Genomic DNA, 115,343 nt, shown 5'->3' with positions numbered 1-115,343 from the left:
CTAGTGATACTGAAGTAATAAAACGTTCTACTATTGTTGTAGTAGATAGTGTAACTGGTATTATTGGTGAAAATATTACATTAGTTGCTCATGTAACTGATATGTATGGTAATGTTGTAAATGGTGGAAACCTAGTATTTAAATTAAATGGTAAAACACTAAGAAGTGATGGATCATTTAACAGTACAGCAAACCCACTTAAATTCAGTGTAGTAAATGGAACCGTGACTTACACATTAACAGCTGATTTATACTTACGTAATGCAAAAAACCTATCTGCATCATATAGTGGTGCACGTAATTATGAAGCAAATGTTTCAGAAATTACAACAGCACAAATTACTAAAAGAAGAGCAGAACTTACAGTAACAACTGTAGAGTCTACAAATCAAGATGTAGATATTAATTTCACTGCAGTACTACGTGATACAACTCCTAATGGAGTAAACACAACTGCTATAAATGAAGAAGGATATGTAATATTCAAAGTAAATGGTGTAACAATTAAAAATGAAACTGGTAATGCAACACGTGTAAAAGTAGTAAATAATACTGCAACATACACATATCATGTACCTGCTGGAATGGCAAGTGTTGATGGAAACAATAGTTTACGTAACTACACAGTAGAGGCAGTATATCAAAATGATATATTCTATCCAGATAGTAGAAATACTACAATATTCCACGTGGAAAAATCACCAATAAATATACAATTTACTAATGTAACAATTAACAACTCCACAAAAACAATAACCAAAATAACTGGTACTATAACTGATTATAATGGAAATCTCGTTAAAGGAGTAAACAAGATTTGTGTAAAAGTAAATAATGTTACTGTAAAAGATGCAAACGATACTCCAATATACTTTAAAGTTGTAAATGGAATTATTGATTTAAGTAATATCAATGCTTCTAAATTTAAAACATTTAATGATATTATGATTGTATCTGGTGAAAGACAAGCATATCTTGCAGGCAGGAATACGACAAATATTTTAACAATTATAGAATAAGAAAGTGAATCATGAAGTTAATTATAACTTTCACACTTTCTTTATATTTTTTTTAATAAACTTTAAAATCTAATTTTTAAAATTTTTTTTATTAAGACTAGTTAATGATAAACACTTATTTTTGATAATGAAAACTAGTTATACTATTATTTCATTCTAATTTTTAAACAAATAATTATCTTTATTCATATATACACTTTTTCTGTTTAAAATAATTATAATAGTGTTAAATAATTTAGATTAAAATATATGTTTTTCATAATCTTGTTTATTCTATTGGTGAAATTCTTGTTTTAATTATGGAATACTTAAATTTAATATTACTACATATATACCAAGTATACTATAAATAATATTTTAACTCTTTTTTTTACATACATAGTCCCTAATATAAATCACATAATTAACAAAAATGATATAATAGATGAAATTAATCATAAGTAAGTGGGAGTTTTTAAAATATGATTAAAGAAGATGATTTTAGCCATACATATAATGCAGTAAAAGAAATAAAAACAGTATCTACAAAAGAATTCTACAAAAACTATGTTAATCTAGAATATACCGAAAAACTATGTAGTGAATGTCCACAATACAATAATAACTGGGCATGTCCACAATTTGAAGAAGATGTAACAAAATACTGGGAAAAATATGAAAATATAGAATTAATAGCAACAAAAATAGTTTTCACAAAAAAATTCCTAGAAAAAACATATAAAGAAGAAGAAATAATGAATATAGTCGATAACACTCTATTTAAGGAAAAAACTAACATAACAGAAGAACTCATGGAAAAAGAGAAACAATACGATGGACTAGCATTATCCGCAGGTTACTGTAACATATGTTTAAAATGCAGTAGACTATATGATAAACCATGTATACATCCAGAATTAGTAAGACATTCCATTGAATCAATAGGAACACTAGTTAACGAAACACTAATTGGTGTATTTGGATTTGAACTAGAAACAATAGATATGAAAGAAGGAAAATTCCCTGAATATTTAACATTACTAACAGCAGTACTATACTAAAGTAATCTATTTTAGATTATATAATCTATTTGAAATCTAAGTATTCTATTATCTATTTATGATTACATAATCCATTTTAGATTATTTAAATATTTTTATAAATCTATTTTATAATAGAGGTAATAATAATGTATCATATGGCATGGGGAACTGACGTAGAATTAAATGATTATGAATTTTATAATAGAACAGAAGATATAGAATTCATATCTAATCTTCTAAAAGGCACAACTTATGGATCATCACCAACAATCCTATTAACTGGGATAAGAGGTGTAGGAAAAACAGCACTAATAAAAAAGTTAGAAAAGAACTTTAAAGAAGACTATCTTGTAACATATATTGACATATCACAAAACCCTGAATATCAAGAAAATAAACTAAAAAGAATAGATATTATAAAATTAATCTATAAAAAATTAATAGAATCATGTGATAACTTTGGTTTAAATACTATAAATAAAAAACTAGAAAAATACATTAAAACTAATAATATTCATGTATCCAACATAACACAATATAAAAATATACCATTACCATTAATAGAAACAGAAAAAAATCAAACTAAATTAATTGATTTTGTAATGGAGTTACCTCAACAAATATATGAAGAAAATAAAAATAAAATCAAAGGAGTTCTATTATTTTTTGACGAAATACAAGTAATAAAAGACCTTGACGAGGATCTTAATTCATTTTTATGGTATTTACGAAATAAAACACAAACACAAAAAAATGTATCATACCTATTTTCAGGTAGTATGAGTGTTAAGGATACATTAATTATGGATATGGTAGGACAAAATGGGGCATTTGGTGGAAGAATATTAACTATAGAAATTAAACCATTCACACAACAAACAACAACAAATTATCTAAATGAAAAAGCAAATCATTTAAAATTAACTGAAGATGGTATAGAACAATTCTATAAATGTACTCATGGAATACCAGCATATATTAATATTTTTGCAAATCTTTTACCTCCAAAAATAATTCTTGATGCAAATGAAATAAAAAAACAGTTTAAAAACATAATACCTGTATTAATCACAAGTCATCTAATACAATGGGGAAAATTAACACTAAGAGAACAAAAAATAATAACTAATTTACTAGAAAAACCATTAAAACGATTAGAAATATCTGAAAAACTAAAAGTAAAAAGTGGTTCACTAGGAAAACCACTAAATCATTTAATGGATTTAGCACTAATTGAATATGATAATGGAAAATACCAATTAATAGATCCAGTATTTAAAGCATGGCTTAAAAATACATATGAAGAAAAAGGACTATATCCATACAGAAGCATGATTTAAAGTAGAAAAGTAGTAATTTAGATTACTACTTAATATTCTCTTGTGCTTGCAAATAGTACCTGTATAACTCATCATCACTTAATTTTTCTAATTCTTCTCTTGTCACACTCTCTTGTAATAGTTTTACACATTCACAGAGTACTTCAATACCCTCAAATTCATATAATCTTTTTATTAATTCAGATAATGGTTCTTCATGTTCCGTTGATATATCACATACCATAAATATCACTCCAAATTTATTCAACATTATTTTCCAATTCTCTTATTACCTTTGCAGGTACTCCCACTGCTAATGAATTATCAGGTATATCCCTAGTTACAACAGCTCCAGCACCCACAACAACATTATTTCCTATAGTTACACCAGGAAGTACAGTTACATTACCTCCAAGCCATACATCATCACCAATAGTAACAGGTTCTGCCATAGCAAGATGATCTCTACGTCCCTGTGGATTAAGTGGATGACCAACAGTAGTTATAAGAGTATTTGGTCCAATCATAACATTATTTCCAATATATACCTCTCTAATATCAAGAATAGTTAAATTAAAGTTTCCTGTGAAGTTATCTTTAATATGTATGTTTTTTCCATTGTCAAAGTTAAATGTATTTGCTATCCATACATTTTCACCTACACTTCCAAGAATTTCTTTTAATACTGTATATTGTTTATCTTTATCATTAGGGTCTATACTATTATACCGTTGAGATTGCACTATTGCATTTACTTTCAATCCATTTACTTCCTCATCATCATAACAGTATTCTTCGCCAGCTTTCAACTTATCCATTTCACTTTTCATTTTAACTGCCTTTCTATTATTGTCCATATATTATCTTTTCTTTTTATTAGAGTATCTGTTAGAACTATTTTTTAAATCTTTGTTATTTTAAATTAACTGACTATGATTATTTATTTTACTCCCTCAACTATATTTTATAATAACTTGACCTTTAAGCAGACAATCCACTCTACAAAAAGAAAGAATAATCATAATGAACTATGAAGGAGATTTATTATAAAATGAATCATTATTTAACAAATATTAATCTCATGTTTTTCTTTCGAAAAAATAGAACAGGACTTATATAGAAAAGATTGAAGAAATAAAGGAATTACTTAAAAATAATTTTCCTGAAGAACATTTTGCACAAACAAAAAAATTATAATTTTAACAATAAAATACAAGACACAACCATCAAAGATGAAATTACTTTAAAAATAGAACCATCTTACTTATTAAAAGACAAAGATATAAAACAAGTACTCCTAAAAAAATGGATCCATTTGCTATAGATTGAAAAAATATGAAAATTATGCAACAAATATTTTAACAAATAATCCTCATGTAACAAATCAACTTCTTTCAAATGACATTGCCGTATTATTAAAAGAATCAAATATTATGAGAAATAATATAGTTTCTAAGTTATTTTTTTTAATATGAGTGCTTTATTTCTATCTATTTTTACTTTATTATGTATTACCATAAGTATATGTTTTAATTTTTCGAGAAGAACTATGAATATATAATTTTTGATAGTATTATAATTAGTCAATACATTATAGTAAGATGAATTATTATTCATGAAAATATCTAGATTAATTGAAAGACTACTGGAAAAATAATACTCTATTCATTCGTTATAGCCATCTATAACGAAGTCGATGAAAAGGCATATATTTTCATATAATTTTTAATTTTCTATAATTACATTAGATGGTCGGGTCTCTTTAATAAAATTAATAGTTTGTATAATTAAAGAATTTCTAGGATCATCTTTATCCATTTTTCCTGCTTGACTCATTCCTTGACAAGGAGGAGTGGATATTAAAAAATCACAGTTATTTCTTTGATAAATATCAATAAGTTTATCAAAAATTTCTTTTTTTGTTATATCACCACAAATCATATTAGAATCAGGATATAAATGTCTATAAAATTTAGCTCTTTTTTCAATTATTTCATTAGCACCACAAATATTCAAACCATATTCTTCAAAGTATGTTTCTCCAATACCTACATTTGAAAATAAAGATACTCCGTTAACCATATGAATTCCTCAAATTTATAAATAATATAATATTTATTTCATTAAATATAATTAAATTACTCTTATTTTGTTTTTTTTAAAAAAGAAAAACATAGAATTAATATGTTTAGAAAATGTACCTCAAATTCTTAAATTTTCAATAAAAATTGGTGATAAAGAGGTTAAAATTTTAAATTACATTATTGAAGAATTACAACCATTAGGATACTATATTAATTATAGTATTTTAGATGCTGCAGATTATGGAACTGCACAAACTAGAAAACGAGCTATTTTTCTAATTTCTAATATTAAAAAATGGGATTTTCCTGAAAAATTAGAAAAAATAACAGTAAAAGATGCTATCGGTGATTTACCTAGTCTTGAAAGTGGTGAACAATCAAATATTCCTTTACATCATGCTAAAAAACATAATGATAGACACATATTATGGATGAAAAATACACCAACTGGTGAAACTGCATTTGATAATAAAAAATATTATCCTAAAAAAGAGGGACGAAGAATAAAAGGATATAGAACAACTTATAAACGAATTCAATGGGATAAACCAGCACCTACAATTACTATGTGTAATGGTAGTATTTCCTCACAGAATAATGTACATCCTGGTAGATTATTAGATGATGGAACATATAGTGATGCAAGAGTTTTATCTATTTTAGAAATTATTAGATTAACTGGATTACCTGATGATTGGAATATTCCGGAGTGGGCTAGTGAAAATTTCATAAGACAAGTAATTGGTGAAGGGATACCTCCAAAATTCTCTGCAAATTTATTAAAAACTATGCCTAAACGGGAAGGTTAAGCTATGGCTGAAAAATACAGATGGCAAGTTGCAGGGAATGGAAATCCTTTTGATTCTAACTTAGAATTTTGGGACTCTAATAAAATGTCTACAAGAAGTATAGGTGTACTTGAGTTTTTCAAAGAGAACGGCCCTATCACAGTTTCAAATTATGAAGAATCTATTTGTAATTATCTTAAAGAAAATTATAAGTTAGATGAAAATAAATCAAATAAAAGACATTTTTATAGGCCATTAGAATTTGTAGGATTTATTAGGAATATTGATGATGAACTTTCATTATCTGTTGATGGTAAGAATTTTTTAGAAGCTATTAAGAAAAAAGATTATATTAAAGCAAAAGAATTTTATTTATATCAATTATTACAATCAAGTTATCCGAATTCTGCAACAAAATCAGTTAAATTATCATTATATCCATTTAGAATAATTTTTAAATTATTATTGGAAGAACCAATTCCTGTCGAATGGTTTTTATATAGAATACCGTATATAAGAAATTATGAAGATTTTAAAAATAGAATAAATATTCATGAAAAAGAATATGATAAATGGAAAACATGGGTATTACCCTATTGGGAAAAATGGAATATTATTGAATATGTGACTGAAAATGATATTGAAAAAATTAAATTAGTTGAAAATAAACGGGATTTTTTGAATGGATTTTTGAAAGAGGAAACATATGAAAATATGTTCTTTAAAACAGATTTTCAATATGTAAGTACAAAAAGTTTAAAAAAACATACAAGGAATTATAACTTAAGTGTCTCTGTTTTAGAAAAAAGTAGGTATAATTGTTTTTTTGATAAAAATCACATAACATTTCCTTCAAAATCACGACCTAATTATGTTGAAGCACATCATATTATTCCTTTAGCTAGAGAAAATAGTTTTCAATCAGTTAAATTAGATTGTAAGGAGAATATAATACCATTATGTCCTAATTGTCATAGAAAAATACATTATGCAAAAATGAAATCTAAAGAAAACATGTTAGAACATATGTTAGATCATCTCTTAAAATTTGAAAAATTTAAAAAATTAAATTTAGATATAAATGATTTAAAAGAATTTTATTCAATAAAATGATGTACTTGAAAACTTCACAAGGATAGAATAATTTATATACTACTAAAATTAAAAATATGATGATAGTTTAAATATTTTTTCTTTTAAAAAATCAGATATTCTGGAACTATAATTGAAAAAATAATAATAATTGTAAAAAACTATCTTAAAAAAATAATTGGAGTAATCAACATGAAAGAAGTTATCCAAGAAAATAAACCATACTCTGCATCTAGTTTAGAGGGATATGAATATGATGATGAAGCTATTGATTATGTAATTTCACATAATTTAGATGATTTACTAAATTCATTATATGATACTTTTGAAAAATATTCCACTAAAAAACCACGTTTAGAATTAGTATATATGAGTCATGGTGGCGAATTATTTGTTAAATTAGTTTCAGAGATATATGATTATAAGGAACGATTTAATACAAAATTAAAGTTAATGGATGAACTATATTATATAAATCATGAGTATACACGATATATAGGAGTTCTTTTTGATTAATTATGTTTGATTGGACAAAATATCAGGATTTTGCTAAATTTTTAATTAAAGAATCTGAAAAATATGATACAGAAACATATTTACGTGCTGCAATAAATCGTTCTTATTATACTTCTTTTTGTACTTGTAGAAATCGTATTTTTGAACAAAATTTAGCTAAAAAACAAGATTTTTACAATTTAACTCATAAAATTGCAGTGCATAGAACAGTTTCGAATATTTTATATGAAAATCCTTTTGTAAATGATTCTTCAATATCTTCTAAAATTTCAGGATTATTAATTGAATCTAGTGGGAAACGGAAAAAAGCAGATTATGAAGAAAACTATACGGATATTAAAGGGGATGCATATACTGTTATAAGGAATACTGATTATATTTTAAAAAATATAAATAATCTTTATAATATTTATTATTTGAATACATGATTATTTAATGTGTTATATTGAATAAACATATTGGTTAATTAAATTAACGGATGTTATGAAGTATTTTAAAAAGAAATGATAATCAACATGAAAAAAGTTATTCAAGAAATAAACCATATGATAAATCTAGTTTAGATAGATATGATTATGATGATGCAGCTCTTTCTTATGTAGTATCTCATAATTTAGAGGATTTATTAAATTCATTATATGATACTTTTGAAAAGTATTCAACTAAAAAACCACGTTTGGAATTAGTATATATGGATCATGGTGGGAAATTATTTGTTAAATTAGTTTCAGACATACGTGATTATGATGAACGATTTAATACAAAATTAAAGTTAATGGATGAACTATATTATATAAATCATGGATATACCCAACATAGAGGAGTTCTTTTTGATTTAATCCATTCATTTTTTTAATTATTTTTATATAGTTTTTCTATTCGTGTTAATTCGATAAATGAAATACAACCAAATTCAGTAGTGTATGTTCCATAGATATGTTTTAGTTCATTATTATCTATGCAAACTGCACCTAATTTTTTTACAAATATTGGGTATTTAAAATTATTGAATCATCAGAATATCTAGATAAAAATTCTGAGTTATATTCTATTATAGATATAGGATTTTTAAAATTAGAATTAGATGAATTAAAAAATATTATACAAGAGTTTTCAAATCAAAACATACCTATAATAGATAATGTAGAAGATAATGAAACATTAAGTAAAAGATTTAAAAACTTTTTAGATGAAAGTATTTAATTCAAATACTTTTTTCTTTTTAAAATTTTTATTGAATATCGACTCTTTTTTATAGACGTTTATTTGTATTATTTTTCAAAAAAATAGAATAGTTGAAGATTAGAGTTTTAATGTTGTATTCTCTTAGTAAAATGGATTACCATTAATATCATAATACCTATATACACCATCATCATCTAGGTGTCTTTTATATAGTATATCTGTTGAAGCATCTCTATAGTATATGGTGGATGCAGTACCAATATATTCTATACCATCACTCATATAATGTCTTTCTTCAATAGTTTCTCCATTAACAGTATTACCTGTAAGAACATAATTATCCTGAGACATACTTGTACTAGTATCTTCAACTGTACTTGTTGTAGAGTTGTCTGTTACAATACTTGTTTGATTAGTGGTGGTTGTGTTATTTGTCCTGTTTATTGATGTGTTATTAGTAATTTCTGGAGTTTCTGATTCTGAGATCTTATAAGCTGTTACTGAAAAGATTAGTGCAACAACTATTATAGTAACTCCAATAATGGCAAGACTTGTGGATTTCATAAATTAAATCTCCATATAAATGATTATATTTCTTTAAGAAGTTTTTCTTTTATCATTTCATATTCATCAGGACTTATAGCACCCATATCAAGTAATTCTTTACTTTTCTTAAGTTTATCCAGTGGACCATCCTCAGTTTTAACAACTTGTGCCTGAGTAACACCTTTATGACTTTCTATGATTTTCTGATTAACAAATTCATAAAGAGCAGTAGCTTCAGCTTCATATTTTTTATAGTAATGTACTAGATTTTCATTGAAATTTCCTATTCTTTGTTGTTTTCCACGTACATTTCCTTGAACTTCAAATTCAAGAGAACCATTAGCTAAAGATCCAGCATCTCTTTTTTGAATACTATTTATTTGATGATAATAAATTTTTTTAACTCCGCCCCATCTACTTGTAATTTTTTTAAAATAATCTTCTGTAAAATCAAATTCTAGGTAGTCTTCATATGCAAAAAGTTCTGCTTCTCTTCCATTAAGATAATATAATGCATTTTTATCTTGAATTTTCCTAGCATGTTTTTCTTCTTTATTTTTTCTATAATTTAATATAGAATCTTGTGTTTTATTTCCTAAATCATTAATATAATTACCTACATCATTCATACCTTGTTCAAATGAATTATTATTATTGTTGTAATTAGTTTCATTATATTGTTGGTTACTATTAAAGTGGTGTTCTTCATATCCTTGATTATTTGGATTATAATCCATAGGTTCAGGATTATTTTGGAAATCGTTTTGTGGATTAGGTCTAGAAATGTTAACATCAAGTTTATTTCCACAGGTTATACAAAATTTTGATGAATCAGCATTTTCAAATCCACACTTAGTACAATATACCATTTATTTCACTCCATATCTTGTTTTAAAATATATATTATATTATATAGATATATACAAATATAGTTAATTGAAATTAGAGATACCTACTTATTTCAAAGGGATTTCAAATAATAAGAGGAAAAATAGTATGATTATACGAAATTTAAATTATCTAAGTCTAAGTAAAGCTAGTAGAAAAACAACATTAGAAATACATGATAAAAAACATATAGGACTAGTATATATACCAGAAAAAGGTTATGCACTATTTATTGATAATGAACATCCTGAAGAAAACATGTTTCTCATAGAAACAAGTACAACACCTGTAGACTTACTATTTAACAAGGCATACACACCAGAATTTGATCAAACAATATACATAGTAGAAGCAATATTTGATGAAATATATAAAGATATAACCGATGATGACTTTGAATTCAAAGACTCAAAAAATACACTAGCCATACTACTAGACCAAGTTAATGAATCAGAAGAAATACTTGATAAAAACTCTAAACTATATAAAATAATAGATAATGGATTTCTAAAACTAGATCTTGATGAAATAAAAAATAACCTACAACAAAACATGGCTAGACAAGAACCAGTACAGCCAAGAATAGAAAATAATGAAGAAAAAGAAGAAGAAACACTAGGTGATAGATTCAGAAACTTTTTTTCTTTTTATAAGACTTTAACTTCAAAAAACTTATTTTACAAAAAGAGTATAACTATGGTATAATCTTATTTAATTTAAAAAAAAATAGGTAACTTAAAAAAAAATAAAGAAAGAAGAATAATTACTAAATTATTAACAATATTTTAAAATTTTAATCCACACTGGATAAACATCTTATGAAACAAAAAAAATAGTTAGCAACTATTTTCTCATATTTCTTAAAATGCCCAATTATAATATATTAAATTATCTTATATATAAATATTTTGTATAAAATTTATACAATATATTAATTTTATCAAGATATATTAATTACTTTTTTAATAAAACCCAAAATATTTCCTATAATGTTGTAACAATACAACCCTCTTTTTCTACAATAATAGTATGTTCACATTGAGCATTCATAGCACCACTAGCTTCCCGTAATAATTTATATGGAAATATTGCACGAGATGTGATAAGAGGATGCATAACCTGATTTAACTTATTTTCATCATACAAGTCCAGAAAATACCTCTTAGTAAATGGAAAATACATATTATTTTCCTGTATATATTTAAGTAATTTACTTGCTTCACTTTCACCAAATGGTCTTGTACGCAAGTATGAATATATATAATGCTGTGGTAGAGTTTCTACTAGACCCACACCACTAGTTACAAAAGGCTCAATTGCAATAACATCACCCTCATGTAATATATGTGCATCCCCTGTTGATACTGAGGGTATTTGTAGTCCAGAGTGAAGTTTATATCTACTAATGCTATGTCCTGTAAGATCACCTATTGGATTAAATCCATGACTTTGTATTGTTTTTTCAAGTTCACTACTTATTTTATCTAATGTTATTCCATCATGTATTATACTTATAGCATTTGTAAGAGCATGACGGGATGCTTCAATTAATTCTACTCTTTCTTCAAAATCCTGTGTAGTAATTTGTGGATTTCCATCATCTAATCGTCCAGGCATAGAATAGTTACTACTAAATTCAATATTATCACCTGTGACAATAACAGTTTCAGCAGTATCTGCAATATATCCATCTATATGTGTTCCAAGATCAATTTTTACAATATCTCCATTACAGAAAATTGTATCATCACCGGGTGGCGATGTATAGTGGGATGTTATATCATTTATACTAATATTACATGGAAATGATAATCCTGCACCTTTTCTTTTTATTTCTGCTTCAACCCATTCAATAAGATCTATAACTTTCATACCACTAGTTATTCTTTTTACTGCAGCTTTACGAACACTTGCTGCTATTTTTCCAGCCTTTATATATTCATCATACATTTATATCACATCTTTATTGAATGGTTTTTAGTATTCCTTTTTTTAGAAGAATATTGTTTTATTTACTTTCCTTTAATTGTTGATAATACTCTTTATCCCATTCATGTTCTACTAGTAAGTCTCTTATTTTCATAGCTTCTTCTAATGTATTATATGTACCAAAATAAGTAAATTTACCATTAACCATCTTATGTACTACATATTTCAGCTTTGTTTTGTCATGTGTAATATATTTTAAATGTTTATCTTTAGTTACATGATTATTTCTTTTAGTTTTTCTACAAGTATCATCCCAATTATTTTCCTGACAGAAATCTCTGTGTTTGCGTGCTTCATCCAACGTATTAAATGTTCCAAAACTAAGTGTTTTTCCATTTATACTTCTACTAACTGTATATTTCCCACCAGGTTGTTTTATAAGGTATTTATTGTCTTCATTTTTATATTTCTTTTCATAATATTCTTTATCCCAGTTGTGTTTTATCATGTCATCTCTAACTTTAACTGCTTCTTCTAAGGTAGGATATGTTTTTGATAAAAAGGTCATGGAGCTATTATGTCTTTTTACTGCATATGAGTTATGTTTATTTTTAATTATGTACTTGGCTCCTGATTTAAGCTCTTTTTTTATATTTTTTTCATAGTACTCCATACTCCATTCATGTTCTACTAGCATGTCTCTTATTTTCATAGCTTCTTCTAATGTGTTATATGTACCAAAATGTATATTTTTATTCTTGATAAATTTATGTACTATATATTTTTCACGTGTTTTATTATGTTGGATATATTTTAGATGTTGTTCATCTTCAGTTACATGATTATTTCTTTTATTTTTTCTACAGTTAAGATTCCAGTTATTTTCCTGACAGAAATCCCTGTGTTTACGTGCTTCATCTATTGTGTTAAATGTTCCAAAACTAAGTGTTTTTTCATTTATTTTCTTATTAATTGTAAATTTTCCATTAGGTTGTTGGAGTATGTATTTATCCTTTTTTTGTTCCTGTTTATAATTTTTTTTATAAAAATCTATACTCCAGTCATGTGCTTGAAGTTCATCACGTGCTTTTTTTGCTTCTTCTATTGTTTTATATCTGCCAAAACTATATTTCTTGTTTTTTATTTGTTTAGATATGGAGTATGTACTTGTATCTTTTACTAGGTAAATATATTGCATATCCTCTGATTTTTTAGATGTATCTTCTTTTCTTAGATTTTTTTCATAGTATTCTTTACTCCAGTTGTGTTCTAATAGTTTATCTCGTACTTTTTCTGCTTCTTCTAATGTATCATATAATCCATAGAAGTTTTGTTTTCCATCTATAGTTTTAGAAACACGATACTTATTTTTTTGTTCTATATAGTAAATATAGCGTGTTTTTTGTTTTTTATTTTTCATATTAATTCACCAATACATATTATATTATAGTAGATTACTTATTTCATGTAGTCTCTTGTTTATATTTGTCCATTTATCATTTAAGTTTAATGTGTATATGTAGAAGTCTTTTTTGTCTATTTCAAAGTGTTCATTTAGTTCTTCACCAAGTGATGCATAAAGAAGCATACCACTTACTTTACCTTTAAATGTACTGTTATTCATGTAACTATAAATCTGGTAAATATTTGCTGAGTGATATGTATTATTTTTAACAATACTTTGATAGAATTTTGTATCAATAATTAATTGTCTATTTCTTCTTTCTAATACAATATCTGTCATCATTGTTGGTAATTTATACATATTACTATTATTACTTGTTTGATTCCAGTTGATATATGGACTATATGTCTTAATATTATTTAGTTCTTGTTTATAGAAGTTTAACACGAATTTTTCAAAAAGATGTGGTAGTTTATTTGGATCTCTTATAAAGTCCTTAAAATAATTATCACCAATTTCTTCTTCTGGAAGTTCTAAGTTATATATTAACTTGCATACTTGTATGGGAAGCTTGTAGTGATTATTACTTCGATTCCACATTAATTTATTAAATACTTGTCTGTTTAGTGTAATAGTACTTATATTGAAGTATATGAGAAGTTTTTTTAGTTTTCTGGCAATAGATGTATCTACTTTTTTTATTAAGTTAATTATTGTTGTTTTGATTATTTGATTTAGGAGTATGTTTTTCTCAAATTCACTAAATTCGCAATTTAATTTCTTTGTAATAATATTTTCAGATTTGAAGCTTTGATTAATATTAATCTTACCTCTTATATTTAATGTATCCTCTGATATAATATTATACTTTCTAAAGAAACCTCTTTTTATAAGAGAGTTAATTACATTTAACAGTACCCTGGCTAGTAGATTTGGAAGATCTTTAAAGTTATCTATATCTACAAGTATATTTTCATCAATATTTAGTGATTCATATGCATAGCTAAGCATGTAATAAATATTTCTAATTGGAATTTCACTCATAACTAATCATTAATTTTCAAATTTTAAACTTCTAATTTGTACTTCAGCTTTATCAACATCATCAAAGTAGTACTCTCTTAGTTGTGGAGCAATATCAAAGTCAATAATATCCATATAATCATCCACATTAAGTGTATCTTCTGTTATAAAATGACTATGACCAACCTCAAAGCCCTCACCTAAATCCATATCCTGACTAATATCCCTATTTAAGCTAGTAAATACTGATATAATATGATGTACAAGTTTTTCATCAACACCAGTACTTAACAGGTAATTTCTAAAATTATCTTCACCAAATAATGGTTTTACAGTATAGAATACAAATCTTCTCCGAAGAGCATAATCCATAATTGCAAGACTTCTATCAGCAGTATTCATAAGACCAATAAGATATAGATTCTCAGGAACACTAAACTTCTCATCACTATAAGTTAAACTAATACTATACTCACTTCCACGCTTATCTTTTTCAATAAGCATTAATAATTCACCAAAAATCTTGGAAATATTACCACGATTAATCTCATCAATAATAAAGAAGTAATCCTTATCTGGATTATTTAGAGCTTTCTTAACAAAATTATAGAAAACACCATTTCTTAGTTTAAAACCATCCTCTGTTGGCTTATATCCCTGAATAAAATCCTCATAGGAATAACTTTGATGAAACTGGATAAACTCCACTTGACTATCCTCTTTTATACCAATTAATGAATAAGCAATACGTTTTGAGATAAATGTCTTACCAACACCCGGAGCACCCTGCAAGATAATATTCTTATTTCTCTTAAGTAGTTTAATAATCTTATCATAATCCTCTTCCTTAAAGATAACATCATCTAAGAAGTCATCACGTGTATAAGTAGGAACAGATAGTTCTGATGTAAATACATCTTCATTAATCAAATCTAATAAAACCTCATACAAGTATTTACCACTAGCATCATCAATATTACCCGTAATATTAGTCAATGTTTTCATTGATAATAATTTACTTAATTTACCAGTTGTATCACATTCATTAAAATAAATCCAGTTAACATGACGTACATGATTATAACTACTAAAAGACTCATCATATGTGTAATTAGATGTTACTTCACCATAACCTAAAACAGTAGATCGTCCCTTCTTAACTATTACAATATCACCTACCTGAATATTATTTACAAAGTCATCAATAGTTTTAATATCATTCCATGGAGTAGTTTGAGGATTATAAGCTTCATTATAAATGTCTTTTATACTATTCTTATCTAAATTACTTAAATCACCAAGTTTATCCCATCCAATAGCAATTATATTATTTTCTTTAAATAAATCCCATTTCCTACCCTTTTTACCAGGAGCTAAAAGCCAGTAACTATGTTTACTATGATTAATTTGTGATTCTACTATTTCATCAGATTTAAATTTAAAAACAAAGAAATTGTTCAACTTTCGTACTGAAATATTACTAATTTTTGCAAGATTAATTAATTTACCATCATCCCCATAAGTAGAATTAGTTGAAGATAAATTAAAATTATTTAAGTATTCAACTCGTTTATCTCTAGTATGCACATTAGTAAACTTATCTGGAAAAATCATGTGAAAATACTTATGAACCCATGCATGCCCTGCTTTTACTGTTGTATCCTCAAAAATTAATTCAAATTCTTTTTCTAAATTCTCATAGTCTTCAACACAATCTAGTGAAGTTTTCTTAATTAAATCACACGCTTTAACAAGATCATCCCTTATTTTTAAACCAGTTTCAATAGCTTCATCTTCTGTTAAATCTACAACATTAGATGGATGAGTACCATACTTCCAAATTCCATCCTTATTCTTAAAAAGTGAAAATTTAAAAGCACTACCACCCCATATAGCACCAGCATTCCTATAATCTTTATTAAACTCCATATCCTGACAAAGATTACTCGTTCCATCATGCATAAATATAGTGTTTAATACATCAGCTCCCTCAAGTTTTCTTAAGTTTTCTGGTGAATATTTTTCCTGAAACTTTTCATAATGATATTCATAATCTGGTATCTGTATTGTTTCAAGTTCTCTTTTTAATTTCTTTGATGCTTCTTCACTAGTTAAGTATTCCATGATAATATCTCTTATTTAATTATTTAATTATATTTTTGTAAGTTTATTATTATAAAAGTTTATAAAAGGAAATATAACAAAAGAATAATAAATATTAATTAGTTATATGGATAAACATATGATTATATTTAACTTAAAAAAAGTAAGGGAGTAACTAGCTATGAAAAAAAATACAATTATCATTATAGTTGCTGTAGCAGTAGTACTGCTAGTTCTTGGAATATATACTACATATATAATACAATCAGAAAATAACACAACAAATAATACAACAATAAATATGACAAATAATACTACTAGTAATAATACAAATAATACAACAAGTACTGTAACTAGTAAGAGTAGTAGTTTCTCTGATGATGAATATATTCATGATCATTATAGTGATAATGAGGGCAATATTTACTGGTATGATAATAATGGTAGAAAACATTATAGTTACAGGGTAAGTAAATCAGATAAACAGGAAGACTCTAGTAATAGTATAAGTAGTTCTTCTCAAAGTAGTCCCCCTAGTGATTCAAGCAGTTTAGAAGAATATTAATTATATAAATCTAAGGGACTATTTTTTTCTAGAATTTACTAATTTTAATAAATTATTTTCAAAAAAAAGAATAAATAAGTGAGAATAAATATTATTCCCACCCATTTTTTAAAAGGAATTTTATTTTGTCACAGTTAATGTTGCATTTGATTCTACTCTATTATATATTCCACTTGAAAATACAGATGTTATGGTATAAGTTTTTGCACTCATTTTAAGAGGTAATGTGTATGTTACTTTTGCTACACCATCTGTTACTGTACCATATAGTACATTTCCATTATCGTCTCTTAGTGTTTTACCATTGAGTTTAAATACAACTTTTCCACCATTTACTGTGATATCATCAGTTAGTTTAACTGTGAATGTTACAGTTTCACCAGATTTAGCAGTTACTGAGTCAACAGTTGCTTTTGCTTCACGTTTTGTAACAGTGAATGTTGTGTTAATTCTGGAACTTTCAAAGTCGCCATATCCACCATATACTGCAGTGATTACTGAACTTGTTTTTGCCCAGCCTGATAGTACTGTTATATTTTCTACAACATATTTACCATCTTTTACTGTTGCATATATAGTGTTACCTTCAGCATCTCTTAGTGTTTTACCATTTACTTTGAATATTACTTTACCATTTGTTATAATATCATCACCATTAGTTACAGTAGCAGTTAGTGTTATTATATCACCAATATGTGTTGTTACTGGGTCAACTGTGATTGTTGTTGGTAATCTTTTTATTATTAGTTTTGCTGTGGTATTATTAGTATTATAAACTTCATTTCCATTATATGTTGCTGTGATTGTTGAATCCATAATGTGATTTGACATATAATCTATTGTTGCTACTCCATTGTCTATTGTAGCTGTACCTATAACTTTAGCATTTGCATCAGTAAATGTTACTGTTCCATCTGCATAGTTTTTACCACCACAATCAGTGATTGTAGCTGTAATTGTTGTTACTTGGTTTACAAATCCTGTTATATCATTAACTTTTACTATTACTGGTAAGTATGATGGAGTATTACCGCTAATAGTAATACCAGTATGTTCTACTGCATCATTACCACAGAGGTCATAGGTTACAATATAGTTATTTTTTACACTACAAGAACGTTCGTTTTCTACTGAAATTACAGGAATTTTATCATTATATGTATTTACAATGATATTATTGTTATATATTGAGTTCATTCTTCCATCCATAGTTATTGCAGTTATTGGATTACTGCTTGTTAGTGTTAAATTATTATAGCAGATATAACTTGAACTTCCTTTTTTATTTATTGCATATATAACTGATACATTATCTCCACTTATCACTGCATTATTATAACCAAATCCATTAGTTGAAAGAAGTGTTCCATTGTTAGAGAGTATTGTTGTAACATTTTTACCAGTTTGTGTTAGATTATTATTGTTGAAGAATATTTCAGCAGAAGTTATATCATATCCAATTGATGTATTTTCAGCTGTAATATTTATATTGGAATAACCTGTTTGAACACGTCCTTTTGGAGTACTTCCTGACATAAATCCAGTATAATTAAGATATACAACATTTTTACCACTAATTGTTATATTTTCATATAATACATAGAGATATAACATATTACTACCATTATTATATGAGGACATTACTGCAGTTATATTATCACCATTAACAGTAATATTACCATTAGTTATATAAATATCTGATTGTATGGAGTTTGTTAAATTAGTAATTATAGCTGATTTATTTACATTATTTATATTAATACTAGTTAAATTACTAATTCCAGTTACATTTCCTTCAAATATTATAGTTCCATTATATATCGTGTAATTTCCATTATTTATCATCACAACAGAATTATTAAATATTAGATCTTTATTATGTAAATCTCCACCAAGTTTTATTAAATCAAGAGACATATTTTCTCTTATTCTTGAATTTTCATCAAAGTATGTACTATATGAATCATCAGTTAATACACCAATACTTGGAGTGTTTGATTTAATAAGTACATTACTTGAATTGGTACTTGTCACTGCATTATTTCCACCAAGTACATTATTTATGTTAATATAGTTTTTAGTTACATTTATATTACTTGAATTTACAATACTTACTCCATTACCTATTGTAGCATTCATACTATTATTTTCTAATATAATATTAGTAGAATTATTAATTACTACAAATTGTGATGTTTCACTAGTTGTATCTTGTTTTATACCTACTTCATGAATATTTGTGTTATTAGTATAAGTTAATTGGATTGGAATACCTATTGTTCCTTTAACAGTGATTGTTGCAGAATTTCCAACATTATATGCTTCAGTTCTAATACTTGTATTAGATACTCCTTCAAGTAATATACCATATGCATTTGAAGAATTTACTTCTCTAATATAATAATCCACAATTGTTGTGTTAGTTATGGTTCCTGACCATTGTCCTGTTATGTATGCTCCATATGCTGTATTTGGAGCTGTGACATATGCATTTCCTGTGAATGCATTATTTTTAGCAGGACCTGATAATTGGATTGCATATGCTATGAAGTTACTTGTAGTACGTAGTGTGGTTGAAGTCATGTTTGTATTATCTGCTCGTACCATATTTAATGAATATGCATATTTATCACCAGTAGTAAGTATATAATTGTTACTTAATCTATTTCCAGTAACTGTTTTTGTTGCATCTGGTGATTGAATTTCTACACCATATATTGAACCATATTCAGTTCCATTTGCTTGTGTGTTAACAGTTATTGTTGAACCATTAATTGTATTATCTGATGATCTTATTAATAGTCCAATATTTTTTCCAAGACCTACTGGATAATTTGACCAGTCCACATCAAGTGATGGGCCAGTTACAGTTATTTTTGTGCCTTGTAGTGTGTTTTTATCTTCATCTATTATTACTGCTCTAATAGTATTATTTGTGTTAACTGTGATTTCTGAATTTATTATTTTATTATTACTTGAATTTAAGCAAATTGCATAGTCAGTAATAGAATTTGTATTGTTTATTTTTATGTTTTCAAAAATGATTTTTGCATTATTTCTTGTGATTATTGTTGAATTAATGAGTGTTGCATTGGTTTCACTTGTTACTAATAATTTTATATCATCAAATATGAATGTTTTATTTGTTAGTTCTCCTGAGAAAATTATTTTACTTCCATTTGCTATTGTTCCTGTTTTTATTGTTCCATCATTATTAAAGTATGTTGTGTAATTATCATTAGTTATTGTTATTATATCACTAATAGGTGTATTATTTTCAACTATATTACTTTGTGTACGCATAGTTACAGATAAATCTCCTTTAAGTATATCTGTAATTAATGTATTGTTTGCTACAACATTATTTGAACGATAACCTACTTCATAAACTGTATAATCCTTAGTTACATTTATAGTATTTCCAGTTATTGTATTATTGTTTCCATTTACTTCTATGTAGTTGTTTATTGTGTTGTTTATTACGTTTGCATATCCTGTTAATCTTAGTCCATAACCATATTCATTATCTGGTACATTAATTGTATTATTGATTATTGTTGTATTATATCCCATTGCTGTTGAGTAGAATGCAAATGATGGTGTGGTTGATGCAAGTAAAGTTGTAAGTAATGTAGATGGTTGCATGTTTATAAATTGATTGTTTTTTATGAGGTGTGTTATTGTAAGATTTACTTTTGCTGATCTTGCTGCACTTACTTCATAAATACCTGTTGATTTGTTAAATACATTACCATTGATTGTTGCTTGTCCAAATCCTATGTGTATATCACATTGTTGGTTGTTTTCAAATGTACAGTTTTCTATGAGTGTTTGTATATCATCAACATTATATACTGTGAAAAAATCAAGTGATCCTGTATTCATGTAGATACCAGTTCCACTTTTAAATCCACTACCTCCATCATATGCGATACCATTACGGAATGTACAGTTAATTACACTTAAGTCACGGTCATTAGTCACACTTCCCCAACGAGCATAGTTATCAGTGAATAATGAATTGTACACACGTGCTGTACCATTGTTGTATATGATACCTGCATTTCCTGTACTGTCTGATTTACAATTTGAATCAAATACACTGTTATTTACTGTTAATGTTGCTCCTGGACGGTTTCTTAATGCTGAACCTACACCACAGAAGTTAGAATAGAAATATACATTATCTACACTTAGTGTTGCATAGTTATCTATTGGTGCTAGTTTATAAGCAGATACTGCACTTCCACCTTTTACCCATCCTTTCTGGAAAGTCATATTAGTAATTGTGATTTTTCCACTACCTTCAGTGATGTTCATAAACCAATTACCTGTATCATTAACATAGTTTTTCCATACACTGGATGAGCCCCAATAGTATCCTTCTTCTTGAATAGTGTAATTTGCTTCACCGTCAAAGACTGTTTTATTAATGCCTGTTCCTATGAAGTTAATATGGTTATTTCCAGATACTGTTAGGTTAGTATTTCCTATGCCTTTATATACTCCTTCATCAATGTGTATATTATATACACCATTACTTGTGGTTGAATTAATTGCTTTTTCAATAGTTTTGAAAGGAGTAGTACTAGAACCATCATTAGTATCTAATCCTTTTGAATCAGATACATAGTAATTTACTGTTTCACCTTCACTTTTAATTGCCTTAGTTGTTACTGTGTTCTTATTATCACTAGTAGTAGTAAGAGTATCTGAAGATAAACTATCAGATACACTACTTACACTAGATGTACTTACATCAGTACTGTTACTTGATGTATCAGCAGCAGAAAGAGCTGTGAGTCCAACAAGTAAGAATACTAGTGTTACTAATAAGAATACAGATTTAATATTCTTATTTTTCATTATATTCTCCAAAAAAATGTTTTTTTATAATATGAAAAAAATTAACTATACTATTCTCCCCCATAATTAATAAAAAGGATTTAATAATGAGAAATTCCCATAAATACATGAAAACATCCCCATACACATAAAACCCCAATTACCACTAAAAAAGGGAAAACCAAAGTTAATCAAATTATATATATATAGAACTATTTATAATTTGATGAAAAATAAAAGAAAATTGAATAGTAAATATAAGCTAATAATAAAAAAAATATAAAAGAAAGAAGAAATTATTGTAGAATTATCGTATGAAAAATACTTTAAAAAATTATTTTTTATTAAATTCCAGGTAATACTAATTTAAATTAAAATAAACCTATTTTATGCAAAGTTTATTAGAAGATTAAAAAAAAAGTATTATTATATTATTTTAAATTATTATATTATCTTAATCTAATAGAACTAGTACTTAAATGAGATATTTTAAATATTAATAAAGAGATACGACTATTTATAGGTTAAAATAAGTAAGTTAATGGAGTGGTATTTTATGAAGATGCCTGAGAAAATTGATACTATAATGTATGCACCATGTGGAATGAACTGTGCATTATGTAATAAATATGTGAAAGCTGATTGTCCAGGATGTCTTATTGATAGTCCAAATAAGACCAAAAGTGCACTAAAATGTAAGATAAGAGCTTGTCTTCCAAAAAAGAGAGTGAAATACTGTGGAAGATGCAGTGAATTTCCATGTAAATTAATTAAAAAGAATGATAAAAACTCCATTAAAAGAAATAATTACTCCACACTAGAGAGTGCAAAAAGAATAAAAAATACTGGAATAAACAAGATAATGACTCTTGATAGAGAAGAATGGATGTGTCCTAGTTGTGGTGGTATAATAACTATACAAGAACATAAATGCAGTGAATGTGGACTAGAAAAAGAAAACTAGTATTCTATGAGTTAATAACTATGATAAATAAAAGTTATAAATTAAATAATGGTGTTAAAATTCCAGCTATTGGTCTTGGTACATGGCAGTTAGATAACACGACAGTAGTAGATGCAATAAGAAATGCTACTAGTCTAGGGTATCGTTTAATTGATACTGCTAAATCTTATGGTAATGAACATGGAGTTGGTATTGGCATAAAAGAGTGTGGAATTTCTCGTAGTGAACTTTTCTTAACTACAAAGATTCCATCAGAGTGTAAAAGTTATAATGAAGCTGTAACTTGTATTGATGAAGCATTAACTACACTCGATGAGGACTATATTGATCTTATGATTATTCACTCACCAGAACCATGGAGTGACTTTAGAAATGAAAATCATTACTTTAGTGAAAATATTGAAGTTTATAATGCATTAGAAGATGCATATATGGAGGGTAAGCTTAGAAGTATTGGTTTATCAAATTTTCTAGAAGTTGACGTGGATAATATACTTGATAATTGTAGTATAAAACCTATGGTTAATCAGATTCTATGTCATATTGGCTCTGCTTCTCTTGAGCTTATTAATTATTGTAATAGTCATGATATACTCATAGAGGCTTATTCACCTATAGCTCATGGTGTTGTTTTTGGAAATAGGGATATTCAAAGGATTGCTGATAAATATGATGTGTCTGTTGCAGCATTATGTATGAAGTATATTATTGAGTTAGGATGTGTACCTATTCCAAAGAGTGGAAATATCAAACATATGCAGGATAACTTAGATGTTAACTTTAGTATTAGTAATAGTGATATGGATTATCTTAAGTCACTTGTTATTGATGATTATGGTGAGCTTAGTATTCATAATATTTTTGGTGGAAAGAATTTGCCAAGGAAATAAGTTATACTCTCTAACATCTATTTTTTAGTACAATACATATACATGATATTATTAATTTAGGGTAGAAAATTAGATAAATTTTTTTTTAAAAAATAGAATTATCCAAAAATGAATTAAAAAATAGTAGATGATATTATTATATAAAAAAAGTTGGATTATACTCTACTTCTTGTTACTTAGTATTCTAAGTGGCTTTGTTATCTTCCAGCTTGTAGAGGAAAATATATCATCATTTACTTTTTTTAGTTTCTCATTTTCTGCTTCTTTAAGTAGTAATTCCTTCTTTAATGCTTCTACTTCATTTTTTAGTCTAGTTATTTCATCTTCATTATTTGTCATAATATAACATCTCTACTAATTTTCATATATCCATTCATATACTCGTTTACAATTATTTTGGTCAGTGTATTTAAAGAAGTCTTTTACTCGTTTAACATATTTTTCTTCCATTTGACAGTTTAGATATAGGTAGTCTTCTATTTTTTTAACAAGATCTTCTTCCTTTTTTATTACTTCTCCAAAGCCCATGTTTTCATAATTAAAGTATCCTTCTTCATAGTGATAGTTTTCATCTGCATGATAGTATATTACTGGTTTTTTAAGATATGCAAAGTCAAAGTATACTGATGAGTAATCTGTAACAAGTAGTGCTGATTCATTAAATAATTCCTGGTATGATTTATCCATTACAACATTAATATTTTCATGTATGTTAATTAAATCCATGTATTTTACTAGTTCTGGGTGTGGTCTGAATACTATTTTATATCCTTCTTTTTCTAGTATTTTATGTAGTTGTTTGTTGTTTAGGAAGTTTTCTAGTGTTTGCTTGTATTGTGAGTTTTTGAATACTAACTCGTTTTCTAGTTGCATTCTCCATGTTGGCATATATAGTATTTGTTTTTGTGTTTGTTTGTTGTTTAAGTTATCATATCGTGGAAATCCTAGTACTGGTATTCGCTCTTTGTTGAAGTTATATCCTTCACTCATAAATGATTGTTGTTCATAGTCTGATACTGTGTTTATCATTGTCAAGTTTTTATTGTATTTACTTATAAAGTAGGATACATCATCTTTTGTTACTCCATGTTGTAGGAAGTATTGGTGTGATGTGTTTAATCCCTTGTATAATGAATAATTATCATCATAGAATGGATTTATAAAGTTTTCATTTACATATGAACTTATATTTTTTTGTGCAGTAAGGTATAATATTTTATGTTTTAGTGAGCCATGTTTTATTATGTTTTCATGTTTTTTTCGTAGTTTATTGTAGTCTGGACTGTCTTTATTGATAATGAAGTACTTTGTTATGTTATCATCTTGTGTTGTTGCGTATTCAAATAGGCATTTTGCATTGTCATCTGCAAAGTCAGGCCTATCTGAGAAGAGCCATACGTCTTTATTTTTATATAGTTTTTGTATTATATTGTATACTATTCTAAATGGTACTGCTTTATAAAATCCTTCAGGTATTCTATGTATTTGTTCTTTTAGATCTTTTAGTTCTGCTTTTATTGTTCGTGGTGTTGTAGCTTCTTTTATTGTAAATGACCCATTTTCTAGTGTGCATATCTTGTTATTATTTACTTGGTATCTGCTGAATGCTGATAAGTTACATGTTCCATTAAATCCTATCCATGGCTTGAATGTGTGTACTATGGTATTTTCTGTATATATTATCTTAAATGTGTATTTTGATTCATGTATATGGGGTAGTGGTACTTCTACATCAAAGGCATATCTATATAGCCAGTTGATAGAGAGGTAACTTTTTGTAAGTCGGGATGGATTTGTGTATTTTACTTTTCTACATTTAATTACATTTATTTTTTCATCTTCACATACAAGGTATATGTCTATTGTATCATTTTTAAAGTTTGATGAAAATAGTCCTGAAATATTAAGATAACCATCTCTTATTTCAACGATATCTAGCCAGATTTTATGTTTATCTAGTGTGTCTATTAGGTATTGATTTGTTTTTAGAACTACTTTGTTATCTTCAAGGTTTATTTTGTGTTGTCTATTTTTTAGGTATATGAAAAATGCTTGTAGTGGTTGTTGAATGTATATGTTTTTATCAATGTTTTCTTCATCAATAAATTCCAGAACATAGTCTAGTTTATTCCAGAATTCTATTTTTTCATCATCTGTGAGTATGTCTGTGTTTGGTAGTTGTAGAAGCCATTGTAATTCATATGCCATGAGAAATTTAATATATTCACATACTTTATTATCGAGTGATATGTCATAGTTTATTAATCCTATAAAGTAATCTGTGAGTCGTGGTATGTAGTATTCTTTTTGGTTTATCATGTCATCTGTGGTGGATGTGGAATCAAATCGTTGCCTATAGTAGTATTTAGCTTCTTTTACTACTCCATACTTCTTTTTTTCAAGTAGTATTTGTGCTAGGATGTATGCATCCTCGGAGCTTACTAGATTTGTTGGAAATTTAAATTTATCAAATACTTCTTTTTTAAAGAATGCTGATGATGTTGATAGTTGTGGATTATTTGGTTCTATTTCTAGGTCAATTATTCTTGTTTTTTTGAATTTATCATTTAATCTATGTGGTCCTGTGCTTTTATCACATAGATACATTGGTATGGCTACTATGTCTATTTCTTTTTCATGTTTTTTGAAGAATTGATAAACGTTTTCTAGTGTTTCTGGTGTTAGATAGTCATCACTATCTAGGAAGTTAACATATCTTCCTTGTACGTATTCTAGTCCCCTGTTACGTGATGGTCCTTGTCCTTCATTTTCTTTTATAATTAATGTTATGTTGGAGGGATATTTTCTCTGGTATTCTTGTAGTATTTTTGTTGAATTATCACAGCTTCCATCATCTACTAGTATTAATTGTATGTTTTCATTAAAGTCTAGTGTTTGATTAATTATAGAGTCTATTGCCTCATTAATATAGTCTTCTACATTATATATGGACATTACTATTGAGAATTTGAATTGTTTATCTTTTTTTATATTGTTTGTGATATTCATTGTAATTGTGTTTTCCTCCTACTTTATTAGTTTCTTTTTATAAGTTTTAATTATTCATTGATTATTTCTAGTATTTCAGGGAATTTATCTAGTATGTTATTTATTTGTTCATTATTTTTTGTTTTATTATAATACCATAATGAGTCCTTGTTATTTAAAACATCTATTTCGGGTTGGGTGTATGTTATAATATGAATATTATTTGCTGGTACTACTATTTTTGTCTTATTTAGTATGGCCATTGTCCAGAACCATATATCATCAGCATATGGACATAATTTGTCACATAATGTTTCATCAAATACTCTATTATCTAGGCTATTTGGTGGAAATAGTACTCCTCCTCCTGTTGTGAAGAAGTTAGTGTAGCTTGCAGGTTCCATGTTTTCAATTAGTGTCCATGTGTTATAATCACTTAGTTTATTATCTATGAGTGTTATCTTCTTACATCTGTGGGCTATAATACTGTTTTTATCTTTTTCATGTTCATGGTATAGTGTTTCTAGCCAATCAGATGGATAGTATATATCATCATCTGCTGTTATTATTATAGATTGGGGGTATTGTTTTAGTGATGGTATTAGTTTTTTATGTGATCTGGTACTGCTTGTGTATTTAATAGTTAATCCCTTATTTTTCATATTTTTAAGATCTTCTGGTAGATTATCATCCTTGTCTGGAAATTCTTTTTCTGAAAGCCATAGTATTACTTCATCTGCTTGTAGTGTCTGTTTTAAGAGTGAGTATATGGTGTATTTCACATTATTTATCCGTTTAGGGTATGTTGTTAGTGATACTATTATGTTTTTATTTTTCTTGTTTTTATTTTCTAAGTTTGGTAATTCTTTTATTTTTTCATCAAGTTCTAGTCTATTTACTGTTATTGGCTGCCATGCATTGGGGTTGGTTTTTATTAATCCTTCATAGATTCCTTTTTGTACAAGATATACTAGTGGGTTTAAACTACTTTTTCCAGCATTTTTATTAAATCTCTTGTAGAATGCTCCATCAAATGTATTGCTTGGATTTTTTCCTTCAAGATATCCTATATATATATGTAGTGTAGTAATGGGTTTATTTCTAGTTTATAGTTGTACTGGTTAATATAATATTCATCGTCAAATAAGTTTAGTTCTCTTATTTTATTAAAAGAGATTATTGTAGTGTTTCCAGTTAAAATATCATTTATAATGTATTTATAGAGTGTATTTTCATATTCTTGACAGATTTTATTGTTTTTTATGGTTAGGTTATATGTTTTATCTGTTAACAATTTTTGTATATTTGAATTTAAATTAATATTTGCACATTTTTCTCTTATTTGATTAATTAGGGTTGTATAGTCTATGTAATCATTATTTATTGTTAATATTTCCTTGAATATCTTGTTTTCGGATTGTATTATATGATTATTATTTGTTAGTGGGGGAGTGTTTGTTTTTAGTATTTTTTTAAGTTTATATGTTATCCATCTTAGTGGTCGGGTGATTTTCCAACTTTTTGATGAGATTATTTGTTGATTTATCCTAGTTAAGTAATTTATTTGTTCATATGCTTTAGTTGTATTTGTCACTAGATTTTCAATTAAATATAATGTATTTTTATTTTTGGAATTTGATTGTTTGATTAAGCTAAGTATTGTGTTTAATTCATTTTCATCTATTAATTCTGGTGTATTATTTATTATTCTTAGAGTATTTAGTAAGTTAAAATCAAATAGGGTTTCTGAGTCTTGTATGTTTTCATAGAATTGTCTATTATTTTTTGGTAGTTGCATTTTTTGACTTTCATTTAATTTGAAATCACTTGTATATTCCTTAATTTTATTAAATAATTCTTCTTTGTATTTGCTATCAATGTTATAATAGATATTTTCAAGTTCTGTTAAAACAAATCGTATAAAATTTAATTTGAATGATTCATAAATATTATTTTTAAATAATAGTATTTTAACTTCATCAAATATGGAAAATATTATGAAAGAATCCCTACTTAATAGTGATGATGATTGTCTTGTAAGATCCTCTTTTCTATAATTATATAATATCTGTGGAGTATATGCTATTTTTTCAGCTTTAATCATTGTTTTTATATGAAATAATACATCTTCAAATAATGTATTTTCCACAAATTGTATATTGTTTTTTCTTAGAAATTCTAGTTTATGTAGTTTTGTACATACTATCAGATAACTATTCATAACAAGTTTTTTAGCATCCATGTAGTTAAAAACCTTGTTTTCATCACTAATGTAATTTTTTATTGGATATATTCTTGTTCTTGTTTTATTATTATTGTAGTGTTCTATACTGTTAAATAGTACTAAATCTGACTTTGTTTGTGTTGCTTGATTATATAGTATGTTAAGTGTGTTTTTATCTATCCAGTCATCAGAATCTATAAATAATATGTATTCTCCTTTTGCTTCTAATAATCCCTTGTTTCTAGCAGCTCCTGGGCCTTTATGTTCTTGTTGTATTATTTTAAATCTTTTATCATTACTTGCATATTTTTTGAGAATATCTAGTGAGTTATCTGTTGATTTATCATCTATACATATAACTTCAAAATCATGAAATGTTTGTTTTTTTATGGAATTTAAACATTCTCTAATATATTTACTAGAATTATATACAGGAATTATTATGGAGATTTTAGTAATCATAGACATCATATTTTCGAGTGTTCAATAAAAGAATTGATTATATATGATATTTATTTATTAAAATATATAAATTTTAGTTTAATTAATATGATTTTAATGTAATAAAATTGGCTTAAAAGTTCTATTAGAATCATTATTTATGAAATAAAATCAATTAATCTTTAATTTTTATTAATAGGGTGTTGGAAGTTATGAATTAAAAATTAAGTTATTTAAAAAAAGAAAAAATAGTTATAAATTTTTTTTAAACCACCTAATTTTTCTTATCTATAGAACTTATAATTTCAGATATTGCATCAGATGTGGAAGTATCTTTATTTTCTGTTTGAACAATGTAATTTACACCATTCTTATTAAACCAGTATCTTATCACAGTTGAATCATTTTTAACAGCTACTGTTCTAACAACACCTATACCTGCTATATCCCTATTTTCTTTAGTTATATTATGTGTTTTATTATATTTCCCTTGATATGAAGATACAAGACTATTTATATTATCTGAACTATTTTGTTCATAAACAAATATTCTACTGTTATTGTTTCTTATTTCAACTCTTTGATTATTTGTTGAGTTATTATCTATAACCTTATAATTATTTGGAAGTTTAAAGTCTGATGATCCAACAACAACTGAAGTTGAATCTAAAATTCCACTATCATTTAGTGCATATAATCCAACTATTAATAATATAATAATTATTATAGGTACTACTAAATCTCTTAGATTAATAATTAAATCCCCATTATATGTTAATTTAGATAATTTATTATATATTCTATCATATATATAATTATTTGTTAAATATTTACTTTTATTTTATTTTAAGGTACTTAAATTCAAATATTGATTAATAATCCAGTTTGAATTTCTTATTTTAATATTCAATATTTAGTAAATATTTACTTCAATAACTTCAAAGATATAATATAACTAACTTAAAAATAATAGTCTAGGTTACTATGGATGATAAAAATATTATAATTGCATGTATAATTATATTATGTATTGCTGGATGGATAAGTTACTTTATAATATCATTAAATACTAATAATGACGAGTATTCAACAATAAATCAACAAAATAGGGTAGAATATACATACTTAGAAGATGATCAAATAATTTCTAAAATTAATGGTGAACCTGTACTTGAATACAAAGGACTTACAGATTATCATACAAAAAGTGGATGGTACACAACAGACAGTAAAGGTAATATAATAAAAATGTCAGATACATATGATTTACTTTCTTTTTTGAAAATATAATCATTTGAAATTATTTTATGAAAATTATTTTTTTTATTTTTTTTGGAATTAAATCTAACCTATTAATATACTATTTTTAGTACTATTTTATATAGGTATATGATTGATTTTTAGTATTCTTGTAGAGTTTATAATTTATAAGGTTATATTTCATGAATTCCATTGTAACTTTTAATTATTTTTTTTCATATCTTATAGATATTCACCGAAAATTCAAAAATTAACTTTTGATAAGCATTACTTCAATTCTAAAATAAAGAAACTTTTTACATGAATAAATTATCTTAGGCAGCCACTCATCTATATTTACATGTATAATTATTAATAAAATTATATGAGTAAGTTTATATTTATGAAAATACCATTTTTGATATTATATGATATAGGGCAAGTGATTGATATTCAGTATTTTTAGAAGGTTTGTATTTGGTGTTAAATTTTAGTAAATCTTGTGGATAAATTTTATAAATAAGACAATACATATCAAAATATAATTAAATATTGAGGGAGGAAATAAATATGGCTAAGTTACATACTCATTTTAATGATGGGGATTTCTTAAATCATAAAGAATATGCTTTTGAAATAATGGAGTATCTTAGTGAACATCCTGAGGAATTGAATTTATATAATTTGCTTTTTGAGTATGGGTTTAAAGATAGTTTAATAAGTCACAAACTAAAAGAATTCTTTGTCAGTGGTGAATATGATGTTTATCTTCATGAACAAAGAGTTGCTGATATACATAATACACTTATTCCATTAGATGAGTTTCCTCAATGGTTTGTAAATAAGTTTCCTCAGTGGAAGGATTTGTTTTATTATTAAGTTTCTAGTTTTCGAAACCACTAATTTTTACTACTTCGTTATATCGTGGTATAGCGAATAAAAAAAACATAAAAAACACAAAACCAAAACAAGACATACATACCCCACAATGAAAACATAGTAATAAAAAATAAGAAAATCATCAAAACAATTTAACAATAAAATAAATTAATGAAAAAATAGTTATACATAAAATAATATCTATTTAATTAACACTCTATTAAAAATAGCTTATATAATTATTCTATTTAAATAAATTATAAAAAAATATCATTTTAAATAAAATAAAACAAGAAAAAAATAAGTTTAAAAAAGTTAAACTTATAAACCAAAGATTATTGATAAAATATTCTGTGGAAGTGCATGAACCAGTATACCACTATATAAACCAAATACTAATGAGAAAGCAAAGAATATAATACTTATTGCTGGATCTTCAGCTTCTTTTAAATCAATAGGTATTATTTTATCTAAAACATCTGGGAAAAATGGTATAGTTTGAATCAAAAGACCATATAATAACACAGTACTTATATATCCACTAGTAATAATAGTTAATATTCCTTGACCCGTAGGATAAAATCCTAACAAGACCGATGTGAAATAAAAAGTATTAATACAATATTTCTTATCTTTCATAAATATTCTTTCACTGTAAGAATCATGCTTTAAATCAAAAATATCTCTTCTTAAATATAAAGGTAACAGTGCATAGATAATAGCAGACATAAACATTATACCAACTGTAAATATCATTTCATCTAATTTAAAACCTAAAAAATAAGGGATAACAACAGCTATAAGAATGAAAAGATTAAATTCTATACAACCCTTAATTACATCACCTTCATAGGTAAGATATGCATAAACATTACCATCATCATTACTAACTTCTTCATTAAACATGTTTACACTAATTTTACTATCAACCCATAAAAAAAGATCTGGATTGAAAAATAAGTACATAATCACTGCTAAACCAATTAAAATAAACATCATTGATGTATAATATGACATTTTATTGTCCTCTCATCCATTCAGATTTTCCTGGAATATGCATTTTTTCTAAATAATGTTGAATTCCAGCACTGTTTGTATAATCTTTACTTTTCTGTGCAATTCTATCGTCTGTATCACCTAATACATTAGTTGCACCTGCAACTATTGCATATTTTTGACCTAGTTTTGCTAAATCGGATCCTTTTTTTGCAAATTTCATTAATGAATATAATCCTCTAACTTCTGTAGCTGCTGGTATCATCCCTACCAGTATGGAAGGCGCTGCATCTGCCAATAATATAAATTCGTCGCTTTATTGAAATTATCAATACCTGCACTAATATCCATGCTACCTAAATCTCCTTCAAAATCCTGAAGAAATGCTTGAGTTAAATCCGATGATAAAAAAATAATCTTGTAAACTAATTAAAAAATAAAATTAATTTTAATCATAATAATATATTAGGACTATCTATTATAATAAACTTTATTTAATAGTAATAATTTTTTTTAAACAGTTGGGTCTTTGCCAAAATTCAAAAATTGATTTTTAATAATGCCTATTAGGACTTCAATTGTAAACTAAAGAAAAAAGTTCACATGAACAAAAACTTATTTTTGACGACAAGCAGTTGTTATAATTATAATTCTTCTCGAAAAATTTAAACCATATGAATTATAATTTAAGATAATGACTAACCACACAATAAAGTAAAATAGATATAAATAAATAATCTATATCCAAAAAAAAATAACTTAGAAACTAACTCAAATAAAATGGTATAAAAATTTAGAGATAAACTAGAATTGTATTCATAGTAAGTATATTCTTTGAATAAGTTATTTTTCAAAAAAATAAATAAATTAATATTATGAATAAACATAATATTAGAAAGTTAAAATGTCTGAAAAGTAATAGAAATATTAATACTAATTATAAACATTAATACAACGGATATCAATATAATTAAATAATTTATTCCTATATAATTATCGAAAGATTTTAAATCAAAAGGTACTATTTTATCAAAAAGATCAGGGAAATAAGGAATAATCTGTATTAATAAACCCCAAAATAATACAGGAACTGGAAATCCATGAATATATGTTTGAATTAATCCCATACCTACTGGATAAAATCCAAAAAGAGTAGATAAGAAATAAGGAGTATTAATTTGATATTTTTTATTCTTTGAAGAATCTCTTTGACTATAAGAATCATGTTTAAAATCAAAAATATCTTTTCTTAAATACAGGAGAATTGACGAATAAATCATAGATGAAATAAACATGAATCCCACAGCCAATACAATTTCATTAAATCCTAAACCTATCATATATGGTAAAATAAAAGCTATAATGCAGAAAACACATACATCTATACAGCCTTTAATTATATCTCCTTCAAATGTAAACCTTTTATAAATACTATATGCATCAGGTAATTGAGTAACATCCTCATTAAACATAGATACATCTAATTTACTATCTATCCATAAAAAAACTTGTGGAGAAAAATATAATACCAATAAAGCAATAATTCCTATACTATAGAAAATCATTAAAATGTAAAATGACATATTAGTTCTCTGCCTCCAATTCTTCTTCTCCAGGTACATTTATAAATCGTAAAAACTTTTTTAAAGGCTCAGTAATTATATCATCTTCATATTTTTCTATTATCAAACTATCTGCAGATGTGACAGCAGACCCCATACCTATAGTCACTGCATATTTAGTTCCATATGTTGACATATGTCCTATTTTTACAAGTTTAGCCGCTCCACTTACTGCTCTAATTTCTGGCATTACCGCAAATCCACTTATTAGTGAAGGTGCAGCTTCTGCCCAATAGTATAAATTAGAAAATTTATGAAGATTATTTACACCCACACTATGTAAGCAAGTTCCTACTCCTCCAACTATTAGTACTGGAGCTAATATTGATCCTCCAGATACACCTAGTAATGCTACTAACATTCCAGCACTTATAGCCCCACTTCCAATCATTCCTTCAATATCTTGGAAAATTTGATGGGATATATCAGAGTTTAAAAAACCAAAAAATTGATTTAAATAATCATTTAATATATTACTTCTATCTTCATGATAACAGTATCCTTGATTTTCAAAGGAAAGTGTTCCCTTTATTAAATCTTCTTCTTCGGTATTCATTATTATTTTTGTTATTCCTGTTTCTAAGTCTATTGTTATATAATATGTTGCATTAGATATAGGTTCTATTGTTAATATTCCATTTTCCTCATCTAATATAATTTTTATATTATTCTGTTCTAGATTTATATCTTTATAGAATAAATACGATGAGCTTGATACATTTTGTCCTGATAGTCTTATAGCTTGTCGTTCCCATTCTACTAGCATAGTTGTTGTTATAAAACGGAATGTTATTGTTTGATTAATATTTGGTTGATTTGTTAGTACAATTCCTACTGTTGGATCATATATATTTGAGTAAGTTCGTCCTCTGGAATTCACACCTATGAGTACTTGTGTGTCTTGTCCACGAGTAAATGTTATATTTGTATGTTTTCCATAATATTTTGATACTTCATCGTTCAAGTATAATGTAGTTAATCCAGTTAGAAATGTTCCATATGTTGACTTGAGGAGAGTTGTATTATATGTTGTATTTTTTGCCATCCATTGAATCATATCTGTTTTAGTTATTATTCTATTAGTTAAAACGTATGATTGTAGTGTTTGGAATGGTATCATAGTATCATCAGTAAAATATGGATTTAAGTAATCTTTTTTATCTAATGTATAATTTAAGAAGTTACTTGTAAATGATGTTGTAATTGGTGTTTTTGATGATAAATATTTCATTTCATTTAATATAATATGAGTCATATTTTGAATTTTACCATTTACTACAACATAAAAAGAAGTTGGTAAACTGAAATCATCCAATAAATCTGTTGTAGATATTACAGATACTTGATTTACATCACCATATACATATCCATAGTATTTAATGTATAATGTATTAAGATTATTATCTGTATATACTAATAATCCTGGTTCTGTTATTGCCATATTTTTTGATATTGTTACATTTTGTGTTCTATTATTATATAATATACCCTCTCCTGATTTAAATAATGAATATGCATTATTAAGACGTATTCCATCAGTTCTATTAATATAAACAGTTCCATTTTGGTAAGGTATTCCTAGTGTATATGTATAATTCATTATTGTACGGGCACCTTTAGTAGGCATATATTCAATTGATGAGGCCATTTCTTTTGTTTGTTTATGTTTTCCTGTTACTATTAATTGTGAATTCTTTGTTGTTTCAATTTCTCCAACATATTTTTTATGAATTACTTTGTTTTTACCCCAATACCGATAATATTCAATTGTTGTTGGTTGATTACTTTGAATCATGACTCGTTGAACATTATTTGAATACATACGTGTTGTATTATATATAGTAAGTGTTGGTCTCTCACCAGAATAACTAGGAGTAGTATAATTATATACTGCAGATGGATAACCTTCCCTATTATCTTTAGTATAATATTTCAGAATTGAATATTTACTTAGACTAAATGATTTGTTATTGTATACTTTAGTTGTATTACTTTTTTTAGGATTACTCCCATCTGTTGTATAATAAGTAGTTGTATTATTCCAATTAGTACTAAATGTGATAGTTTGTTTTCCATCAACAAGATCGGTAAGTGGAACTACTACAGATACAGGAGGTGTTATTATTTGTTCTGCTTGGTAATGAGTAACACTTGATATTACACCATTATTTGTAATAACAATTGCATTTATCTGAGTTTTAACACTGATTTTTAATATTTGACCATTAGTATATATTTTACTATTACTATTTGGCATAGAACCATTGCGTGTATAATAAATAATTCCATTAACATTACTACTCATAGTAATATTTAAAAAATTATCTCTAATTTCAGTAATATTATTAACTGTTACTTTAGGTGTATTTGAAGAAGTACTGGTTGTAGTTGCAACATTATCTATTTGAACTTCATCTTCAAGTATATTTTCACTTTGTTCTAAATCATCATATTGATTGTCATTATTATCTAACGTATATATTATTGAAGAAAAATCTGTTTTATCAATAGGAATATCGGAGTCTATTGTATCTTCATTAAATTCTTCATCTAATGTATTATCATATAAATTACTACTATCTTCAGCATAGCTAACAGATAGCATAGTAAACATGATAACAGTAAATAGTATAAAAGATATATTTTTTTTAATAAAAATTCACCTCGAAAAGTTTATTTAAATAGATTAAACATTAATTTAATTAGTTAATTATTTTAATATAGACTAATTTCATTGATTTTAAAATGTGTTCCTCAAAATTCAAATTAACTTTTGATACATGTTAATATTACTTCAATTATAGAGATGATCGACCAAAACTACTTTTTTTGAATGTAATAAGTAATAATAATCTGATTAAATATTGTATTTTCTCTATTTTAGCTAGTTCACATTTTAAAATGAACTTTAAAAAGGTAAATAGTATTATATTTATGACTTTTGGTCAATACTCTAGAATAAATAAAAGTTTACATGAATAAATTTATTTTTAATGGATACTCTGAAAATAAAAAAAAATAATCTTGTAAACTAATTAAAAAATAAAATTAATTTTAATCATAATAATATATTAGGACTATCTATTATAATAAACTTTATTTAATAGTAATAATTTTTTTTAAACAGTTGTTATAATTAATCGTGGAAAATATACTAATATTATAATTTATAGAGTTTTATATAGATTTATATAATTTAGGAGTCTTGTTTTTATGGAGATTAGTGCTGAGGAAATGAAGAGAAGTATTCAGAAGATTTATGACATGCTTGATGAGGTATCACCTGTTGGTTTTGATTGTGGTACTTTGTGTGGTGAGATTTGTTGTGTTTATGATGATGATTGTTCTGATGAGAAGGTTGCTCTTTATCTTTTACCTGGTGAGGAGTTGATGTATGAGGATAGTGATAGTTTTAATTTGTATGCTATTGATTCTAGGGATATTGATTATCCTCATTCATGGACTGATGATGTTTTTGTTGTGGAATGTGTTAATCCTCCTCGTTGTGAGCGTGAAATTAGGCCTATTCAGTGTAGAACTTTTCCATTGATTCCTCACATTTCAAGTGATGGTGTTTTTCATTTAATTCTTGATAAACATGAGATGCCATATGAATGTCCTATTATTGAGAAGAATATTAAGTTGGAAGATAGTTTTGTTAAAAGAACTTATGATGTGTGGAAGATTTTAATAAGAGATCCTGTTGTTTATGATTTAGTTGCCTTTGATTCTAGACGAAGAGATAATAGGAGAAATGGTTATAAAATAGTTATATAATATATATGTAGTGGTGTGTTTTTTATGAGTTATGCTGATAAGATTAGAAATAATATTCTAGAGAAGAAGAATACTTATGGTGCTGATATGACATATGTGGATGATGGTGAAATTCATGAAGTTATTCTTCATCGTGGTTGTACTGCAAGATTTCGTGAAATAGAACTTGTTGACTTTGTTACAAGATGTCTTGATAAGAAGAATATTAAGTATAGTGTATTATCTGATGAAAGTTGTTGTGGTGTAATGTTATTTGAATTAGATGATTATAAAACAGGAGAAAAAGTTGTTCATGAAAATATTAAGAAGTTTAAAAAGCATGGTGTTAAAAAGATTATAACAATTTGTCCAGGCTGCTATGAATCATTTACACAGCACTACACTGATAATCCAGAGTTTGATATTGAAGTAATCTTTGCAATGGATTTATTTAATGATGAATTTATTGATGGTACAGGTCATGTTATTCATGACCCCTGTCATGCACTTGAAAGAAGTAATCAAATTAGAAGTATTATAGGAAATGTTCCGAAAAGACGTGCTAATTCTTGTTGTGGTTTCGGTGCAGGTATGAAGGCAGGTAGTAAGAATTTAACTAGGAAGATGGCTATAGATACTCTTAGTGGTGATAAGGTTATAACTTATTGTCCATCATGTTATCATACATTACGTAAGGTAAATCCTGATAATTGTATTGATTTCTTTGATTTAATGAGTAAGAATTTATAGAATAGCTGTTACTTAAAAAAAGTAAGGATGAAATATCTATAAATTTTTATTATAGAATTCTTCTATTTTATCAAATGGTATGATATCCATGTTGTCATATAAGTCTGTATGTACAGCATCTGGAATAATTAATAATTCTTTATTATCTCCTGTTAGTTTTTTAAATTCATCTTTACTAAAATAACATGAATGTGCTTTTTCTCCATGAATCATAAGTACTGGTGAGCGAATTTCGTTACTATATTCAAGAATTGGTTGATTTATAAAGGACATTGTACCAGTAGTGTTCCATCCATCATTAGAATTAAGTGATCTTTCATGGTATCCTCTTTCTGTTTTATAATAATTATAATAGTCTTTTACAAATTCAGGTGCATCTTCTGGTAGGGGGTCCACTACTCCTCCTGCACGTTGATAGGAGTTATTTTTATAGTCTATTGTTCTTTGATTGTTAAGACTCACTTTTTTATTATATCTTGATTCTTCACTGTCTTCTAAGTCAAAGTATCCATTAGCATTTACACGGCTCATATTATACATTGTTGAGGTTATTGTGGCTTTTATTCTTGTATCTATTGCTGCTGCATTTAATGCCATTCCACCCCATCCACATATTCCAAGTATTCCTATTCTTTCAGGGTCTACTTTTTCATTATTGGATAGATAATCTACTGCTGCTTGGAAGTCTTCTGTGTTAATATCAGGAGATGCCATGTATCTTGGTTGTCCTGAACTTTCACCAGTAAATGATGGGTCAAATGCTATTGTTAAGAATCCTTTTTCTGCTAATTCTTGTGCATATAGTCCGGAGGATTGTTCTTTTACTGCTCCGAAAGGTCCACTTATTGCTATTGCTGGTAGTTTTTCTTCATGTTCTTTTGGCATGTATTGGTCTGCAGCTAGTGTTATTCCATATCTATTGTGAAATGTTATTTTTTCATGGTGTACTGTTTCTTTTTTGGGAAATGTTTTATCCCATTCTTGTGTTAATGATAGTTCTTTGTTTTTCATTTTCTTTTGTTCTCCATGTGTTCTATTAGTATAGTTATATATACATATAATTAATTTTAAAATTATATATGTAATTATAATATATTATGAAGTATATAAAGATTAGGATAATTATAAAATATAAACTAGAAAAATCAAGACATGATTTAATAAAAAAATAAATTGTACATAAACTTAGTTAAAATAAAAAAAAGGAAGGTGATAATGGTAAAATTTTTTTTTGAAAACTTATTGTAGTACAAATCCACCATTTGGTGATATTGTTTGTCCGGTGAGGTACTCTGCTTTAAGTATGTATTCAAGTGCTCCTGCTATATCAGATGCATCTCCAATTCTTCCTTGTGGAATAGTTGCAGCTAATGCATTTAATTCATCTTGATTTACTCCACGTAACATATCAGTCATAATCATTCCAGGAGCTATTGCATTTACACGTACTTTACGTCCTGCAAATTCTAATGCTAATGCTCTTACTAATCCAATTACTCCTGTTTTTGCTGCACAGTAGTCTGCTTGGTTAATTACTCCAGTCATTCCACCTACTGATGCTGTACATACAATTGCACTATCATGGTCTACCATATGAGGTAATGCTAAGTGACACATGTGCATCATACTTATGAGGTTTGTTTTTATAACACTTTCATATTTTTCTGGTTCTAAATCTATGAAGTTACAGTTATTGGTGATTCCTGCATTATTTACTAGTGCATCAATGTTTTCTCCAAATTCACTTACAGCAGTATCTACAAGTCTTTTACAATCTTCAAATTCACTTACATCTGCTTGTACTGCAATTGCTTCTACACCATATTTATCTTTGATTTCTGCTATTATTTCTTCGGTAAGTGCTTTTGAGGAATCACTTCTGTAGTTGATTGCTACATTGTATCCTAGTTCTCCTAGTTTTAATGCCATTGCTTTTCCTAATCCTCTTGATCCACCTGTGATTATTGCATTTTTACTCATATTGTTTTCCTCCATCATAATACTGTTTAAATATTATCTTTTTGATATTTTGTTATATATTACTCTTTATTATTAAAGGTTTCTATAATTTATAATGATTAATAATTATTATAATGATTAATAATCCTAAGTTAGTTAGATAATAAGTAATACCTGCTTAAATTAGAATAAAATACTTTTTTCATAAATCAAGTTCAAGACTAACAGGACAATGATCCGAGCCATTAATATCACTGAGAATAGTTGCAGATTTCACATTATCTCTTAATTCCTTATTTACATAGAAGTAATCTAACCTCCAACCAGCATTTCTTGAACGTGCTCTTGTCCTGTAACTCCACCAAGTGTAATTGGAATCAGATTCATCAAATAATCTAAATGTATCAATAAAACCTGCTTCTTCTACTTTATCAAGCCAGGCTCTTTCCTCTACTAGATATCCTGATTTTCCTTCACAATTCTCTGGACTGTAAACATCAATAGGATTATGTGCAATATTATAATCACCAGTAACAATTACATTTTGTCCATTATCTCTTATATTAATCATAATATCAAGTAGTGCATCACAGAAATCTATTTTATATGATAATCTTTTAGCATTCTGTCCACTATTGGGAAAGTATATATTAAATAATGTGAATTCAGGATATTCAATTCTAAGTACTCTTCCTTCCTTATCTAATCTACTAATTCCTAGTCCTCTTGTTACATTTATTGGCTTAATTTTACTATATGTTCCTACTCCACTATATCCCTTCTTTTCTGCTTCATTAAAGTAGTTCTCATAGCCATCTATATCTACTAGTTTTTTAGGTATTTTAGATTCTTCTGCTCTTACTTCCTGAAAATTTATTATATCTGCATCAGTATTATTAAACCATTTCCAGAATTCCTCTTTTTTACTTACAGCACGTATTCCATTTACATTCCAGGATATTAGTTTTATTGTCATTGTATTTTACCTATTTTGTTTATTATATGTTGTTTTCTTATGAATTAATAGTTAGTATAATTTTTCTCCACTATATTCATTTTCTTCTGTATATATTCTAATAAGCATGTCCACATTATCTTCATACATTAACCTGTACCCTATTGCTCCACCATCTTCTGTTTTTACATTATTTAGTGATTTGTTACTTCCTTCACTACTATTATTTATGATGTACCACATACCATGGGGTGTGTAGATAAATAATGTTCCTTTTCCATCTTTTTTTCCATCTTTATAACTGTTATTTGGATCATATATTTTTGTTGAATGTACTGCTAATCTACTAATGTCTTGTTTTGGCTTTGTTCCACCTTTTGTAAATAGTGTTTGTAGCCAGGTGAATGATTGATCTTGTAGTTTTCTTTTTTCATCAGGGTTTTGGAATGCTTTTTCTATTTTTTGTCTTCTTTTTTCTAGTGTGTTTGTTATGTTAAGTATTTCTTCTACTTTAGGCACATCTTCTTCAAGACACCGGTATCCTTCTGGTCTTCCTGTTACCTTTATTATTCCATCAGCAAAGTCTTTTCGTCTAAAATCTTTCATATATTGTTTTACTTTTTCAAATTCTTCATCAGGTATTTTCTGATTTAAACCATAAAGATAACCATATTCTATTGCATCATAACATTTTGTTTCTAAGCGTAATTCTTTTTCAACCATAGTCCTATCTCCCAAATCCCTATTTTTTTTATTTTCTATGTTCTTATAAATAGATATATTAATTAATATATAAAAATATGTTAAAAAAAAATAGTTGATAATATAAAAGAAGAATTAAAAAAAAGGGTATGTGATAAATAGTACATTTACATGTTTTACTTATTATTATCTATAATATTTTATCATTTCATGAACTATTATTTCAATTATATATTTTGACGAAAATACTTCTATGTATAAGTATATTTCAATAAATTCTAGTTTATCAAGATATAATTATATTTATATACAGTATTTTGTTATTTATTCTTCTCTATACTTAAGACCTACATTATATGATTTAGCTTCTTCTTTTCCTATAGAGAAGTATCTATGACAAACAATATCATAAATAATAGGATCTAATTTTTCAACTAAAATCATATCTTTATCATTAAGTATATCCTCATCTACTTGAACATTTACAATTTCACCAGTAATCTGTTTATGACTACCAATATCTACCATATGAGTAACCTTACATTCAAGAGAAACTTTAAATTCATTAATTATAGGAGCATTAACTTTCTTAGCTTTTGTAGTAGTAAAACCCACTTTTTCAAGTTTATCAACATCATGGCCTGAATCTAATCCAATATAATCTGTTTCAACTACATGTTCTATACTTGGAAAACCTATTACAAATTCTTTTGTTTCAATAATATCTTCTAATGTTTTTCTTTTTGCACTATGATTAATACCAATAATAATTGATGGTGGAACATGTGAAATCATTGATGCAAATGCTAGTGTACATGCATCAGCCTTTCCTTCTTTATCATAAGCAGATGCAACTACAGCTGGTGCTGGATACATCATAGTTTGTAAATTTACATTTTTCTTCATTATAATTACCTCATATTATTTTATCTCAAAAATATATAATATTGTTATTATATTTATATATTTAAATAATTATGAAAAATTATTTATTAAGTTAATAACAAATTTTTTCTTATAATATAATAAAGGGGATTTTAATATTACTGATTTAAATAATACTAATCTTGAAGATGATAATGTTTATGAAAATAGAAGAGAACTTCTCGAGTTTTATGGTGGTGTTAATGAAATTGGTGGAAATAAAATTAAATTAAATATGGAAAAATCATCACTCCTCTTGGATTTTGGTATGAGTTTTTCTAAAGCTGGTGAGTTTTTCATTGATTTTGGAAATCCACGAAAAGGAAATGGTCTTGGAGATTTCATAGAACTTGGCCTACTACCTGATGTTAAAGGTATTTACAGGGAAGATTATCTTAGACATAATGGTCTTAATTTTGAAGAAAAAGCAGCTGTTGATGGATTATTATTATCACATGCTCATGCAGACCACGTTAATTATGTTAATTTTCTAAGAAATGATATTCCATTATATATGAGTTTAAATTCTAAAATTATCTTAGAAGTTCTTGATGCAACAGGTACTGGTAGTTTCACTGATTATTACACATATCGTAGACAATTTGAGTATTATTTAACTAAACAAAAAAATATTTCCAGAAAAAAAGGAGATAAAATTACAGAACCAAGAGATATAAGAATCATGGATCCCTATGTTATTGAAACTATTGGAAATTTAGATGTGCAACTTGCACCTGTTGACCATTCACTTCCTGGAGCTGCTGCTTTTCTTATAGAAGATAATACTGAGCGTGTTATTTATTCTGGGGATTTACGTTTTCATGGAAGGAATGCACAGTTAACACATGATTTTGTTAAACATGCAAAGAAATTTAATCCTACTGTCATGTTATGTGAAGGAACAAATATGGGAAATACTAAGAAACCACAGAACTTTAATCTTAAATGTGAAGAAGATATTGAAGAGACGGCTTATGATTTAATTAATGATTATAATGGACTACTTGTTGTTAACTTCCCTATTAGAGACCTAGATAGACTTGTTACATTCCATAATCTTGCAAAGTCTACTGATAGAACATTACTTATTAATCTAAAACAGGCTTATATGTTAAATAGAATTGAAGCAGAAAATCCTGATGGTACTATTTATCCTACATTATCTGAGCCTAATTTAGGTGTGTATATTCCACGTAGAAAGGATGGTTTACTTAGTTCTAATAGTTATATTAACTTTGAAGATGAATGGATTAAACCATCTGATGATTTACATGTAAAAGAGTATGAGAAATGGCAGAAAGAATTCCTTGAATATGATAATGCATATACTTTTGAGGATGTTAGTGAAAATGAGAATCAGTATATTATACGCTTAGATAATTATTCATTTGCTGAGTTAATTGATATTAAGCCAGCTAATGCTCGTTACATTCATTCTGCCACAGAGCCTTTTAGTACAGAGATGGAACTTGATTTTGAAGTTACTATGAATTGGTTACATCACTTTAATATTGATACAACTGAATCAGCTTACCATGTTTCTGGCCATGCTACAGGTGAACAACTTTTAGAGATGATTCGGGAAATAGAGCCTGATGTATTGTATCCTATTCATACTGAGAATCCTAGTGAATATGATGTTTTAATGGATGATGGTATAACTGTTATTCATCCTGTTCTTAAATCATAGTCTTATTTTCTCTTTTTATTTTTTTATTTCAATTATTTTTTTGTATAATTTTTTTGTTTTTATCTAACATATAGATTTAGGTTTACCTAACTTTTATATAGTATTAAAAAGAAACTATAAAACATACTATTAAAAGTAATCTCTCCCAAAACAATAAAAGCCTAACTAATTCTAAAAATAAAAGGAGGTAAACAAGAAATGCAAAGTTATATCGAATTTAAAAACGTGACAAAAGAATACAAAATAGGAAAAAACATCTTAAAAGCAGCAGACAAACTAAATTTCACTATAGATAAAGGCGAATTTGTAGTAATACTAGGACCCTCAGGAAGTGGAAAATCAACACTACTTAACTTACTTGGAGGATTAGATAAAGTAACAAGTGGAAGTATCATAGTAGATAATAATGAAATATCAAGCTACAATGAAAAACAACTAACCAAATACAGAGCATACAATATAGGATTTATATTTCAATTCTACAATTTACTACCTAACCTTACTGCAATAGAAAACATAGAACTACTCAATGACATAATAGATAAAAAAATAGATGGAAATAACGTATTAAAACAAGTAAACCTAGAACATCATGCAACACAATTTCCATCAGAACTATCAGGAGGAGAACAACAAAGAGTATCCATAGCCCGAGCAATAGCAAAAAATCCAAGTATGCTACTATGTGATGAACCAACAGGAGCACTAGACTCAAAAACAAGCTATAAAATCATAAAACTACTCCATGATTTATGTAAACAAGAACATACAACAATAATCATAGTAACACACAATGCAAGTATAGCAGAAATTGCAGATAAAATAATTTATCTAAAAAATGGACAAATAGAAGAAATAAAAACAACAGACAGCCCACAATCCCCTGAGAATATAGAATGGTGAAGACAATGCTATTTAAAAAAATGCTTCGAGACATGAATGAACATAAAATGCAATTTATAGCAATATTTCTATTATCATTTATTACAATGACAATATTTGCAGGAATGGGAGCAGACACAACAGGAATGCAACAAAACTCAGAAGAATACTATAATGAAACTAATCTTGCAAACATATGGTTATATGGTGAAAACTTCTCAAACAACACACTTGATGAAATAAATAATATATCCACAACCACAGGTACAGACAGACAAGTAGTCATAGAAAGTACTGCTAACTTTGATAATAATCCAACAATAACCCTACACTTCACAGAAAACAACACTATCTCACAGTATTATCCAGTAGTGGGAAGTAATATTAACTTAAATGATAAAGATGGTATATGGCTAGATAAAAGATTTGCAGATGCAAAAAATCTATCTATAGGAGATAATATCTCAGTAACATTTAATGGAATAACAATGGATAAAACAATAAGAGGACTTGGATATTCACCAGAATATGTCTATGAAAGTACAGGTGACAGTATAATAAGTGATTTTAATCTACAAGGATTTGCATACTTGTCCTATAAAGCATTTCCATTAAATAACATACCATATAACACAGTACTTATAACTACTAGTGATGATGCAGACTCATATCATGAAAAAATAGATGAAACAATTGGTGATAATTACACAACTCTTCTACCAAGAGAAGATCTTGAAAGCTATACTCAATTTAAGGATGAAGTAGATCAACATGCAATGTTTACATATCTATTTCCCGTAATATTTGTAATAGTAGCAATACTAACACTAATTACTACAATGACTCGTATTGTTAACAATCAACGAACACAAATAGGAACACTAAAAGCATTAGGATGTACAAATAGAAGTTTAATAATTCATTATACATCTTATGGATTATATTTAACTGCAGTTGGTGCAATACTTGGTTTAATTATAGGGCCACCATTAATTGAAGAAATAATGGTTCCCTCAATGTCTGAATACTATACACTACCAAAATGGGGTTTTGGATTTGACATAAGTTTTATCATAGTAGCACTACTTCTTGTAATCATCGCTACATTCTCATCATATATTGTAACAAAGAATATTGTACGAGAATCACCTGCAGCTTCACTAGAGCCTAAAGCACCAAAGATTAGTCATAATTCCATACTTGAAAAAATTAAGATATGGAATAAGTTAAGCTTTAATACCCGATGGAATATTAGAGATATAAATAGAAGTAAACTTAGAAGTTTTGTAACAGTACTAGGTGTTATTGGATGTACAGTTCTTCTTATATGTGGATTTGGTATGTATGAGGATATGCATGACTTTTCAGAATGGCAGTTTGGTGGAATTAATCATTATAATACTCAGTTAGTCCTTGAAGAAAATGCAACGGATAGTCAGATAAATTCTATAATACGTGATGTTAATGGTACACAAGTTATGAATCAACCAATTGAAATAAAAGCTAATGGAGTTAAGAAAACACAGACTATTACTGTGTATAATCAAACGGATTTAATAACACCAACAGATAAATATACTAATCCTATTACATTACCTCAAGATGGTGTTTCATTAACTGTGAAATCTGCAGAACTTCTTGGTGTAGAAGAAGGAGATACTATTGAATGGCATATGTATGGTAATACTACATGGATTAATTCAACTGTTGATAAGATATATGCAGATCCAACCACTCAAGGTATAACTATTTCACCAGAAAAACTTGAAGAATATGGAATAAATTACACTACTACTAGTATCATAACTAATCAGAAAGTTAACAGTAACTTAACTGGTGTTTCAACAGCAAATAGTGTAGATGATTTAATTAGTAGTTGGGATAATTTAATGGAAACTGGAAATCTAATGGTAGGAGTACTATTATTCTTTGCAATTATATTATCCGTTGTAATATTATATAGTCTTAGTATTTTAGGATTTACTGAAGTTGAACGTGATCTTGCAACATTAAAAGTAATTGGATTTAAAAATAAAGATATTCGAAAGCTATTCTTAACTCAAAACTTATGGCTATCTATTATTGGTTTTATAATAGGAGTACCTATTGGTTTTAAAGTTATGAGAATAATATGGGATAGTGCAGGAGATAATTTTTATTATCCAATAAAATATAGTTTTACAGCTATAATATTTTCATTCATACTAACTATTGTTCTTTCATTAATAGTTAATATATTATTAACACGAAAAATTAATGTTATTGACATGGTTGAAGCCCTTAAAAAGGGAAGAGAATAAGGATTAAAACCTTTTCTCTATTTTTCTAAACTCCTCATTTTAAAATTAATTTTATTTTATTCAAGATTTTTTATCACATTTATTGCACTTGCTGCATTAGGAAATCCAATATAAGGCATGCATTGTAGCATTGCATAATATAGTGTTTCTTTTGAATTTCCAACTTTTATATTTCCAAGTGCATGGGGTTTAAGTTGTGCTGTGAGATTTAATGTGGCTAGAACTGCAAATATTAGTAATTCTCTTTGTTTAACACTTAACCCATCTCTTGTATAGAAGTCTCCAAAACAGAATTCTGTTAAAAATGTAGCAGTTTCAGGATAATCTTCATATCTTTTTTTCATTTCATCCCCATATAGTGGGCTTTGAATTTCTAATCCTTGTTCATATCTATTTGAATCATCAACTGTTGATGTATCTTTTAAGGGTAATTCTATGTTTCTACTAGTAAATACTTCATTCATTATATTTATTGCATTGAGTGTTTTTGGAAATCCTATAAAAGGTGCTAATTGATATATTGCTTCTCTTATTTCTATTGGTGTTGCACCAGTATTTAGTCCTGCATTTATATGTGCACTTAGTTGGGGTAGTGTTTGCATTGTAGCAAGACATGTGATTGTTAAGAGTTCTCTTGTTTTCATTTCAAGATTTCCTGTATGAAATACATCACCAAAGATAAATCTTCTTAGTATTTCCATGAATTCATGATCTTGTTCTTCTGATTCATTTGGTAGTTGTCCAAATAATTCTTTGTATATTTTCCTACTTTCTGTGTATCTATCACTCATTTAATCACCTTTCTTGTGTGCTGTTATAATAGTATAACTACTCTTATTTATTGTGAAAATATAATTATCAACTGTTGCATAGTAGTTTTTACCTTTAACTATAACTGTACTTTCTTCTTTTTTAATAAGATTTATAGAATCGTCTAATACTTCACCATTAAGTTTTAGGTTCTTTTTTATTCTATCTTTTCATGCTTGTTGTATGTATTTTATCAATGTTTTCTAGTAGTGCTTATTTTATATGGTTCATTTTATCACATTAGTTTTATTATTCTATTAATTAGTGGTACTAATGGTTTTAAGAGTCGTCTATGGAATTTTTTATCTACATTCTTTAATTCTTGAGGTATATTTATGTGTTGTGGACATTTACTTACACATATCCCACAATTTTTACATAGGCTTGCATCATGAGCTTCGCCACTTAATCCCAGTAGATTAAATATGTACATTGCTAATGAATGATTTATTCCATACATTTTCGTGTTAAATAGAAATCGTTCATTGTATAATTTAAAGCATTCTGGTATATTAACACCATATGGACAAGGCATACAATAATTACATGTTGTACAGTTAATCTTACTTAATTCATTTATTTTATTTCCTATATTTGTTATTAATTCTAGTTCATTAGAGTTTAAACTGTCTGCTGTTGCAGTTTCTACTATTTTAATGTTTTCTTCAATCATATCTAGTGAATTCATCCCACTATATACACATGTTACTTCGGGGAAGTTAAATACCCATGAAAGTGCTAGTTCTGCATTGGATTTATTTGTATTGTGTTGTTTTATATCTTTTTCAATTACATCAGGTAGTTTTCCTGCTAGTAATCCACCTTTTAGTGGTTCCATAATAAATACAGCTATATTTTTACTTGCCAAATATTTTATTCCATTTATACCTGCCTGGTATCGTTCATCTGTATAATTAAATTGTACCATGCACATATCCCAGTTATATGCATCAACAAGTTTTATGAATTCATTGTATGGTCCATGAAATGAAAATCCTATATTTCTTATTTCTCCACTTGCCTTTTTTTCTTCTATAAACTCAAATATACCTAATTCCCTTAAGTTTTCAAGATTTTTATATTCAACTAAGCTATGTAGGAAGTAGAAATCTATATGGTCCGTTTTTAGTCTTTCTATTTCTTCATTAAACATGTCATATATGTCTTGTCTTGTTTTTATTTTCCTAAAATTTAGTTTTGTGGATATGTTAACTTTATTTCTGTAGTTTAGTTCTTCTAGTATTTCACCTACTGCTTTTTCATTATCTCCTCCACCATACATGTATGCAGTATCTATGATATTTATCCCATTATCTATAGCGTATTTTATTTCCTCTTTTGCTTTTTGTCTATCAATAGTACCTGTATTTGTGGTTAATCTCATTGCACCAAATCCTAGTGCTGATACTTTTTCTCCTGTTTTTGGTATTGTTCTGTATTGCATTAACTTCTTAACTCCCTGTTATAATAATTTTCAAATATAAACCTGGTAATTCTATTTTATATGAATTTTTAATAAATTATAATCAAGTCTAATCGTAATAATACTTATAATTTTTAAGTAATTATGTATAAATATTTTATTCTATTTTTATGCTTTTTTTAAAGAATTTTTATATAAGTAACAATAAATATATTATATGAAGTTAATTATTTTAAGATAAATTTTAGGGAGAATGAGAAATATGGAAAAAACATATGTTTTTGGACATAAAAGTCCTGATACTGATACAATTACATCAAGTTTAGTTATGACTAACCTTGAACATGAACTTGGAAATACTGGTGCTGTAGCTTGTAGATTAGGTAATATTAATAAGGAAACAGAGTATATTTTAAATTATTTAGATATTGAAGCTCCAGAATTAATAGAATCTGTGGAAGATGATGCTAGTGTAATATTAGTTGATCATAACAGTCCAAGTGAATCAGTAGCTAATCTTGAAAATGCTACTATTAAGAAGATTGTAGACCACCATAAAATTGCAATACAAACAAGTTATCCATTATATTTTAGAGTTGAACCTGTAGGATGTACTGAAACAATACTTTTTAAAATGTATAAAGAGTTTAATGTAGAAGTAACAAAAGAAATTGCAGCACTCATGTTATCTGCTATTATATCGGATACTCTTTTACTTAAATCACCAACAACTACTGATGAAGATATTCAAGCTGTGAAAGATTTAGCTGAAATTGCAGAAATTGATTATGAAACATATGGATTAGATATGTTAAAAGCAGGAACTGATTTATCAAGTTTCTCTATTGATGAAATATTACATTTAGATGCAAAACAAATTGATTTCAAGGATGTTAAATCAATAGTAAATCAAGTGAATACTGCAAGTATTAATGATGTATTAGAAATGAAAGATGACTTAGAAGCAGGAATTAATAAAATTATTGAAGAAGAAGATCTTGATTTATTTATGCTTTTAATTACTGATATTATTAATAGTAATTCTCAAGTATTAGTTCTTGGTAAATCAGCAAGTCTCGTTGAAAAAGCTTATGGTGTAACTCTTGAAGATAATACAGCTCTTCTTGAAGGTGTTGTATCTCGTAAGAAACAAGTTGTTCCTATAATGACTGAAAATGCATAAACTTCCTTGTGGATAATAATAGATGTTTTGTTAAAAAATAATTCAAGGTATTTCTTACCTTTTACTCCCCTCCCTTAACATACTTTTTACTATTCTAAGTAACTTTTTCATGAAAATTATGAGTTTCTACATTAACTTATTAAATGTATTTTATGTAACTTATTTTTAAAATTAGAGTGAATAATATTGAGGATTAAATGTGGGTACACGGCTCATTGTGTTTAATCCTCATATTACTCAGATTGAAGGTGTTAATAATAAGAAAAATACTTTCTTATTCTAATCCTTCATATTATTATTTTTATTTTTATAGGTATAAAAATATTTAATAGTTAGAATAATGTTGTTTGTACACTCTTATTTTTACATGGAAATGTATGTACATATTTAAATATTTTATCAGGATTATTCATTATATTATATTGTCTTGTTTTTTTAATGAAAAGTTTCATTAATTCATCATTTTTTGGACTTGGAAGAGTATATGAATTACCATATTTTTTAATGTATTTTCTTTTTAGTCCTGGAAATAATTCATCTAATTTATTATAGTAATATTCCCGATTTCCTCTTCTTAAAGTCATACCCATATTAAAACATATTATACCCTTAACATTAACATCTATACATGAATCTATAATTTGACCAATATTTTCTTTAGTATCTGTGATATAAGGAAGAATAGGTGTTAACCATACAATTGTTGGAATACCTTCTTTGTCTAATTTTCTAAGTACTTCTATTCTTCTAGTTGTCGTGGAAACATTGGGTTCTAATTGTTTACTTAGTTTATTATCCATACAAGTTAATGTCATCTGTACTACTGCCTTTGATTTTTCATTGATTTTTTTAAGAAGATCTATATCTCTGAGTATTAAATCTGATTTTGTAATACATGTGAATCCATGACCATATCTATATGCTAGTTCCATTGATTTTCTTGTATATTCTAGTTTAGATTCTAGGGTTATATATGGATCAGACATTGCTCCTGTTCCTATCATGCACTTTTCTTTCTTATTTTTAAGAGCTTTTTTTAATAAGTCTAAGCTATTTTCTTTTACTGCTATGTCTTCAAAGTCATGATTCATGTTATAAACAGTACTTCTTGAATCACAATATATACACCCATTTGTACATCCACGATAGATATTCATCCCATTTTTTGTGGAGAGTATACTTTTAGCTTTAATATAATGCATCATATTACCTATTCTAGTTTCATATTAATCATGGTTTTTATTAGTTTAAATTACATCATGTTTTAAGTTATTTAAATAAAAATAATTACTTAATTTTTTGTATAATTTAAAACTATTGGATTTTATAGAATATAATAACCTTATATATCTTTTTTAAGAGATATTTCTTTTTATATTTACTATATGTACTTTTTTTATAATATAATATCTTTATATATTTAATTAAATAAATTACTATCTAACTAAATAAAAAAAATAGGCGATAAGAAATGTTAAATAAGAAACAATATTCTATGTTGTTTATATGTTTACTTCTTACAGTTTCATTGATGGGTTCTGTTTCAGCAGTGACAGATTTTAGTGAGACAAAGATTAAACATGATTTTTATCCGGTGGATTTTATATTCCAATATTCTGATAAGAACACTACTACTTATGAAGGTGATTTAGGATTAAAAGGTGCTATTTGTCGAAATACTGAAGATAATATTTCATATTATGCACCTGTTGAAAATGTACGTGGAATAGCATATGCTACTAAAAAAACATTTAGGTTTAATGAACCAATTCAAATTACACATAGTCTTAAAAGTAATAAAGCTGAATATGATTATATTGTAATGAATATGTATTATAAGAATGGTAGTACACTTAGAAAATTAGATATATCTGATTCTATGTTAACTGCTGATGAAATAGAATACTTTGATGATTATAGAACTCAAAAACAAGAATATTATAATAAACATTATGCAGATCAACTTGATACTATTGAAACATATCAAGAATATCAAGCTAGTAGTTCAAATAAACAAAGAGGCTATATGATTGGAACTAATGGTATTGGTTTCTATTCATCATTTTAATAGATATTTTTTATCTATTTTATTCTTTTTTTTTAAAAAAAAATAAGTTTATAGAAGAATTCAATCTTCAATATTTAAGGACACTAATTCATTTGCTTCTGCTGCTCTTTCAAATGCATCGATAAGTAATGGATCTACATCTTCACTATTTGTTAAATTTATTACGGTTTTTGAGTAAAATCCTGATAGATAGAAGTATATGTCTTCGAAATCTCCTTCAAATACAGGTAGGTCAAATATTTCTTTTAGATATTCATTTTGGTTTTCAGCTACTTTTTTTCCGTCAATATCAAATGTATTCATGTTATTTTTCTTCCTTTAACTTGCTTAACAATAGTTATATTTTTTATCTTATTAAATTTTTCCCTATAACACTTGTGCATTATAATGTATTATTTTCTAAATCTAATTTATGTGGAATTACCTCATAATCTTCAAGTTCATAACCTATATCTTCAAACCCTTCTAATTCATCCTCTGTGTATTTATCAACAGTTCTTAATAATAAATCTCCAATATCCAAAATTTTATTTACTTTAAAGTTAGCTGTTACAATACCACGATGAGTGTTTTCAATTACAAAATCATTAATAGTACTACTTAAATGAGTTAAGATAATCATTGTTTTTTTCTCTTTCATTTCAAGGTTTTCATCATTTCCAATAGAACCTAACCTATCAATAAATACTTTTGATTGTGCTGCAAGATCTCCATAATATATAGGTGCTGAGAAAATAAAATAATCTGCTTGTCTTATTTTATCTAGTAATTTATTGTAATCATCATCAAGTACACATCCACCACCAGATTTACATGTACCACATCCCGTACAGAAACCTATATTATAATCACCCATATATAATATTTCATTACTTCCTTCAGCATCCTTAATTCCAGTAGTTAATCTATCCACTATTTTTCTAGTATTTCCATTACGATTATATGTAGTCATTAATGTTACAACTTTCATTAGTTAACTCCTTATTTGTTTTAAATAATTAATATTATACTAAAAATTAGTTTAAATATATTTTGGTAATTTAACACATTAGTTATAGAAAAAAAGAAAGTATGAATAGAATTGTATTTATCCTATTTTTTAGGCCAGTCATTTAATATAAATGAATAATCAGTAGTATTGTGATTTAATTTTATTATATTTTTTTCTATATCAACTAAATCCCTGTTTTTATTTATGATTATATATGCTGGTGCAGTATCTAAGTTTACATTATATTTTGTGTAATCTTTGTATCCATTGCTTTCAAGTACTCTGATGTAGCTTGTTAGTCTATCTTTATATTTAAATGTTTTTTTATGTAGTTTTTTTCCAGGCTCTATATATTCTATTGTTACTTTACTACCTATTTCATTGCTGAATTTATTAATTTGTCGTTCTGTATTGTATTTATTGTTTTCTTTTCGTAGGTTTATTATATTATCTTTGAAATTGATAAGTTTTATTTTTATGTTGTTAAATGTATTTGTTATTTTTGTTCCTATTTCCCCAAGTTTTGTTAGTATTATCATATTTTCTTGGAAATTATTTTGTTGACTATTGTATTTTGGTTTTATGAAATAATCTATTATATCCCATATCTTAGATAATATAAATGAGGGTCGTTTTATTGTTTTATTTTTCATTAGGAATATTGTTATTGCATCTATTATAAATAAAACAAATATAAATGGTCTAAATAACCATAGTGTTACTAGATTTAATATGAATCTAAGTATTGACCATTGTATGAGAAATGATAATATATACATTACTAGTAATATATTGTTTAGATTCATGTTTGGGTTCATGTTATTGAATGTTTGTTTCATTATAATTCAACCTCATATTTTATTACTGTATGTTATTAAAATATTTAATTATTCTATATTCTATAAGAAATATAATCATTCAATAAATATAAAGTTTATGGTATTTTATAAAAAAAGAAATTAAATGTGGTGTTTATTTTGAAGTAATTTGAGCTACTTTATTTATATTTGTATCTATTATATTATTCTTATTATTTGGGGAAGTTGCTTTTCTAAATTTATAGTACCCATATCCATAGCATAATAAACTGCATCCTAATGATATAGCATAAACATATCCTTCAAAAATCATAGTTGTTCACATCCTACATAATTTAATACAAGAAAATAATATGTTATTAACTTCTATTTATGAAATATATTATCCCTAATATATAAAGTATCTGATTATTAACTATACAAATAAGCTTAAATTTAAGTATTATAGATAATATTCCAAAGAATACTGATATAAACATTATTTAGTAATACTTTTTTAATTCAAAAGCCCTAAAAAGTAATAAATTAATACTAGTATATAAAGTAAAATATTAAAAAGTAATACAAATTTAGAAAAAAATAAGAAAAAAATTAGATTAATCCCAAGTTTCCCAATGAATTCGAGATTCATTCCACTTATCTAAAACATTTTGAGGACCATCAGGATGACCAATAGCAATCAAAGAAAATGGAATAATATTAGAAGGTAGATTAAAATAATCAGCTAACTTTTTAAAACGTTCCTCAATTGGATAAATTCCTGTCCAAACAGCACCAAGATTCAAAGCCTCAATAGCAAGTAATATATTCTCAGTAGCTGCAGCACAATCCTGAATCCAAAATTCTTCAGCACCCTTTAAAGTCTTATTAATATCACCTGCAACAATAATACCTGCCTTAGCTTCATTAAACATCTTAGAATATTCATGAATATCAGCCATACTTTTAAGAGTCTTAGAATTTTTAAATACAATAAAATGCCATGGTTGAAGATTTAAAGTTGAAGGAGCACTACTACCAGCACGTAAAACTTTAATTAAATCCTCATTATTAACTTCATCAGCAGTGAACTTACGCACACTTTTCCTATTGTAAATATTATTTAAAATAATGTCTGCATCTTTCATAATTAATATTAAGTATAACATTATATAAAATAAAAAGGGATTCTATATAATATATGAACTCTTATAAACTAATATAAATTATTTTAAAATAGATATGTTTAATTATAAACCTTATTTCAATAGGTCATTCATAATATAAATAAAAAAAAATTAGAAGAGAGTATCTCTTCTATAAAAAAATAGTCTTAATTTAAGCTTCAACAGGTTTACCTTCAGCTGCCCATTTAACTGTCTTATTAGTAAATGGTTGAGCGATTGCACACCAAATTAAACTTATTACCCAGTGACTGAATATCATTATTACAACATCTATTAATGGTACTGATCCAATAAATGCTAAACCTATGAATAATATATTATCAACTAATTCTCCAAGAGAAATAGCTCCATAGTTTTTAAGTGTTAAGTATGATGTTCCACGGTTAACTATTGTTGTAACTCTTGCATTTACAAGGTTTCCAGCTAAGTAACTAATATATGAAGCTACTAATATTCTAGGAGTTTGTGTAAATACAAATGCTAAACTTGAATCTCCTGTATACCATCCAGGTGATGGTAAGAATAACATTAATGTGGTCATGAATACAAATAATACATCAGCAGCAATACCAAGTATTAATGTTCTTCTTGCTGTTTCTTCGCCATATACTTCTGTCATTACATTTGTTAAAATGTAAACTAATGGATAGATAAGAACACCTGCTGGAACTTCAAGTCCAAAGATGTTTAAATCTATAATTTTTACTGTAATTAAGTTTGCAATTGTAAATGCCATACAAAATATAGCAGTTATAACTACTCGCTTATCAGTATAATCTAAATTCCAATTCATAATATCATTTTTCCTTCAAATATTATTACATATACTTCATGAAATCTCTTTATTATATAATAGTAAACTCAATAATTAATTAAAAATAGTATATTAAATTATTTTAGTATCTAATAAAAAGTAGATGAAATATAATGTATTAACATTATTAGATTTAATTTATATCACATATATATTTATTATTAATTTAAAATGAATAAAAATTAATATTATTTTAATCAAATAAAAATATAGCTTAAAAAAAATTTAAAAGTAGAATAAAATCAAATAAAAACTATTAAATTTTAAAATATAACCCCTAATTGGAGGAAAATATATAATGAATAATAATATAAAACCATTATTCTTATTTACAACGATAATGATATTATTTATAGTATTCTCTCCAGTAAATGCAACTGATAACATAACTGCCTCTGAGAATACTGAAGTAGTTTCTCTGTCCAATACCAGTGATACTCATATAAACCAAATAACAACTACAAATAAAAATATAGAAAAAACATTGAAAGAAAATCAGCAAGAAACTATTCAAAATACAGATAATAAGAAAAATACACACTTAACAGTAAATGAAGCTATGGATTCAATTAGTATCGGAGAAATAGAAGTAATTACAGGAATACTTACTGATACAGACAATAAAGGATTATCTAATAAAACAATAACTATTAAAACAGACAAATCTGATGTAAATGTAACTACCAATAAAGATGGCATGTATAGTTATAATTATATTTCAAGTAATGTGACTACTGTAATAGTAACAGTATTATTTGAAGGAGATACTACTTATAATCCCACACAAAATGAAACCTGGTTTGATGTAGAACCCATGATTACAACATTAACAATAGATACAGAACAGACAATAACACTTGCAGAAAACATAACAATAAAAGGACAACTACTTAATAAGAACGGAATTGGTATAGCTAACCAATTAATAACATTAAATCTAAATAATAACATAATTCAACTAAAAACCAATACAACAGGATCATATAATTATTCAACAATACCCACAAAAGTAGGTCTAATAACAGTAAAAGTTCAATTTAATGGAATAAAACAATATCTAGACTCTTATGAAGAAACAATAATTGATGTTAGTAAAGTAAATACAATACTCTCTATTAGCAAATATAGAAACCCAATAACTGCTGGAAATAACCTAACAATTAATGGTACACTTACTGATGAATATGGTGCAATAATACCTAATGCAACGATACAATTAGTAATTAAAAATAACACTATAAACATTAAAACTAATAATAATGGAGTCTATGTCTATAATTATATAACCACTAAATCCGATAAAATAAGTATATCAGCTAAATATATGGGTAATAACAAATATACTCAATCTGAAAATACTACTGAAGTAGATATAGAACAAAAAATAAGTTACATTGAATTAAATGGAATATTTAATCAGGAAATATACAATAACTTAGAAATTCAGGGTAGATTACTAAACTTATATACATCAGAAGTACTACCTAATCAAACAATCAATTTAACTATAAATAACAAGACATATACTCTAACTACTAACAATAGAGGTGTATTTAATACAACAGTATATCTTACAGAAATAGGAACATACTATGTTCAAGTAACATATTCTGGAAATATTACATATACTGGTTATAGAACAAATACCACATTCATATCTAGTGGATTGGTAGATGTATATGTAAATAGTAATGCAAGAGGTAATGGAAAAACAAGAACTAATCCTACAAATATAACTAATGCACTTAAAATAGTAACTAATAATGGAATAATACATCTTGTAACAATAAATAATAAAACCACTGATACATATACAACACCAATTACAATTAATAGTAAAACCACACCCATTAAAGTACTGCAAATTGTGGGTGATCCTGGAATGAATATTATATTCAATGGATTATATAAAAATCAGATATTATCTATAGCACAGGGTTACAACTTAAAAATTAGCAATATTTTATTTAAACAAGGTAATGCTACAAGTGGTGGAGCAATAATAAATAAAGGAAATCTTACACTGACTAACAGTACAATAAAAGAAAATACTGCTCGTTATGGTGGGGCAATACTTAATGAAGGTAATTTAACACTACATAATAACACGATTATCAATAATAATGCATTAAATTCTGGTGGAGTAATAAATAGTAAAGGATATATTAATTTAAAATATAATAATTTCACAAATAATTCCGCAGCATTTGGAGGAGCAATATACTCAAGTGGAAATGCTAGTATAACTAATAATAATTATTTCATATCCAATCATGTGACTAAAAATGGTGGAGCAATCTACAACTTTGGAGTAATGAACATACAAAATAACAATTTCACACAAAACACTGCCAACCAGTGGAGTGGAGCAGTACATAATGCAAGAAATATCACAGTAACATCAAATAAATTTGCATTAAACACTGCTGGTCAACTAGGTGGAGCTATGTTTAATAATGCTAATGGAACAATTACCAGTAACACATTTGAGTCTAATCGTGGAAAATATGGTGGAGCCATATATAATGGAGGAGTAGTACTCATCCAGAAAAACACAATCCGTTATAATAATGCTTCACAAACTGGAGGAGCAGTAGCAAACAAAGGAATAGTAACACTTAAATCCAACAAAATGACTGGAAACAAGGCAGTGTATGGAGGAGCAATATTCTCTAACAACACAGTAGCAGTAGACAGTGATATTATAACTTATTGTGTTGCAAGTAAAAGTGGAGGAGCAATCTATAATATAGGAAACTTCACAGTAAAAAATAGTAACTTCACAGGAAATAAAGCAAATATGGGTGGAACAATATTCAATGCAAAGAATATGAACATCACCAGTAATAATATTGTAAGTGGTAATGCATCCCTTGGTGGAGGACTCTATAATGATGGAATAACATGTAATGTAGTTGGAAACAAGTTCATTAAAAACCATGCAAACTATGGGGGCGCAGCATTTACCAAAAAAGCAATAATAGAATCTAAAAACACATATACTAATAACACTGCAATAAAAGGACCAAATGTATATCCAAAATAAAATATAATCATGAAAGAATAGGGTTTAGATGTATATATTCATTCTTTCAATTTTTTTTAATAAAGTTCAATTATTTTTATGAATTTAAGTAAACTTAAATTTTTTTAACTTCTCTTAATTATCATTATATTATACGAAAATATCTTTAAATACTACTAGTTTTAATACTAATATTATATACCTATAGGGGTATAGGTATATTTGTTAGTTCCCCAATAAATCAAGAAACATTACACCTAATACAAAATACTTGATTACTAACAATAAACTTAAAAAATATACTCAAAAAAGATGAAACATATGAATCAAATAATAAAAATCATAGGTAATTCTATAATACACATAAGTTTAGCCATATTTTTCTTATTTGGATTATTTTACTTATATTTATACGAATTAAAACCATTTTACTTACCTATAAAACAAATAGATAAACAATAATATTTTCCCAAAAAAGGTGTGAACAATGAATGAGAAAATAGAAGAATTTAAAACAGACATATTAAGAATAATAATATCAACCATAGCCTTAATCATAAGCTTTAATAACATAACAATATACAACTTCAACTTTGCATGGATTGCAGTAATTTTATGTGCAGTCCCAATAGTCTACTATGCTATACAAGCATTAATCTATGAACATGATATAAAAGCAGATATACTTGTATCACTAGGAATAATAGCATCACTACTTATTGGAGAAGTATTTGCAGCAGGTGAAATAGCATTAATTATGGAAATTGGAAGTTTACTTGAAGAATTCACAGTATCCTCTACACAATTAAGAATTGAAAAATTAGTTGAACTTCAACCAACAACAGCTAGAATAATCCAAGGAAAGACTGAAAAGAAAATAAATGCATTAAAACTAAAAATAGATGATACCATTAAAGTATTACCTGGAGAGACAATTCCTACAGATGGAATTATAATAGAAGGCAATAGTTCAGTTAACCAGTCAATTCTTACAGGAGAATCATTACCTGTAGATAAAACAGTAGATGATGAAGTATATGCTGGAACAATAAATAACTATGGAACACTAATTATTAAAGCAACAGAAAATGGTGAAGATAACTCATTACAAAAATTAATTAAATTAATTGAAAATGTAAGTACACAAGACAGTGAAGTTATAAGAGAAGCAGATAAATGGGCCAACTACATAGTAATTGCATCTCTTGGAACAGCAATACTTACAGGTTTATTAACTAAAGATGTAACAAAAGCAGTGACAGTTCTAGTAGTATTTTGTCCATGCGCATTAATACTTGCAACACCAACAGCAATAGTAGCAGCAATTGGAAATTTATCAAAATATGGAATTCTTGTTAAAAATGCAGAAAAATTAGAAACACTATATAAAACAGATAAAATATTATTTGATAAAACAGGAACTATTACATCCGGAGTACCAAAAGTTATAAACAAAGTTTGTTTAACAGATGATGACGAAGAATTCCTGAAAATAACCGCTTCCCTTGAATCATACTCCGAACATCCATTATCTAAAACAATAATCAATTATTATAATGAAAACTATACTTTTGATTCATTATATGATGTGAAAGACTTCAAAATAGAACTAGGTATGGGATTAAAAGGAAAAGTGAATAATAAACCTTGTCTAATAGGTAATAAACAATTATTTGAAAATTATAACATACTAATTCCAAATATAGATTCTAAAATATGTAAATTTAGGGGATCTACTGTAATCTACACATATTATGATAATAAATTCCTAGGAGTTCTAATGATTCAAGATACACCACGTGCAGAAATGAAAAATACTATAAATAACTTAAAACAGAACCACTATGAACCAATCTTACTTACTGGAGACAACGAAGAAGTTGCAAAAGACATATCATACCAAGTAGGTATAGAAAAAATACAAGCAAATTGTCTACCTGAAACTAAACTAGAATATGTTGAAAATAGACAAAGAGAACTTAAAAAAGTAATGATGATTGGTGATGGTATAAATGATGCTTCAGCTCTTAAAAAAGCAGATGTGGGTGTAGCAATGGGTGATGTGGGAAGTGACATTACAATTGATTCTGCGGATATTGTCTTTATTAATGATGATATAAAATACCTCCCCTATTTACTACACATGTCTAAGAAAACATTAAAAACAATTGATAGAGGAATCCTATTTGCTATGACATTAAATATCATAGCTGTAATTCTTGGAATTATGGGAATACTTACACCAATTACAGGTGCTCTTGTACATAATGTTGGATCAGTTATTGTAATTATATTTGCAGCATTATTATTTAAAGAAAAACCAGATATAAACAGGATAAAATAAGATATTTTATCTTTTATTTTATTTTTTTTATAAATCTAATCTACTCTTTCTGAAAAAAATAGTAGTTAGTAATTATAATATTTAATCCCCTCCTAAGTGTCCTAATTTTAAATATTATTAGTCATATACTTTATACTATAATTTAATTTTGGAAGAAGAATCATGAAACTTGTAGTTCAAAGAGTAGATAATGCTAGTGTAGAAGTAGATGGAAAAATTGTAGGTGAAATTAATAAAGGATACATGGTACTTGTAGGTATTGGATGTAATGATACTACTCGTGAAGCAGATTATCTTGTTAGTAAACTTCTTAAACTAAGAATTTTTGAAGATAATGATGAACGTATGAATAAAACTATTTCAGATGTTGATGGTCAACTACTGCTTGTTCCACAATTTACATTATATGGTGATGTTAGCCATAATAATAGGCCTTCATTTTCCAAGGCTATGAAACCATCAGATGCTAAAGAATTATTTGAGTATTATTGTAGAAAATGTTCTGAAAAAATTCATGTTGAAACTGGTGTTTTTGGTGCTATGATGAATGTTAGTTTAACAAATAATGGTCCTGTAACAATTATTATCGAAAAAGAATATAAAGATTAACTATTAATTATAAGAAGTGATTTTTTATGAAAATGGATATTGAAATAGATCCAGAACTTCAAAGACGTGCTAGAGCAGTTTGTAGAAATATTAGTGGTTTAACATTAGCTCATTATTATGAATGGCTTATTGAAATGAAACTTAAAGATTTACCATCTGTTGATGAAATCAGTGATGATAGACCTCATATGGATAGTTATAATCCTGAAGAATTAGATGATTTATGGTAAATTTTATTAAAAATATAGATATATCTTTTAATCCATGATGTTTGCTAAAAATCAAAAATTAAATTTTAATAAGTGATACTATTACTTTAATTGTAAAATAAAGAAAATATTACATGAATTTATTTTTGATGGACACTCAAGGTATATTTACATAATAATCTTTTGATCTATAAAATTAACATAATATGAAAAATAAAGTAGTATATATGAATAAGAAAAAACTACAACGTAAAATTACTGGAAGTTTATTTATTTTTGTCAGTATATACTATTTATTAGTAGAATATATGACAATTACTAGTAAAACATCTATTAGTAATGCTTACTTATATCAGCCCATAGTAGATGTGAGTATTAATTCTGGTCAAATTATTCATGAATTAAATATAGAATCACAGTCTATATTAATAAGTATTGCTTTTATTTTGTTAGGATTAATGATATTAATTGGATGTTTTTTAGAAATTAATAAACGTATTAATAGATTTGAAATATTTTATTATCCATTAATGATTATAACAGGTGTTGGGGCTATACTTCTTGGATGTTATTATACTGGAATTTCAGAAGTTATTATAACTATAAGTACCTCTTATTTCATGTTTATTATTGGTGGAAATCTACTCTTAATAGTTATGGGAAAATCCGTGAATTTCAATAAAGTTTATAAAAAACTTATTACATTACTTGGATTCATTGGATTAATAAGTATTATTTTAATGATAGTATCATTAAATATTCCTACAATGAATATATTTAAGGTCCTTTTTGAACGATTTGCAATATATATGATTATTATCTGGAATATCCTTACTGGAATTTGTTTAATTAATGAATAGAATTTTTTTTCACTTTTTTTAAAAAAAAATATTAGAAATATTTATATAATTATACATTTAATAGTTAGATTAAACAATGAAATTATAAAAGGTGATATGTGTATGAATTTACCTAAATTTAATGATAATAATAAGCAGGGTCTTATAATGATTTTACTAGGTATAATAGCATTTTTATTTCCAGTAACTTCAATTAAAACTGTTGGTATAATTATGGGATTATTATTTTTAATTATTGCAGTAATTCTATTTATATCCGGTGTAACTGAAATTATTGTTAGCCGTGTTTTAGCATCTGCTTCTATTATCTTAGCATTGCTATGTATAATTTTTAGTTGGATACTGATATTTAATCCTGCCGTGGTTTCTGCAATTATAAGTTTTATAATATATCTTTTAGGTATTTTAATGATTATATTTGGAATATTTAATTTAATTACAGGACAATTCTTTAAACCATTTAGTATGATGGGTTTAACATCAATGATATTTGGTATTTTATTTATTATTCTTGGAGTTTTCCTTAGAAATCCTCTATATCTTGGTATTGTTGTAGGTATATGGTTAATTATATCAGGAATTCTCTCAATTTTTGGAGATAATGATGTGAATTATATTGATGTCTAAACTCCCCCCTTAACCTCCACAAACACTTCATTTTTTTTAGGAAACTAATTATAATAGAAAACATTATACTCTATATAGAACATAATATGAAATAAAAATATGTAACTAAATATCTAAAGGTTATAGTATTATGGCTTATAATAATGAAATAGATAATTTGACTACGGGAATTCTTTTTATAAATTATTTAAAAGACTTAGGATTAACAGAAGTAGATGGAATTAATATAAGAAATCAATTATATTTTGAATATAATAATAATCATATCCCATTTTCTGAACTTAAACATCATTTGAATCAGTTGATTAATCAAATCTTAGAAAATAAGGGACTAAAACAGGTTTATGATTATTCTCTTGATGAAAACGAAAAATATCTTATTTATCTCTATAATCAAAAACATACAACAATGCATTGTTCAAAATGTAATAATATTATATTATATAATGATATCTACTGTCATAATTGTGGTGAAAAAACAGGCTATATATCAAGTAATGTAATTGGTTATCTAACTACAGATTCACCAGATAATAATTCTACCACACTATTTGATAAAAATAAGAATAATATGACTAATGGTAATATAAATAGATTATATGCTATTATAACATATCTTATATTATTAGATAATAAACCATTCAACCTATACCGACCTGAAGAATCATTATTTACAAAATATAATATTACTCGTGAGGAATTAGAATATTTCATGATTAACACGGATTTAATTATAACTCAAGAATTAGAAGATATTAACTATTATACACTTGGAGAATTATATAACATTGAAGAACTTAGAAACATAACAAGAAAATACAATCTTAATTCAAATGGTGATAAGAAAACATTAATTACAACATTGATCAATAACTTAGATACAAAAATAGTAGATGAAATATTAGAAAAAAGAGTTTATTCTGTGTCAAATACGGGTTTAACATTAATAGCATCAAATCCACAAATATTTTTTTATAATAAGTTTTTAAAACAATATACACCAAATGAATTTGAAGAAATATACCAAGCAAACAAGAATAAACTATCTCTACCTCAAATTGGAATAATATTTCTAAAAGAATATGAAAAAAAATATTTAAATGAATTTAAATGGCAATCTTACAGAAATACCTTGCTTAATGAATACATAATATATGATGTTATTAAAAATATAGATTTAAAACTGGAATTACTTCTTAAAATATTTATATGTGATATTAATCCCTGGAAAGATAATGAATTAACAAATACATATCATCCAGTTATTCCCTTTATTAGTGAAACTATAAAAAAAATAGTTGAAGACTATGAATTAAACAATACAAAGTTAAATGCCTACTTTTTAAAAGCAGTTCAAGATATAAAGTTACCAAAACTAATTATTAGCGAAGATGAAATATTTAAAAAACTATTGGAATTATTAACTAATAAATCAATAAACATTATAGAATCAGAAGTACTTAGGAATATAAATAAACTTACTAGAAATAGAAAATATATTATTAATACATATGAAAATCAAGAAGAAGTTATGAAATTACTTGAATAACTAATTTCACATCTATTTTATTGATTAGCCATCTTAAATCCTTGCATTAGATTAAAGAGTAATTCATCATTATAGTCATTATGTAAGAAGAAATTAAAAATATCCACAAGCATTGATTTAAGTCTTTTTCCTTTTTCAACATTATCTTTAATTAAGGGAACATTATCTAATTCCCTATTATCTCTAGAAGGCATTAAATTATACTTTTTACACATATAAGACAATTCTTTTTTAAGATTTACATCAATTATACCTTCTAATATCTTAATCACATCATATGCTACTGCATTACCTATAATATACATGTTACCTACACGATTCATATCCAATTGATGCTTATTTAGTATATTTAATATAGAAGCATAATCTTTCATTGCATTATTCATAAAGTATCCTTCTGTTGTATAAGCTAAGTATTCATTTCCAATTGCATAATACGGATTTTCTATAACTGTGTATTGAACTATTGCTTCTATTGCATCAGTTTTTCTTGAATCAAAGATATACATAAGTAATTGTTCAAAAATTTCACTATATAAATGATGAGATAATTCATGAATTAATGTACATATCTTCATTGCTTCATTATAATTATTATCAATTATTATATTATTAAAATGATAATAACCATATGTTCCCCATTGTTTTTCATTATGAAGTTTTGAGAATTGTCTTGTCATTTTCACAATTTTATCAAAGGTTGTATCATCACTTGTGAAATTTAAATTCATCAGACCCATATCGCGTATATTTGTTATTATTTTAGTGTATATTTCATCAGTTATTTCAGTATTTAGTATTTTATTTTTATTTTTCTCAGTTATAAGATATTCTAATGAAGAACATGTATTTTTTGATTCTATTCTATATGTTTTCAAGATATTACCACAATTACAACAGTAACGTTGTAATACATAGTTTTCTTTGCCACATAAGGAACAATATATTCGTGAAGTCATGTTAATATCACTCTATTTTATTAATACTAGTTTTATTATTAATAGAATTAAAAAGTTTTTATTAAATTTGAGAAATAGGGATGTTATTTTGGATTACTGAAAAAATAAGTAAAAAGGATTTATTTATTTTATTAAATATATATGAGGTATATTATTTTTAATAAAAAAATAGAGTTAATGAATTAATACATAAACCATGAGTATATTATTAATTATTGATTAAAACTAATTATTATATCCCTCAACTATAAAAAAATAACAAAATAATTATTCTAACATATCATCTACTGTTTTAATCTTTGCATTAAGAGTTCTATTTTCACGATCTCTTCTATCATCAACTTTTATAACAGTATATACTCTATCAGTTCCAGCTGTAAATACAGCTTCCTGTGCTTTTGCTATTGCATCATATAATTGAGCATAATTTTCTGCTTCAATATGAGTTCCCATACCAGTTAATTGATAATTTAATCCAGAATCTTTAATTGCTTGCACTGCTTTAGCTACAAATTCTTTACATTCCGTATTATCTATACCTACAGGTAATATAGAAAAATCTGCTGTTATCATCTAGTTTTCCTCCTTTAATTTATATAACTTTCCATATTCTATTATACTATTTTTATTCATTTTATATAATTCATCTATAAGATATGTTCTAAAAGAACCAGAACCTTCATCATTTAATTCCATTTTATCTTTAGCTTTTTCACCAGCTATTGCCATGGAAAGACTACCAATTAATGCAGCTTCTAAGGGATTTGTGACTGCTGTAAATGAACCTATAACACAAGTTAACATACAACCACTACCTGTTATCTTTGACATTACTGCATCACCATTATCTATTATATACACTACTTTTCCATCAGATATTATATCTACAGGACCGGATACTGCTATCACAGTATCTAGTTTTTTTGCAATATTTTTTACTATTGAAGCATTTTCTTGTATATTATCTTCACCAATAACATCTGAATCTGCTACATCTACTCCTTTAGCCATGACTGATTCTGTTATTATATTAAATAATTTAGCTATAGCTTTAATTTCAGACATATTTCCTCTTATAACAGAAACAGATGATTGTTCTATTAAATCTACCGTTACATCATTTCTTAGTTGTGTAACTCCTACTGCAACAGGATCTAATACTAGAGGAGTGCCTGTTTTTTTTGTATGTGTTGCTGCAATTTTCATTGGTTCTATTTGATCTTCAAGCAATGTTCCCATATTTATCACAGTAGCACCTGCAATTTCTACAAACTCTTTTATTTCAGGTGCTTCATTTGCCATGGAAGGGGAACCACCAATTGCTAATACTGCATTTGCACAATCATTAATTGTTACATAATTTGTTATGCAATGTGTTAATGGACATGTATTTCGTAGCTGTTCTATAATTTCACTACATTTTTTTAACATGTTTTTATCAAGTTCTGTTTTATTCATTATTTACTCCTTGTTTATTATGTATAATAATTTATATATGATTAATCATTATTAAATTTTTTTTAAAAAAAATAGAAATTCTTATAATATATGAAACTTGATATTAAATACATAGATTATTAAGTGATTAAAGATGAAAATAAAAGTTTGTCCTAGATGTGGTTCAGATAATATTGAATGGATAATTCCCCAGAACTGGTCAATGTGGTCTTGCTATAATTGTAATTACACAGGTCCTATAATTGAAGTTGATAAATCTGTTCAAGAAAAAATTGAACATGAATGGAAATATCATAAAGAAGATGTTCTAAAAAGATTTGCTAATACTGATAATGAAAGTGAAGATGATTTATCTGATGATGAATTGAATGAAAAATTAGATGAATTATATGATAAATAATATTTTTTAAAAGTCTATAATTATTTAAAGGAGAAGGAGATAAATTTATTTTTTAACTAATCTACCTTCTGCTTTATTTTTCATATCTGCTTCTATTTTATTGGCTTTTGTTTTATTTCTTTCATAATATTTTACAATTAATATTATTAATAATATTAGTAATGCAGAACCTGGTATTCCAATATATTTTTGTGAAACTTCTTGTATTATAATCAATAGAGGTATTAGTATAATAAAGCCTATTGCTGCTGATCTAAATGTAATTCCATGAATCCACCTACAATCTTCCTTCATTTTTCCAAAGAAAGGATCTGCAGGTTCACGATATGCTCCTCTTGATTCCCCTAATGCTTTTGGAAATAAATAAAGAGCATATATAAATTCTATTAGTATTAAATATCCTGCTATTTCTGTTATTATCAAAGTAAATCTTTCCTTTTTTTATTTATGTATATTTTATTATTCACAGTTAATATATTTTTAGTTTAACCTAACTTTATTAGAGAATTAATATTAAAATAAGAATTTAATAGAATGAACATCTAAAATTAAATATATAATAATTAATGGAGAATGTAAATTTATGAAATTTAACTATATTACAATTATGGTAAGGGATCTTAATAAATCATTGAAATTCTATGAAGAATTAGTCAAATTAAGTATTCAAAGAACTATTGAAACTCCTATGGGAAAAATTGTTTTTTTAGCTAATGATGCTGGTGAAACTATGATTGAATTAATTGATTTTGAAAATACTCCTAAAGTTGAAACTAAATCCTTGACTATGAGTTTTAAAGTAGATGTTCCTCTTGAAGATGTACATAAAAAAGCTCTTCTTCTAGGTTATAGTCCATCTAATATTATTGATGAGGGTCAAAAACCTACTTACTTTAACTTAGAAGATCCTGATGGCATTTTAGTTGAGTTTTCTCTATAAACTATACATCATTTTTATAAGAAAATTAGTTTCTACTTTTCTTATTTACTAACCCCCATGGACATACTTTTACACATAGACCACATAATTTTGGTCTACCTTCACTTTCTAGTTTTTTGAAATGATTATTACATGCATATGCATCATATCGTACACTTCTAGGGTCTTCTTTTTTAAAGTTTACATTTTTTATTGCTTTTGCTGGACAATTTACTACACATAATCTACATGTATTACATTTATTGCTTAGTATTTTCTTGTTATATTGTAGTTGTGCATTAGTTAGTATTGTTGCCCATCTTATTCGGGGACCATAATAGGGATTTATAAGTAGACAACTTTTTCCTATCCATCCAAGTCCAGCAAGGTTTGCTACTAGTTTATGAGACATGTCTCCTATTAGTTTTTCTTTGGATACTATGTCTGATGCAGGTATTTGTTTTGCTTTATATCCATTTTTTTGTATTGTTTGTTCTATTCTTTGTCCTATTTTATCTAGTTTTTTATTTGTTTTGTTGTATGTGTTTAAATAGTCAATTTCACCATATTTATTTTCGATATTGTCTACTATTTTATCTGGTATGTTTATTCCTATTGATATAGCGTAGGGATATGTTTTTAGAGAAGGATATTCTTTATTTAGATATTCTTTTGCAGAGTTCATATTTGCTATTCCATAAATTGTTGTTTCTTTTTTGCATATGTCCTGTATTTTATCCCATAAATTCATCTTTTTCATCCCTTTATATATTTATAATAATCATTGTATGTATATTATGTTAGGAAATATATGCTCATAAAGTATTAATATAACTATTGTTATTATATAATAATGATGGGATATATTTAATAAAAAAGATAATAAAAATATTATAATAATCAAGGAGAAAAAGCATGGTTAAGAAAAAACATATAGGAATAATTATCATAGCTATCTTAATCATAATAGGAGCAATATATGCATACAATACTTATTCATCAGATTCCGATGTAATATCTATAGGATATCAACCATCAGATCATGATGCAGCATTATTTGTAGCTAATGCTTCTGGAATGTTTACAGATGCAGGACTTAAAGTAGAATTACATGAATACAGTAATGGTGGAGACCTCATGAGTGCAATGGCAAGTGGGGATGTAGATGTAGGATACGTTGGAATAACACCTTTCCTTTCATCTAAAGCAAAAGGAGTACCAGTAAAAATTGTTGCAGGAGTACAAACCGAAGGTAGTGGAATAGTAGCAAAAGATTCAAGTATACAATCACTATCTGATTTAAAAGGAAAAACAGTAGCAACAATTGGTGATGCATCTATCCAACACATGCTCTTACAATATGCTCTTGAAGAAGAAGGAATGTCCCTTTCTGATGTAAATGCACCAAGTATGAATGTTGCAACATTAACTGATGCACTTAGAAATGGAAAAATTGATGCAATGGTAACACCAGAACCATATGTGTCAATTGCAGAAAGTAATGGCGGATATATTGTTGAACGATCAGGAGAAATTATTGAAAACCATCCATGTTGTGTAGTAGCAATGAGTGATGATTTCCTAAATAAACATCCTGATGTAGCTAAAAAATATCTTGAAATTCAATCCAATGCAACTCAACAATTAATTGATGATGCAAATAATAGTGTACAATACTTACCAAGTTCTATTGTACCAAATGCAACCCTAGAACAAACAACATTAAGCAATATGAATTGGGTTGTTGGATTAAATGATACATACAAACAAAATATACGTGACTTTATAACAATAGAAAATAAATTAGGCGTTTTAAACAAAACATTCACTGATGATGAATTATTCTATGTATCAGAATAGAATTATTAGATAAAATTAAATTTTTATCTTATTTTAACCTCCCTTTTTTAAGGAATTTATTTTTTAATAATTTAGTTTTAATTCTTATTTTTTCTGGATTTTGAATTTCATATCATCATCTTTATATAATATGAACAATATACAGGTACCTGTAATAAATATTTAAGGAGAAAATTATGAAAAAAATAGTGGAACCATTAAAAAAACAAATTCCACAAATTAGTATAATAATAATATTACTCATCATACAAGTATACTGTGAACTAACACTACCATCATACACTGCAGAAATAGTAAACAATGGAATACAAAATACAAATTTTACAATAATATATCAAGCAGGAGAAATGATGATAATAATGGTTATTATTTCCATTTTTGCAACAATATTAAATTCTTATTTTTCAAGTAAATTATCATCATCATATGCAAGAGATCTTAGAGAAATAGTATTTGATAAAGTATTAAAATTCTCAAATCATGAACTAAATCATTTTTCAAGATCATCCCTTATTACACGTTCAACAAATGATATCAACCAAATACAAAACATTCTAGGTTTAATATTTAGAACAATGTTATTTGCACCTATCCTAGGAATTGGAAGTATAATAAAAGTATTTGAACTACAAACAGATTTAACATGGATTATCGTAGTAACATTCATAACAGTATTAGTACTACTAATAATTGTTATTATGAGTGTAATGCCTTATTTTAAGAAAATACAGGAAATAATTGATAAAATCAACAGAACTTCACGTGAAATACTAATTGGAATGCCCGTAATTAAAGCATTCATAAGACAAGAATATGAAAGAAAACGATTTGATAAAATAAATCAAGACTACCTTAAAACTAACCTAAGAGTATATCGTTCAATGTTAATCCTACTTCCATCTATGAACTTAGTGCTTGATTTAATGGTTGTTTTAATATTATATTTTGGATCATTTTCAGCATTAAATGGAACATTACTTACTGGTGATTTAATAGCATTTATCCAGTATTCAACACAAATTGTAACATCATTTGTAATGATTGGTGGATTTATGATTAATCTTCCAAGAATTCTAGTTTCCATTAGAAGAGTAAATGAAGTATTAGACACAAAAATTACAATAAATGATAATAATAGCACTAGTAGACATATTCCTGAAAATTCAAAACTTGAATTTAGAAATGTAACCTTCCAGTATCCTGAAAGTGAAAAAGAAACATTAAAAAATATTAATTTCACACTAGAAAAAGGTAAAATAACTGCAATAATAGGTGGAACAGGAAGTGGAAAATCAACAATATTAAATCTTATTCCAAGATTACAAGATGTAACAGACGGTGAAATACTCATAAACAATATAAATATAAAGAATTATAGTTTAAAAGTTCTTCGTGAAAAAATAAGTCTTGCACCACAAAAAGCATTACTTTTCTCTGGAACAGTAAAATCAAATATGGAAATAGGTGCAGAAAATATTACAATTGATGAAATAGAAAATGCATTGAATATTGCACAGGTAGATTTTATCAAGTCATTAGATGAAAAAGTAGAAGAAGGTGGATCAAACTTTTCTGGAGGGCAAAAACAGAGATTATCTATTGCTCGAGCAATTGTTGGAAAACATGATTTCTATTTATTTGATGATTGTTTCTCAGCACTTGATATGAACACGGAACGTAAAGTAAAAAAAGCATTAAGTAATATTAAAGAAACAAGTTCTCTACTTATTGTATCACAGAGAATATCCACAATAATGGATGCAGATGAAATAATAGTACTAGACAATGGAGAAGTAGTAGGTAAAGGACAACATAATGAACTAGTGGATACATGTAAAATATATAGAGAAATAGTAGAAACACAACAAGATAATATGGAGGCATCAGAATGAGTCCACCACCAGGAAGACCACCACAAAAATTACCAGAAAAACCTGTTGATATGAAAAAATCAGTGAAAAACATAATATCCTTACTAAAGAACTATAAACTAAAATTACTAATAACACTTATCTGTGCAATACTTAGTACAACATTTTCAGTGATAGGACCATTAATAATTGGTGATGCTACAACATTAATTTATGATGGAATAAACAAGTTATTAAATCATACAGGAACAATAAATTTTGAACAACTATACTCCCTGCTTGTAATAGCAGTTATATTATACATAGTAAGTGCAGTATTTACCTATCTTCAAAGTTGGTTCTTAACACAAATATCAACAGATATAAGTTACACTCTAAGAAAACAGATAATTAATAAAATAACAAGTATGTCAATGAGTGATTTAGATGCTAATAAAAGAGGAGATATTCTATCTAGAATAACAAATGATGTGGACTCCCTTCAAACAGGCATAACATCCACATTCATACAACTAATGACTGCTATTATAACAATAGTAGGAGTACTAGTTATGATGTTTTATATAAACACTTATATGGCTCTTGCAACAGTACTACTAGTACCTTTATCCATAATTGTTATACAAATAATGACAAAGTATTCACAGAAGTATTTTAAAAAACAATTAAATTACAAAGGACGAACAAATACCATAATCGAAGAATCATTCACAGCCCATGATATTATAAGAGTATTTAATAGAGAAAATAAATCATTAGAAAATTTTAGAGAAGAAAGTGGAAAATGGTATGAATATGAATGGAAATCACAATTTTTCTCAAGCCTTAGTGGACCAATAATGAGTTTTCTATCAAATCTAGCATATATCATAATAGCAGTGCTTGGAGCAGTACTTGTATTAGAACAATCAATAACTGTTGGAAATATATTATCATTTTTCCAATACATAAATAATTTAACACGACCTATTCAACAAATAACAAGAGTAATGACACTACTTCAAACTGCAATGGCTGCATCTGATAGAATATTTGAATTTCTGGAAAATAATGATGAAGAAGACACAGCTACAACTAATTTAACTGAATTTAAACATGAAATAAGTTTTGAACATGTGTATTTTGGTTATGATGAAAATCAACCAATAATTAAAGATTTATCCTTTAATGTGAAAAAAGGAGATAAAATAGCAATTGTTGGTAAAACTGGTGCTGGAAAAACAACAATTATTAAATTATTAATGAGATTCTATGATATTACTTCAGGTTCCATTAAAATAGATGGAAAAAACATAGAAGAATATACTAAAAATAGTTTAAGATCTAAAATAGGAATGGTACTTCAAGATACATGGCTATTTAGTGATACAATTATGAATAATATTAGATATGGAAATATTAATACAACAGATGAAGAAATAATATCTGCATCTAAACAAGTATACACTGATAATTTCATAAGACAACTTCCAGAAGGTTATAATACACAATTAAATGAGGATACTGATAACATATCTCAAGGACAAAAACAACTAATTACAATAGCTAGAACAATATTATCCCAGAAAGAAATATTAATACTTGATGAAGCAACATCATCAGTAGATACTAGAACTGAGAAATTAATTCAGAAAGCTATGGATAAATTAATGAAAAATAGAACAAGCTTTGTTATTGCCCATAGATTATCTACAATTCAAAATGCTGATAAAATACTAGTAATAGATAATGGTCAAATTATTGAAGAAGGAACACATGAAGAATTAATTAATATTAGGGGAGTTTACTATAATATGTTAAAAAGTAGTAGTTGAGGTTATCATCATGTTAAATAATAAGTTATATTATAAGATTCAATTTATAAATGAACTTTTTGATAAAAAAATAAAGATGTGTACTAAACAGTCAAGCATGAATTATATAAGTAGAGGACAAGGCCGTGTAATTGCAATGCTTAAATTAAAAGATGGTATCTCAACTAGTGATTTATCCAAGATTCTAGGCATACGTGTATCATCCCTTAATGAAATTTTAAATAAGTTAGAAAAAAAGAATTTTATTACTAAAGAATCTTCTTGTGAGGATAAAAGAATTCTTCTCATAAAATTAACACAAAAAGGACAAGAATATGAATTTAAACAGTTAGATGAATCCGTGTTTGACTGTCTTGAATGTAATGAAAAAGATGAATTAGATTCATATCTTGATAAGATTATTATTGAACTTAATAAAAATATTAGAAGTAGTAATCCAGAAAAGTATGATAAACTAATACGAGAACGTGAAGAACTCTTTAAAAAGCATTTTAATAGTAAACAGGACTATGAATGGTATAAATTACTATATACCTCTTAACTTCCCACTTTTTTTACTTAAAATATATATTAAATCACCTATTAATTCTTCTATCATGATTATATATTATTTATTTAAGTTAGATTTAATTAAATATCAATTAATATCCTAAATGTGTAAAAAGTACAATAAATAGAATTCTACTTTAAAAAAGAGTAAAAAAGAGATATTTAATCCAGCGATGTTACTTCATTAAATTTATTTTCTCGTATATGTAATAGTATTTTTGATACTAAGTATAGTACAGGTAGTTCTATTAATGGTCCAATTACTAATGCCAAAAGTATTATCTGATTATGAGGAAATGTTTTTATAGCTATAGCTAATGCTAGTGGTGAATTTCTAGCTAGTGTTGTAAGTGTTAAGCTTGCATAGTTTTTATATGTGAATTTCACTTTTCTTGCTATTATATAATCCACTCCAAAATTTATTATAAAAAACAAAATTATTGGTATGAGCACTATACTTATAGTATTTATATTATTAAGTAGATTTGTTGCTTCAGTATTAAATAATCCAAATATTGCTATACATAGAAATATTATTTGCATATTTTGAATTTTCACTGTTATTTGTTTTAACTCTTGTTTTCTTTTTGTTATTTGTTGTACTATTTGTGCTAATATAAATGGTACTATAATAAACATTATTAAACTATTTGCTAAATCCGATAATTGTATTGTATTTGTATTTGCAAAAAATAATAGTAAATATACGGGCAATAGTATTAGTTGTAATAGTAGATTTATAGGTAGTAGAGATGTACTCAATGCCACATTTCCCTTAGATATTTTTGTAAATACTAGATACCAATCTGTACATGGTGTTAATATTAACATGAAAAATCCTATGAATAAACTTACATTTTCTTTAAGGAATATACTTCCAAGAATATATCCAAGTAATGGTGTCCATATAAAATTTATTAATAAACTTATTATTGTGAACCTCGTATTTTTAAAACTATTTCTTATATCTTTAAGAGGAATATCTAGAAATACTGTAAATAACATTAATGCAAGAAATATGTTGATTAATGTTGGACTTATATTATTTATTATTGTAACATCTTTTAGTAAAAGTGCTATGATAATTGCTGTAAAAATCAATAGGGGTTCACTTTTTTCAATAATATCCATAATAATAATCATTCCCTATAACTTATAATTCTATTTATATTTTTCATAATTTAAGTAGTATTAAGATATTCCTTGAATTATATAAATTTATAAACTATTGATTATGATTACTAGGACCCTTATCCATGACCCAACTGGTATTGAAATACTCTTTATCAATTCTGTGGATTGATTTATGTAATTCTCAATAATCTCTACCCCTGAGAGGTATTTGCGTTTGTGATCAATGCCAAAATTTAGGTTTTTGGTGTTGGTGAAGATGAGTTTTACTTCTCTTCTTAGTAGTGTGTCGTCTATGAAATCTGGAAGTTCACTAGCTAGAACGCAGCATTTCACATACGTTACTTCTTCGTTCATGGTTACTTTTAGTCCTATCATCTAGTACTGTTGTAGTGTTTAGTTACAAAGTCTTATTTTATTTTTACCTCAGAATTCCAACTAAATAATATTGAAACCATCATTGGTAAAAACAAAAACTTGTAGGAGTAAAAACACTATGAAAGAATAATATAAAAAAAAATATAGAGGGAGGTTATGTTAACTTTAATTTAGTCTAAAAATTATAATATCTTATTAAATTCCATTAACATCAATTTCAAGTAAAAGATTATCACTGAGTTCTATTACATTTTGGAATTTATATTCACTATGTATTGTTAGAACTAGTGCATCTGCTTCTTCATCATATGAAATCATTTGTTTTGTCATATATTTGTAACATGTCGATATAATCTAAATTTTTAAGATTTAAATCAATTCTATTTCTCAATTCACTTTTCTCATCATGTGATACATATAAGCTACACTCATATACATTATCAAGATCTATGTCTAATTTAATATGATGTACATGTTCATAGACAAATAATTGTTCATCAATGTATAACCAAAATTCATTGTACTTGATTGGTTCTTTAATGAAATTGTAAGTATATTCTCTAACAATACCACATTCTTCTAGGGTAACATTACCTAATCTTTTAAAAAGATTAACTATTATTTTGAAATTCATAGAAAAAATAATCAACTCCACATTAAACAAGGTACAACACATAAAAACAAAACACAGGGAAAAACAAATAAACTGTTCAACAAAAACAACATAAACACTAAACAAAACAATAACAAAATAAACAAAAAAGAAATTAATAAATAAATAAATCCCTCCACTGAGGAAACTTACTAACAAACCATTTAGGATAATCTTTAGGAAGAATTAACTCTCCTCTTTTAGAAGCTACTCTTTGTTTCATAAGATATCCTTGATAATAGTCCGTATATAAGAAATCATTAATCATATCAGATAATTCTTCATTATCTTCCTTAAAACAAACATCATCATAATCCAATAATAAATCATATAAATTTAATTCATCAGGATATTGTTTTAGATATTCTATTATTTCAGGAATATATTCTTTATGATTAGTTAATTCTTTTTGCATTTCCCATATTGAATGAAGAAACATGATATGATTCCTCCTTATATTTTAATTATATTTTAATATGTATTGATTATATTTATATATTATTGTCTTTTAGAAATATTTTGTGTTATAGTTACTTCTCGATCATTATTAGGATATAATTTATCAATTTTATATTCTAAATTGAGCATAATTAATAACTCTGCTTCTTGAGGATATTTACTTGTTTTTAACATTGGTACAACCATTGTTCCTTTAGGAACATACATTTCAAAAAGAGATCCATCAAAACCAGCACTTCCCTCTTCTATTGCCGCAGCACTTGTAGTGTTATTCCATTCTTTAATATCCCCTATTTTTTCACCATCTGTACCATAGGACTGTTTTCTAAAAAAAATAGTATCTTCTTTTAAAGGAACAGCTATTTCTTGGAAAATTTCATCCATCTCCTTAAATTTTTTTTCAATTTTTTTAAAAGATTCTCCCTATAATAGAAGGTCAGGGTCATTTACAATATTTATTATACTTTCTGAAGTTCGTCCTTCTCGTTGCCATCTATTGAATGCAGAAAAATACCTATTTCTTGTATAATTAGTTATTGCTTCTAACTGCTTTTTAGTATATCTATTGTTTTTTCGTGATTCTACTTCATATCTTTGAGATAATACATCTATACTATGTGGAATTAATTTTTTACTTCCATTAATAATAGGATTCATATGTTTATAGCAATTGTATTCTGATTTATCATTTTAGATGAAAATCTTCTTCATAATATCCTTCACGTAAATATCTATTTTTCTCGAGTAATATTCTTATTTGTTGTCGTCGGCCTAATTCTTCTTCTGTTTCAACATTGTTCTTTATTCATTCTTTATCTTCTTCACTAATTGGTGTTGGGGGTGTATTTGTAAATTCAAGATCACATAAACAATTGATAGTATTCTCTAAACTTCCCTTCCAGTCCCCAGGATAATCCATTTCATCAACTTGTCCTGTTTTACAGTTCTGGATAATAAATTTTTCTTCCAATTCCATAGTTTGTCCATCATTACATGCATGTCTTGTCCGTGGGTTGGGGGTGTATTTCCATACTTTGTATTTGGCTGGTGTGTCTTTGAGTCTTTCTCCCCTCCACTTCACACGATTGTCTTTGTTCTTTTCTAATCGTTTGTTGGTGTTGTGGATGTATTTTTTTCTTTTATCGAGGATGTCTTGTATTTTCTTTTCATGATCCATGTTATCATGTATTATGCTTTCTGGTTTAATTCTTTGTATTCCATTTCGTGTTTGTCGTATTTGGTTGTCAAGTACTTGTCCATGTATATCTGTTAGTTCTTGTGTAGTAGTTCTTCGTATTCTATTTATTTCTGCTGTGTTATGTATATTGTTTCTTATATTTTTATTGTTTAGTAACTTGTTAGCATCATAATGTAATCTTTGATAGTTTATTTTATAGATTTGTTGTCTTCTTTGTATTTGTGTGTGCTTGTTTTGCATTATTGTTTGCATGAGTTTTAAGTTAAGAAATGCTCCATGGTTCCATCTTGTGCTACCTCTGGGAAGTATCTTTCAACAAAACTATTGTAGATTTCACTACTTGCAAAGTGTGCTGGATTGTTTTATAATTCGGGAAATAACATTTTTTCTAATAGAAATTCATGATAGTATAAAATATTGTTAGTTTTATTTTTTTTGAGAGAAATATTTTCATAGTGTTCATTAAAATTCAAAACTTAACTTTTAATAAGCATAGATATTAGTTCAATTGTAAACTAAAGAAAAGTTTACATTAATGAATTTTATTTTTGGTGGACATTTGATTCTTTGATTAAACGTTATAAATGTAGTATTTTTTCATGATTTCAGATTTTATTTTGAATTTAAACTAGTTGAAATAAATGGGTTTCAATGAGTTAATTTAGAAGGGATATTATTCTTTAAATTCAAAAAAAGTAGTTTTGGTTGACCTTCTTATATATATGGCTTTATGTATGTCTATTATTTAATAAAATAAATTATATATTATTTAATTTTTATTAAATTTAAAAAAATATGGTATAAATTCTAACATAGCGGATTATTGTATGAAAATAATAAAATATTGAAATTTAACTTGGCTAAAATATTTATATTACTTGATACTATATTTTTATTCATACAATTTAAATTACTATTATGGAGGACATTTATTATGAAATGTTATGTATGTGCTAAGGAAGGTAAAGATACAGAAGCTATTGCTATTTGTATTGTTTGTGGTATGGGATTATGTGAAGATCATATAGTTCATGAAGAAATTGAACTTTGGACTGGTGGATATCCATTCCCATCTGAAAAAATTAATGAAACATTGCCTAGGATTTTATGTCAACGTTGTTATGAAGCTCTTAAGGCTAGTGATAATGTTGGAGAAATTGTTGAAGATTAAAATAAATAAGTTAAATTGTATTATCTTATCTTAGGATAAGAGAATAAGTGGGTTTATTTTTTTGTGAGGAGTGGTTTATTTTACTACTTTTCACTACCTATTTATTTAGGTTTTTTAAACATGTTTTTCTAATTTTAATATATTTTTTGTGAATTTAAGCTTTTAATTCATGTTATTTTTAATAATACTAATTTATTTTAATATTTTGAGTTAAAATGAATGTTATTTTCATTTTTTTTGTATTGTTATTTTGAATATTTTTTTATTTTTCTTGTATGTTAATAAGTATTGTTTTAAATATATTTTTATTTTTAAAAAATTATTAATTATGGTTATTATATGATTTTTTTGTGTGTATGGATAAATAGTGTCTTTTTAAGTGAATTCTATTAAATATTATTTTTAGGTATACCAAAACCTTTATATACTCCAAAGAGTATATATTAAATTGACTAAGATATTTAGGTAATCCTAAATTATATATTTTAGTCAGAGTTTAAAATACTTAAAACAATGAATAAATTACTTCCTACATAATAGTATTTAAAAAATCATCTTTAAATTAAACTAACATTAAAAAAAGTATTAAACTCACCACTCCTTATTATATACATGAAATATAGAAAAAAATAAAGAAAATAAAAAAAACTCCCAAAAAAAACTAAACATACATTTATTTTCTTTAATTCTATTACTTCAAAAGACTATTTTTTATTATAATTAAATTAGATTCAATAATTACTCATTCTATACAAAAATCATTAAAATCATATAATATTTCTTTTAAATTATCATCAAGTAATGATACACACATGTCAACTATTTCTTCAGGTACATTATAATATGCTGAAGCAATACTTCCCCCAATAGCTGCTTGTGTATCTGCATCACCACCAAGACTTACAGCATTACGTATAGTATCCTCATAATTATCTGATTCTAGAAAACAAATGATAGATTCAGGTACTGATTTTTGACAAGTTTCATCAAATCTATATTTTGGTCTAATAACATCTAATTTTCGACTAAGATTATAATCATACGTTTTTTCTACATAATCTTTTATTTCTTCCTTAGAACTTCCAGTTCTTGCAAGATATATTGCACTTGCTGTTGCTTGTGCTCCAATAATGCCTTCTGGTGCATCATGAGATATTATTGCTGATTTTCGTGCTAATTCTTCTACTTCATCAAGAGAATTAGCCACCCATGATACTGGACTTACTCTCATTGCTGAACCATTACCATAACTATTATATGGTTGAGGATTATCTGATAATATCCAATTCATAAATCGTCCACCATAACCTCGACCAGGATAATTTCTAGAGAATGTTTGTACTAGTTTTGTTAATGTAGAAAGTGTTCTTTGTTCATCATCCATTAACCATTTGGCAACAGCCAATGTTAATATTGAATCATCAGTAAATGTTGATTTATGATCTATTAATTTAAATTTCTTTGTTTTAATTGGATTGAATTCATGACTAGATCCAATTATATCACCACATATAGCTCCTATAATTCCTTTCATTTTAAATCTTTGCCTCCTTAAATTATATTTAATTATTATCTATTTGTTTTTATATTTATATGTAATACAGATTTTAATTTCATAGTTTAATAATTACTTTCCTTAAATTTGATATAATAGAAAATAATAATATTAAATTAGAGATAAATAATTTATCAAAAATGTATAAAAGAGGTGACATATATGAGAAGAGATGCTCTTATTCTAATTGGTGTTATTCTTACAATAATAATTGTAATAAGTGGTCTTTATTTCTACTTCAATTATACAAATATAACCAGTAATCGTGTTGAAAACTCTAATACCAGTTTAACTCCGGATATTGAAATTCAGCGTATTGATATCACCACAGGTTCTAGTCTAAGTAGTAAGAGTAGTGCTAATATTTTTGTAGGTACTAATCATGCAGGAGAAACTGTTAGTGTTAGTACACATTACTATAGAAATGGTAACAGTTTAAATGATGGAGAAACAATTAACACAACTGTTTCACAAGAAGGTTATATTTCAATTACTGCAAGTAGTGCTTCTAAGTATTACCCAGATAAATGTATTGTATCTGTAGCTAATAATGGTAGTAATGATACTAAAACTGTGAAACTATCTATTCACTCAGGTACTCAATCAGCATCATTTTAGATGTTATTCTCATTTTTTTATTTTTTTAATTAAATCCACATAACAAATTTTTTTTAAAATAATAATAGTATTTAAAATAATTTTTGAATAAAATAAAACGTTTAAAAATAAAATAAGTACCAAATTTCTTAAATTAAATTTTTGATTATTGTAAAAATTAGTTTAAATAGTTTAAATAGAAAATAAAAAGTTTTACTCTATTTTATAATATCTATTTATTTTTAGGTATACCAAAACCTTTATATACTCTGAGAAGTATATATTAAATTGACTAAGATATTTAGGTAATCCTAAAAATATACTTAGTTAAGAGTTAGAAAAAATAATATTAAAAGTATTGATAAAATAAACTATATCCTATACCTATTAGTTTAAAAAAAATCACCTATTATAGATCAAACTTTTAATAATATATTTACAACAATAACTCACTACTCCTTATTATAAAAAATCATATATAAAACTCGTAGAAAACAAGGGATAAAAAAATTAGCATCCTAAAGTTGAAAAAAGGAAATATATAATTTCTTTTTTTATATTATTTCTATATATTACTTATTTTAAAAAAAAATTACTTAAAAAAAAGAAGGGATTACTAAGAGAAAAGATATTATTCTCTGTGTTTTCTAGTAAATCCATATAAGAAACAAATTATTAATATTATACTAAAAAATACCACAAAATATGGATTAATAATATTTGTCAAAGTATTCTTATTTTTTTTCTCAGATACTTCATAAACAGCACCCACTGTTGAAGTAGCACCCACTGTTGCAGTGTTATAGTCATCTGAATTCAATATAATTGAATTACTCTGTTTATTTTCATTATTTTTACTACCTGTTTCACCAATGTTTGATGAATTGGTTTTAATAACTTCTGTATCGTTTATTATCTCAGTATTTTCCATAGTATTATTGATAATTGTGGATGAATTTGTATTTTCTTGTTGAGGCATTGTTTGATTTGTTTGTTGTTGCGTATCTTCTTGTATTTTAGTATTATTCTCTGGTACTTCTGTGTTATTCTCTAGTATTTCTGTATTGTTTTCAGGTATCTTCGTGTTATTTTCTGGTACTTCTGTGTTATTTTCTAGTATTTCTGTATTGTTTTCTGGTATTTTCGTGTTATTTTCTGGTACTTCTGTATTATTCTTTGGTACTTCTGTATTATTCTTTGGTACTTCTGTATTATTCTTTGGTACTTCTGTATTATTCTTTGGTACTTCTGTATTATTCTTTGGTACTTCTGTATTATTCTTTGGTACTTCTGTATTATTCTTTGGTACTTCTGTGTTATTCTCTGGTATTTTTGTATTGTTTTCTGGTACTTTAGTATTATTTTCTGGTAATTCTGTGTTGTTAGTGTGTGTTGGATTTATAGGTTGTATGTATTCATTATTGTAAATATTGTTATTATTGTTTGTATCTACTATTGATCCATTGTGATAATTAGCTATTTGATTGTTTGTAATTACTGTTTTATTTGTTATTCCTTTTATTATAATGTCTATATCATTGTTATTTGTAATTATTTGGTTTCCTATTGCTGAGGAGTATTCTTCGTGTTCAAATGTCATTCCAGGACCATTTGTTGTTATTATTTGATTATCTGTTATTGTTGTGTTTGTTCCAAAGTAGGCATAGATTCCTGTTGTTCTTGGTCTTAGAAAATCTGGTGAAGCTACTGTTTCATTAGATAATCCTGTTGAGATTATTGTGTTGTTGGATATTAGACTGTTTGATCCGATTATTCCTACACCCATTGTTAATCTTCCTGTGATGTTTATATGGTTTTCTGAGATTTGAGTGTAGTTTCCACCGAATTGTTCTATTGCATAGATTTGTGATGCTTTTCCAGTTATGGTATTTCCTTTTAGTAAGTTGTTTGTTGTTTCTGAGTTTGTTATATTGTATTTGTATCCATGATAATCACTTTCTATGATTATAATTCCATAGGCTGAGTCATCTCTTGTTGTGTTTTCCAAGTCTCCATTTTCACATACTACATTTATTGTATTATTTTCTACTGTTGAATTTGATGATTTACCATCTAATGATATCCCATTTGCATATCTTACTGAGATTATGTTTAGGTTATTGTGTGATATTGTATTGTTATGATAGAATATCATTATTCCATAGATAAATCTAGTTCCTTTTACATCTATATTATTATATGTTATGGTGTTGTTGTTACCAAATATGCTTAGGGCTTCTATTGTTCCATAATCTTTATCTAGAAGTTCACTTTCTGTTACGTTCATTGTAATATTTGTTACTGTATTAAAGTCACCTGTAATTAATATTACATTTGATTTACGTTTTCCTGCATATTCTGTCCAATCTATGTTTACTCCAGGATATGAAACATTGAAGTATGAATTTTGTATTGTGTTGTTATTTCCATTTATATTGATTACTCTATATCCTGATTCGGGATATGTGTATTTTTTATCATGTATTGTTATGTTTTCAAGTAGATTATTATTTGATTCTATGTTAATCATTGTTTCATATTCACTTGTATTGTCACTTGTGAATGTTATGTTTGAAATGTATGTTGATCCTTCATAGATTATTTCTATTTGTGAGTTTTTTATTGTTGCATTGTTTATTCCTGTTATTGTTATGTTGGGTACATCTATTGTATAGTAGCAGTTTTCTATTGTTCCATTAATAATTATTGTAGTATTTTCTTCAAAGTATTCTTCTTCATAGTTTTTTGCATTTTCTTGTGTTATGTATATTTTGTTTTCTTTGGATTCTATTGTATTTTGTTTTTTTGTTTTGTTGATGTTATTTATTGTTGTGTTATAGTTGGTGTTTTGTGTTTCAATTGTATTTTGGGTTATATTTTGGGTTATTTGTGTTGTATTGTTATTTTGTATGTTTGTTGCATTTATCGTTGTTATTGTAGTTAGTAGTATTATGATTAGTGCAGTTAGTAGTATTATTTTTGTTTTATTAGTTTTCATAGTTTATTTCACCTCCTCTTTGTTGTGTTAGTACTTATGGATTTTGTTACTAATATTATATGTTTTGTTTAAAATACTTAATAAATATTGAATTATTAAATTAAATTGGATTTTTTTTGATTATTTTTTTTATTTTTCATGTTTTTGAAAACTAGAAATTTTTAGGTATACCAAAACCTTTATATACTCCCAAGAGCATATATTAAATTGACTAAGATATTTAGGTAATCCTAAATTTATAATATCTAGTCAAAGAGTTAAAAACGGGATTGAAAGAATTTAGATATAAACTACATCCTCTAATATTATAGTTTATACCCTATTGAAAAATCACCTATTATTTAAACTAACAAAAATTCTTTTAATAACACAAAATAACTCACCACTCCTTATTTATAGAAAAACATAAAAAATTAACTTGTAGAAACACGAAAAAAAGAAAATAAAAAAGCATCCTAAAAATTGATAAATAAAATTATTTTCTTTTTCATATTCTTAAATTCAATAAAACTAATTCTTGAAAAAATAGATTAATTTAAAACTAGATAATTATCTTATAATAATTACAAAAACTAGGATATTGTTTTCCATATCATTATATACAGAAAAATTAATAATTATTTTCTAAACAATTTAAATAATAACCCTCATTATAGTATTAATAATGTAATTTATGCTAATAGTACTTTTTTAAAATAATTTTGTTAAATGAATAAACATAATAGAAAAAAATAAAATAAAATTAGAAAACAGTTATTCATACTATATTAAGTATAGTTGTTTTCTCAGCACGTTTATATAATGTATTTGAATAGATACAAGTAATTACACTCGTTTTAATATTCTTTGGTAATTCATAGTTAATTCGTGCAATACCATTTAATACATTCACATAACATACATTACCTGTATCATCCCTAATTGTTTTACCGTTTATTTTGAATACTACTTTTCCATCAGTTACATTTTCATTATTATCACTTATATATGCTTCTAATGTTATAGTTTCACCAATTTTAGCTGAAATAGAATTAATACTAATATTAGCATCTTTTTTTGTTACAATGAGTGATGTATTTACTTGCTTAGCTTTGTATTGACTTGTTCCATGATAAACTATAGTTAATCCATTATTATAGTTAATCCAATTACCTTGTAATATAACAATCTTACTTTCCACAATACCTTTAATTACATTTACATAAATTATATTACCATTTAGATCATGAAGAGTTTTACCATTTACTTTAAATGTAACCTGACCATCCACATAATTATTATCATTGTCTGTAATTACTGCTTGAATTAATACTGTATCCTGAACTATCCCCTTAATTGAAGAAATACCAATATTCACAATATCTTTTGTAGCTTTAAATGTAGTACTAATATTACTTGCATTATATTTATCATTTCCCTGATACATTACAGTGATATTTTGTAAATCAAATGTTGTTAAATTATATTGATACTTATATTCACCAATACTACTTGTAGTTAATTTTACAATATTATTGTTTATATTAAGTATAACCATATTATTAGCTAAACTATTACCATGACTATCTGTTAATATACCACTAATATTTACCATCTTATTTATTATAGGATTTATAGACTTTAAGACCATATTTGTCCCTGTTTTTTCTATTGTGAATATCACTATAGTTGAACTGGAATTATAATTATCACTACCCTCATAAAGTAGGGTTAATTTATATGTTCCAATAGCTGTAAGATTTAATTGTAAATCTGTGGAATTAGATGTATTATTAAATGTTGTAAGAACATTTTCATTATATATTACTTTAACAATTCCTTCAGTTATAGCATTACTGGTTTCATTTACAATAATTTTAATATTTACCCATACAGAATCTACATCAATTTTTTTAATAATACCTGTTATATTACTATTTCCCTTTGTTAAATTAAATGACAAGGAATTACTACAGGAATTATATGTATTATCACCAGTATAATATACAGTAATATTATTAATTCCAACAGTTGTCGTAGTGTATTTGTAATTATATTCACCAGCACTGCTCGTAGTTACTTTAGTACTATTATTACCATTAATATTAATTACAACTTCACTATTAGCTATATTATTACCATTAATATCTGATAATATACCCCTAATATTTACTATTCTACCTACAGTCATGTTTTTCACAGGATTTATTGTTAAAGTAGTGTTTTCTTCTTCTATTGTAAATGTTATTCCACTATTACTTGGATTATAGTTATTATTTCCATGATAATTTATTGTAAATATATGTGTTCCTCTTGAATTAAGATTTAACACTAAATCCATCATACCTTTAGTATTATTTACTGTTTTAATTATATTTCCAGAACTATTTTTAATATCAAATTCTCCAGTGTTAATTAATTTTCCATTATTAGCATCTGTAAATACTAAATGTAATGTAACTGTATTATTTGTTAAATTATTAATAGTTACTGTTGTTTTACTATCCCCTTTTTGAAGTGTTACTATTTTAGAAGTTATTGTCTTATTAAATATATTATTTCCATCATAACATATAGTTATATTATTTTTTAACTCCAAACTCTCATAATCATAGGAATAAACACCATTATCATTAGTAGTTAATGTTATATTCACATTATTTATCTTAAGTACTATTCCAGTATTAGTAATTAAATTACCATGAACATCTTTTAACAAGCCAGTAATTTTTAGAGTATCACCTACCTTTATAGCACCAGTATCATTAAGTATCAGCATACTTGTTGTAGATATGGATAATGGCACTTCCAAATCTATTGTTCCAAATACATCATTATATGTATGGTATATTCCTATAATATATTTTCCAGCACTAGTTAATGTATGATTAATAGAATATAATCCATTTTTATCTGTGTAAATATTATATTGACTATTATTAACAGTTATGAGTATATTTTCATTATTAACAGGAATACCTCTTTCATCAAAGACAAATCCATTAACAAGAAGAACATTATTAGAAATTCGTGTATTTACTGTTGTATTTATCTTTAATAATTTAACATCAGTAGTATCATAATCACTTGCCTTATCATATTTTAGTGAAGATAATACTGTGACTGTTACTCTTTGAGAACCTTCCTTTTCATTAGCTCGTACAGATACATTATATTGTCCATTTACATCAGTAACTGCATTATAATTTATACCTCCTGTTGTTATGAGGATATCATGATTAATTAATGGTTTATTTGTATATTGTTCTAATATTGATCCTGTTACTTGAAATGTACTATTTATAACAGGAATAGGCAGTTGATTAATATTTACTATAATTCCTTTTTTTTCAACTTCAATCCATGTTGAATTAACTACTGATTTATAGATATTACTACCAGCATATGTTACATTAGATTTAAGTTCATTTCTAGCAATTGTTAATGGATAAATATAACTATACATTCCATTTTCATCAGTAGTAACTTCATTTCGTGTTGTTCCAACATAAATTATTATAGTAGCAGAAGATAATGCTTCACCAAATTGATTAGTTAATCTACCTGTAACATTCATATCATCCCCAACAGCCATAACAGTCATCATTTCAGGATAAATACTTAGATATGTGGTTTGTTTATTCACATAAAATATACTAGACTTAGTAGTAGATTTATGAATACTATCACCAGCAAAAGTTATTGTGAAATTATTCATACCAAGTATCGTGGAATTAAATGTGAAATTAAATTTACCTTCAGAATTAGTGAATACTGTATCATTTAAAGTAGTACCATTATTAACATTTATTGTTACTTCAGTATTACTAAGATTATTTCCCCTAGAATCATTTAAAACTCCTGTTATTGATCTATTAACTGCATATTCAAATGAAGTTATACTATTTATTTTTATTGTTGTTGTTAACTGTTCATCCTCAGTCTTAAGCTGTGATTTACTATTATTTACCATTTCTTGGTTCATATTATTTTCTTGAATAGATTTAACATTATTATCTTCAATACTCATTAATTTATCACTATTTATCTGTGTTGATTGATAATTACTACTATTTTCTATTGTATTATTGTTAGATATATTTGTAGCACTGATTGATGTTAATCCGAGTATTAAAACTGTTAAAACTACTAAAAATAATATCATATCTTTAGTGTTCATATATTTCTATTAAACTCCTATCATATTTTTACTTAAATTATCTTCAACTAAGCTTTAATAAAATTATATATTTTTAAACATTTATAAAAATTTAGGAGATCATCTGAAATTCAAAAATTAACTTTTAATAAGGAGTAGATACTAATTCCATTATAAAATAAAGAAGATTTTACATGAATGACTATTTTTAGAGGACATGATTATATTTAAAAAAATTAGGATAAGTATAGTTATTTTGTTGTCTTTTTTTATTTGAATTGTAATCTTTTAAAAATCGATGAATTTATAGGTTAATTAGTTTATATTTTTATTATAAGAAAAAAATTGGTGATTTATTTGAAAAAAGTTAAAATTACGGTTATGCGTAAAGCTTGTTATAATGATTTAATTGAAAAATATGAAAATCCATTGGATTGTCCCTGTTGTGTTGAAGAAGATGATGTTTTCATTGCTAATGGATGGAATAGACCTGAAGAACTATGTGTTAGTGCTTGGGAGTCCATGTCTTCATTTGTTTTAGCTCTATCTTCTGGTGGAGAGGATATTTACAATGGATGGATGAAAAATAAGAAGTCAGCTATGATTTCTTGTAATGATGGTTTTAGACCTGTGAGTTTTCTTTTGGAAACATTAGATGAGAATGCTGATTAACTAGTTTTATAAGTTTAATAGTTCTTCTGCATTATTTATTATTTTCAGAGGATAATTATGTTGATATGTAGTATTATCACCTTGTCCCCATGTTACTATTACACAATCTATTCCTACATTTTGAGCTGTTATTATGTCTGTCATTCTATCTCCCACATATATTATTTCTTCAGGAGAATAGTTTTCATTGTCTAATATCTTGTTTATCATTGCTGGGTGTGGTTTGTATTCTTCTCCCTTGTTATGTCCTATTATATATTTAAAATTTATATTGGAGAATAGTTTTTCTGTTTGTATATTTAGTAGATTTTGTATTCTATTGGAGCATATTGCTAGTTCATATTCTGGTGTGTTATCTAGTTTTTCTAGTACTTCTTTTATTCCTGGATATGCTTTTGTATGTTTATTTTTACTTTTTTGGTATATTTTTTCATAGGTGTCTAGTATTTCTTCATTGCTGCCCATGTTTTTTATGAAGTCTTTAAAGTTGATGTTTTCTATTTTTTCGTATTTGTATTCCTTTTTTCCATGTTTTTGTAGTGCTTTATTGTATGCTATTACTGAGTCTTCTAATGTGTTTACTAGTGTTCCATCGAAGTCGAATATGTATAGTTTTTTCATGTTATACCTCTAGTATTTCTTTTGGCGTGTTAATTACTTTTAGTGGGTATTTTTGTTGGTAATCTTCATTGTTTCCTTGTCCATATGTTACTATTACCATGTCAATTCCAGCATTTCTTGCTGCTTCTATGTCTACGTCTTTGTCTCCGAAGTAGATTACTTCTTCTTTTTTTATGTTTTCTTTTTTTATTATTTCATTTAGTCTGTATGGGTTTGGTTTATCTGGTATTCCTGTTCTATGTCCTGATATGTATTTGAAGTTATGGTTTTTAAACATTTTTTCTGTGTATTTTTTTAGATAGTTTTCTTCTTTGTTGGAACATATTGCTAGTGTTTTGTTTTTGTTGTGTAGTGTTTCTAGTACTTCTATTATTCCATTGTATGGTTTGGTGTTTGGTTTTTCATATTTTGCATAGATTTCATTGTATAAGTGATATACTTCTGATTCTTTTGGTGCTCCATTGTCTACTAGGAATTGTCTGAATTCTTTATAGTATAGGTTTTTTAAGTTTTTATCATATGTTGGTTTTCCACATTGTTTTAGAGCTTGGTTTACACAGTAAATTGAGTCTTTTATTGTATCTACTAGCATTCCATCAAAGTCAAATATGTATAGTTTTTTCATGTTACATATTTTGTTTCTTTTAGGTTTTGTTTTTTTAGGATATTGTTCTATTTGATTTAAAGTTAGCTCTTTGTATGATTTAAGTATATGTTAGTAATAATTTTATGTTCAGAGGGTATGTTATTAAAATTAATTTTTAGATATGTTACATGTATATGTAGTACTATATTTTCTACATTTTAATCATGTTATAAAAATATTATAAAAGTAGATTGAAAAAAAATAAAAGAGTAATATGTTACTATATTAATTAATTATTTTCATCCATGAATTCAATATAATCTTTTTGAAGTTGTTTTATTTTCTTGGAATTTTTCTTAATCTGCTTACTATCCATATTAAACAAATCATCAATAAAATAATCATTTGGTAATTCACTTAATATAGTGCATATTCCTGTTACTAGTTTATCATAAACTTCTTCTATTTTATCAATATCATCCATATACTCATTATCAGTATTGTCAGTATCCACCAACATTAGTAGTATATTATCAGAAAAATAATTTGGTATATATAATAATTGATCTTCTCTTCCAGCATATTTAAAGAAAATTTCTCTTTGAATCATGAAGCAATCAATCCAATTATTTAACCGGTCTACTGGAACATACCATGAAGTTCCATTCTTTGTTGCAAATGGAGCTAATGTTTCAAGATAATCTCTACAATTACTCTTTTTTAAAAAATCAATTGCAGAACTTATTTGTTCTTCATGTGTTTTATATTCAAGCACTGAACAATATTCAATATTCTGTTCAAGCACGTCAAGTGCATAATTTTTTATACTTTCAAATCCATATGTTTCATACATTACTAATTCTTGTTTAGCAGTTAATCTTGAATTAAGAAGTCCTCTTGCATTATGTCTATGTTTTGTCATGTGTTTTCTAAGATTCTTCTTATATTCTGCATCATCATACTCTAATTTACTAATATATTCATACCGTGATTGTGCTTTTTCTTTCTTATATAACTCTATATTACTCATATTATTTCCCCTTAATAACTTATTTAATCTTTATGTTATCTATAATATTTATTATTAAATATAAAAAAATTATTATTCTAAAGTAAACCATACTTAAACAATATATCAGGTAAGAAAATAATACTAACTCCACAAATTACACTTAATAGTACATATATCATTGCTATTTCAAGATTTCCAATTTTAATAAGATTTCCTGTCTCTAATGCAAATGTAGAAAATGTAGTAAAACCTCCACAAATACCAACTTTCAAAAATAATGTTAAATATTTAACCATACTTGGACTAAAATTATTTACCAAGTACATATTAATATAGAATACTGAAAAAGCTATTAATAGTGTTCCTAACATGTTAATCAAAAAAGTGTTAATTGGAAAGGAAGTTGATTCAGAAAATGACACAAATCCCAACAAATATCTTAAAATACTACCTGTAAATCCACCTAATCCTACTGCTAATAATTCAAATATCATTTAAATACATCTACCTAAAGATTTAATAAATAAAAACTATTATTATCACTATTTTAAACAAAATATTAACTTCTATAGGAAAATTCATTTGTAAAATAGTATAAAAAAAATAATAAGAAAAAAAATAGAATACCCAAAAATAAGAGATATGTTAATCTTAACAAAGAGAACAACAACAAAACTCCTTTGAAATAAATTTACATACTCATTACTTTAGATAATAATCTAAAATTTAATTCTACGATAATAATAACTTGTACAACTTACTATATAAATATTGTTATTTATTGACTGAAATTTAATGAAAATAAAAATAAAAATTAAATTAATAGATTAAATAATAAACTTTTCTAATTAAAAAATAAATATGAAGACTACTATGGAAAATATAAAAAAAATAAGATAAAAGTCCTACTCTAAACTCATATAGAAAATTATTTAAAGTAATTTTATACTAAATCAAGAAAGTTAACCCAGAATATTAAAAATATCATCAATATTAGATACTACACTATATAACTTATTATCATCAGCAGACATAGTTTTTTCTTCAATCATGAAATTAAGCATATTAATCATAGAATCATAATACCCATCAATATTAAAAATAATAATAGGCATGGATATTTTACCTAACTTATTCAATGTAAGAGCTTCAAAAAATTCATCTAATGTACCAATACCTCCTGGTGCAATAATTATAGCATCAGACATTTTAAGAAAAAGATCTTTTCTCTCATTCATAGTTTTAGTATGAATACGTTTATCACAGTTTTCATACAATTCTTCAAAATCACTCATCCATTCAGGAGCAATAGCTAAAATATAACCATTATTATCATAAACACCACGAGCAACAGCACCCATCATACCATCATTACCTCCACCAAAAACAAGTGAATGACCATGAGTTACTATTTTTTCACCTAACTTATAACCCGCAATTATATATTTTTCATCAATAAATTTACTTCCTGCACCATAAAGACAAATCTTCAAAATAAAATACCTCCATAAATCAGTTAATAACATGTAATTATAATTTTATTAGTTTATATTTATAAAACCAATTGTCAATGAAAAATTTTAGTTAAATTTCCTTTAAAAACATTATTTTAAAAAAAATAAATCATATTATAATTACTTATTTTAACTAGTTTACTTTATAAACTATTTACTAATAAAAAAAATTATTCTTTATTTATAATTATTTTAAAATTTAACTAATATCCCCCAACACATAAAATATTGGCCCCCCCCCCCTTCAAAAAAAAATCTCATAAAAATTGTAAAATAACGAATTTCATGAAAAAAATTATATGAAAGTTTTGTTTTGAATAATATTTCTAAAAAATATCTATTTTTAAATATAAGAACACTTATATACTTTAAACTATATATTAACATCAAGGTGATAACATGACAGAATTACCAAAAGCAACAATGGGAAAATTACTTAAAGAAGCAGGTGCTACTAGAATAAGTGATGAAGCTAAAATAGAACTTGCAAAAGTACTTGAAGAAATAGACGAAGAAGTTGGAAAACAAGCCATACCCTACGCAAAACATGCTGGAAGAAAAACAATTAAAGCTAGAGATATTAAGCTTGTAATTGGAAAAGAATAATAACTAGCATATCTTATTTTAATTAAATATAACTGATTTTATTAAATTTTTATTATTTTTTTAAATAAAACATGAAAAGAATTAAAAATTATATTAAAATTAACTAAAATATATTATAAAAAATTCATGTTTTATATCATATATTTTTTTATTACCATCTTAATTTAAAACAATAATTTTTCTATTTAAACATGAAAACCCCCCCCATCCAATCTAGTTTTATAATCTCAAAAAATAAATACTTATGAATAATATTATCAACCTAAACCAAATTTTTAATTAAAACTTTTTACAAAAATTATATTTAGTTAATAAAACATAAAACAGGAGGACTTAACATAAATAATGAATTTAATTTAATTAGAGAGGATAACATAGGTAAAGTTATTAATTTTGAACAAGAAGAAACTAGTATAGACACAGAATTATTACTAAAATATTATTATGAACCAATATATCAAGCAATGAAAAATGAACATTATTCAATACAATATACAAAAAGTAATATTTTTAGAGAAATTACCTATAATAAAAAAGTTGTTGGTTTTGTTACATTAGATCCAGTTATTATGGAAGACAATATTAAATATACATTAACAGAAGCATATATTATCCCCGAATACAGAGGACACAATTTATTATACGAATTAATAGAAGAACATCAAAATATAGCTGAAATTATATTTTCAATTAAAAGTCCAAACACATCCCTCATGAAAGTATTACTTAAAAATAACTTAGCCACCAATATCTCAGATACAATCATATTTTCAACCGTGCATCTTGATACCGAAATTGGAAACATTTACACAAATAAGAATTTAAAAAAATTGTACAAAATCAAAATTAATACTGAATTTAATGAAGGAATTGTTACATCACACTATTATACCTTAGAAACAGATTCAATATTATTTAATGATACAGAGAAAATAGTAGCTAAACATGAAGATATTCCATTTATATCAACCCCACGATCTGATGATATTCGTGAAAATAAACTTAGACCTAAACTTAAAAAACTTAAACAAGAAGATTTAACTGCAATGATGTTTAATGCTATTGCTAACTATGAAAAAGTAGAAGAATTTATGAAAGAATAAATAATTCTTTTAGAAAATTAAACATAGATAAACATTTTTTTTATTTTACACAAAGTTAACATATCATATCCACCTATTTTTTTAAATAAATAATCCCCATCAAAATACTTTTTTAAAATTCCTATTGTAATATATATCCCAAATAAATCATAACATATCTTATACTATTTAATTTACATAAAAAATTGAATTTAACCTATAAAAAAAGAATTACATTTTATAATAATTTACATACATAATCCATACCATTAAAAATAGCATTACACAATTATAATCAAAAATTCAATGAATTATATGAAAGTATTACTTATAAAAACTAATTTTAAAAAATTAATTTAATCGCTTTAATTTTAATTATAAGTAATTTAATACTATTTTATTAAAAATTATTAGATAATTTTATATATTTATTTAACATAATATTATATTGAAGTTCAAGCTATAATATTTCAAATATATCCCAAAGTAATTGTCATGTTTATTCACCTTGGGATTAAATCAAATATTACTAGCTAACTTCAATTAAAAAAACCATTACCTATTTTTAAATAAATAAAAAATTACAACCATGAACTAAATTACTATTTTAAAAGTATTACCCTAAAATAATATGAAAAAAAAATAAATTTTTGAGTTAACTACTCAAAAAAAATATAAATAGGTGGTGAAGAAAAGTTTAGGGAAAAACATTATTTTAACAGTAAAAACTGATGAATACTTAACTTATTTTTTTGGATAGAATCCACTTGGTTCTTCTGATAAGTTTATCATGATATTTTTAGTTTGAGTATAATGATCAAGAATCATTTTATGCGTTTCACGACCTATACCAGATGCTTTATATCCACCAAATGGGGCACCTGCAGGTATCGCATTATATGTGTTAATCCACATCCTACCTGTTTCAATACCATTTGCTACTCTTAAAGCTCTATTAATATCTCTTGTCCATACAGCCCCACCTAGACCATAATAACTATCATTTGCATAATCAATTACTTGTTCTTCAGTTTCAAACGGTATTACTACTGCTACTGGACCAAAGATTTCATCTTGTGCTACAGTCATGTCATTAGTTACATCTGTAAGTAATGTTGGTTCTACAAAACAACCTTTTGCAAAGTCACCATCAGTTTTTCTATTTCCACCAACTGCTACTGTTGCACCTTCTTTTTTACCTTTTTCAATACAAGATAATATTTTTTGTACTTGATTTTCATTGATTTGTGCACCCATTTGTGCATTTGGATCCCATGGCATGCCAACATCTATTTTACTAAATGCATCTACTGCATCTTTTATGAATTTATCATAGATTGATTCTTGTACAAATACTCTAGAACCTGCACAGCATACTTGTCCTTGATTAAATAGTATACCTAATTGTAATCCATCCATTGCCATGTCCCATTTACAATCTTCAAAGTAGATATTTGCTGATTTACCTCCTAATTCTAATGTTGATGGTATAAGTTTTTTAGCAGCTGCATTTGCTACATTACATCCTATTTCTGTAGAACCTGTGAATGCTAATTTTCTTAAGTCAGGATGATCTAGCAAGTATTGTCCTGATTTAGAACCTTTACCGGTTACTACATTGAATACACCTTTTGGAAGTACTTTTTGTGTGAGTTTTGCAAATTCAAGTACACTTAATGGTGTTGAACTTGATGGTTTGAATACTGTACAACATCCTGCTGCTAGTACTGGTGCTAGTTTCCATGCTGCCATTAAGAATGGGAAGTTCCATGGTACAATTTGTCCTACTACACCTATTGGTTCTTTCATTATTAAACTGATAGTGTTTTTATCTAATTGTGTTGCACTTCCTTCTTCTGTTCTTACAGCTCCTGCAAAGTACCTGAAATGATCTGAGGAGTAGGGTACATCTATAGCTGTTGTTTCACGAAGTGCTTTACCATTGTCTAATGATTCTATTAATGCTAGTTTTTCTGCATTTTCATCAATTATGTCTGCAATTTTGAGAAGAATTTCTTGTCTTTCAATAGGTTCTACATCTTTCCAATCTTTAAATGCTTCCCATGCTGAATTTACTGCATAGTCTACATCTTCTTTTGTTGCTTCTGCACATGTTGATAATTCTTCTCCATTTCCAGGACTTATTGTTTTGAATGTTTCACCATCTGATGCATTTTTCCATTCACCATTTATAAATAATTTATATTCTGAATCTGCTGGATTATTCATCTTTATCATCTTCTATTTTTTTATTATAGTTTATATTTAATAGGAGTTAACTGGCTGATAACTATGGATTTAGAAGTCTACTTCTTTTCCATAATATATACAATTTAGTAATTTTTCTAATAACTCTGGAGTTGTTTCACGTGGATTTGTTGGAGTACATGCATCCAGTTGGGCATTTTTAGCTATACTAACTACTTTTTCTTTGAATTCATCTTCATTTACTCCAAATTCTTTGAGTGTTTTTGGAATTCCTAATTGTTCATTATAGTAGTCTATTTTTACACAGAGTTGTCTTACTATTTCTTCATCAGTTCCTTGCATTCCAATAAATCTTCCAATATCACCATATCTACTTGCATCAGCTTTTGAATTAAATTTGATTACATATGGTAGATATATTGCATTTGCACATCCATGAGGTATATGTCCTGTACTGAATGCTGCTCCTGTTTTATGTGCTAATGAATGAACTATTCCTAGTAATGCATTAGAGAATGCCATTCCTGCTTCACATTGTGAGTAATGCATTTGTTCTCTTGCTTTGGAATCTCCATTGTATGAATTTATTATGTCATTGAAAATGTTTTTTATTGCATGTAATGCTAATGCATCAGTGAAAGGTTGATGTACTAAGCCTACATAAGCTTCTATTGCATGTGTTAATGCATCCATTCCTGTGTATGCTGTTAATTGTTTTGGCATTGTTTGTGGAAGTTCAGGATCTACAATCGCTATGTCTGGTGTTATTTCAAAATTAGCTATTGGATATTTAATTCCAGTACTATAATCTGTTATTACTGAAAATGCTGTTACTTCTGTTGCTGTACCACTTGTTGATGGGATTGCTAGGAATTTTGCTTTGTTTCTCATTTTTGGGAAGTTTAAGTTGGATGATATTTGTTCAAAAGTGGAATCTGGATGTTCATAGAAAATCCACATGGCTTTTGCTGCATCTATTGTTGAGCCACCACCCATTGCTATAATCCAATCTGGACCAAATTCTTGCATTATTTGTGCTCCTTCCATTGCACTTTCAACTGATGGGTCAGGTGATATTCCTTCAATCAATTTTACTTCTATTTTTGCTTCATTTAGATTGTTTAATGCTTTGTCAAGGACTCCTGATTTTTTAAGTGATCCTCCACCTATTACCAATACTGCTTTTTTTGCATCTAATTCTTTAAGATAATCTAAAGCATTTTCTCCAAAATATAAGTCTCGGGGTAATGTAAATCTTTCCATTTTTAGCAGTCTCCTTTTTTTTAAATTCTTTTATGAAATTTTTTTAGAAAGATTGTTAATATAGGATTGTATTTTGAATAACATCTTTCTACTAACAATCAAATTTATTAATTTTTTAAAATTGTTATAATAAACCATGGTAATCATACTTTTTTTGATTGTTATTTAGTAATATTAATGTAAGTAGTATATAAAATAACCTATATTTATAATGATTTATCATGACTAATATAATGAAAATAAAAAGCTAAATAAAATTAAGAAAAAACTAAAAAACATAAATAATTAAATGCAACTCTTATTTCTTAACATTTCTATAGAAATAATATAATAAAGATTAATTTTAAAAAATCATGTTTAAAAAATTTTTATTCAAAAAAAAAGATATGTAAAAACGAATATAACATTTACAAAAAAATATTATACTACTTTCAACCATATATCTTTCAAAATAAAAACTATTTATTTTACTTTCAATAAAAACACTTAAAAAGAAAAATTAAAGAAGTAAAAATTATTATTTTTTTTATAACTATACTATATCAACACATCTAATAAAAAGTATTTAAATAATATAAAAATATTAAAACTATTAATAATATATAAAGTATTATTAAAAATAAATTGAATAGGAGTGTTGTTATGAATCATAAACTATTATTTGTCATATTAATATTCATTCTTTTAATACCAATAACAACAGTTCAAGCAACAGCAAATGACACAATAAATGATGAATCATTAAATACAAACTATGATACAACAACTCATATCACAAATTATGAAAATATTAAAAATAATACTAAAAATTTAAAAAAAGATACTGAAAACAAATATTATATTAATAGTTCAGTAACATATAATGGTGATGGAAGCGAAGCCTATCCATGGAATTCAATTACACAATCAGCATTTAATACTATGAACAATAATAGTACTGTATATATAGCAAAAGGAGTATATACATTTAGTTACATTACTCTATCTAATGATATTACAATTATTGGTGAAGATGTAGAAAATACTATAATTGATGGAAGTGAAGGTCGTAAAAAAAATGGATTATTCTATCTTAAAGGTAATACAAGTATATCTAATATTACATTTACTAATGCACAAACTGCTGCTATTACAAACCTAAAAAGTCTTACTTTAGATAATGTACACTTCTATAATAATACTGCAACATACTATGAAAGTGCATGTATTGATAATGAAGGTGTTTTAAATATAAAAAATACATTATTTTCTAATGTTTACTCTGATTTTGGTGCTGCAATATATGACAGTAATTACTATGACTCAGGAACACAAGTTACAATAGATAATTGTACATTTATTAACTGTACTGCTAAAAATATGACTAGTGGACTTGGAGGAGCATGTTACTTTAGATACTCAAAAGTAAATATTACTAATTCAAATTTCACTGGCTGTAAATCAGGTAGTGGTGGTGTTCTTGGATCATCAAATGCTAATATTAACATGAAAAACTGTGAAATAAAAAATAATGGAGATTATAATTCAAGCAGTCTTATTAGTATATATAATAGTCAAATGACAATCAATAATACATTACTTGAAAAAAATATTGTAGATACAGGTAGTGTATATAGTAGACTTAGTAAACTATACATATATAATTCACAATTTAAAAACAATACTGCTAATAATAGTGCTAGTTGTATCTATCTTTGTGAATCAAGTGCTAATATAAATAATACCTACTTCACAAACAATACAGCGCTAACAGATATTGGTGGAGCTATTTATGTAAATAATAGTAATATGCTAATAAATAATTCACACTTTACTAATAACACTGCTCTTATGGGTGGAGCTATAATTATTCATAATGGTACAGGCAGTGATGAAAACTTTACCCAAACTCCATATAACTCAACTATTATCAGGACAACTTTTACAAATAACACTGCACAATATGATGGTGGAGCAATATATGATATTTACTCTAATTTAGTGATAAAAACATCTACATTCATAGATAACACTGCACGTAGTGGTGGAGCAATATATACAGATAATCTAAAACTCACAATAACAGGTACTACATTTACCAAAAATACTGCTACAAAGTATGGAGGAGCAATATATGCAAATGAAAACAATATTACATTACTTAACAACATATTTACAGATAATAATGCACAATATGGATTAGATGTATATAGCATATATGCAACAGCATATAACTTTAATAGTAAATGGTCTGATGACTATGAAACATCAGTAATAACTAATATAATTCGTGAAGCAGAAATCCCTGAAATTATAATAAAAACTATTAATAAAACAGATACATCAAACATACCATCAAAATATGATTCTAGTGATTATGGATATGTTACACCAATTAGAGATCAAGGAAATGATGGTAATTGTTGGGCATTTGCAGCTCTTGCAACAATAGAATCAAATATACTAAAAGCAATAAATGAAAGTTATGATTTCTCAGAAAACCATGTGAAAAATATTATGGCTATATTTTCACAATCTGGATGGTGTCTTGCACCAAATGATGGTGGATTAAGTGAAATGGTAGCAGCATACTTTGTAAATTGGTTAGGACCAGTAAATGAAACAGCAGATGCTTATAAAAGTAATGGAATTTCACCAATACTCACAAGTTTATTACATGTAACCAATATATATGGAATACCATCAAGAAATAATGCTACAGATAATAATCTAGTAAAAGCTGCAATTATGAAATATGGAGCAGTATATACTGGAATTTATGTTACATCAAGTAATGCAAATTTATATTATTATGGAACACCCTACACAAATCATGCAGTAAGTATAGTGGGATGGGATGATAATTATAGTAAAAGTAATTTCGCAACACAACCTGCAGGTGATGGAGCATTTATAATAAAAAATAGTTGGGGAACAGATAGTGGATATGATGGATACTACTATGTATCATACTATGATACATCTATACTCAACAAAGCACATGGATTAAAAGGTGTAGGATCATTTACATTCATGGTAAATGATACTGATGTTTATGATAAAATATACCAGTATGACATGAGTGGAATGACAGACTGGATGACAATAAATAGTAGTTCAACAATAATTTCCAATGAATTTACAATAAATGATAATAATATAATAAAAGCATTTGGAACCTATGTTCCAAGTCTACAATACACATATACTGCAAAAGTATATGTTAATGGTGATATTAGAAGTGTTAAAACTGGTCAATTTACACATCTAGGTTATGAAACAGTGAAACTAGACACTCCTGTAACTACAGTTGATGGTGATGAAGTAGTAATTGAATTAGAATTAATTTCAAATAATAATACTGTATATGTACCAATAGCTGAAAGAAATTATACTAGAATAATAGTTGATAATCATAAATCATTAATTGATGGTGATTATTATACAGATAAAGTAGTGTGTCTAAAAATATACTCTATAACTCAGAATAGGACAAGCAGTATAAAAACAAGTATTATTCAAGAATCATTAGATAAGACCCAAATAAGGATACAAATACTAGATAATACAGGAAATAATATAACTAGTGGAACAATTATTATAAAAGATGAAAATAAAAAAATAATTAATACAATAAACATTACCCAAGAAGAAACAATAATAAATCTCACAGGACTAGAAGCTGGAGAACAAAAAATAATTATTGAATACAATGATAACACATATGAAAATTCAAACACTACAATTACATTAACATTACCTCAAATAAATACAGTACTTCAATTAAATAATATAGAAGATAGTATTCTTGGATCAGAAATAGAAATTAGTGGATTATTAAAAGATACTGATGAAAATAACATAGAATATGCCCAGATAAATATTTTAATTGAGGGCAATATCATCACTACACTTACTGATGAAAATGGTAACTTTAAAATTACATATACCCCACAAACAAGTGGAATAAAATTAATAAAAGTAGACTATGATGGAACTAAAACATACACATCATCTACTACTAGTCAAAAAACAAGTATAAACAAGATAGAAACCAAGATAAGTATGGATACAATTACTGCAAAAATAAATGATGTAATTAACATAACTGCAAAAATAACTACCATAGATAATAATCAAATAAATGGTGGAAAAGTAATATTTAAAATAAATGGAAAAACTCTCAGAGACACAATGGGACATGTAATTTATATTAATGTAGAAAATGGAGTAGCAACATTAACTAATTACACCGCAATCAAAGATTGGTCAAATTATAATCAAATAACCGCGGTATATCATGGAACTACAAACTACAAAACAGCACAGACAAGTTCACTACTAAATATAACTAAAAGAATTGCAACAGTAAATGTTGATGATATAACAGTTAGTAACAGCAAAGAGATATTATTTAATATAAAAATAACGGATAATAATCAAGAAATAAATGAAGGTAAACTAGTAATTAAATTAGATGGTAAAACATTAAGAGATAATGATGGAAACATCATGTACATTACTGTAAAAAATAGTATAACTAATGTTAGCTATACATTACCTGATAAGATACGTAATGGAACATATATTATAACTGTTGTATATACAAATGCATTATATGACCGTTGTAGTTCAAATGCTACATTAATAATTATTTAATATAAAACTTTTTTAAAAGTTAATATTCATCCCCTTCTCTTTTTTAAAAAAAATATAACTACATGTTCATTATTTTTATAAAAAATAATAATATTTAGTTTAAATATAATATATTTTATAATAAAATTTTAAAATAATTAAATCATGTAGAATTTATTTTGAAATTTAAGAAAATAATTAAATGAGTGTTTTAAAATAAGTGATGATAAACTAAGAATAACTAGTGGAAAAGTAGTATTTAAAGTAAATGGTAAATCCATTAGAGATGATAAAGGTAATATAGAATATATTCCTATAACAAAAGAAATAGTAGAAATTAAAATTACAGTACCTAAGAATAAATATAATATAACTTGTATTTATTGTGATAAGGAATATATACGATCACAACTAACTATAAATTAATATTATGATAATTAGGTTAAACATGATCTATTTAAAAAAAAACTAGGATTGTGATAAAATAGGCTTTTTTGATTTAAATCAAATGTTAACAAAAGAATATTGGATATCATACTTTCAAAGAAACAAGAACTTATTTATAGTATCAACAAGTATATTACTTTTAACTATATTTTTTGGATACATGACAGGTTATTATGAAGGTATTGTATCTGAAAAAACAACATTAACGGGAATTAACATAGTCTTATCAGAGATTCCATATGATTTTCTAGATATTTTTCTAACTAATATATGTGTAGATTTATCAGTCATAATTTATGGATTTTTCACAACAATTCCCTCTCTTGAAACTACTTTCATTAATGGTTTTATTATAGGATATTGTTTTGCTATGTTTACACTACCTGATTTTTTAGTAAGTATCATGCCACATGGAATATTTGAAATACCATCAAGTGCTATTGCACTTACTGGTGCATTCATAGCATTAAAATGGGAATTACATATTATAAAAGAATTATTATCTAGAAAAAAGGGATTAAAAGAAATATTTAAATTATCCCGGTTTATGTTAAATGATGTTGTTTTATCAGCAATTTTATGTTTTATATTATTGCTAATTGCAGGACTGATTGAATCAATTATTACACCAATACTAATTAATTTAATAGTCTAATTTCTATTTTTTCTAGAGTATTATAAATAATTAAAGTATTTAAGAGAATAACCATATATAAATAAGTAATATAAATTTAGGAAGAAAAACCATGCAAAGATGTCAGTATTGCGGTCAATTAAATGATGATTATGAAGAAAATTGTGCATATTGTGGTGAACCATTTTATATCACAGTAAATCATGATGAAGAAGAAGACGTGGAACAAGATATTAATAGACTATATGCAATGAAAATTGCACAAGAACTACTTGATGATGAGAAAAAAAGACAAGAAAAACTTAAACGTCAAAAAGAAGTAAATTTTGATGATTTTTCTAAAGAATTACTTGGAGAAACTACATTTGATGAAGGAGTTGAAGATGAAAATCAATTTATAGATGATGAAATCTATGATAACGATGATACTGGATATGATACGTATAATCCATATATGCAAACGCCTAATGTTATGAAAGAATCTCATATAATTGATGAAACTTCAAATAACGATATATATACTGACAATTCATTTCCTGAAGAAACTATTGAAGAAATAGAAATTGATCATACAGAAGATGAAGAAGAATTACCTGAATTTATTGAAGAATTAAATGAAGCAGATGATGAAAGATCTAATGAAGAACTCCAAATACTTACATCAACACTTCGAAAAAAACTTAAGAGAAATAAAAAACTTGAAAATAAACTTGGACTTAATCTTAAAAACATTGAATTAAATCTTATTGAAATAACAGGTCCTATTGAAATAACAGGTACAGTTTCACTTAATCAAAATCTAAGAAATAAAGCATTGCAACTTTCAATTATATCATTTGATAGTAAAAAGAATGAAATAAATAGAGAATCCATTACTATCCCAGAAATTACTAAAAATACACTGTATGATTTTAACATATTATGTAATCCTGAAATTTCAGATGTAAGTCTAATTATAATTTTACCAGAAATTATTAAAGATTATTCTACTAAAACTACTCAGGAATATAAACCAAAAACAGATGACACACCTACAGAACAATCACAAGAAAATTCCATATTTATAGAACAAATGCGTGAAATAGAACATAAAATTGGAATGAATATTAGTAATACATCAATTCTTATTAAATCATCAGATAGCTTGGAGGTTGTTGGTGAAATATATATTGAGAATCCTGAGAAATGTAGAAACATAAAAATTGCTGCTACATGTTATGATTATGATAATCATATTATATCTACTGAAACCATGCTTATTAATACTAAAATGTATCTAGGATTTGACACGTTAAGTGTAAAAATCAATAATATTGATATCACTACTATTGAAAGAATAAGATTATATCCTACATTTCAATAAAATAACACCCATTACTAATTTTTTTATCTTTTTTTCAAAATTATATCCCTATGAAAAATTATTATTATAGTTAAATATATATTATAATAATAAAATCTAGGAGGTATATCTTGAATAAGAAAATATTATTTATATTAATTATAATTACTATGTTTGTCACATTTAATGTTATTTCAGCAAGTGATAATAATACAATTATACCTAATAATCAAAATAATATAACTGAAAGTAATTATACAATACATAATACTTTAAATACGAAAACAGTGAAAAATTCAGCAGATAATCAAACATATTATATTAATAATTCAAGAACATCAAATGGTAATGGAAGTAAGTTGAATCCTTGGAATAATCTTACACAAACTGTTATTGATAATATGAGTGATGGAAGTACAGTTTATTTAACTAGTGGTATTTATAAAATAAATAATTTACATTTAAGAAATTCATTAAATATTATTGGTGAAAATACTAGTACAACAATTATTGATTGTAGTTCAGTGAATAATAATAATAATGAAGTTATTAGTATAACAAATACTATAAATATTATGAATCTTAGTTTTAAAAATAGTAAAACTAATATAATATCTAATTATGGAAATCTCACTGTTAACAATTCATATTTTTACAATAATACATGTTCATCAGATACTAGTGCTTGTATTGAAAATAATGGTAATTTAACCATAATGAATACAGAATTTTATAATGTTTCATCATCAAAAGGATCAGCTATTTCAGATTTAAATTCACGTACATCAAAAATTAATATTATTAACAGTACATTTAATCAATGTTTATCGCTCTCTGGTTTAGGTGGAGCTTGTTATTTTACAAAAAGTAATTTAATTATCCAAAATTCCAGTTTTAACAATTGTAGTGCTAGTTATGGAGGTTCTATTTATTCTTATGATTCTAATGTATCAATAAATAGTTCAATATTTAAAAATAATTATGCACTTATGGGTGGAGCTATTCTTGTTTTAAATGGTAGTGGTGATGGTACAAATTTCATTGAAGAACGTTCAACCATAAATATCAATAACTCAAGTTTCATGAATAACAATGCATTATATGAAGGTGGTGCTCTATTTGATATATATTCTAATCTAACTGTGATTAATAGTAATTTTACAAATAACTATGGACGTAATGGTGGTGCTATCTACTCAGATTATGTTGTACTTAGTATTAATGAATCACAGTTTAAAGATAATAATGCTAGTAGTACTGGTGGAGCGATATATGCTAATATAAATAATATTTCTATGAAAAATAATGTTTTTAGTAGAAATCTTGCAACATATGCTCAGGATTTATATTCCATATATAATATAACATATGATTTTAGTTCAAATACTTGGTCAAGTAAAAGTAATTCAGTTATTGTTGATGTTATAACTATAGAAGACAGTCCAACTATCACTATTAATAATATTAATTCTATTAATAATCTACCCTCTAGATATGATTTAAGGGATTATGGATATGTAACTTCTGTTAAAAATCAAGGAAGTGAAGGTAATTGTTGGGCATTTGCCACAATAGCTACTCTTGAATCTTGTATTCTTAAAGCTACTAATAATAATTATGATTTATCAGAAATGAATTTGAAAAATATAATGGCCCTATTTTCACAGTCTGGTTGGTGCATTTCACCAAATAGGGGTGGATATGATAATATGCCTATAGCTTATCTTGTAGGATGGCTGGGACCAGTACTTGAAATTGAAGATAATAATACAGAGAGTCTTATTTCACCAGTGCTTAGAAGTCTTGTTCATGTAAATAATGTTTATGGAATTCCTTCAAGAAAGAATTATACTGATAATGACATTGTTAAGGAAGCTATTATGAAGTATGGTGCTGTATTTACAGATATTATTATGAGTACTTCAGGTAATACTTCATATTATACTGGTGATGGACAAACAAGTCATGCTGTTAGTATTGTTGGATGGGATGATAATTATAGTAAATCCAATTTTAGAACTACTCCTCCTGGTGATGGTGCTTTTATTGTGAAAAATAGTTGGGGTAATTATTCCGGAGATAATGGTTATTATTATGTTTCATACTATGATACTTCAATTCTTAATACTTGTGATGATATAATTGGTGTTGGTGGATTTACATTTATATTGAATGATACAGAAGTTTATGATAAATTATATCAATATGATTTTGCAGGAATAACCACATGGTATGGTAATACTACTAACATATCTTACTCTAATGAGTTTACTATGAGTGGAAATGATATTGTATCTGCATTTGGAACATACGTATATGATATTAACAATCCATATACACTCAAAGTCTACATAAATAATAAATTAAATTATACACAAAATGGATATTTCACACACCTAGGTTATGAAACTGTAAAAATAAATCAGAACATACATACTAAAATAGGAGATAATGTAAAAATAGAATTAAATATTACATCAAAAAATAAAAATATACAAGTACCCATCTCAACAAATGACTATGCAAGATTAATGATACCAACAGAAAAATCATACATAAATAATGAACAATATAGTGATGCAATATGTTGTCTAAAATTATACACTAAAACAACAAGTACTCCTACAACAATAAACATAACCCTAAACAATCAAACAACAACAAACACCCAACTAACCATAATAATCAAAGCAAATAATACACAACTAAACAATGGAATAATAACAATAACAGAAAACCAAAAAATAATAAATATTATAAACATGACAAGTAGTCAAACAATCATAACATACACAAATATGACAAAAGGAATACATAACATAACAATAACATATAATACAAACAATACAAACTACAAAACATCCACTAAAACAATCATATTAAATATAACAGAAAATACAACAAACCTCCCTGAAAACACAATAATCACACTAAACAAAATAAATAACACACAACCAAACACAACAATAAATATAACAGGAAAACTCATTAGTCAAACAAATAAAACAATACCTAATGCAAAGATCATAATCACAATCAATAACCAAAATACTATAAATACTACTACCAACACACAAGGAATATTCACATCAAACATAAAAACACCAAACACCATAGGCACATGCAACATAACAGCAACATATAATGGAAACATAACATATAAAAAATCCACATATGAAACAAAATTTAACATTGAAAAAATAGGTACAACAATAAACTTAACTAACACAACCAAACATGTTGGTGAAAATGTTACTATTATTGCATCCATTCTTGATACAAATAAAAAAGCAGTTAACGGAACAGTAACCCTAGCACTTGATGGTAAAACACTAAGTACAGCTAACACATTTGACAGTAAATTAACTCCTAGAACATTCACAGTAAGAAATGGTGTAGTAAATATATCTGTAAATGCTCTAAAATTCAATAAAACAGGAAATAAAATCACAATCACATACACACCACTAAGTAATGATAATATTCATGCATCATCACAAATTAATACAACATATAATAGAACATTATACAAAACAATATATGCAAACAGTAAAGGAACCGGCGATGGTTTAACAATTGAAACACCAACAAACCTTACAAATGCACTAATATACATAGATAATGGTGGAACAATAAATCTTATAGGTACAACTAATAACAAAGACACATACAACTTAAATAATCAAGTAATAATAAGTAAAAACACTCTAACAAACACTGTAACTAAATTCACAATAAAAGGATACCAAAACCACATAATAACCATAAGTGGACAAAATAAGACAGGAATACTAGCAATAGCAAAAGAATACACAGTATCAATAATTAACACAACATTTACCAGAGCAAACACAAGAAATGGTGGAGCAATATTCAACAATGGAACACTAACACTAAATAATGACACATTTACAAACAACAATGCATATCAAGGATCATGTATATACAACAAAGGAACAGTAACCATCACCAAGACAACCCTTAAAAACAATAATGCAAGTTATGGTGGAGCAATCCTTAATGAAGGAAACATCACAATGACAAGTAACACAGTAATAAACAACAGTGCAGTAAACTCTGGTGGAGTAATAAACAGTAAAGGAACAGTAATCCTTAAATCAAACAAATTCACAAACAACACCGCAGCATTTGGAGGAGTAATATATAGTAGTGGAAAAGCAAACATAACAAATACAAACTACTTTATAGCAAACCATGTAACCAAAAATGGTGGAACAATCTACAACTTTGGAGTAATGAACCTACAAAATAACAACTTCACAGCAAACACTGCCAACCAGTGGAGTGGAGCAGTACATAATGCAAGAAACATTACTGTGACATCCAATAAATTTGCACTAAACACTGCTGGCCAACTAGGAGGAGCAATGTTTAATAATGCAAATGGAACAATTACAAGTAACACATTTGAGTCTAATCGTGGAAAATATGGTGGAGCAATATATAATGGAGGAGTAGTACTTATCCAGAAAAATACTATTCGTTACAATAATGCTTCACAAACAGGAGGAGCAGTAGCAAACAAAGGAATAGTAACACTCAAATCCAACAAAATGACAGGAAATAAAGCAGTGTATGGAGGAGCAATATTCTCTAATAATACAGTAGCAGTAGACAGTGATATTATAACTTATTGTGTTGCAAGTAAGAGTGGAGGAGCAATCTATAATATAGGAAACTTCACAGTGAAAAATAGTAACTTCACAGGAAATAAAGCAAATATGGGTGGAACAATATTCAATGCAAAGAACATGAACCTCACAAATAACAATATAATAAGTGGTAATGCATCCCTTGGTGGAGGACTCTACAATGATGGAACAACATGTAATGTAGTTGGAAACACGTTCACTAAAAACCATGCAAACTATGGAGGAGCAGCATTCACTAAAAAAGCAATAACAGAATCTAAAAACACATATACAAACAATACTGCAATAAAAGGACCAAATGTATATCCAAACTAAACATCATACAAAAAAAGAGGGCTTTAAAATTTTATTAAACCCTTTTTTTCATTTTTTTTAACCTTTTTTTAAAAAAATTTGTTAATATAATAAGAATATTTTAATTATTTATGTAAAAATCAAAGAAATATTTTTTTTGAGTGTTGGCTAATAATTTTTGAGTTCTATTATAAATTCTCTATTCAAATAAAAATCTTATATTATTTTATTTTAGATAGTTACATGTGATAAAATAAGTATATTTTATAATATAGCCCAACACTCTACACTAAGTAAAATAAAGTTAGATTAATATTAATAAACTCCTTTTACTTGTTTTTGGATAGTATAACTTATACCTATTGCTTTGAGAGACATGTCTTGTAATAACTTAAGTAATTCTTCTTTGTCTTCAACATTATCTAAAACTTTATCTTCCCACTCTTTTTCAAGTGTAGTGATTTCATTTATAATATCTAATCCCTTATTAGTGAATTTCATATCATATGGAAGACCATTTTCTGGTTCTAAATCTAAGATTATTATGCCTTTTTTCTCTAGTTTTTTATAATGATTTGTGTATATTTCTAGATGTAAATCATATTTGGGAGGCATTGATTCGGGATGTTCTAGTAATGATTTGTATTTCTGTATTCTTACTTTTTTGTGATGTGGTTTTATATGTTTATGAATTTACCTTATTAATGATAATTCTTTTTCATGTAAATGTATGCTTAAATTCTTTTTCACATATGCTATTTTTGAATCATTAAGTACTGTGATTAAGTAGCTTATATCGTCCATATTTTTTATAATAGTATTATGAGGATGTTTATTAGTCATTTTATCACCTTTATAGATAAGGTATATATACTAATGAGTTATATTTAAAATTTAGTTAAAAAAAATCTGAAAAATATAGTTTGGAGTATTAATTTAGTTTGATTTTATAGTTAATCCTTTTATTATGACTAAACCAGAATGTCTAATAATAAAATCACATTCATTAACATTAACTGTGAATTGAATTGTATCACAATCATTTATTATAATCTCATTTGGTAATGTGAAATAGTAAAAGGTACATCCATTTTCATCAGTAAGTGATTCTATATTTAAAGAAATAGGATCTTCTACATTTATTGGTACTTCATCAATACCTGCCGGAGAAATTATAATTTTTTCAAATAATTCATAATCTATTCCTGGTTTTGGAAGTAAGTATTTGTAAATAAACACTGAATCTAACGGATTTTCACTTAGAGAATTCCACCATTCATATAAGTCATAAGGTAATGGAATTTTTGGACTATTACTTGGATTTGGAATTTTATCATCCACTTTAACCTTATAGACTAACTCTAAATCACCATATTTATTTGTTACAATCATACAATTCACCTAAAACATTATAACAATTTTTTTTATTATCATACCAGTAGGGATAATTAATTTATTTTGAGTCATCCAATATGTAAGGTGTTTCTTCATCATTTTCCGTGTAAGGATTTAATTCCTTAACTTCTTTAGGATATCTTTTGAGAATACGGTCAATAAAAGACATCTTCTTGATTTGGCCAACAATATAAGTGTACTTTTTACTTTCATTTTGAAGTGTATTTACTTCATCTTGAAGTTTTTCATTTCTAATTGAGAAATGTTTTTGTTCATTCCTAACTGTTACAATTTCTTGTTTTTGTTTTGAATTTTCATCTTCAAGTCTTGCTGTTGTTTTTGTTAAGTTACTATTCTGTTCTGTTAGTTGAGCTATTGTTGTTTTATTTGTTTTTATAATTTCTTCATTTGCATCATATTTCATGGTAATTGAATTTAGTTCATTTGTTAGATCATTGTTTTTATTGGATAGTTGATTATTTTCTAATTTTAAATCATGATTATCTTGAGATAATTTTTCTATAGTTTGATCTTTAAGTTCATTATCATGTTTAAATTCATTTTTTTCTTTCTCGAGAATGTTAATTCGTTTAGCATCTTCATCAGATTTCTCTGATACATTTTCGTAGTTTACTAGTTTTTTATTTAATTGGGAAATTTTATCTTTAAGTTCCATGATTTTTTCATGTTCATTGTTTGTTGTTTGTTGTAGTTGTTCTTGTAGTTTCACTATTTTTGATGCTTGTTCTTTGAAATCATTGTTTAATTGATCATATTCTTTTTGAGTTATATTTGAAATGTTATCATTAGCATAATCATAGGCAAATTTTTCTAAGGTTGGACCTACATGTCCTTTACCTCTGGGAGTGTTATGAATTTGTTCTAATTTATCCAAAAATTTTTCCCATTCATCAACATCAGTTATTCTGATTGTTACAGTTTTTCTTGCCATGTTAACATACCTCAAAATTATTTAAGAATATATTTATTAATAATATCTATTAATATTATCTAAATTTTTATAATACTACTTTTAATGAATTTTTATGGTATGCTACACTACTGTAATCATCCTTCATAAAGTATATTTTAAATTTGATAAACTAATTGATGTATTATGTTATATAATTACTAGTATATATAGTTGTGTTACCAATATTACTATAATAATACCATCAATATCCCGTATAAATTAATTATACATGATTTAGAAAATTTTTGTGTTACCTGTAATATAAATTAATAAAAATTATAAAAAAGTGTAATATTTGTAACACAACCATT

At 26.2% G+C, this 115,343-nt stretch carries 104 protein-coding genes (1 of these 104 running past the window's edge); 44 read left to right on the top strand and 60 right to left on the bottom strand.

The features are described 5' to 3' along the window. From NL43_RS03270 to NL43_RS03260, 3 genes are all read left to right on the top strand, one after another. Nucleotides 1-1,019, top strand: partial view of a carboxypeptidase regulatory-like domain-containing protein gene (locus tag NL43_RS03270; protein WP_069592623.1) — the 3' end only. It extends 9,523 nt beyond the left edge of the window; the window shows 1,019 of its 10,542 coding nt (coding positions 9,524-10,542); its start codon lies beyond the left edge, outside the window; its stop codon occupies nucleotides 1,017-1,019. Nucleotides 1,020-1,480: 461 nt separating this feature from the next. Beyond that, the gene (locus NL43_RS03265) at nucleotides 1,481-2,059 is read left to right on the top strand and encodes a DUF2284 domain-containing protein (protein WP_069592622.1); all 579 of its coding nucleotides are present in this window, start codon (nucleotides 1,481-1,483) and stop codon (nucleotides 2,057-2,059) included. 128 nt (nucleotides 2,060-2,187) lie between these two features. Then, the gene (locus tag NL43_RS03260) at nucleotides 2,188-3,381 is read left to right on the top strand and encodes an ATP-binding protein (RefSeq protein ID WP_069592621.1); all 1,194 of its coding nucleotides are present in this window, start codon (nucleotides 2,188-2,190) and stop codon (nucleotides 3,379-3,381) included. Nucleotides 3,382-3,406: 25 nt separating this feature from the next. Here NL43_RS03260 and NL43_RS03255 read toward each other — a convergent pair whose 3' ends face one another. After that, nucleotides 3,407-3,604: a hypothetical protein gene (locus NL43_RS03255; RefSeq protein WP_069592620.1), complete on the bottom strand. Its 198-nt coding sequence runs from the start codon at nucleotides 3,602-3,604 to the stop codon at nucleotides 3,407-3,409. Between the two features lie 16 nt (nucleotides 3,605-3,620). Then, nucleotides 3,621-4,217 carry a sugar O-acetyltransferase gene (locus NL43_RS03250; protein ID WP_241776208.1) on the bottom strand — a complete coding sequence of 199 codons (597 nt, stop codon included), beginning with the start codon at nucleotides 4,215-4,217 and terminating at the stop codon, nucleotides 3,621-3,623. A gap of 317 nt (nucleotides 4,218-4,534) precedes the next feature. Between NL43_RS03250 and NL43_RS08275 the strand changes: the two genes are divergently transcribed. Next, entirely contained in the window at nucleotides 4,535-4,684 is a 150-nt protein-coding gene (locus tag NL43_RS08275) for a hypothetical protein (RefSeq protein WP_158005547.1), read from the top strand. Between the two features lie 401 nt (nucleotides 4,685-5,085). Here the strand turns inward: NL43_RS08275 and NL43_RS03245 are convergent, their stop codons facing one another. Then, entirely contained in the window at nucleotides 5,086-5,442 is a 357-nt protein-coding gene (locus NL43_RS03245; protein ID WP_069592619.1) for a DNA cytosine methyltransferase, read from the bottom strand. A gap of 67 nt (nucleotides 5,443-5,509) precedes the next feature. Here NL43_RS03245 and NL43_RS03240 point away from each other — a divergent pair, with 67 nt between their 5' ends. From NL43_RS03240 to NL43_RS08270, 5 genes are all read left to right on the top strand, one after another. Further along, nucleotides 5,510-6,253, top strand: coding sequence for a DNA cytosine methyltransferase (locus NL43_RS03240; RefSeq protein WP_069592618.1), 744 nt, complete (start codon nucleotides 5,510-5,512; stop codon nucleotides 6,251-6,253). A gap of 3 nt (nucleotides 6,254-6,256) precedes the next feature. Continuing rightward, on the top strand, nucleotides 6,257-7,345 hold the full coding sequence (locus NL43_RS03235; protein ID WP_069592617.1) for an HNH endonuclease signature motif containing protein: 1,089 nt from the start codon (nucleotides 6,257-6,259) through the stop codon (nucleotides 7,343-7,345). Nucleotides 7,346-7,516: 171 nt separating this feature from the next. After that, nucleotides 7,517-7,840 carry a hypothetical protein gene (locus NL43_RS03230; RefSeq protein ID WP_069592616.1) on the top strand — a complete coding sequence of 108 codons (324 nt, stop codon included), beginning with the start codon at nucleotides 7,517-7,519 and terminating at the stop codon, nucleotides 7,838-7,840. Between the two features lie 2 nt (nucleotides 7,841-7,842). Next, on the top strand, nucleotides 7,843-8,268 hold the full coding sequence (locus NL43_RS03225) for a hypothetical protein (protein WP_069592615.1): 426 nt from the start codon (nucleotides 7,843-7,845) through the stop codon (nucleotides 8,266-8,268). A gap of 263 nt (nucleotides 8,269-8,531) precedes the next feature. Continuing rightward, entirely contained in the window at nucleotides 8,532-8,696 is a 165-nt protein-coding gene (locus NL43_RS08270; RefSeq protein WP_158005546.1) for a hypothetical protein, read from the top strand. Between the two features lie 470 nt (nucleotides 8,697-9,166). On the opposite strand, the gene NL43_RS03220 is transcribed toward NL43_RS08270, so the two are convergent. Together NL43_RS03220 and NL43_RS03215 are read right to left on the bottom strand one after the other, a co-directional pair. Further along, complete coding sequence (locus NL43_RS03220; protein WP_069592614.1) at nucleotides 9,167-9,589, bottom strand: hypothetical protein; 423 nt, start codon at nucleotides 9,587-9,589, stop codon at nucleotides 9,167-9,169. A gap of 23 nt (nucleotides 9,590-9,612) precedes the next feature. Next, nucleotides 9,613-10,440, bottom strand: a complete 828-nt coding sequence (locus NL43_RS03215; RefSeq protein WP_069592613.1) for a zinc-ribbon domain-containing protein — start codon at nucleotides 10,438-10,440, stop codon at nucleotides 9,613-9,615. A gap of 127 nt (nucleotides 10,441-10,567) precedes the next feature. On the opposite strand from NL43_RS03215, the gene NL43_RS03210 reads away from it, so the two are divergent. Beyond that, a complete protein-coding gene (locus NL43_RS03210; RefSeq protein ID WP_069592612.1) occupies nucleotides 10,568-11,164 on the top strand; it encodes a hypothetical protein in 597 nt (198 codons plus the stop codon). 279 nt (nucleotides 11,165-11,443) lie between these two features. Here NL43_RS03210 and NL43_RS03205 read toward each other — a convergent pair whose 3' ends face one another. The 4 genes from NL43_RS03205 to NL43_RS03190 are packed head-to-tail and all read right to left on the bottom strand — an operon-like array spanning nucleotide 11,444 to nucleotide 16,940. Continuing rightward, nucleotides 11,444-12,409, bottom strand: coding sequence for a M24 family metallopeptidase (locus NL43_RS03205; RefSeq protein ID WP_069592611.1), 966 nt, complete (start codon nucleotides 12,407-12,409; stop codon nucleotides 11,444-11,446). A gap of 58 nt (nucleotides 12,410-12,467) precedes the next feature. Beyond that, on the bottom strand, nucleotides 12,468-13,808 hold the full coding sequence (locus tag NL43_RS03200; protein ID WP_069592610.1) for a hypothetical protein: 1,341 nt from the start codon (nucleotides 13,806-13,808) through the stop codon (nucleotides 12,468-12,470). A 24-nt stretch (nucleotides 13,809-13,832) separates the two neighbouring features. Then, entirely contained in the window at nucleotides 13,833-14,837 is a 1,005-nt protein-coding gene (locus tag NL43_RS03195) for a hypothetical protein (RefSeq protein ID WP_069592609.1), read from the bottom strand. 9 nt (nucleotides 14,838-14,846) lie between these two features. Beyond that, entirely contained in the window at nucleotides 14,847-16,940 is a 2,094-nt protein-coding gene (locus NL43_RS03190; protein ID WP_069592608.1) for an AAA family ATPase, read from the bottom strand. Nucleotides 16,941-17,100: 160 nt separating this feature from the next. Between NL43_RS03190 and NL43_RS03185 the strand changes: the two genes are divergently transcribed. Then, entirely contained in the window at nucleotides 17,101-17,484 is a 384-nt protein-coding gene (locus NL43_RS03185; protein WP_069592607.1) for a hypothetical protein, read from the top strand. Between the two features lie 120 nt (nucleotides 17,485-17,604). Here the strand turns inward: NL43_RS03185 and NL43_RS03180 are convergent, their stop codons facing one another. Beyond that, a complete protein-coding gene (locus NL43_RS03180; protein WP_069592606.1) occupies nucleotides 17,605-22,350 on the bottom strand; it encodes an Ig-like domain-containing protein in 4,746 nt (1,581 codons plus the stop codon). A gap of 535 nt (nucleotides 22,351-22,885) precedes the next feature. Between NL43_RS03180 and NL43_RS03175 the strand changes: the two genes are divergently transcribed. Both NL43_RS03175 and NL43_RS03170 read left to right on the top strand, forming a co-directional pair. Continuing rightward, nucleotides 22,886-23,293, top strand: coding sequence for a DUF3795 domain-containing protein (locus tag NL43_RS03175; protein ID WP_069592605.1), 408 nt, complete (start codon nucleotides 22,886-22,888; stop codon nucleotides 23,291-23,293). Nucleotides 23,294-23,313: 20 nt separating this feature from the next. Continuing rightward, on the top strand, nucleotides 23,314-24,183 hold the full coding sequence (locus NL43_RS03170) for an aldo/keto reductase (RefSeq protein WP_069592644.1): 870 nt from the start codon (nucleotides 23,314-23,316) through the stop codon (nucleotides 24,181-24,183). 162 nt (nucleotides 24,184-24,345) lie between these two features. Here NL43_RS03170 and NL43_RS08265 read toward each other — a convergent pair whose 3' ends face one another. From NL43_RS08265 to NL43_RS03155, 4 genes are all read right to left on the bottom strand, one after another. Continuing rightward, nucleotides 24,346-24,522: a hypothetical protein gene (locus NL43_RS08265; RefSeq protein WP_158005545.1), complete on the bottom strand. Its 177-nt coding sequence runs from the start codon at nucleotides 24,520-24,522 to the stop codon at nucleotides 24,346-24,348. A 15-nt stretch (nucleotides 24,523-24,537) separates the two neighbouring features. Continuing rightward, nucleotides 24,538-27,192 (bottom strand): CDP-glycerol glycerophosphotransferase family protein, encoded by a 2,655-nt coding sequence (locus NL43_RS03165; RefSeq protein WP_069592604.1) that lies wholly within the window; start codon nucleotides 27,190-27,192, stop codon nucleotides 24,538-24,540. Nucleotides 27,193-27,242: 50 nt separating this feature from the next. Beyond that, on the bottom strand, nucleotides 27,243-27,953 hold the full coding sequence (locus tag NL43_RS03160; protein ID WP_069592603.1) for a hypothetical protein: 711 nt from the start codon (nucleotides 27,951-27,953) through the stop codon (nucleotides 27,243-27,245). A gap of 284 nt (nucleotides 27,954-28,237) precedes the next feature. Further along, nucleotides 28,238-29,857 (bottom strand): glycosyltransferase family 2 protein, encoded by a 1,620-nt coding sequence (locus NL43_RS03155; RefSeq protein WP_069592602.1) that lies wholly within the window; start codon nucleotides 29,855-29,857, stop codon nucleotides 28,238-28,240. Between the two features lie 963 nt (nucleotides 29,858-30,820). Here NL43_RS03155 and NL43_RS03150 point away from each other — a divergent pair. Both NL43_RS03150 and NL43_RS03145 read left to right on the top strand, forming a co-directional pair. Next, nucleotides 30,821-31,126 (top strand): hypothetical protein, encoded by a 306-nt coding sequence (locus tag NL43_RS03150; RefSeq protein ID WP_069592601.1) that lies wholly within the window; start codon nucleotides 30,821-30,823, stop codon nucleotides 31,124-31,126. Between the two features lie 519 nt (nucleotides 31,127-31,645). Then, nucleotides 31,646-31,954 (top strand): hypothetical protein, encoded by a 309-nt coding sequence (locus tag NL43_RS03145; RefSeq protein WP_069592600.1) that lies wholly within the window; start codon nucleotides 31,646-31,648, stop codon nucleotides 31,952-31,954. 321 nt (nucleotides 31,955-32,275) lie between these two features. Here the strand turns inward: NL43_RS03145 and NL43_RS03140 are convergent, their stop codons facing one another. The 4 genes from NL43_RS03140 to NL43_RS03125 form a co-directional block, all read right to left on the bottom strand. After that, nucleotides 32,276-32,971: a hypothetical protein gene (locus tag NL43_RS03140; RefSeq protein WP_069592599.1), complete on the bottom strand. Its 696-nt coding sequence runs from the start codon at nucleotides 32,969-32,971 to the stop codon at nucleotides 32,276-32,278. Between the two features lies 1 nt (nucleotide 32,972). Continuing rightward, nucleotides 32,973-33,248, bottom strand: coding sequence for a hypothetical protein (locus NL43_RS03135; protein ID WP_143741313.1), 276 nt, complete (start codon nucleotides 33,246-33,248; stop codon nucleotides 32,973-32,975). Nucleotides 33,249-33,849: 601 nt separating this feature from the next. Next, nucleotides 33,850-34,533 (bottom strand): hypothetical protein, encoded by a 684-nt coding sequence (locus tag NL43_RS03130; RefSeq protein ID WP_069592597.1) that lies wholly within the window; start codon nucleotides 34,531-34,533, stop codon nucleotides 33,850-33,852. 1 nt (nucleotide 34,534) lies between these two features. Then, nucleotides 34,535-37,177 (bottom strand): chitobiase/beta-hexosaminidase C-terminal domain-containing protein, encoded by a 2,643-nt coding sequence (locus NL43_RS03125; RefSeq protein ID WP_069592596.1) that lies wholly within the window; start codon nucleotides 37,175-37,177, stop codon nucleotides 34,535-34,537. Between the two features lie 608 nt (nucleotides 37,178-37,785). Between NL43_RS03125 and NL43_RS03120 the strand changes: the two genes are divergently transcribed. Together NL43_RS03120 and NL43_RS03115 are read left to right on the top strand one after the other, a co-directional pair. After that, nucleotides 37,786-38,349 (top strand): hypothetical protein, encoded by a 564-nt coding sequence (locus NL43_RS03120; RefSeq protein WP_069592595.1) that lies wholly within the window; start codon nucleotides 37,786-37,788, stop codon nucleotides 38,347-38,349. A 24-nt stretch (nucleotides 38,350-38,373) separates the two neighbouring features. Then, nucleotides 38,374-39,078 carry a (Fe-S)-binding protein gene (locus tag NL43_RS03115; protein WP_069592594.1) on the top strand — a complete coding sequence of 235 codons (705 nt, stop codon included), beginning with the start codon at nucleotides 38,374-38,376 and terminating at the stop codon, nucleotides 39,076-39,078. 36 nt (nucleotides 39,079-39,114) lie between these two features. Here the strand turns inward: NL43_RS03115 and NL43_RS03110 are convergent, their stop codons facing one another. The 5 genes from NL43_RS03110 to NL43_RS03090 all read right to left on the bottom strand — a co-directional run bounded on the left by NL43_RS03110 (nucleotide 39,115) and on the right by NL43_RS03090 (nucleotide 43,600). Beyond that, on the bottom strand, nucleotides 39,115-40,089 hold the full coding sequence (locus NL43_RS03110; RefSeq protein ID WP_069592593.1) for an alpha/beta hydrolase: 975 nt from the start codon (nucleotides 40,087-40,089) through the stop codon (nucleotides 39,115-39,117). Nucleotides 40,090-40,317: 228 nt separating this feature from the next. Then, nucleotides 40,318-41,058, bottom strand: a complete 741-nt coding sequence (locus tag NL43_RS03105; protein ID WP_069592592.1) for a 3-oxoacyl-ACP reductase family protein — start codon at nucleotides 41,056-41,058, stop codon at nucleotides 40,318-40,320. A 181-nt stretch (nucleotides 41,059-41,239) separates the two neighbouring features. Beyond that, on the bottom strand, nucleotides 41,240-42,013 hold the full coding sequence (locus NL43_RS03100; protein WP_069592591.1) for an exodeoxyribonuclease III: 774 nt from the start codon (nucleotides 42,011-42,013) through the stop codon (nucleotides 41,240-41,242). A 51-nt stretch (nucleotides 42,014-42,064) separates the two neighbouring features. Beyond that, on the bottom strand, nucleotides 42,065-42,715 hold the full coding sequence (locus NL43_RS03095) for a hypothetical protein (RefSeq protein WP_069592590.1): 651 nt from the start codon (nucleotides 42,713-42,715) through the stop codon (nucleotides 42,065-42,067). 303 nt (nucleotides 42,716-43,018) lie between these two features. Then, nucleotides 43,019-43,600: a flavin reductase family protein gene (locus NL43_RS03090; protein ID WP_069592589.1), complete on the bottom strand. Its 582-nt coding sequence runs from the start codon at nucleotides 43,598-43,600 to the stop codon at nucleotides 43,019-43,021. Between the two features lie 286 nt (nucleotides 43,601-43,886). Here NL43_RS03090 and NL43_RS03085 point away from each other — a divergent pair, with 286 nt between their 5' ends. From NL43_RS03085 to NL43_RS03075, 3 genes are all read left to right on the top strand, one after another. Next, complete coding sequence (locus NL43_RS03085) at nucleotides 43,887-45,308, top strand: MBL fold metallo-hydrolase (RefSeq protein WP_241776207.1); 1,422 nt, start codon at nucleotides 43,887-43,889, stop codon at nucleotides 45,306-45,308. A gap of 198 nt (nucleotides 45,309-45,506) precedes the next feature. Further along, on the top strand, nucleotides 45,507-46,211 hold the full coding sequence (locus NL43_RS03080; RefSeq protein ID WP_069592587.1) for an ABC transporter ATP-binding protein: 705 nt from the start codon (nucleotides 45,507-45,509) through the stop codon (nucleotides 46,209-46,211). Nucleotides 46,212-46,216: 5 nt separating this feature from the next. Next, nucleotides 46,217-48,490: an ABC transporter permease gene (locus NL43_RS03075; RefSeq protein WP_069592586.1), complete on the top strand. Its 2,274-nt coding sequence runs from the start codon at nucleotides 46,217-46,219 to the stop codon at nucleotides 48,488-48,490. A gap of 56 nt (nucleotides 48,491-48,546) precedes the next feature. Here the strand turns inward: NL43_RS03075 and NL43_RS03070 are convergent, their stop codons facing one another. The 3 genes from NL43_RS03070 to NL43_RS03065 all read right to left on the bottom strand — a co-directional run bounded on the left by NL43_RS03070 (nucleotide 48,547) and on the right by NL43_RS03065 (nucleotide 50,744). Next, the gene (locus NL43_RS03070) at nucleotides 48,547-49,281 is read right to left on the bottom strand and encodes a carboxymuconolactone decarboxylase family protein (protein WP_069592585.1); all 735 of its coding nucleotides are present in this window, start codon (nucleotides 49,279-49,281) and stop codon (nucleotides 48,547-48,549) included. Beyond that, nucleotides 49,282-49,407: a DUF3781 domain-containing protein gene (locus NL43_RS08140; protein WP_241776212.1), complete on the bottom strand. Its 126-nt coding sequence runs from the start codon at nucleotides 49,405-49,407 to the stop codon at nucleotides 49,282-49,284. A gap of 128 nt (nucleotides 49,408-49,535) precedes the next feature. After that, nucleotides 49,536-50,744: an aldo/keto reductase gene (locus NL43_RS03065; protein WP_069592584.1), complete on the bottom strand. Its 1,209-nt coding sequence runs from the start codon at nucleotides 50,742-50,744 to the stop codon at nucleotides 49,536-49,538. A gap of 241 nt (nucleotides 50,745-50,985) precedes the next feature. Between NL43_RS03065 and NL43_RS03060 the strand changes: the two genes are divergently transcribed. After that, complete coding sequence (locus NL43_RS03060) at nucleotides 50,986-51,906, top strand: manganese-dependent inorganic pyrophosphatase (protein WP_069592583.1); 921 nt, start codon at nucleotides 50,986-50,988, stop codon at nucleotides 51,904-51,906. Between the two features lie 332 nt (nucleotides 51,907-52,238). Here the strand turns inward: NL43_RS03060 and NL43_RS03055 are convergent, their stop codons facing one another. Further along, entirely contained in the window at nucleotides 52,239-53,111 is an 873-nt protein-coding gene (locus NL43_RS03055) for a radical SAM protein (protein WP_241776206.1), read from the bottom strand. Between the two features lie 266 nt (nucleotides 53,112-53,377). On the opposite strand from NL43_RS03055, the gene NL43_RS03050 reads away from it, so the two are divergent. Beyond that, nucleotides 53,378-53,974: a hypothetical protein gene (locus tag NL43_RS03050; protein WP_069592581.1), complete on the top strand. Its 597-nt coding sequence runs from the start codon at nucleotides 53,378-53,380 to the stop codon at nucleotides 53,972-53,974. A gap of 60 nt (nucleotides 53,975-54,034) precedes the next feature. Here NL43_RS03050 and NL43_RS03045 read toward each other — a convergent pair whose 3' ends face one another. The 6 genes from NL43_RS03045 to NL43_RS03025 form a co-directional block, all read right to left on the bottom strand. Continuing rightward, nucleotides 54,035-54,277: a hypothetical protein gene (locus tag NL43_RS03045; RefSeq protein WP_069592580.1), complete on the bottom strand. Its 243-nt coding sequence runs from the start codon at nucleotides 54,275-54,277 to the stop codon at nucleotides 54,035-54,037. A 79-nt stretch (nucleotides 54,278-54,356) separates the two neighbouring features. Then, nucleotides 54,357-54,944: a flavodoxin family protein gene (locus NL43_RS03040; protein WP_069592579.1), complete on the bottom strand. Its 588-nt coding sequence runs from the start codon at nucleotides 54,942-54,944 to the stop codon at nucleotides 54,357-54,359. A 122-nt stretch (nucleotides 54,945-55,066) separates the two neighbouring features. Then, complete coding sequence (locus NL43_RS03035; RefSeq protein ID WP_069592578.1) at nucleotides 55,067-55,804, bottom strand: hypothetical protein; 738 nt, start codon at nucleotides 55,802-55,804, stop codon at nucleotides 55,067-55,069. 133 nt (nucleotides 55,805-55,937) lie between these two features. Further along, nucleotides 55,938-56,096, bottom strand: a complete 159-nt coding sequence (locus NL43_RS08260; protein WP_158005544.1) for a hypothetical protein — start codon at nucleotides 56,094-56,096, stop codon at nucleotides 55,938-55,940. 283 nt (nucleotides 56,097-56,379) lie between these two features. Further along, entirely contained in the window at nucleotides 56,380-56,910 is a 531-nt protein-coding gene (locus NL43_RS03030; RefSeq protein WP_069592577.1) for a nitroreductase family protein, read from the bottom strand. 190 nt (nucleotides 56,911-57,100) lie between these two features. Then, on the bottom strand, nucleotides 57,101-57,742 hold the full coding sequence (locus tag NL43_RS03025) for a queuosine precursor transporter (protein WP_069592576.1): 642 nt from the start codon (nucleotides 57,740-57,742) through the stop codon (nucleotides 57,101-57,103). Nucleotides 57,743-58,061: 319 nt separating this feature from the next. On the opposite strand from NL43_RS03025, the gene NL43_RS03020 reads away from it, so the two are divergent. The 7 genes from NL43_RS03020 to NL43_RS02990 all read left to right on the top strand — a co-directional run bounded on the left by NL43_RS03020 (nucleotide 58,062) and on the right by NL43_RS02990 (nucleotide 66,986). Beyond that, a complete protein-coding gene (locus tag NL43_RS03020; protein WP_069592575.1) occupies nucleotides 58,062-60,809 on the top strand; it encodes an Ig-like domain repeat protein in 2,748 nt (915 codons plus the stop codon). 466 nt (nucleotides 60,810-61,275) lie between these two features. Continuing rightward, complete coding sequence (locus NL43_RS03015; protein ID WP_069592574.1) at nucleotides 61,276-63,132, top strand: cation-translocating P-type ATPase; 1,857 nt, start codon at nucleotides 61,276-61,278, stop codon at nucleotides 63,130-63,132. Nucleotides 63,133-63,294: 162 nt separating this feature from the next. Beyond that, on the top strand, nucleotides 63,295-63,741 hold the full coding sequence (gene dtd, locus NL43_RS03010) for a D-aminoacyl-tRNA deacylase (protein WP_069592573.1): 447 nt from the start codon (nucleotides 63,295-63,297) through the stop codon (nucleotides 63,739-63,741). A 26-nt stretch (nucleotides 63,742-63,767) separates the two neighbouring features. Then, nucleotides 63,768-63,971, top strand: a complete 204-nt coding sequence (locus NL43_RS03005; RefSeq protein ID WP_069592572.1) for a hypothetical protein — start codon at nucleotides 63,768-63,770, stop codon at nucleotides 63,969-63,971. A 206-nt stretch (nucleotides 63,972-64,177) separates the two neighbouring features. Beyond that, on the top strand, nucleotides 64,178-64,810 hold the full coding sequence (locus tag NL43_RS03000) for a hypothetical protein (RefSeq protein WP_069592571.1): 633 nt from the start codon (nucleotides 64,178-64,180) through the stop codon (nucleotides 64,808-64,810). A 102-nt stretch (nucleotides 64,811-64,912) separates the two neighbouring features. Then, the gene (locus NL43_RS02995; RefSeq protein WP_069592570.1) at nucleotides 64,913-65,437 is read left to right on the top strand and encodes a DUF308 domain-containing protein; all 525 of its coding nucleotides are present in this window, start codon (nucleotides 64,913-64,915) and stop codon (nucleotides 65,435-65,437) included. A 130-nt stretch (nucleotides 65,438-65,567) separates the two neighbouring features. Beyond that, complete coding sequence (locus NL43_RS02990; RefSeq protein ID WP_069592569.1) at nucleotides 65,568-66,986, top strand: hypothetical protein; 1,419 nt, start codon at nucleotides 65,568-65,570, stop codon at nucleotides 66,984-66,986. Between the two features lie 17 nt (nucleotides 66,987-67,003). Here the strand turns inward: NL43_RS02990 and NL43_RS02985 are convergent, their stop codons facing one another. The 3 genes from NL43_RS02985 to thiM form a co-directional block, all read right to left on the bottom strand. Next, nucleotides 67,004-67,945, bottom strand: coding sequence for a hypothetical protein (locus tag NL43_RS02985; protein ID WP_069592568.1), 942 nt, complete (start codon nucleotides 67,943-67,945; stop codon nucleotides 67,004-67,006). 267 nt (nucleotides 67,946-68,212) lie between these two features. Continuing rightward, entirely contained in the window at nucleotides 68,213-68,518 is a 306-nt protein-coding gene (locus NL43_RS02980) for an MTH1187 family thiamine-binding protein (protein WP_069592567.1), read from the bottom strand. Then, a complete protein-coding gene (gene thiM / locus NL43_RS02975) occupies nucleotides 68,519-69,403 on the bottom strand; it encodes a hydroxyethylthiazole kinase (RefSeq protein WP_241776205.1) in 885 nt (294 codons plus the stop codon). Nucleotides 69,404-69,536: 133 nt separating this feature from the next. On the opposite strand from thiM, the gene NL43_RS02970 reads away from it, so the two are divergent. Continuing rightward, nucleotides 69,537-69,803 (top strand): hypothetical protein, encoded by a 267-nt coding sequence (locus tag NL43_RS02970; RefSeq protein WP_069592565.1) that lies wholly within the window; start codon nucleotides 69,537-69,539, stop codon nucleotides 69,801-69,803. Nucleotides 69,804-69,848: 45 nt separating this feature from the next. Here NL43_RS02970 and NL43_RS02965 read toward each other — a convergent pair whose 3' ends face one another. Beyond that, nucleotides 69,849-70,226: a hypothetical protein gene (locus NL43_RS02965; RefSeq protein ID WP_069592564.1), complete on the bottom strand. Its 378-nt coding sequence runs from the start codon at nucleotides 70,224-70,226 to the stop codon at nucleotides 69,849-69,851. Nucleotides 70,227-70,386: 160 nt separating this feature from the next. Between NL43_RS02965 and NL43_RS02960 the strand changes: the two genes are divergently transcribed. Beyond that, nucleotides 70,387-70,743, top strand: coding sequence for a VOC family protein (locus NL43_RS02960; RefSeq protein WP_084790366.1), 357 nt, complete (start codon nucleotides 70,387-70,389; stop codon nucleotides 70,741-70,743). A gap of 25 nt (nucleotides 70,744-70,768) precedes the next feature. Here NL43_RS02960 and NL43_RS02955 read toward each other — a convergent pair whose 3' ends face one another. Then, nucleotides 70,769-71,473, bottom strand: a complete 705-nt coding sequence (locus NL43_RS02955) for a 4Fe-4S double cluster binding domain-containing protein (RefSeq protein ID WP_069592563.1) — start codon at nucleotides 71,471-71,473, stop codon at nucleotides 70,769-70,771. A 164-nt stretch (nucleotides 71,474-71,637) separates the two neighbouring features. Here NL43_RS02955 and NL43_RS02950 point away from each other — a divergent pair, with 164 nt between their 5' ends. From NL43_RS02950 to NL43_RS02935, 4 genes are all read left to right on the top strand, one after another. After that, a complete protein-coding gene (locus NL43_RS02950) occupies nucleotides 71,638-72,582 on the top strand; it encodes an ABC transporter substrate-binding protein (protein ID WP_069592562.1) in 945 nt (314 codons plus the stop codon). Nucleotides 72,583-72,758: 176 nt separating this feature from the next. Then, nucleotides 72,759-74,474 carry an ABC transporter ATP-binding protein gene (locus NL43_RS02945; protein WP_069592561.1) on the top strand — a complete coding sequence of 572 codons (1,716 nt, stop codon included), beginning with the start codon at nucleotides 72,759-72,761 and terminating at the stop codon, nucleotides 74,472-74,474. Then, entirely contained in the window at nucleotides 74,471-76,267 is a 1,797-nt protein-coding gene (locus NL43_RS02940; protein WP_069592560.1) for an ABC transporter ATP-binding protein, read from the top strand. Before NL43_RS02945 ends, NL43_RS02940 begins: the two co-directional genes overlap by 4 nt. A 10-nt stretch (nucleotides 76,268-76,277) precedes the next feature. After that, nucleotides 76,278-76,808 carry a MarR family winged helix-turn-helix transcriptional regulator gene (locus tag NL43_RS02935; protein ID WP_069592559.1) on the top strand — a complete coding sequence of 177 codons (531 nt, stop codon included), beginning with the start codon at nucleotides 76,278-76,280 and terminating at the stop codon, nucleotides 76,806-76,808. Nucleotides 76,809-76,978: 170 nt separating this feature from the next. On the opposite strand, the gene NL43_RS02930 is transcribed toward NL43_RS02935, so the two are convergent. From NL43_RS02930 to NL43_RS02905, 8 genes are all read right to left on the bottom strand, one after another. Then, a complete protein-coding gene (locus NL43_RS02930) occupies nucleotides 76,979-77,947 on the bottom strand; it encodes an arsenic resistance protein (RefSeq protein WP_069592558.1) in 969 nt (322 codons plus the stop codon). A gap of 87 nt (nucleotides 77,948-78,034) precedes the next feature. Continuing rightward, nucleotides 78,035-78,304, bottom strand: a complete 270-nt coding sequence (locus NL43_RS08220; protein ID WP_143741311.1) for a hypothetical protein — start codon at nucleotides 78,302-78,304, stop codon at nucleotides 78,035-78,037. A 216-nt stretch (nucleotides 78,305-78,520) separates the two neighbouring features. Then, complete coding sequence (locus NL43_RS08135) at nucleotides 78,521-78,655, bottom strand: DUF2283 domain-containing protein (protein ID WP_084790362.1); 135 nt, start codon at nucleotides 78,653-78,655, stop codon at nucleotides 78,521-78,523. Then, on the bottom strand, nucleotides 78,630-78,959 hold the full coding sequence (locus NL43_RS02925; protein ID WP_069592557.1) for a hypothetical protein: 330 nt from the start codon (nucleotides 78,957-78,959) through the stop codon (nucleotides 78,630-78,632). The genes NL43_RS08135 and NL43_RS02925 overlap by 26 nt, the downstream gene beginning before the upstream one ends. A gap of 133 nt (nucleotides 78,960-79,092) precedes the next feature. After that, nucleotides 79,093-79,416 (bottom strand): hypothetical protein, encoded by a 324-nt coding sequence (locus NL43_RS02920; protein WP_069592556.1) that lies wholly within the window; start codon nucleotides 79,414-79,416, stop codon nucleotides 79,093-79,095. 59 nt (nucleotides 79,417-79,475) lie between these two features. Further along, entirely contained in the window at nucleotides 79,476-79,820 is a 345-nt protein-coding gene (locus tag NL43_RS02915) for a hypothetical protein (RefSeq protein ID WP_069592555.1), read from the bottom strand. 39 nt (nucleotides 79,821-79,859) lie between these two features. Continuing rightward, nucleotides 79,860-80,093 (bottom strand): hypothetical protein, encoded by a 234-nt coding sequence (locus NL43_RS02910; protein WP_069592554.1) that lies wholly within the window; start codon nucleotides 80,091-80,093, stop codon nucleotides 79,860-79,862. A gap of 148 nt (nucleotides 80,094-80,241) precedes the next feature. Then, a complete protein-coding gene (locus tag NL43_RS02905) occupies nucleotides 80,242-80,886 on the bottom strand; it encodes a hypothetical protein (RefSeq protein ID WP_069592553.1) in 645 nt (214 codons plus the stop codon). Nucleotides 80,887-81,568: 682 nt separating this feature from the next. Here NL43_RS02905 and NL43_RS02900 point away from each other — a divergent pair. Continuing rightward, nucleotides 81,569-81,805 (top strand): DUF2180 family protein, encoded by a 237-nt coding sequence (locus NL43_RS02900; RefSeq protein ID WP_069592552.1) that lies wholly within the window; start codon nucleotides 81,569-81,571, stop codon nucleotides 81,803-81,805. Nucleotides 81,806-82,547: 742 nt separating this feature from the next. Here NL43_RS02900 and NL43_RS02895 read toward each other — a convergent pair. After that, on the bottom strand, nucleotides 82,548-83,339 hold the full coding sequence (locus tag NL43_RS02895) for an ADP-ribosylglycohydrolase family protein (RefSeq protein WP_143741310.1): 792 nt from the start codon (nucleotides 83,337-83,339) through the stop codon (nucleotides 82,548-82,550). Between the two features lie 183 nt (nucleotides 83,340-83,522). On the opposite strand from NL43_RS02895, the gene NL43_RS02890 reads away from it, so the two are divergent. Continuing rightward, nucleotides 83,523-83,978 carry a hypothetical protein gene (locus tag NL43_RS02890; RefSeq protein ID WP_069592551.1) on the top strand — a complete coding sequence of 152 codons (456 nt, stop codon included), beginning with the start codon at nucleotides 83,523-83,525 and terminating at the stop codon, nucleotides 83,976-83,978. Nucleotides 83,979-84,588: 610 nt separating this feature from the next. Here NL43_RS02890 and NL43_RS02885 read toward each other — a convergent pair. Both NL43_RS02885 and NL43_RS02880 read right to left on the bottom strand, forming a co-directional pair. Then, nucleotides 84,589-86,955 (bottom strand): hypothetical protein, encoded by a 2,367-nt coding sequence (locus NL43_RS02885; protein ID WP_069592550.1) that lies wholly within the window; start codon nucleotides 86,953-86,955, stop codon nucleotides 84,589-84,591. A gap of 757 nt (nucleotides 86,956-87,712) precedes the next feature. Beyond that, nucleotides 87,713-91,114 carry an Ig-like domain-containing protein gene (locus NL43_RS02880; protein ID WP_069592549.1) on the bottom strand — a complete coding sequence of 1,134 codons (3,402 nt, stop codon included), beginning with the start codon at nucleotides 91,112-91,114 and terminating at the stop codon, nucleotides 87,713-87,715. A 336-nt stretch (nucleotides 91,115-91,450) separates the two neighbouring features. Here NL43_RS02880 and NL43_RS02875 point away from each other — a divergent pair, with 336 nt between their 5' ends. After that, entirely contained in the window at nucleotides 91,451-91,765 is a 315-nt protein-coding gene (locus tag NL43_RS02875; protein WP_069592548.1) for a TIGR04076 family protein, read from the top strand. Between the two features lie 6 nt (nucleotides 91,766-91,771). Here the strand turns inward: NL43_RS02875 and NL43_RS02870 are convergent, their stop codons facing one another. From NL43_RS02870 to NL43_RS02850, 5 genes are all read right to left on the bottom strand, one after another. Next, entirely contained in the window at nucleotides 91,772-92,386 is a 615-nt protein-coding gene (locus tag NL43_RS02870) for an HAD family hydrolase (protein WP_069592547.1), read from the bottom strand. Nucleotide 92,387: 1 nt separating this feature from the next. Further along, nucleotides 92,388-93,011, bottom strand: a complete 624-nt coding sequence (locus tag NL43_RS02865) for an HAD family hydrolase (protein ID WP_069592546.1) — start codon at nucleotides 93,009-93,011, stop codon at nucleotides 92,388-92,390. 250 nt (nucleotides 93,012-93,261) lie between these two features. Then, complete coding sequence (locus NL43_RS02860) at nucleotides 93,262-94,002, bottom strand: hypothetical protein (RefSeq protein WP_069592545.1); 741 nt, start codon at nucleotides 94,000-94,002, stop codon at nucleotides 93,262-93,264. A gap of 77 nt (nucleotides 94,003-94,079) precedes the next feature. Beyond that, nucleotides 94,080-94,478, bottom strand: coding sequence for a CrcB family protein (locus NL43_RS02855; RefSeq protein ID WP_069592544.1), 399 nt, complete (start codon nucleotides 94,476-94,478; stop codon nucleotides 94,080-94,082). 468 nt (nucleotides 94,479-94,946) lie between these two features. After that, entirely contained in the window at nucleotides 94,947-95,477 is a 531-nt protein-coding gene (locus tag NL43_RS02850) for a TIGR00730 family Rossman fold protein (protein ID WP_069592543.1), read from the bottom strand. 420 nt (nucleotides 95,478-95,897) lie between these two features. On the opposite strand from NL43_RS02850, the gene NL43_RS02845 reads away from it, so the two are divergent. Both NL43_RS02845 and NL43_RS02840 read left to right on the top strand, forming a co-directional pair. Then, entirely contained in the window at nucleotides 95,898-96,104 is a 207-nt protein-coding gene (locus NL43_RS02845) for a histone family protein (RefSeq protein ID WP_069592542.1), read from the top strand. Nucleotides 96,105-96,568: 464 nt separating this feature from the next. After that, complete coding sequence (locus tag NL43_RS02840) at nucleotides 96,569-97,207, top strand: hypothetical protein (protein WP_069592541.1); 639 nt, start codon at nucleotides 96,569-96,571, stop codon at nucleotides 97,205-97,207. Nucleotides 97,208-97,930: 723 nt separating this feature from the next. Here NL43_RS02840 and NL43_RS02835 read toward each other — a convergent pair. Together NL43_RS02835 and NL43_RS02830 are read right to left on the bottom strand one after the other, a co-directional pair. Then, complete coding sequence (locus NL43_RS02835) at nucleotides 97,931-99,415, bottom strand: aldehyde dehydrogenase family protein (RefSeq protein WP_069592540.1); 1,485 nt, start codon at nucleotides 99,413-99,415, stop codon at nucleotides 97,931-97,933. 69 nt (nucleotides 99,416-99,484) lie between these two features. Beyond that, on the bottom strand, nucleotides 99,485-100,657 hold the full coding sequence (locus tag NL43_RS02830; RefSeq protein WP_069592539.1) for an iron-containing alcohol dehydrogenase: 1,173 nt from the start codon (nucleotides 100,655-100,657) through the stop codon (nucleotides 99,485-99,487). A 642-nt stretch (nucleotides 100,658-101,299) separates the two neighbouring features. Here NL43_RS02830 and NL43_RS02825 point away from each other — a divergent pair. The 4 genes from NL43_RS02825 to NL43_RS02810 all read left to right on the top strand — a co-directional run bounded on the left by NL43_RS02825 (nucleotide 101,300) and on the right by NL43_RS02810 (nucleotide 112,685). Beyond that, a complete protein-coding gene (locus NL43_RS02825) occupies nucleotides 101,300-105,295 on the top strand; it encodes a C1 family peptidase (protein WP_069592538.1) in 3,996 nt (1,331 codons plus the stop codon). A 487-nt stretch (nucleotides 105,296-105,782) separates the two neighbouring features. Then, nucleotides 105,783-106,376, top strand: coding sequence for a stage II sporulation protein M (locus tag NL43_RS02820; protein ID WP_069592537.1), 594 nt, complete (start codon nucleotides 105,783-105,785; stop codon nucleotides 106,374-106,376). A gap of 91 nt (nucleotides 106,377-106,467) precedes the next feature. Next, the gene (locus NL43_RS02815) at nucleotides 106,468-107,718 is read left to right on the top strand and encodes a zinc ribbon domain-containing protein (protein ID WP_069592536.1); all 1,251 of its coding nucleotides are present in this window, start codon (nucleotides 106,468-106,470) and stop codon (nucleotides 107,716-107,718) included. Between the two features lie 110 nt (nucleotides 107,719-107,828). After that, the gene (locus NL43_RS02810; protein WP_069592535.1) at nucleotides 107,829-112,685 is read left to right on the top strand and encodes a C1 family peptidase; all 4,857 of its coding nucleotides are present in this window, start codon (nucleotides 107,829-107,831) and stop codon (nucleotides 112,683-112,685) included. Nucleotides 112,686-112,979: 294 nt separating this feature from the next. Here the strand turns inward: NL43_RS02810 and NL43_RS02805 are convergent, their stop codons facing one another. The 4 genes from NL43_RS02805 to NL43_RS02795 all read right to left on the bottom strand — a co-directional run bounded on the left by NL43_RS02805 (nucleotide 112,980) and on the right by NL43_RS02795 (nucleotide 115,011). Next, nucleotides 112,980-113,279: a hypothetical protein gene (locus NL43_RS02805; RefSeq protein WP_069592534.1), complete on the bottom strand. Its 300-nt coding sequence runs from the start codon at nucleotides 113,277-113,279 to the stop codon at nucleotides 112,980-112,982. A gap of 78 nt (nucleotides 113,280-113,357) precedes the next feature. Beyond that, nucleotides 113,358-113,507 carry a hypothetical protein gene (locus NL43_RS08255; RefSeq protein WP_158005542.1) on the bottom strand — a complete coding sequence of 50 codons (150 nt, stop codon included), beginning with the start codon at nucleotides 113,505-113,507 and terminating at the stop codon, nucleotides 113,358-113,360. A gap of 93 nt (nucleotides 113,508-113,600) precedes the next feature. After that, nucleotides 113,601-114,056 carry a hypothetical protein gene (locus NL43_RS02800; RefSeq protein WP_069592533.1) on the bottom strand — a complete coding sequence of 152 codons (456 nt, stop codon included), beginning with the start codon at nucleotides 114,054-114,056 and terminating at the stop codon, nucleotides 113,601-113,603. A 61-nt stretch (nucleotides 114,057-114,117) separates the two neighbouring features. Further along, nucleotides 114,118-115,011, bottom strand: coding sequence for a hypothetical protein (locus NL43_RS02795; RefSeq protein ID WP_069592532.1), 894 nt, complete (start codon nucleotides 115,009-115,011; stop codon nucleotides 114,118-114,120). Nucleotides 115,012-115,343 lie beyond the last annotated feature (332 nt).

The sequence above is a fragment of the Methanosphaera sp. WGK6 genome, assembly GCF_001729965.1.
In the GTDB taxonomy this organism is placed as follows: Archaea; Methanobacteriota; Methanobacteria; order Methanobacteriales; family Methanobacteriaceae; genus Methanosphaera.
The sequence above is the reverse complement of the archived record's forward strand: the minus strand, read 5'-3'. Positions and strand labels throughout refer to the sequence as shown.

Excerpts from the sequence above, each read along its gene's own strand:
- NL43_RS03265 (WP_069592622.1), top strand. The coding sequence starts at position 1,481 with ATGATTAAAGAAGATGATTTTAGCCATACATATAATGCAGTAAAAGAA.
- NL43_RS03260 (WP_069592621.1), top strand. The coding sequence starts at position 2,188 with ATGTATCATATGGCATGGGGAACTGACGTAGAATTAAATGATTATGAA.
- NL43_RS03255 (WP_069592620.1), bottom strand. The coding sequence starts at position 3,604 with ATGGTATGTGATATATCAACGGAACATGAAGAACCATTATCTGAATTA.
- NL43_RS03250 (WP_241776208.1), bottom strand. The coding sequence starts at position 4,217 with ATGGACAATAATAGAAAGGCAGTTAAAATGAAAAGTGAAATGGATAAG.
- NL43_RS03245 (WP_069592619.1), bottom strand. The coding sequence starts at position 5,442 with ATGGTTAACGGAGTATCTTTATTTTCAAATGTAGGTATTGGAGAAACA.
- NL43_RS03235 (WP_069592617.1), top strand. The coding sequence starts at position 6,257 with ATGGCTGAAAAATACAGATGGCAAGTTGCAGGGAATGGAAATCCTTTT.
- NL43_RS03230 (WP_069592616.1), top strand. The coding sequence starts at position 7,517 with ATGAAAGAAGTTATCCAAGAAAATAAACCATACTCTGCATCTAGTTTA.
- NL43_RS03225 (WP_069592615.1), top strand. The coding sequence starts at position 7,843 with ATGTTTGATTGGACAAAATATCAGGATTTTGCTAAATTTTTAATTAAA.
- NL43_RS08270 (WP_158005546.1), top strand. The coding sequence starts at position 8,532 with ATGGATCATGGTGGGAAATTATTTGTTAAATTAGTTTCAGACATACGT.
- NL43_RS03220 (WP_069592614.1), bottom strand. The coding sequence starts at position 9,589 with ATGAAATCCACAAGTCTTGCCATTATTGGAGTTACTATAATAGTTGTT.
- NL43_RS03215 (WP_069592613.1), bottom strand. The coding sequence starts at position 10,440 with ATGGTATATTGTACTAAGTGTGGATTTGAAAATGCTGATTCATCAAAA.
- NL43_RS03210 (WP_069592612.1), top strand. The coding sequence starts at position 10,568 with ATGATTATACGAAATTTAAATTATCTAAGTCTAAGTAAAGCTAGTAGA.
- NL43_RS03205 (WP_069592611.1), bottom strand. The coding sequence starts at position 12,409 with ATGTATGATGAATATATAAAGGCTGGAAAAATAGCAGCAAGTGTTCGT.
- NL43_RS03200 (WP_069592610.1), bottom strand. The coding sequence starts at position 13,808 with ATGAAAAATAAAAAACAAAAAACACGCTATATTTACTATATAGAACAA.
- NL43_RS03195 (WP_069592609.1), bottom strand. The coding sequence starts at position 14,837 with ATGAGTGAAATTCCAATTAGAAATATTTATTACATGCTTAGCTATGCA.
- NL43_RS03190 (WP_069592608.1), bottom strand. The coding sequence starts at position 16,940 with ATGGAATACTTAACTAGTGAAGAAGCATCAAAGAAATTAAAAAGAGAA.
- NL43_RS03185 (WP_069592607.1), top strand. The coding sequence starts at position 17,101 with ATGAAAAAAAATACAATTATCATTATAGTTGCTGTAGCAGTAGTACTG.
- NL43_RS03180 (WP_069592606.1), bottom strand. The coding sequence starts at position 22,350 with ATGAAAAATAAGAATATTAAATCTGTATTCTTATTAGTAACACTAGTA.
- NL43_RS03175 (WP_069592605.1), top strand. The coding sequence starts at position 22,886 with ATGAAGATGCCTGAGAAAATTGATACTATAATGTATGCACCATGTGGA.
- NL43_RS03170 (WP_069592644.1), top strand. The coding sequence starts at position 23,314 with ATGATAAATAAAAGTTATAAATTAAATAATGGTGTTAAAATTCCAGCT.
- NL43_RS08265 (WP_158005545.1), bottom strand. The coding sequence starts at position 24,522 with ATGACAAATAATGAAGATGAAATAACTAGACTAAAAAATGAAGTAGAA.
- NL43_RS03165 (WP_069592604.1), bottom strand. The coding sequence starts at position 27,192 with ATGAATATCACAAACAATATAAAAAAAGATAAACAATTCAAATTCTCA.
- NL43_RS03155 (WP_069592602.1), bottom strand. The coding sequence starts at position 29,857 with ATGATTACTAAAATCTCCATAATAATTCCTGTATATAATTCTAGTAAA.
- NL43_RS03150 (WP_069592601.1), top strand. The coding sequence starts at position 30,821 with ATGGATGATAAAAATATTATAATTGCATGTATAATTATATTATGTATT.
- NL43_RS03145 (WP_069592600.1), top strand. The coding sequence starts at position 31,646 with ATGGCTAAGTTACATACTCATTTTAATGATGGGGATTTCTTAAATCAT.
- NL43_RS03140 (WP_069592599.1), bottom strand. The coding sequence starts at position 32,971 with ATGTCATATTATACATCAATGATGTTTATTTTAATTGGTTTAGCAGTG.
- NL43_RS03130 (WP_069592597.1), bottom strand. The coding sequence starts at position 34,533 with ATGTCATTTTACATTTTAATGATTTTCTATAGTATAGGAATTATTGCT.
- NL43_RS03125 (WP_069592596.1), bottom strand. The coding sequence starts at position 37,177 with ATGCTATCTGTTAGCTATGCTGAAGATAGTAGTAATTTATATGATAAT.
- NL43_RS03120 (WP_069592595.1), top strand. The coding sequence starts at position 37,786 with ATGGAGATTAGTGCTGAGGAAATGAAGAGAAGTATTCAGAAGATTTAT.
- NL43_RS03115 (WP_069592594.1), top strand. The coding sequence starts at position 38,374 with ATGAGTTATGCTGATAAGATTAGAAATAATATTCTAGAGAAGAAGAAT.
- NL43_RS03110 (WP_069592593.1), bottom strand. The coding sequence starts at position 40,089 with ATGAAAAACAAAGAACTATCATTAACACAAGAATGGGATAAAACATTT.
- NL43_RS03105 (WP_069592592.1), bottom strand. The coding sequence starts at position 41,058 with ATGAGTAAAAATGCAATAATCACAGGTGGATCAAGAGGATTAGGAAAA.
- NL43_RS03100 (WP_069592591.1), bottom strand. The coding sequence starts at position 42,013 with ATGACAATAAAACTAATATCCTGGAATGTAAATGGAATACGTGCTGTA.
- NL43_RS03095 (WP_069592590.1), bottom strand. The coding sequence starts at position 42,715 with ATGGTTGAAAAAGAATTACGCTTAGAAACAAAATGTTATGATGCAATA.
- NL43_RS03090 (WP_069592589.1), bottom strand. The coding sequence starts at position 43,600 with ATGAAGAAAAATGTAAATTTACAAACTATGATGTATCCAGCACCAGCT.
- NL43_RS03085 (WP_241776207.1), top strand. The coding sequence starts at position 43,887 with ATGAGTTTTTCTAAAGCTGGTGAGTTTTTCATTGATTTTGGAAATCCA.
- NL43_RS03080 (WP_069592587.1), top strand. The coding sequence starts at position 45,507 with ATGCAAAGTTATATCGAATTTAAAAACGTGACAAAAGAATACAAAATA.
- NL43_RS03075 (WP_069592586.1), top strand. The coding sequence starts at position 46,217 with ATGCTATTTAAAAAAATGCTTCGAGACATGAATGAACATAAAATGCAA.
- NL43_RS03070 (WP_069592585.1), bottom strand. The coding sequence starts at position 49,281 with ATGAGTGATAGATACACAGAAAGTAGGAAAATATACAAAGAATTATTT.
- NL43_RS03065 (WP_069592584.1), bottom strand. The coding sequence starts at position 50,744 with ATGCAATACAGAACAATACCAAAAACAGGAGAAAAAGTATCAGCACTA.
- NL43_RS03060 (WP_069592583.1), top strand. The coding sequence starts at position 50,986 with ATGGAAAAAACATATGTTTTTGGACATAAAAGTCCTGATACTGATACA.
- NL43_RS03055 (WP_241776206.1), bottom strand. The coding sequence starts at position 53,111 with ATGATGCATTATATTAAAGCTAAAAGTATACTCTCCACAAAAAATGGG.
- NL43_RS03050 (WP_069592581.1), top strand. The coding sequence starts at position 53,378 with ATGTTAAATAAGAAACAATATTCTATGTTGTTTATATGTTTACTTCTT.
- NL43_RS03045 (WP_069592580.1), bottom strand. The coding sequence starts at position 54,277 with ATGAATACATTTGATATTGACGGAAAAAAAGTAGCTGAAAACCAAAAT.
- NL43_RS03040 (WP_069592579.1), bottom strand. The coding sequence starts at position 54,944 with ATGAAAGTTGTAACATTAATGACTACATATAATCGTAATGGAAATACT.
- NL43_RS03035 (WP_069592578.1), bottom strand. The coding sequence starts at position 55,804 with ATGAAACAAACATTCAATAACATGAACCCAAACATGAATCTAAACAAT.
- NL43_RS08260 (WP_158005544.1), bottom strand. The coding sequence starts at position 56,096 with ATGATTTTTGAAGGATATGTTTATGCTATATCATTAGGATGCAGTTTA.
- NL43_RS03030 (WP_069592577.1), bottom strand. The coding sequence starts at position 56,910 with ATGAAAGATGCAGACATTATTTTAAATAATATTTACAATAGGAAAAGT.
- NL43_RS03025 (WP_069592576.1), bottom strand. The coding sequence starts at position 57,742 with ATGAATTGGAATTTAGATTATACTGATAAGCGAGTAGTTATAACTGCT.
- NL43_RS03020 (WP_069592575.1), top strand. The coding sequence starts at position 58,062 with ATGAATAATAATATAAAACCATTATTCTTATTTACAACGATAATGATA.
- NL43_RS03015 (WP_069592574.1), top strand. The coding sequence starts at position 61,276 with ATGAATGAGAAAATAGAAGAATTTAAAACAGACATATTAAGAATAATA.
- dtd (WP_069592573.1), top strand. The coding sequence starts at position 63,295 with ATGAAACTTGTAGTTCAAAGAGTAGATAATGCTAGTGTAGAAGTAGAT.
- NL43_RS03005 (WP_069592572.1), top strand. The coding sequence starts at position 63,768 with ATGAAAATGGATATTGAAATAGATCCAGAACTTCAAAGACGTGCTAGA.
- NL43_RS03000 (WP_069592571.1), top strand. The coding sequence starts at position 64,178 with ATGAATAAGAAAAAACTACAACGTAAAATTACTGGAAGTTTATTTATT.
- NL43_RS02995 (WP_069592570.1), top strand. The coding sequence starts at position 64,913 with ATGAATTTACCTAAATTTAATGATAATAATAAGCAGGGTCTTATAATG.
- NL43_RS02990 (WP_069592569.1), top strand. The coding sequence starts at position 65,568 with ATGGCTTATAATAATGAAATAGATAATTTGACTACGGGAATTCTTTTT.
- NL43_RS02985 (WP_069592568.1), bottom strand. The coding sequence starts at position 67,945 with ATGACTTCACGAATATATTGTTCCTTATGTGGCAAAGAAAACTATGTA.
- NL43_RS02980 (WP_069592567.1), bottom strand. The coding sequence starts at position 68,518 with ATGATAACAGCAGATTTTTCTATATTACCTGTAGGTATAGATAATACG.
- thiM (WP_241776205.1), bottom strand. The coding sequence starts at position 69,403 with ATGAATAAAACAGAACTTGATAAAAACATGTTAAAAAAATGTAGTGAA.
- NL43_RS02970 (WP_069592565.1), top strand. The coding sequence starts at position 69,537 with ATGAAAATAAAAGTTTGTCCTAGATGTGGTTCAGATAATATTGAATGG.
- NL43_RS02960 (WP_084790366.1), top strand. The coding sequence starts at position 70,387 with ATGAAATTTAACTATATTACAATTATGGTAAGGGATCTTAATAAATCA.
- NL43_RS02955 (WP_069592563.1), bottom strand. The coding sequence starts at position 71,473 with ATGAATTTATGGGATAAAATACAGGACATATGCAAAAAAGAAACAACA.
- NL43_RS02950 (WP_069592562.1), top strand. The coding sequence starts at position 71,638 with ATGGTTAAGAAAAAACATATAGGAATAATTATCATAGCTATCTTAATC.
- NL43_RS02945 (WP_069592561.1), top strand. The coding sequence starts at position 72,759 with ATGAAAAAAATAGTGGAACCATTAAAAAAACAAATTCCACAAATTAGT.
- NL43_RS02940 (WP_069592560.1), top strand. The coding sequence starts at position 74,471 with ATGAGTCCACCACCAGGAAGACCACCACAAAAATTACCAGAAAAACCT.
- NL43_RS02935 (WP_069592559.1), top strand. The coding sequence starts at position 76,278 with ATGTTAAATAATAAGTTATATTATAAGATTCAATTTATAAATGAACTT.
- NL43_RS02930 (WP_069592558.1), bottom strand. The coding sequence starts at position 77,947 with ATGGATATTATTGAAAAAAGTGAACCCCTATTGATTTTTACAGCAATT.
- NL43_RS08220 (WP_143741311.1), bottom strand. The coding sequence starts at position 78,304 with ATGAACGAAGAAGTAACGTATGTGAAATGCTGCGTTCTAGCTAGTGAA.
- NL43_RS08135 (WP_084790362.1), bottom strand. The coding sequence starts at position 78,655 with ATGACAAAACAAATGATTTCATATGATGAAGAAGCAGATGCACTAGTT.
- NL43_RS02925 (WP_069592557.1), bottom strand. The coding sequence starts at position 78,959 with ATGAATTTCAAAATAATAGTTAATCTTTTTAAAAGATTAGGTAATGTT.
- NL43_RS02920 (WP_069592556.1), bottom strand. The coding sequence starts at position 79,416 with ATGTTTCTTCATTCAATATGGGAAATGCAAAAAGAATTAACTAATCAT.
- NL43_RS02915 (WP_069592555.1), bottom strand. The coding sequence starts at position 79,820 with ATGGATGAAATTTTCCAAGAAATAGCTGTTCCTTTAAAAGAAGATACT.
- NL43_RS02910 (WP_069592554.1), bottom strand. The coding sequence starts at position 80,093 with ATGAATCCTATTATTAATGGAAGTAAAAAATTAATTCCACATAGTATA.
- NL43_RS02905 (WP_069592553.1), bottom strand. The coding sequence starts at position 80,886 with ATGCAAACAATAATGCAAAACAAGCACACACAAATACAAAGAAGACAA.
- NL43_RS02900 (WP_069592552.1), top strand. The coding sequence starts at position 81,569 with ATGAAATGTTATGTATGTGCTAAGGAAGGTAAAGATACAGAAGCTATT.
- NL43_RS02895 (WP_143741310.1), bottom strand. The coding sequence starts at position 83,339 with ATGAAAGGAATTATAGGAGCTATATGTGGTGATATAATTGGATCTAGT.
- NL43_RS02890 (WP_069592551.1), top strand. The coding sequence starts at position 83,523 with ATGAGAAGAGATGCTCTTATTCTAATTGGTGTTATTCTTACAATAATA.
- NL43_RS02885 (WP_069592550.1), bottom strand. The coding sequence starts at position 86,955 with ATGAAAACTAATAAAACAAAAATAATACTACTAACTGCACTAATCATA.
- NL43_RS02880 (WP_069592549.1), bottom strand. The coding sequence starts at position 91,114 with ATGAACACTAAAGATATGATATTATTTTTAGTAGTTTTAACAGTTTTA.
- NL43_RS02870 (WP_069592547.1), bottom strand. The coding sequence starts at position 92,386 with ATGAAAAAACTATACATATTCGACTTCGATGGAACACTAGTAAACACA.
- NL43_RS02865 (WP_069592546.1), bottom strand. The coding sequence starts at position 93,011 with ATGAAAAAACTATACATATTTGACTTTGATGGAATGCTAGTAGATACA.
- NL43_RS02860 (WP_069592545.1), bottom strand. The coding sequence starts at position 94,002 with ATGAGTAATATAGAGTTATATAAGAAAGAAAAAGCACAATCACGGTAT.
- NL43_RS02855 (WP_069592544.1), bottom strand. The coding sequence starts at position 94,478 with ATGATATTTGAATTATTAGCAGTAGGATTAGGTGGATTTACAGGTAGT.
- NL43_RS02845 (WP_069592542.1), top strand. The coding sequence starts at position 95,898 with ATGACAGAATTACCAAAAGCAACAATGGGAAAATTACTTAAAGAAGCA.
- NL43_RS02840 (WP_069592541.1), top strand. The coding sequence starts at position 96,569 with ATGAAAAATGAACATTATTCAATACAATATACAAAAAGTAATATTTTT.
- NL43_RS02835 (WP_069592540.1), bottom strand. The coding sequence starts at position 99,415 with ATGAATAATCCAGCAGATTCAGAATATAAATTATTTATAAATGGTGAA.
- NL43_RS02830 (WP_069592539.1), bottom strand. The coding sequence starts at position 100,657 with ATGGAAAGATTTACATTACCCCGAGACTTATATTTTGGAGAAAATGCT.
- NL43_RS02825 (WP_069592538.1), top strand. The coding sequence starts at position 101,300 with ATGAATCATAAACTATTATTTGTCATATTAATATTCATTCTTTTAATA.
- NL43_RS02820 (WP_069592537.1), top strand. The coding sequence starts at position 105,783 with ATGTTAACAAAAGAATATTGGATATCATACTTTCAAAGAAACAAGAAC.
- NL43_RS02815 (WP_069592536.1), top strand. The coding sequence starts at position 106,468 with ATGCAAAGATGTCAGTATTGCGGTCAATTAAATGATGATTATGAAGAA.
- NL43_RS02805 (WP_069592534.1), bottom strand. The coding sequence starts at position 113,279 with ATGCCTCCCAAATATGATTTACATCTAGAAATATACACAAATCATTAT.
- NL43_RS08255 (WP_158005542.1), bottom strand. The coding sequence starts at position 113,507 with ATGACTAATAAACATCCTCATAATACTATTATAAAAAATATGGACGAT.
- NL43_RS02800 (WP_069592533.1), bottom strand. The coding sequence starts at position 114,056 with ATGATTGTAACAAATAAATATGGTGATTTAGAGTTAGTCTATAAGGTT.
- NL43_RS02795 (WP_069592532.1), bottom strand. The coding sequence starts at position 115,011 with ATGGCAAGAAAAACTGTAACAATCAGAATAACTGATGTTGATGAATGG.